Genomic DNA, 84,914 nt, shown 5'->3' with positions numbered 1-84,914 from the left:
CCCTGCAGGATGATGCGTTTCTGCGGCCGGTCCGGATCAGGCTCCGGTGCGGCCGAGAGCAGCGCCTGCGTGTAGGGATGGTGCGGCGTGCCGTACACGGCGGCCTTGGGGCCCGTCTCGACGATCCGCCCCAGATACATCACCGCGACCCGGTCGGCGATGTGCCGCACCACGGCCAGATCATGGGCGATGAACAGATAGGAGAGGTTCTTCCGCTCCTGCAGGTCCTGCAGCAGGTTGACGATCTGGGCCTGGATCGAGACGTCGAGGGCGGAGACCGGCTCGTCGGCCACGATGAAGGCGGGGTCGAGCGAGATTGCCCGGGCGATGCCGATACGCTGGCGCTGCCCGCCGGAGAACTGGCGCGGATAGCGGTCCATGGTGGCCGGTGGCAGCCCGACCTGGCGCAGCAGCTCCGCCACCTTGTCGCGGCGCTCCCGGCGCGACCGCACCAGCCCGAACACCTCGAGCGGCTCCGCGACGATATCGGCGACGCTGCGCCGCGGGCTGAGCGAGCCGTAGGGATCCTGGAAGATCATCTGCACCTGCCGGCGCATCGCCCGCATCTGCCCGCGCGACAGGCCGGTCAGATCGGTGCCGTCGACGAAGACATGGCCGGCGCTGGGCTCGATCAGCCGCAGCAGCAGCCGGCCCAACGTGGACTTGCCGCAGCCGGATTCCCCGACCAGCGCCAGAGTCTCGCCGCGGCGGATCTCGAGCGAGACCTCGTCGACCGCCCGCACGGCCGGGCGCAGGCGGCCGAAGCTGAGGCCGCCGCCGTCCTGGAAGGTCTTGGTCAGCCCATCGGCCCGGACCAGGGTTTCGGTCGCAGTACCACTCATCGCATGGCCCTCGCGCTGGGCGCCGGCTCGGCGGCGCCGACGGACGCCGCCTCGGACGTGACCCAGCAGGCCGCGCGGTGCTGCGGGCCGAAGCTGAACATCGGCGGCCGCTCCACCGCGCAGCGGTCGACCCGCAGCGGACAGCGCGGCTGGAACGGGCAGCCGGTGCCGAGACCGCCGGCCTGGGGCACCGAGCCGGCGATCTGGTACAGCCGCCGGCGATCGTCGTTGAGCCGCGGGATCGACTGCAGCAGCCCCTGGGTGTAGGGGTGCGACGGCCGCCGGAAGATGGAGCGGACGTCGGCATCCTCCACCACCCGGCCGGCATACATCACGATCACCCGTTCGCAGATGTCGGCGATCACGCCGAGATCGTGGGAGATCAGCAGCACCGCCGTGTTCAGGGTGGCGCGGATCCGCTTCATCAGGTCCAGCACCTGGGCCTGGATGGTGACGTCCAGCGCCGTGGTCGGCTCGTCCGCGATCAGCAGCTTCGGGTTGCAGGCGATGGCCATGGCGATCATCACGCGCTGGCGCATGCCGCCGGAGAACTGATGCGGATAGGCGCCGAGCCGGCGTTCCGGATCGGGGATGCCGACCAGCCGCAGCATCTCGATGGTCCGGCGGCGCCGCTCCTCTCGGCTGCCGCGCTCATGCAGCAGGATGGCCTCGCCGATCTGGTCGCCGATGGTCATGACAGGGTTCAGCGAGCTCATCGGCTCCTGGAAGATCATGGCGATGTCGCGGCCCCGGATCTCCGGCATTCGCGCCCGCGGCAGGCCCAGCAGGTCCGTGCCGTTGAACAGGATCCGCCCCTGCGCGATCCGGCCCGGCGGCTCCGGGATCAGGCGCAGGATCGACAGCGAGGTCATCGACTTGCCGGAGCCGGATTCGCCGACGATGCCGAGCGATCCGCCGGGCTGGATCTCGAAGCCGACGCCGTCGACCACCCGCAGCGGCGCGGCCTTCGGGCCGAACTCGACGGCCAGGTCCTCGACCTTGAGCAGGGGCGCGGTCACGAGGCGGTCTCCGGATCGAGGGCGTCGCGCACCGCGTCGCCGAACAGGTTGAAGGCGAGGACGGCGCAGGTGATGGCGAAGCCGGCGCCGATGATCGGCCAGGGCGATCCGAACAGGTTGTTCAGCCCGTCGCGGATGATGTTGCCCCAGCTCGGGTTCGGCGGCTGGGTGCCGATGCCGAGAAAGCTGAGCGAGGCTTCGAGCCGGATGGCCGAGGCGACCCACAGCGTTACCAGCACGACGATCGGCGCCGCGATGTTCGGCACGATGTGGCGGAAGATGATCACCGGCGTGCTGACGCCGACCGCGACCGCGGCCTCGACATAGGGCTCCTGCTTCACCGACAGGGTCTGGGCCCGGGCGACGCGGGCGAAGCCGGGCACGAAGGCGACGGTCAGCACCGCGACGACGTTCCAGAAGCCGCCGCCCAAGGCCGCTGCGATGATGATCGCCAGCAGCAGCTCCGGAAACGCCAGCAGCAGGTCGACGAGGCGGGAGATGACGCGGTCGACCACGCCGCCGAAATAGCCGGCGACGACGCCGAGCGTGGTGCCGGTGATCGCCGCCAGGACCGGCGACAGCAGCCCGAAGATCAGCGAGTTGCGAGAGCCGTAGATCATGCGGGACAGCACGTCGCGGCCGAACTGGTCGGTGCCCAGCCAATGCGCCCAGGATGGACCCTGGTTGATCTTGAGGATGCTCTGCGCCAGCGGGTTGTAGGGCGCGATCCAGGGCGCCAGCACCGCCACCACGACGAAGATCGCGATGATCAAGGCGGCGAAGATCGTGGCCGGGCGCCCCAGCACGATGCGGATCAGGACCGCCAGCCGGTTCGGGGCCGGGGCGATCGGTTCGGCGGTGTCGATGATCGCAGCCATCACGTCACCCGGATCCGCGGATCGATCACGATGTAGACGAGGTCCATCAGCAGATTGACCAGGACCACGAACAGGGCGAAGACGATCACACCGCCCTGTATGACGGCGTAGTCGCGCTCGGTGATCGCCCCGATCAGCAGCTTGCCGATGCCGGGCCGGTTGAACACCAGCTCGATCGCCACCGAGCCGGAGAGGGTCGCCAGCAGGCTGAGACCCATGCCGGTGGAGAGCGGCAGCAGCGCGTTGCGCAGCCCGTGCCGGTAGATGACGCGCCGCTCGCTCGCCCCCTTGGCCCGCGCCGTGCGCACATAGTCCTTGCCGAACACCTCAAGCAGCGAGGTCCGGGTCAGCCGGCCGAGAAAAGCGGCCTTGACGAAGGCGAGGGTCAGCGCCGGCAGCACGATATGGTGCAGCCGGTCGAGGAAGCCGTCGCCGCCGCCATTGATCGGGAACCAGCCGAGAGTGAGCGAGAAGGTGATCAGCAGCAGCGCGCCCAGATAGAAGTCCGGGATGGCGTAGCCGATCAGCGAGAACACCCGGACGCCGGAATCCGCCGTCCGGTTGCGGTGGGTCGCCGCCAGCACGCCGAGAGGGATGCCGGCCGCGATGCCCATCACCATCGCGGCGATGGTCAGCTCGATCGTGTAGGGCAGGTTGTAGGCCAGCAGCTGCAGGACCGGCGTGTTGTTCATCAGCGACCGCCCGAAATCCAGGGTCAGGACGCCGATGAGGAAGTTGAAGTACTGCTGCCAGAGCGGGACGTTCAGCCCCATCTTCTCACGGAACGCCGCGATCTGGTCCGGCAGGGCGTTGTCCCCCAGTGCTGCCAGCGCCGGGTCGCCCGGCAGGATGCGCATGCAGACGAACACCAGCGTCAGCACCAGCAGGATGGTCGGAACCGCATCCAGCAATCGCCACATCAGATACCGCGCCATGGCGGGCCCTCCCCTGCGGGGTCAGACGATGGTCTTGGTCGCCCGGTGGAAGCGCCAGCGCGCATAGCCGCTCTTCACCGGGTAGCCGAGATCGACATTGCCCCGGCGCGCGGTGGTGAAGGACAGGGTGGACAGGCCGATCAGCGGCAGGTCGCGCAGCACCTGCAGTTCGATCTTGCGGCAGATGTTCTCGTAGGTCGCGAAGTCGGTCGCCTGCAAGGCCTGGGCCAGCAGGTCGTCGATGCCCGGCATCACCACGCCGTAATGGCTGTAGTTGCCGCCGCCCGATCCGTCGGACTTGACCTCGGACTGCGCCGACAGCTGCTGGAAATAGAGCTGGGTCGGGATCGGCGGATAGCTCGACGAATGCATGGCGAGCGTGTTCTTGTCCGACCGGTTGTCGGCGTGATAGGCGGTGTGGTCCTCGATCCTGAGATTCAGGTTGAACCCGGCCAGGCGGATCTGCTCCTGCACGATCAGCATGGTCGAGGCATAGTCCTCGCGCTGGCTGCAGAGCGACGAGAAGCTGATCCCGTCCGGGTAGCCGGCCTCGGCCAGCAGCGCCTTCGCCTTATCCGGGTCGTAGGGGTAGCGCAGATCCTCCGGCAGGTCCTCGGTCTTGAAGCCGGCCGGGAAGAAGTCCGGCTGCAGCCCCGCCATGGTGCCGCCCATCGGCGCCAGCGCCTGGGCCACGGCCGGACGGTCGATGGCGTGCATCAGCGCCTGCCGGACCTTCAGGTTGTCGAAGGGCTTGCGCGTCAGGTTGATGTGCAGGGTGTTGAAGGACCCCGGCACCGTCATGTCGAATTTCAGCGTCGGATCGCGCTGCTGCATCGAGGCGACCCAGCCCGGGGCGCGCACCGCCTCCATGATGTCGATGTTGCCGGACAGCAGGGCCAGCGTCCGCGCCGAGGTGTCGGCGATGTAGACGCATTCGACATTGCCGATCTTCGCCTTCTGGCCCCAGTAGCCGTCGTGGCGCTTCAGCGTCGTGCCGACCTGGGTGTCGAACTTCACCAGCTCGTAGGGGCCGGTGCCGACGGCGTCGGTGCCGAAGGCCTCGCCCATCTCCTCAGCTGCCTTCTTGCTGACGATCGAGGTGTTGTTGTTGAAGACGGAAGTGCCCAGGAACAGCGGATCCGGGCTCTTCAGGGTCATGGTCACCTGATAAGGCCCGTTCGCCACGACGTCGGCGATGTTGGACAGGATCGTCCTGTTGGTGCCCGAGGTGATCGCGCGCGTGAACGAGTAGACCACGTCCTCCGAGGTCATCTCGCCATAGCCCTTGTGGAACTGCACCCCTTCGCGCAGCTTGAAGGTCCAAGTCCTGGCGTCCGGCGACGAGCTCCAGCTGGTCGCGAGCGTCGGCAGGAATTCCTCCGGCTTGACCGCGAACGTGCCGTCCTCCGGGCGCACCAGCTGCTCGTAGATCTGCTCGGTCGCCCAGTTGTCCGAGCCCTGGGTGGTCAGATTCGGGTCGCTGTGGCGTGGCCCCTTCGCGGCTATGCCGATGCGGATCACATCCGCGTTCTGCGACGCGTCCTGCGCCCGGGCGCCGCCGAAGCCCGCCAGCGCCGCGGTCGCGACGCCGAGCTGAAGCACATTTCGCCTGCTGAACTCCATGGCCGTCTCCCCTGTCGCTTATCGGCGCCGGTCAGCGCCGCTTGTTGATTTCCGCCTCGTCGACCTCGATCCCGAGCCCCGGCCCCTGCGGCACCACGAACCGGCCGTCGGCCGGCCGGGGCGGATCCTTGAAGCCGACATCCATCCGGCCGGACGCGTCGGCGTATTCCGCCGGCTTGGTCAGGTGCATCAGCGCCGCCAGCACATGCAGGTTGGCGACATGGCCGATCACCGGCTGGGTCTGGTGCGGCACCAGCTCGACCCCATGGGCGTGGCAGATCGCGGCGCATTGCATCAGCCCGGTGATGCCGCCCATCTTGACGATGTCCGGCTGCACCATGCGCACCCCGGCGCGGATCATGTCGACCAGGGCCTGCAGCGTGTAGCTCTGCTCCGCCGCCGAGACGGTGATGTCGAGCCGCTGCGCCACCTCGCCCATGCCGCGCACGTCGTAATGCTGCACCGGTTCCTCGAACCAGATGTAGCCGAGTTCCTCGAGCGCGCGGCCGACGCGGATGGCACCGCCGACCGAGTAGCCGTTGTTGGCGTCGAAGGCGAGCGGGGTGCCGTCGCCGACCAGCTGCCGCACGGCCCTGGCCTTGGCGATGTCGCCCGGGATGTCGAGGTCGAGCATCGAGCGGTCGCCGTCCCGGCGGATCTTGATCGCCGCCGGCGTCTCGCGCCGCCAGCGCGCCTCGACCACGCGCACCGTCTCGTCCACCGTCCGCGCGGCGTTGCCGCCGATCGAGGCGTAGAACGGCACCTCCGTGCGCCAGGCGCCGCCGAGCAGCTTGTGAACCGGCAGGCCGAGCGTCTTGCCCTTGATGTCCCACAGCGCGATGTCGACCGCCGCCAGCGCGCCGGTCAGCGCCCCTTCCGGCCCCAGCTTGATGTTGCGGTGGAGCAGCCGGTCGTACAGCACCGCGGTGTCGAAGGCGTCGGCACCGACCAGGCCCGGCGCCAGGTCGCGCTCGACGATGCCGATCGAGTGCAGTCCGCCCTGCATCGGCGAGGCCTCGCCCCAGCCGACCACGCCGTCCTCCGTGGTGATCCGCACCAGGGCGCTGCGCCGGCCGGGCGGGTCGCCGGGCTGCCAGCTGACCTGGAAGGCTTCGACCGATCTGATGCTGGCGCTTGGGGCCACGGCTTCGCTCCCGTCGTGTGTTTACCTTACTCTCTTTGCATCCGTATGCAACATCACTGCACCGGACGTTTACGCGTAGATCGAGATCCGCCGGAACCGCGCCGCCACCCGGGCGCCGTCGACGACGAGGAACTCCTCGGTCTCGAAGTAGTGCCTGCCCTTGCGCTCGTAGACCGCGGTGACCGTGCCGGAGGTGGCGAGGCGCTGGCCGGGCGAAACCGGCGCGAAATGCTGGGCCTCGCCGGACACGAACACCACCGGCGCCGGGAAGCGGAAGCTGCGATTAGCATCGGCCATGGTCCGCCGGATCAAGCAGCCGGAATGGACGAGCCCGCCATCGACATAGAGCGGGTGACGCTCGTCGAAGGCGGCGAGCGAGCGGCGGAACTCCGCCTCGGTCAGGACCGCGTCGTGCGAGCCGAGGCGCGTCCCGACCGTCATGCCACCCGGGGCGACGGCGGGCGGCGGATCCGGCAGAGGCAGGACCGGGCAGCCCTCCACCGGCGGTGGCACCGGAGGCTTGCCGGGCATCGCGACCCAGCCGGTCGCCACCTCCTCGCCCTCCTGGTTGCGCAGGGTGATCGTGGCCCGGTGTTCGGAGCCGGTATCGACCAACGCAGAGGCCGCCACAGTGAGCACGTCGCCGTCATAGACCGGCCGGCGGAAGCGCGCCTCCATGCGGCCGTGTCTCGCCCAGTCGATGCCCCAGGCCTCGATGGCGATACGGCTGACATGGCCGTAGACGAAGGCGCCCGGCACCAGCGCCGCCCGGAAGCCCATGCGCCGCGCCACCGCGTCGTCATGCACGGAGCCGCGGTAGCCGGGATCGTCGTCGAGACGGATGGGGATGCGCACCGTCCTGGGGAAACCCGATCCGTGGTCCCGCACACCGGTCATGGTCAGGCCCCCGGCCGAGGTTCGGTCGCCATCGCGCCGCTGGCCTCGACGGCCGCGATCTCCGCCGGCGTCATGCCGAGGATGTCGCGCAGCACTCGGCGGTTGTCGGCGCCGAAGCACGGCGCCGCCCGGCGCTGGCTGCCCGGCGTGGCGGCGAGATGGATCGGCAGGCCCGGATGCGGATGACGGCCGGCATCGGCGTGCTCCAGCACGGTGAAGAAGCCGCGATGCGCCAGGTAGCCGCTCCGCGCCAGATCCTCGGGGGTCTGTACCGGCGCGGCGGGAACGCCGGCCGCCTGTAGCCTGGCCGCGACCGCATGCTTGTCCTGGCTCCGGGTCCAATCGGCAATGATCGCGGTCAGCGCCTCGATGTTCTCCTGCCGGGCCGTGAGTGTGGCGAAGCGCGGATCGGCGGCAAGGCCGGGATGCCCCATGACGCCGCACAGGGTCTGCCACTCCGCCTCGGTCTCGGCCGCGATCGCCACCCATTGGTCGTCGCCCCTGACCGGGAAGGCGTCGTGCGGCGCGGCATGGGGCGAGCGGTTGCCGTTCGGAGCGGGGTCGCGCCCGGTCTCGATCGCCGCCAGGAGCTCCGGCCCGATCAGCTGCATCGCGGCCTCGACCTGCGGCACTTCGATATATTGGCCCTCGCCGGTGCGCTGGCGGTGCAGCAGCGCCGTCAGGATGCCGGCCGCGGCGTTGAATCCGCCGATCGGGTCGAGATAGGACGGCCCGGTGGTCTCCGGCTGGCCGCCCGGATAGCCGATCATGCTCGACATGCCGGTCGACATCTCCATGGTCGGGCCCAGCGCGGCGTAGCGCGCCATCGGCCCCTCGGCGCCGAAGGCCGGCAGCTCCGCCACGATGATGTCCGGCCGGATCCGGCGCAGGCTGTCGTAGTCGAGGCCCAGCTTCGCCAGGGTGCCGGGCCGGAAGTTGCAGATCACGACATCGCTGACCGCCGCCAGGCGCCGGATGATCTCGCGCCCCTCCCCGGTCTTCAGGTCGAGGATGCAGGACAGCTTGTTGACGTTCTGCGAGTTGAACTGGAAGGCCCGGTCGTAGGGGCGGGCGCCCGGGTCGCCGTCCGGGAAGTTGACCGGGTTCGGCACCTCCTTGTTCAGCCGCCAGGAGTTGACCCGGGTCGGGGATTCGACATGGATCGCCTCGGCCCCGAGAAAGCCCAGGACCCGGCCCGCCATCGGCCCGGCCCAGGCCGTGGTCAGCTCGAGCACGCGCAGCCCGGCCAGAGGTCCGGTTCCAGGGATGACGGCGTCGGCTCTCGACTGCCTGGTCCTCCAGCCCGCCGGCGCCGTCCCGCGCGGTCCACCGTTGTCGGCGCCGAGCCGCGGCGCGCCGGAGCGGACGCGGCGCGGCGTCCGGCTCATCCGGAACGGCGGCCCGAGGATCACCTCCTCGCCCACCGCCTCCCAATAGCCGCGCTGGTTCAGGTGGGAGCTGGCGCGCAGCTCCGACGGGCGGTAGGCCTTGGCCGCAATCACCTCGGCCCGCTGCAGCTCGGCCACGAGCTGCTCGGCCTCCAGGCCCGCGACCTTGTCCTGGATGATCTCGAACAGCGCCGCCCAGCGTGCGCGGCGCGGAGTGGGGGCGCTGAAGCGCTCGTCGCGCTCGAGGTGCTCGAGGCCGAGCGCCCGGCAGAGCGCACTCCAGCGGTGATTGTAGATCCAGATGCAGACCCAGCCGTCGCGGCACCGCACCTGGCCGGCCGGGATGTTCGGGTCTCCCCTGCCCTTCACCGTGCCGTTGTAGATGTGCTGCAGCACATAGGGGAAGCACATCGCCGCCGCGGTCTCGGCCTCGTCCACCGTCACGGTCTGGCCCAGCCCCGTGCGCTCGCGGGCGTAGAGCGCGGCGGTGACGCCGATATAGGCGGCGATGCCGGCCGCGAAGGACGCCCGGCGGCCGCAGCCATAGAGCGGTTCCCGGCCGTGCGCCCCGTTGTTGTGCATCATGCCGGACAGGGCCTGCAGCACGATCTCCGGCCCTTTCCAGGCGCTGAGCGGCCCGTCCGCGCCGAAGGGGCTGACCACCGCCGCGATGCAGTGCGGGTTGAGTGCGAGCACACGCTGCGGCTTGGATCCCGGCGGCAGGATCGCGACATCCGCCATGCGCAGCAGGCCGTCGAGGGCATCGCGTCCCCCAGCGCTCCCGAGGTCGAGGCTGACCGAACGCTTGCCGGTGTTGAGGTGGAAGAACAGCAGCGACCCGCGGTCGCCGGCCTCGCTGAAGGGCGGCATGCGGCGGAGGACCGAGCCGTCCGGCGGCTCCACCAGCACCACCTCCGCGCCGAAATCGGCCAGCAGCCTGGCGCAGTACTGTCCGCCGACGGATTCCGACAGGTCGACGACGCTGAGCCCGGTCAATGCGGATGCCATCGCGACGCCGCCTCCCCCTGCCCTGTTGACCAGGACGATATCGAGTCTTGCATCCGTATGCAACGCACACACATAGTGCGGCGACGGAAACCGGAACCGGCCACGGCCAAGGCTGGGTTCGGCTCCTCCCGTGTTATGGCTGAGGCGGGTGACAGCGAGGGAAGGCGACCGTGAGCTCCAGAGATCTGCGCAAACCGATCACCGCGCGCGAGCTCGCCCGGCTGATCGGCGTCAGCCAGTCCGCGGTCTCGCGCGCCTACACGCCCGGTGCCTCGATCTCGAGCGAGATGCGCCAGCGCATCCTGTCGACGGCGGAGAGCCTGGGCTACAGCCCCAACGCCATCGCCAGCACCCTGTCCAAGCGCCGGAGCAACATCGTCGGGATCGTCGTCTCCGACATGCAGAACCCGTTCTATCCGACGCTGATCGAGAAGCTGTCGCGGGGCCTGCAGACCGTCGGGCAGCAGAGCCTGATGTTCAACCTGACGCCGGGCAGCGACATCAAGCAGCAGCTCGTGGCGCTGCGGCAGTACAATGTCGACGCGGTGGTCATCGTTTCGGCCGCCCCCCTGTCGGGGTCCTCGCTGGTCTGGGCGACCGAGGGACGGAAGGCGATCATGATCAACCGGACCGTCCCGGACTCGGACATAACCGGCGTCTGCTGCAACAACGCCGAAGGCGCGCGCGCCATCGCCGATCATTTCCACGCCCTCGGGCGGCGCCGCGTGGCCTTCGTGGCCGGCGTGCCGCATGCCAGCGCCAATCTCGAACGCCAGCACGCCTTCATCGCCCGGGTGGCGGAGCTGGGCATGACCCTCACCGCCTCCGTTGCCGGCGGCGAGTACAGCTACGATGCCGGCTACCGCTCGGCGATCGAGATCGCCCGCACCACCCGCACCGACGCGATCTTCTTCGCCAACGACATCCTGGCGGTCGGCGGCCTCGACGCGCTGCGCGACGAGATGGCCCTGTCCGTGCCCGGGGACATCGCAGTCGCCGGCTTCGACGACATCGCCATGGCCCGATGGCCGCGCTACTCGCTGACCACCTTCCGCCAGCCGCTCGACGCCATGGTCGAGCTGACGGTCCGGCTGGTGACCGGGAAGGCGGAGCCGGCCGAAGCCGGCAATGTCCATCTGTTGCCGGGCGAGCTGGTCGTCCGGAAGACGACGGCCGGCGGCTGAGGCTGGGCGACGCGCCATCTCACACCTGCAGGGCCGTGAGATAGGGCTCATTGGCTAGGTCGTCGCGTAGGCCGGGCGCCAGGACCAGTTGGTCCCCGGCCACAGCGCTGACGTAGAACTGCAGATGGAAGGGCGAATCCGTGTAGTCGGGCGGGATGACCGCCGCGAAGCCGCTGCCGTTCCACTGCATCGGCGTCGCCTGCCAGCGTTCGGCCTGGTTGACGTGGCGGTAGTGCAGCACCGGCTCGCCGCCGCCCGGCAGCGCTTTCGCCAGATCGGCCCGAACCTCCACCGCCTCGCCATGCCGGAAGGTCGCCGGCGCCGTGACTCCCGCGGCGAGGCTGCGCGTCGGCTTTCGCCCCTGCAGCCGGGCGATGGCCGCCCGGGTCCTGTCGTCGGGATGGACCGTCTCATGCGGCGGCTCGGATCGCATCGCCTGCAGGTCGGTCAGCTCGATCTCGATCTCCCGCAGCCGCTGCTGCCAGGAGCCGCGCAGCCAGCTCTGCGGCCCGTAGGTCAGGTCGTCGTGATAGACGTCGCGCGCGTTGTCGGCGATGCCCTGCCAGGCGAGCACGGCCCGTTTCAGATGGGCCTCGGCCCGGTTCAGCGTCACCGTCGCCCTGGACAGGATGAACAGCTCGCCCCAGGTCGAGGCGCGGAACTTCTGCGCGAAGAACCGGGCGATGCCGGACAGGATGCCGACATCGATGACGATGCGCTGGACCTCCGCCGTCTCGAAGGTGCCGCTGCCCTTGAGCAACACCAGCGCCGTATCGCAGCCCTCGGCCAGCCGCTCCAGCCAGTCGGCGACGTCGAGCGGGGAGTAGCGCCGGTCAGTGCGGCCCTCGTGCAGCGCTTCGGCATACTCCCGCGGCGTCGCGAAGAGCTGCGGATCGAAGGTCGGCGCGTTGCCGAAGCGGACCGGCCCGTCCATGTCGCGGCCATAGGGCTGGTGATGGCCGACCGTGCCGATGGGGAGGTTGGAATAGATCTCCGGCCAGTAGTGGTTGTTCGAGGCCGACGGCCCGTGCGTCAGGCTGACCAGCGGCAGCACGCGGCTGGCCAGCGACAGGGCGGTCTCGCAGGTTTCCGCGGCGTCACCGCAGGCCCGGCGGAGATGGCGCATCCAGCCGTCGCGATCGGCCTCCGGGTTGTACAGCAGCCGGCCCCAGACCCGGTAGAGATAGGCGTATTTCTGCCAGTCGTACTTCGTCGCCAGGCCCTGCTTCCGGTAGTGGAAGCGCTGCCCCGGCACGCCGGTGCCCATGCGGCCCTTGAACGAGCCGGGCTCGCACCATTCCACACCGTCAGAGCCACAATAGGTCGAGCTGCGGCCGTAGCCGGCGGCCAGCACCGGGTCGCCCCAGAGCAGCACGCGCTGGGTGCCGGCCCAGATCCGGTACAGCACCTTCCAGTCGCGGTCCTTGCTCAGCAGGTCGCCATAGCTGTAGCGCAGGAACTTGCGCGATCCCTCGCTCAGCTGCTCGCGCTCGCTGCGCGCCACCTCGGGCGGGTATTCGCGCTCCCGGATCGCCGACTGGTGGTAGGGCAGCCCCATATGCTCGGCCATGTATTTGGGCGACGCGGTAATCGGCATGCCGGACGCTCGCGCCAGGCCGATGGTCTTGTGGTCCAGCCCCTTGCCGTGCATGTCGATCTCGACCGGCCGGCCGGCCGCGGCGACGCCCTGGAACGCCTGCTCCCAGAACGCGTAGTCGCCTTCGGGGATGCCGCCCTCGACATGCACCCGAAAGGTCAGGCCGGTGATCTCCGGCACCTCCTTCAGCAGCGCCGTGATGGCGTCGCGGCAATAGGGCGCCAGATTGTCCCGGCCGATCCCGCGGACGGTGTAGTTGGCGTTCGGGACGTCGTCGAAATCATAGCGCTGCGTCCACAGCGCCAGCTGGAAGTCCAGCCCGCGCCGCGCGGTCTCGCGGGCGATGAACTTCAGGGTGTCGAGATTGGCCTCGCGCTCCTCCGGCGTCAGCTCCTTGACGTCGACGTCATAGCCGGGGACATCGAGCAGGAACGGGTACGGGAAGTAGAAATAGACGTCACGGATGAAGTTGTTGTGGTATGGGTAGTTGTAGCCCATGCCCAGCGTCAGGGCGAACCGGTTGAACCGGTTGCCGGCCAGCATCGTCAGGTACTCGTGCCAGAACTGGCGGTCGTGGAACCAGCTCTTGTCCTCCTCCTCCGAGCAGAACAGCCGGGCGATGCTGCGGATGCGGGCCGAGGGCCGCTCCACCAGCGGCAGGCCGGGGCCGAACAGGTCGCCCTCGGCATGGCCGACCCGGTCGGTCAGCTCGGTCAGCGCATAGACCAGGCCGCGGGTATCGAAACCCCAGGCGACGATGCCGTCCGTCACCGGCAGTAGTGCCAGCCCCTCCGTCGTCTCCGGCAGTGTCACCGACGATGCCGCGGCGGCGGCCGCGGCCTCCTGGTCGCCGGAGGTCGCCACGCGGATTGTGAAGCCCGCCGGCACCCCGCCGATCGCGGCCTCGACGTCGCGCTGCCGCAGGGCCCGCAGCAACTCCTCCGCCGCCCACCGGACCGGGGCGACCACGGGGTCGGGCATCAGCAGGGTGACGGAAGTCTCTGCAGCCATGAGGATCCTCGTGCCGTCCTGGTGTCGATCGGTCGCCGCGCGGTCAAGTCAGCGCGGCGACCTCGTAGTCGGCGATGCCGTCGAGCGTGAAGCGGACGGTGGCGCCGGTCTGGGTGAAGGGCACGCTGCGGCCGGCGCGCAGGGCCTCCACCGCCCGGATCGCCCGGCCGGCCGCGACCTCGAAGCTCACCGTCTGGGCCCCGAGCGGATAGGTCTCGCGGACCCAGCCGCGCAAGGCATTGGGCGAGGTGTAGTTGAGGATATGGAGCGCGTAGCCCTCCTGGGTCTCCCACGGGAAGACATCGATCAGCCCCTGCCCCTCGATGCGCACCGGCTGCCGCCCGTCCAGCGCCCAGCGCACGGCGTTCGCCATCAGCCGGCCGAGATCGCCATTGGTCGAGAGCCAGAAGGACCGGTCGATGTCGCCCGAGAACCAGACCACCCTGCCCTGCCCGTGCTGCCGCACCGAAAGGGCGGCTTCGTCCGTTCTCGGCGTGTTCGTGTAGACCATCTCGGGCGGGAAGGCAGCATAGGGCTCGACGATGCTCAGGAGCCCGGCCCCGCCGGGCGCGACCGGCAGCCGGAACTCGCCATAGGGCAGCAGCATCGTGTCGCCGAAGCCGGCGAGGATCGGGTGGTCGCCCTCGATGCGCGCGAAATGCCCGCGCCGATGATGCTTGTGCTCCCCTTGCGCGGCACCGAAGGGCTGGCCGACGACCTCGACGCCGAACAGCCCGGCCAGGGCCGGCGTGCCGCGGCGACGGCCCCATTCGTCGAAGCAGCCGCTCTCGAAGGTGGCCACCATCGCGCCGCCGCCGGCCACATAGTCCTCGATCGCCCTGGCCTGGGCGTCGGACAGCATCGCCGTGTTCGGCAGGACGATGGCGGCGAACTTCTTCAGCCGCTCCGGCGTCAGGTTCTGCTCGTGCAGGAACTCGAACGGGATGCGGGCTTCGAGCAGGGCGTAGTACCAGCCCTGCAGATAGTCGGTGACGTCGCCGCCGCCGGACGGCCGGTAGAAGGCGTTGGTCCGCTGCGAGAAGACGATGGCGAGGTTGGCCACCGGCGCCCTGTTGCGGAAATGCCGTTCATGCTCGGCGAGCCAGCGGAAGAACGCCTCGCCGGTCCAGCGGAACCGGTTGTCCTCCGGCGCGCCGCCGAGCCAGTGGTACCACGGGACCATGCCGCTGGCGGTGGACTGGGCCATCCACAGCGTCGTCTCCTCCGGCGCCTTGCTCGTGTGCCGCCAGAACGGGTCGGCATTGGCGTAGCCGCCGGTCACGTTGGTCACCGCCCGCCCGTCCATCACCGCATGGGCGACGCGGCCCTGCTGGGCGCAGTCCCATATCGGGGTCTGGTTGTTGCGGCCCTGGTGGTCGGCATTGAACCAGCCGGCGACCTTGGCGATCTCCATCACGTCGGTCACCGCCCGGATGCCGCCGCCGAGATTGCCGACATAGACGTTCTCCGGCGACCGCTCCTTGGCGATGCCGTCCCAGAGCCTCCAGATCTCGAGCACTCGGTTCTCATAGATCCGGTGGAACTCCTGCGGCGGCAACTCGGTCAGATGCTGGTGGTCGGTGTTGTACCAGGGAGGCCTGCGGCCGGTGCTGGGCCAGCCATTGGTGAAGAAGCCGTCGATGTCGTAGAGGGCGTTCATCTCGCGGTAGATCGCCGGCATCTGCTCCGTATAGAAGGTCGAGAACATGCAGGTCCGGACCAGCTCCGGCACCTCGGGGTGATGCACCGGCCGGCCGTCGGCGGTGCGCGCGATCCATTCGGGATGGGCCTCGGCGCCATCGGCATAGCACCAGTTCGGATCCATCCGCGCGACCACCCGCATGCCTTCGCGCTTGGCCGCGGCGGCGAACTCGCCGAACAGGTCGCGGTCGCCGAGATAGCGGCTGCGGTGGTGATAGGGCACCTTGGTCGGGTAGAACGCCATGATGCCGCCGCCGCTCAGCAGCAGCGTGTCGATCTTCAGGCGCTTCCAGTAGTCGATCCAGGCCTCGACATCGAGGGTCTCGGGATCGCGTTCATTGAAGTTGTTCTGCCCCGCGCGGCGCATCGTGTCGTACCAGAACGTGCCCGGCGCGAGGACGCGCCTGTCGCCGGGAGCGCCGCCGGATCGGAGGGCGGTTGCGGTCATGGTCAGTCCTTCTCGCAATTGCGCAGGCGGCGCCCGCCGCCTCAGGCGATCTTCGCCTTGTCCAGCCGCCAGTAGGCGTAGCCGGACTTCACCTCGTAGCCGAGCTCGACCCGAGGATCGCGCACGATGAGATAGCCGTTGGTGGCGATCGGCAGGACCGGGAGATCGGTCATCACCTTGCGCTCGGCCTCCTGAATGATCGCCAGCCGCTTGTCGTAGTCCGGCTCGTTCCCCGCCGCGTCGAGCAGGTCGTCGATCCCGGGGAGGGCGACGCCGTAATGCGAGTAGTTGGCGCCGCCGCTGCCGTCGGACTTCACCTCCGCCACCTTGGACAGGATGTCCGCCAGCGGCAGCGTCGGCACCGGCGGATAGGCCGAGGAGTTCTGCGGCAGGCTGTTCATGTCCTTGCGGTTGTTGGCGTGGAAGGTGGTGTGGTCGATCACCTGCAGGTTGATGTTGACCCCGACATTGCGCATCTGCTCCTGCACCACCAGCATCGCCGAGGCGTAGTCCTCGCGCTGGCTCGTATAGGCGTCGAGGGTAAAGCCGTCCGGATAGCCGGCCTCGGCCAGCAGCGCCTTCGCCTTGTCCGGATCGAATTCGTAGCGGAGCTCGGCCGGCAGCGTGTCCGCCGCGTAGCTGCCAGGAAAACCGGGCGGGTTCAGGCCGTAGGTGCGGCGGCTGATCGGCGTCATCGCCGCGACGATGGCGTCCCGGTCGATGGCATGGGCGAAGGCCTTCCGCACCCGGAGGTCGTCGAGCGGCTTGCGCGTCAGGTTGAAGCTCATGGTGAACAGGCTGCCCGGCGCGGCCACGTCGAACAGCAGGTTCGGGTTCTTCTGCTTCATCGCCGGCACCCAGCCCGGCGCGCGCACGCCCTCGATCATATGCACGTCGCCCGACAGCAGCGCCAGGGTGCGCGCGGTCGTGTCGAGGATGTAGATCACCTGCAGGTTCCTGGTGACCGGCGCCCCGCCGAAATAGTCCGGGTTGGCCGTCATCATGATGCCCTTCGACGGGTCGGGATCGATGCTGACGAACTGGTAGGCGCCGGTGCCGATCGGGTCGCGCTGGATCGCCTCGCCCCTCTCCTGCACTGCCTTCTTCGACAGGATGACGCAGGAATAGTCCTGGATGGTGCCGCTCAGCAGCAGCGGGTCGGGCTGCCGCAGCGAGATCGTCACCCCGTACTTCCCGTCGGGCTGGACATCCGCGATGTTCTGGTACAGCACCTTGTTGCCGCCGACCTGCTTCGGGTCGCGCATGCGGTTCAGCGTGAAGACCACGTCGTCGGAGGTCATCTCGCCATAGCCCTTGTGGAACTGGACGCCCTGGCGGAGCTTGAAGCTCCAGGTCCGGGCGTCGGACGACGTCGTCCAGCTCTCGGCCAGCTGCGGCACGAACTCCTCCGGCCGCTCGGCGAAGCGGCCGTTCGGCGAGGCCACCAGAGTGTCGTGGATATGCACGATCGACCAGTTGTCGGCCCCCTGGATCGAGTTCGAGGGGTCGAGCGTGCGGTTGTTGCGCGCGGCGAAGGCGATGCGGATGGTGTCGGTCGACTGGGCGGAGGCCCGGGTCCCGAAGGTCCCCGTCAGGCCTGCCCCCAGCAGCGCAGCCGATGCCCCGAGAACGTCCCGCCTGGTGAAAGGCATAGGTTCCTCCCCATCGGATTTTTTGAGGCAAACGGGTCCGTCTCCTCAAATTCATGAGGACATGAACGGATCTCTGCCTGTGATGCGCTGATGGTAGCGCTGCCATTTTCACAGAGTCAAGATACCGACCAGAGAATTATTTGGTTCTGTCCGAAGAGGGACGTCGAGGACGGCGTTCAGCTTGAATTCCGCCGCAATCCGCCCCGATACTGCCGGCAGACCGGAAGGAGACGACCATTTCCGAAAAGCCCCCCACCCGCAGGCGCCGTGGCGGCAGCACACCGACGATGGCGGATGTCGCGGCCTATGCCGGCGTCGGCACGATCACCGTGTCCCGGGTCCTGCGCGAGCCGCACCGGGTGTCGGAGACGCTGCGGCGGGTCGTCCACGACGCCATCCGCGAGCTGAACTACATCCCCGACCTCAGCGCCCGCGCCCTCGCCTCTACCCGCACCGACGTCATCGGCGTGCTGGTGCCATCGCTGACCCAGGTGGTCTTCGCCGACGTGCTGCGCGGCATCTATGACGGCGTGGGCGGCACCGACCTGCAGATCCAGGTCGCCAACACCCGCTACGACCCGTTGGAGGAGGAGCGGCTGGTCGGCGTGTTCCTGCGCCAGAAGCCGTCGGCGATGATCGTCTCCGGTATCAATCAAACGGCGAATGCCCGGCGCATGCTGGAGAAGGCCGGATGCCCCGTGGTGCAGATCATGGACCTGTCGCCCGATCCGATCGACCGCATCATCGGCTTCTCGCACGAGGATGCCGGCCGGCGGATGACCGAGCATTTGATCGACCAGGGCTACACCCGCATCGCGTTCCTCAGCGGCTGGATGAACAGCCGGTCCGCCGGCCGCCGGTCCGGCTACCAGCAGGCCCTGGCAGCCGCCGGGCTGGACCGGCCGGGTCTGATCCATTCGATATCCGAGTCCAGCCTTCGCCATCTTCTGGACAAGGTCAACCCGGCGACCGGCCGGCCGATGCTGGAATTCGCGACGCCGGCCCTGGGGCGCGAGCTGTTCCGGCAGGCGATCGCCGCGGAGCCCGGGCTCGACGCGGTGTTCTGCAACAACGACATATTGGCGCTGGGCGTCCTGTTCGAATGCGTCAAACGCGGCATCCGGGTGCCCGAGGACATGGGCATCGCCGGCTTCAACGATCTTGATTTCATGGAGGCAGCGGAACCGAGCCTCTCAAGCGTCCGGACCTACCGCTACCGTGTCGGCCACTCCGCCGTGCTGGCCATCCGCGACCAGCTCGCCGGCCAGCCGGCCGGGCCGCGCATCGTCGATGTCGGCACCGAGGTGATGACGCGCCGAAGCACCGATCGCCGCGGGATCCTGCCGGGCTGACACGGCGGCGCGCCCGGCTCCCGGGATCGCGCCTATCTCCCCGAGCTCGCGTATGATCGTCCTGGATGCCGTGCGGGCATGCCACCGCGGGGCGGTGGTGCCATCATCAGTCTGGCGTCACCAGCCTGCGAAAGCGGTGAGCGCCGAACGGTCGACGCGGCCGGACATCACGTCGGACATCGCCTGATCGAGCAGGGCAACACCCTCGCTGGCCTGCTCCTTGGTCAAAGTCAGCGGCGGAGTAAGCTCCAGGACGTTGGAATTGACGCCCACGTAGTACAGCACGAGGCCAAGCTCGAACGCGCGGTAGATTGTAAGCGCGGCCTCTATCTTGGCCGGTTCCTTGCTCGTGCGATCGGCCACCAGCTCGATGCCGATCGACAATCCCCGTCCCCGCACATCGCCGATGATGGGGTGAGTGTTCTTCAGTCGCTGCAACAGGTCTCGGAGGTGCTGGCCGACTTCCGCCGCATTGTCGGCCAGACGCTCCCGCTCGATCGTCTGCAGGACGGCAAGCCCGGCGGCGGCACAGACCGGATTGCCGTGGACCGTCTGGAACGAGAAAGCCGGCTTGTGATTCATGATCGCTTCGGGGCCGATTGCTGCGGAGACGGGCAAACCTCCGCCGAGGCCTTTGCCGAAGATGATGATGTCCGGCTCGATGTCCAGCTGCTCGAATGCGTGCAGTGTTCCGGTTCGACCCAGGCCGACCTTGACCTCGTCGACAACGAGCAGGATGCCATGACGCCGGCAGATTTCCTCGACTGTCCTGAAATAGCCGGCGGGCGGCACGATCATGCCGCCATCGGACTGGATCGGCTCGAGGAACAATGCCGCGACCTCTTCTGGCGGCGCCGGCCCCGACAGCAGGTCTTCCAGCTGCGCGATCGCGGATTCGGAGGCAGCGTGTTCACCGCCGTCACGATAGGGATTGGGATAAGGGATGAGCGAGAGGCCGGGCGCCTTGGGCACGCCTTGTTGCACCGGATGCCCCGATACTGCCATCGAGCCGACGGTCCCGCCGTGATAGGCCCCTTTGAAGGAAATGATGCGCGGCCGGCCCGTTGCCGCCACCACGGCGCGCGCCGCGGTCTCGCTGGCATCCGATCCCGAATGGCCGAGCCACACCCGGCCTGCAGCGCGCTGCGGCACGATCGACAACAGCTTCTCGGCCAACTCGACCGCTGGCAGATTGGCGCTGGACAGATGACTGGCGCCGGCTTGGCTCGCCAAGGCGCGGGCGACTGCGGCGCGCAGAGCGGGATGCGAATGACCCAGGCTTGCCGCACCCCAGGCCGCGGAAAAGTCCAGCAGCCTGCGGCCGTCTTCACCAATGAGGTAGGCGCCGTCCCCGCCGATCACCGCCTGCGGGAAGAACCGCAGGAAGGACATGCGGGACAACGCCTTGGCGTCGCGCTCATAGAGCCCGACCATCACTCACCTCACGCGAAGAAGCCCAGCACCTCGTCGAGCTGGGCCACATGACAATAGATCATGTTGATGACCTCGAGCTCGTGCCGGTGGAGCTCGTCCGTGGCGGCGGCGCAGCAATCCTCCACCACGACGACGCCATAGCTTTCGTCGGCGAGGCTGCGCACGGTGGAGGAGACGCACTGGTCGGTGAAGATCCCGGCGCAGATCACATCCTTGATACCCATGTTGTGCAGGATGAGCCGCAGGTTGGTGCCGGTGAGGGCGCTGTCTGTGGTCTTCAGCATGACGATCTCGTCGCCCTGCGGCGCGAGCTCGGGCACGATCTGCCCGTCGACGCGGTCCTTGGGCAGCAATAGGTAGTTGAAGCCTGGTTTCTTTTGGCTCAGTGACCGGTCGCGGCCATCCTGCTTCAGGCAGGCGATGCGCGCGAAAATGACCTCGACCCCGCGCCTGCGGCACTCCGCGATCAGCCTCGTCGTGTTCGGGATCACGATCCCGCGCATGCGCCGGTAGAAGGGCTGCCATCGCTCGGTCTCGTCCGGCGTCGCCTTGTCCTCGAGATACGTGTTCTGGATATCGATGACCAGCAGCGCCGTCGTGCCCGGATCCAGCCTGATGTCCGCCGGCTCCTCGGCATTAGCGTAGTAGAAGGAACGATAGGCGGTTTTCCAGCTCATCCGCTCTTCTCCTGTCTTCCAGTCCGGCGCGACAGCAGGGCGCCGATTTCCCGGGTCGGGAACAGACCACCCGGCCGCAACACCAGGATCGCCATCATGGCGAGGGCCAGCACGATCTCGGTGAGACCGATCACCGGCTCGCTCGTCACTTTCGCCTCGTTCATCAGTCCTTCGATGCCGCGAAGCGATTCAAACGCGGCGGTGACGATGAAGGTGCCGATCACCGCGCCGGTCACCGTGTTCGGGCCGCCGATCACAAGCATCGAGAGAATGAGGAAGGTCTCCTTGAGATAGAAGGCCCGCGGCGAGAAGGAGGTGATGAAATGCCCCCACAGCGCCCCGCCAATGCCGGTGAAGAGCGCAGCCAGGACGAAGGCGCGCCAGCGCAGCTGGGGGATTCGCGCCCCGATGGCTGCGGCCGCGCGCTCATCGTCCCGGCTGGCGCGCAGCAGCTTGCCGGTACGCGATTCCTTGAAAGCGACGGCGGTCACCAGGGCCAGGAGCGCCACCACAGCCGCCAGCTTGACGTCTGTCGCCTTCGGGACACCGAACAGGGTCCGCGGCCCATTGGTCAGCGCGCTCCAGTGGGTCATGGCTGTATAGAGCACGACCAGGAGGGCGAAGGAGGTGATGACAGCCGCGGCGTCGGAGAGGCGCATCAGCGGGTAGGAGACGATGGCGGCGACCAAGGCCGCGACCAGGCCGCTGACCGCGATGGCCAGATGAGGCGAAAGCTGCACACCCTGGAGGAATGGGTAAAGATCCGGTAAGGCCATCCCCTTCATCTGTGCGGGGATTGTGAGGACGGCGGTCGCATACGCGCCGACGCCCATGAAGCCCATGTGCGCGAAGGACAGGATGCCTGAATTCCCCATGAAGACTTGCAAGCCCAGCACCAGCGTGAGCGAGATGCACAGATTCGTGGCGACACGGTCATAAAGCCGGATGCCGACGATCTGACTCGCCAACACAGCGAGGAGGATCAGTCCGCCCAGAACAACAAGGGTGAGCAGGTTGCGCTTCATCGGGCCTTCATGTCCGTTGGCCGCTCGCCGGCCCCCTCACCAGGCCTTCCGGACGCCATAGCAGGATCAGGATGACGAGGCTGAACGTGAAGGCGTCCCGGAACTTCAGCAGCTCCTGCGGCAGCGTGTAGTTGAGACTGGTGTCGATGAAGGCCAGGACAAAGCCGCCGATGACCGCCCCGGTCAGGCTGCGCATGCCGCCGATGACGGTCGCTATGAACGCCACCAGCAGCGGCTCCAGCCCGATGCCGGGGACGACAGTGCCGATCCGGCCCATCCACAGCAGGCCCACGAACCCGGCGATGAGCCCGGAAATCGCGAAAGCGGAAGAGATAATAAGATTTGCAGGCACGCCCAGCATGCGCGCCATGGTGAAGTTTGTCGCCGCCGCACGCATGGCGATACCGAGGACCGTGCGGCGCATCAGAAACGCAAACAGCGCCAGCAGGAGCACCGCCGCGGCGATCGTGACGAGGTTGCGCATCGGCGTGATGGCGCCGCCGATCTCGACCGTGCGGGAAAAGATGTCCGGCAGGGGGATAACCCGCGGGCGCGGGGAGATGAAGAGCAGGGCCGCATTCTGCAGCAGGGTCGAGAAGGCGAAGGATGTGATGAGCACTGCCGTCAGTGCCTTCGCCCGGACCGGTCGAAAGGCGATATAGTCGGTGGCGATGCCGGTCACCACCGCCATGACGACAGCGGCTGCCGCCATCACCAGCCAGGGCAAACCCGATCCGCTGATCAGAAACAAGGTGTAGCCGGCGACCATGATCAGTTCGCCATAGGCGAAGTTCACCAGGCGCAGGATGCCATAGACGATGACCAGGCCGAGGGCCATCAGCGCATAGGCGCCGCCCAGGCTGAGAACGTCGATCAGGAACTGGATCGCGAAGGTCACGGCCCTAGCCCCCCAGATACAGCGCGCGGATATCGGTCGCCGCGCTGATCTCCGCTGCGGTCCCCGACGCGGCGATGGTCCCGAGGCGCATCACATAGGCGCGGTCGGCAACGGCAAGAGCCTCCGTGACATTCTGCTCCACCAGCAGGATGGTGACGCCCAGCTTCTTGAGTGTCGCGATCAGTTCGAAGATCTGGTCGACGACCACCGGGGCCAGGCCGAGGGAAGGCTCATCCAGCAGCAGCACTTTTGGCCGCGACATCATTGCGCGCGCGATGACGAGCATCTGCTGCTCGCCACCGGAGAGGGTTCCGGCCGGTTGCCCCAGGCGCTCGGCCAAGCGCGGGAAAAGCTGGAACATTCGCTCCCGATCCGCGGCAACGCCGGATTTGTCGGAACGCCGGATGTAGCTGCCGAGCTGCAGATTCTCGTCAACCGTCAGGTCCGGGAACACGTCACGGGTTTCCGGCACGGTGGCGACGCCCTTGCGCACCATGATCTCCGGCTTGGCCGAGGTGACATCCTCCCCATCCAGGCGGACGGCGCCACCGGCCGCCCTCAGTGCGCCCGCGATGCATCGCAAGGTCGAGGACTTGCCGGCACCGTTGGCCCCGAGCAAAGCAACCAGCTCGCCGTCGGACACGAAGAAGGAGATGCCGCGCACCGCCCGGATCGCGCCATAGCGCACCTCGAGATCCTTCACCTCAAGCATGCGCAGCTTTCGCTCCAAGATAGGCTTCGATGACGGCCGGGTTGCGGCGGATCTCGTCAGCTTTGCCCGTCGCAATGGTGCGACCGGAGGCCAGCACGTGCAGGCGATGGCAGAGCCGCATGATCAGGCTCATGTCGTGGTCGATGATCAGCAGGCCAAGCTTGCGGTCGCGCGGGAGCCTGGTGAGGATATGCAACAGCGCCTCGGTCTCGGCTTCACTCATGCCGGCGGCCGGCTCATCGAGCAGCAGGAAGGAGGGATTGGCGGCCAGCGCGCGCGCAATCTCCACCCGGCGCTTGTCGCCATAGCTGAGGGCGCCGCCAAGTTCGTCCGCCTTACCCGACAGGCCGAATTCATCAAGCAGCCTTTCGCTCTTGGCGCGGGCGATGCGCAGGCTGTCGCCGTGGGCGAGGGAAGCGGCCTCGATATTCTCGGTCACCGTCAGATTGTTGAACAGCCGCACGATCTGGAAGGAGCGGCTGATTCCCTTGAGGGCGATCTTCCAGGGCGGCAACGACGTGATCGTCTCGCCGCGCAGCGATATGCTGCCATGGGCCAGCGGCACCTCTCCGGTGATCGCGTTGACCAGGGTCGTCTTGCCGGAGCCGTTGGGCCCGATAAGCCCGACGATCTCCTCCGGGTCCACGATGAGCGTGACGACGTCTAGGGCGCGCAGGCCCGAGAACTCGACAGAGACGTTGACCGCTTGCAGCGACGAATTGGCCATGGAATCTCCGCCAAGGAGAAGCGTCGGGACCTGCAGAGTCCTGGCGCGGTCGCGCCTCAGGGAGCCGGAAGGGTTTCCGGTCGACGCCAGCCGAGGAAACTCGGTTTGCCGCCTTTCAGTTCGACCATCACGGCCGCCTTATCCGGAACATGCCCCTCTTCCGCCGTGCCGTAGTTGAGCTCGCCAGTCAGTAGCTTGAACTCACCGTCTTCCAGCGCCTTCGCCACCGCGGCGCCGTCGGTCGTTCCAGCCGCCTTGATGGCCTCCGCCATGAGCATGACGGTGTCCCACCCGGTCGCGACGAAGGCGGTGTCAGGTGCTGCCCTGTGCATCTCGGTGTAGAGGTCGATGAATTTTTTCATGTCCGGATGCGCTTCCGGCGTCATGAAAGTGTGGGTGACGAAATACACGTCATTGCCGAGGCTTTCCCCGAGCGCCGCGTGCAGGGCCGGATCGTCATATGAGTCGCCGCCAAGCACCGGCGCATTGTACCCGACCTCACGCAAGGCGCGGATGATCGTGGCGATGTCCTGGCCATAGGAGGAGATGAAGATCACGTCCGGCTTCTTGCCCAGCGCCCTCAGGCGCGCGAGCTGGGCAGAGAAATCGTTGTCACCGTTTGTGTAGGTGTCCTCGAAGATGATTTCCCCGCCATTTGTCTTGAACTGGGCAATGAAGTATTTGGAGAGTGACTTGGTGTAGGCGATGAACTGGTCGGTGACGACATAGGCCGTCCTCCACCCTTTTTCCTTGAACGCGAAATCGGCGGCCGTCGCGCCCATCGTGGTGTTCCACATGGACAGTGTGAACTGCTTGTCGCCGAGCGACCAGGAGGAATAGAGCGGGTCAGAGGCGCAGGTGGAGATGCCGACCAGGCCGGCCTCCTGGGCCTCGCGGCTCGCCGGGCCGCCAAAGTCGAAATCGCACGGTGCCATGATGATGTCCGCGCCCTTGTCGATCAGCTCGACTGCGGCGTTGCCGACTGTGACCGGATCGGACTTGCCGTCGATATTGATGAAGTCAACCTTCTTGCCCAGCAATCCACCTTGGTCGTTGAGATATTTGACAGCGACCTGGGCGCCCAAGACGGCGGGCGTGTCGAGCGGCGCCTGCACGCCGGTCTGGCACATGGCTCCGCCGATGACGATGGTGTCGTCCGCCGCCTGCGCGGCACTTGCAAAGCAGAGAGCAGCGACTGCCGCGCCTGATATGCTCTGGATTGATCGTTTCATCTCAGTCCCCTTGGTTCTGAGCCAACTCATCCGCGGCGACCCTGCCCTGAACTCTCACCCGCTCTGCAGACAGTGGCCTGCCGCAGTACTGGCAGGCATCGGGCCCATCCAGTGCCTGCTCAATTCTGCCTCTCGATTTCGGCGATCAGCGCATTCGTGTCGACCTGCCGGCAATAGCCCCTGATGGCGCGCAGGGAATTCTGGTGCCGTTCCTCGCTCATAGTGGCGCAGGCGTCGGGCACGAGCGTCACCAGATAGCCGAGGTCGCATGCGTCGCGTACCGCCGATTCCACGCACTGGTCGGTCAGGACCCCGGCAAGCACCAGCTGCTTCACCCCGAGATTGCGCAGGAGATAGTCGATGTGGGTGGAAACGAACACGCTGGACGAGCCCTTGGGCAGAACGATCTCGTCTTCGCCTGGCGCGATCTCGTCGATGACCTTGCCGTCCCAGGAGCCCTTGGGAACGTTGAAGCCCGTGATCTTGTAATCGAGGCTGCGATCGCGGCCGTCCTTGGTCAGACTCTCGATCGTGGTGTAGAGCACTTCGATGCTGGCAGCCCGAAACGCCTTCTGCAGCCGCTGCATGTTCGGGATGGCGACTGATTTCAGACGCTCAAAATAGTATCCGCATCTCTCGGCAATCTCGGACTCGGGCACGTCCTTGAATTCGCCGCCATCGCGGCGCACCGAGAAGTTCTGCACGTCGACGAACAACAGCGCCGATGATCTCGGCTCGAGGGGTACTTCGCGCGTTGTCAGGGTGTCGGTATTCATGAGGCAAGCTCTTTCATCTGGGCAGTGGCTGCGCCAGCCAGGCTGTCCGCGATCAGGCGGGACCAGCGCTCCTGGCCCGTAGCATCGCCGATCAGGTCATTGCGTATCTCGAGCAGCAGATGCGGGATGCCGCGTTTTTCACCGTGGACTGGGATCGTGTAGTCCGTACGGTCGTCGACCGCATAGGGCTGGTTGTGCGCGCACGAGATGTCGGGATGATGGGCCTGGAAGATCGCGATGAAGTGCTGCGCGAAGCGCGGATCGCGGTTAGACGAGGCGCCCATGAGCCAAGGCCGCGGCGCACCCGCTGCGAGCCGCGGGGTGAAACTGTGGATCGAAATCAGGATCGTGGGGATGGCGGCGTTCGTGCGCCGATCAAGCAGCTTGGCGACCGCGCGGTGAAAGGGCTGATGAATCCCTTCGAACCGCTGCCGTCGCTTCTGGTCGGTCAGGTTCTCATTGGCCGGCACCCTTGTTCCGTCGCTCACCGCCGGAAAGCAATCGGGTGCATCAAACGGTCGGTTGCAGTCCACCACCAGGCGGCTGAAGCGCTGTAGGACCAATGGCGCGTCGAGGATCGCTGACAGTCTCCGCGCCAGCCCTTCCGCGCCGATGTCGTAGGCGATGTGCCGGTCCATCTCAGCGGCTGGGATGCCTAAACCCCGCAGTCTGAGCGGCACGTGGCGACCTGCATGCTCGCACGTCAGCACGAAGATGGCACGACCGTCAGGGTTCACGACCTCGACCGGCGCAGGATCGCGATCCGACAGCAGGGGCGCACTGCGCTCCAGAGACTGCAACATCTGTCCCAGACTGCCTCCGGCGTTCCGGTCGTTCGGATTTCGGAACTGCCCACATGACTCAAAGAAATTTCTGGATCATTGTCAATGTTGTCGTTTTGGTTTGACTAATTTTTTTCAGACTCCAATGATCGCGTCATTCGATCACGAGCGTTGCTGGTGATGGCTACGTCAATGACGGTGCGCGAAACCATCAGGCAGGAAGTCCCGAACCTGACCGCCAGCGAGCGTAAGATCGCCAACGCGATCCTGGCCGACTATCCTTTCGGCGGACTGCAGACCATTGTCGAGCTTGCCGGCCGCACCGGCGTCAGCGCGCCCTCGATCACACGTTTTGTCAGCAAGATCGGGTTCGCTGGGTATCAGGAGTTTCAGCGTCAGCTCATCGGCGAGCTGCGGGAGGGGCGGCGCTCGCCCCTTGATCTCAAGGCCACGGAGGAGCTGCGAGATGGCGGCGAGTTCCTCAACGACTATGCCCACCGCGTCGCCGCACGCCTTCATGAAATGGCCGGCAGTGTCCCGCAGGCGCAGTTCGACCACGTGCTCGAGCTGGTGGCCGACCCAGCGCGTAACGTCTTCCTGCTGGGTGGGCGGATCAGCGACAGTATCGCTGCGTTCCTCGCCATCCACCTGACGCAGATCCGGCCCAAAGTGTCCCATCTTCCGGCAAACCCGGAGATTTGGCCCGATCATGTCCTGCGTATGCGCAGGCAGGACGTGCTCATCCTGTTCGATTTCCGGCGCTATCAGGCGGACCTTGCGCGGCTTGCGGAGATCGTGGCGACCAAGCGGCACTCCACGATCGTGCTGGTGACCGACAAATGGATGTCGCCGGTGGCACGGCACAGCGATATCGTGGTTGCGCTTCCAATCGAGAGTGGCACGGCGTGGGATACAGTGGTCTGCGCGATCGCCTTCGTAGAAGCGCTCATCGTGAAAGTGTCCGAGACGAATTGGCCGGCAACGCGCAAGCGGCTGGAGGATTGGGACCAGCTGCGCTTGGCTCCGCCCGGCGGCGATAGCGGGGGTAGGGATGATACGTGAGGAGATGATCATCGCCTGCTGCACGGACCTTGCCGGCAAGGTCCGGGGAAAGGCCTTTCCAGCCTGCCAGTTCGATGTGCGCCAGAAGCGCGGCGTCGGCTGGACGCCGACCAATGTCCAGATCACGTGCTTCGACGCCATCGCCGAGAGCCCGTTCGGCGCGCTCGGCGATCTCCTGCTGATCCCAGACGAAACGGCCCGCGTGCGCGTCGTGCTCGAGGATGACGGGACCGCCGAGCACTTCGTGCTGGGCGATATCAAGCACACCGACGGCAGGCCATGGGAGCTCTGCACGCGCTCGATCCTGAAGTCGGCACTCGAACGGCTCGAGCGCCTGACTGGACTGACGCTTTACGGCGCGTTCGAGCACGAATTCCAGTTCCGGAGCGGGCCGAGCCGGTTGGGTGAAGCCTACACGACCGCAGGATTCCGGAGGGCTCGGGAATTTGCCGAGACGCTGCTTGCGGCAACGCGCAGCGTCGGTCTGGAGCCCGATACCTTCATGAAGGAATACGGTTCCGGCCAATACGAGGTGACGACCGCGCCGGCGCATGGCGTCGCCATTGCCGATCAGGCGACCATCCTGCGCGAACTGGTGCGATTGGTGGGCGAAAGGTTAGAGCGGCCGGTGACCTTCACGCCGATCCGCGATCCCGCGAGCGTCGGTAACGGGGTGCACATCCATCTCAGCTTTCTCGATCGGGCAGGCAAGCCATCCACCTACGATCCAAATGGCGCGCACGGACTTGGTCGCCACGCCGGTCAGTTCGTCGCCGGGATTCTCAAATACCTCGACGCGATCATCGCCATTACGGCGCCGAGCGTCGTGTCCTATCTGCGGTTGACGCCGCATCGCTGGAGCGCGGCTTTCAACAATCTGGGCTTCCGTGACCGTGAAGCATCGGTGCGCATCTGCCCGGTGTCGGATCTCAGCGACATCGCCAAAGCGTCGCAGTTCAACTTCGAGTTCCGCGCCGGCGACGCCGCCGCCAGTCCGCATCTGCAGCTCGCGGCAATCGTCCATGCCGGCGCGCAGGGCATCGAAGAGGAGTTAGAAGCACCGCAGGCGACGCAAGAGGACCTTTCGCTGCTGGATGCAGGTGCCCTGCGCGCACGCGGCTATGTCCGTCTGCCGCAGACCTTGGATGAAGCACTCAATCGCTTCCGCTCCAACGCGGTCGTGACCAGTTGGTTCCCCGTGGGATTTGCTGATGTTTACGTCATGCATAAGAAAGGAGAGCAAGCCTATCTTGGGGAGCGAAACCACGAGGAGATTTGTGCCCTCTATGAGCAGGTCTATTGAGGCGCGACCACAGTCCCGCCGTGACTGAGATCCATAGCTTTGGCAGCCTGATAGCGGACGTCCAATCAACGTCTAGACCAGCCTTGAGCTGCCGATCGGTCGGGCCGGACTACACCGGACATATACAACGCCACCGCTATGAAATCCGTTAATCAAACGCGCACGATCTCGTCCGTCCTGAGTCTCTTGCTGTAGCAACCATGCTTTCGAACCCAAATTGCAGCCTCGCCTCGCCGCGCTAAATTCGTCCGAATTCTTTCAATAGGTCCTCGATCGCCTTGCCCTCGGCAACCCACTCGCGGGTACGCTGCTCGCGTTCCGCCTGTTCGCGCGCGAGCGCGACGACCTCTTCGGCACGCTCGGCGGGAACCACGGTGACACCGATCTCATCGGCAATGACGAAGTCGCCGGGATTGACGGTGACCCCGCCGCAGGCGATCGGCACGTTGATCGATAGTTCCTCCTTGCGCCCAGAGAACATGGTGTGCGTGCCCCGCGGCGTAATCGCCCGGGTCCAGATCGGCCAGCCGATATCCCGGAGTTCATCGATATCGCGGCCGGCGCCGTCGATGACCATCCCGCGGATCCCGCGGTTCTTCGCAAGACCGCCCATCAGGCCGCCGCAGACCGAGGTCTCGGTGTCGCCGCCCGCGTCGACAACGATGATGTCTCCCGGCTGGCCCACTTCCAGCGCCTTCAGCGGGTCAACAAGATCGCCCTTCGAGAGTTGCACCGTCAGAGCCTGACCTACCGCCTTGGCCGGAAAGCTCGGTTTTATCGCGCTCGCCATGACGCCCAGCCGGTACTGCACGTCGGCGAACACGCAAGAGGCGCTGTAGCACGCCGCGACGGCCTCGAACTGGCGCAGCAGCTCGGGACGCCGGGCAAAGTCATTGCATGCTTTCAACATCTGAGCCTTCCTTTCGGTCAGGCCGGTTTGGAATAGGAACCGTCGGCAAAGCGGATCCTGTTGACCGGATTGTGTGGCCGCTTGCCGGTCAAGACCCGCAGCACCTCCTGCGCGGCCACTTCGCGCGCCATGCGGATCGACTCTTCCGAGTAGTAGGCGCTGTGCGGAGTCATCAGCACGTTATCGAGTTCCGTCAGCGGATTGCCGGACGGATCCCATGCGCGCTGCTTGGCAGGCTCCTCCTCAAGATCATCAAGCCCGGCCGCAGCGATGTGCCCACTCTTGAGCGCCCGTGCCAGTGCGGCGTTGTCGATCGTTGGCCCGCGACCGGTATTCACGATGATCGCACCGCGCTTCATCCGGTCGAGTTCCGCCTCGCCCAGGAAATGGCGGGTCTCCGCCGTCATCGGCACCTGCATCATCAGATAGTCGGCCTGCGCGATCACCGTGTCGCGGTCGGCGCGCTCGACGCCATGCGCCGCCAACACAGCGTCGTCGACGTACGGGTCGTAGGCCAAGATCCTCAGGCCGAACGCCTTGGCGCGCGCGGCGATGGCCCGACCGATCCGGCCAAATGACACGATCCCCATGACGCGGCCATGCATGCGATGGATCGGTCGCCCCGACTTCCAGTGCCACGTTCCCGCGCGGCAGGCCCGGTCGTATTGCGGCAGCTTGCGCACCAGCGCCAGCAGCAGCGCCATCGCGTGATCCGCAACCTCCTCCGTGCAGTAGTCACGGACATTCGTGACCAGGATGTTGCGCGCGGTGGCCGCCTCCACATCGACGATATCGACGCCGACGCCATAGCGTGCGATGACCTTGCAGCGCTCCATCGCGGCAATGGTCGCAGCGCCCACGCGCGCATATTGGTTGATGACGGCGTGGCAGTCCCGCGCCTCCGGGATCAGCTCCTCCTCGGATTTCGCCTGAAGGCCGACCACGCGGATGCCGGCGGGTTCGAGGATGTTCCGCTCGACCTCGAGGTCGCCGAAATCATAATCGGAGATCACGACCTTTGGCTGGTCTGGCATGGCCCGCGCCGTTCGCCTTATTTCGCGTAAGCACCGGCCGAGTAGGTCAGTTCATAGGAGTGCGAGTAGATCTCGACGATGTTGCCCCACGGATCCTCGCAATAGACCATCCGATAAGGCTTCTCGCCCGGGAAATATTCGCGGATCGGCATTCGCTGCTTGCCACCGTTCTCCACGATCTTCCTGGCCAGCCCCTCAATATCGGGATCCGTGATGCAAAAATGAAAGATCCCGGTCTTCCAGTATTCGAGATTGTCTTCTGGCTTTGCGTTGTTGGGAAACTCGAACAGCTCGATGCCGATGCGATCGGCGGTCGCCAGGTGGCAGATGCGGAAGCTGGTCCAGTCCGGGCCGAACACGTCCGTGCACATGATGCCGATCGCGCTGTCGTCCTTGGTGATCGTGGTCGGCCGCATAACGGGGTAGAGGCCCAGGACCTGGGTGTACCATTTGAAGGCCGCATCCACGTCGGGAACCGACAGGCCGATGTGATTGAAGGATCTCGGATAAGTCATGGATGAGTCCTTTCCTCGCGTGGATTGGACGGTTGAGCAGCGGTGCGATTGTGTCCGGTAAACAGGTGCAGCATTCCCCCGATCTCCCGGCGCCACATATCGATGCCGACCGCCAGCAGAATGATGAGACCGATGATCACGTTCTGCAGCGACGTCGGCACGGCGTTGAGGTTGAGGCCGTTCTGGACGATGGTGATGGTGAGCGCGCCCAGCAATGTCGCCAGCACGTTGCCGCGCCCGCCTGCAAGGCTGGCGCCGCCGATCACTGCGGCCGCAATCGCCTGCAGCTCGAGCCCGGCGCCATAATTGGGCGAGCCCGAATTGAGCCGCGCCGCCATGAGCACGGCACCGATCGCGGCCATGAATCCCGCCACGGTGAACGCCAGGAGCTGCGTGCGCTTCACATTGATGCCCGACAGATGCGCTGCGCGCGGGTTGCCGCCGACCGCGTAGATCGAGCGGCCGAGCCGGGTCCAGCGCATCAGCCAGTGGGCGGCTGCGAAGAAGGCCAGCACGTAGAGGAACGGCAGCGGCAGGCCGAGAACCGATCCGTAGAACAGTCGCTCGAGCAATGGTGAGACATCGAATACAGGCGAGCCGTTGTTGAACATGAACGCGAGGCCGCGAAAGGCGCTAAGGCCCGCGAGCGTCGTGATGAAGGCCGGGATCCGCAGATACGCCGTCAGGATGCCGTTGAGCGCGCCGAGGATCACACCGAGCAGCAGTGTGGCGGCAACGCCGAGCCAAAGATCGATGCCGACGAACTTGACCAGAACCGCGAAAACCATGGTCAACAGCGCGATCGCCGAGCCCGGGCTGAGATCGATGCCGCCGGTGATGATCACGAGCGTCGAGCCGATCCCGACCAGCGCGACGATGCTGACCTGCAGGGCAAGATTCCGGAGATTGCCCGGGTCGACGAAGCGGTCGGTCGTCAGCGCGACCACGAGCGCCGCCAGCATCGTGGCTGCCAGAGGTCCGATCAGGGAATGGCCGAGACTGGCCTTCATGCCGCCGTCTCCCAGGATGAGCTGTCGGCGCTTTGCAGAAGATCACTCTTCGATACTTCGCTGGCAGGAAGGATGCGCGTGATGCGGCCCCGGCGCACGAGCGCGATACGGTCCGACATCGCCAGCAGCTCCTCGTCGTCCGAGGTGATGAGAATCACCGCCTTGCCGGCACGGGTGAGCTCGTTGATCAGGCGGTAGACCGCGATCTTTGCGCCGATATCGATGCCCTGCGTCGGCTCATCGAGGATGAAGACGTCGGCGCCACAATTCAGCCAACGCGCGACAATGATCTTCTGCTGATTGCCGCCGGACAGCAGCTCTACGGACTCTCGCTCCGCCGCCGGTGTGATGTGAAGCCGCTCGATCAACGCACGGCCGATCTGCCCCTCCGCCGCGAGATCGAGGCGAATCCCGCGCGATATGCCCCTCAGATTGGCGATCGTGATGTTGCGGGTGCCATCGAAGTTGGCAAACAGACCCTCGGCTTTCCGGTCCTCGCTGGCCAGCACCACGCCGGCCCTGATGGCATCGGACGGCGACCGGAAACGCACCGTTCGCCCGCGAACCCGCAGCCGGCCGCCGACCAATGGATCTATCCCGAAGAGCGCATGCGCAATTTCTGTCCGTTTGCAGCCGAGCACGCCGCCCAGCCCCAGCACCTCGCCGCGATAGAGCGTGAAGCTCGCATCGACGACGCCCGCATCCGTGCGCAGCTGCTCTGCCTCAAGCACCGGTTCGGGCGTGGCGTTGCGCTCCTTGGGATAGTGTTCCTTGACCTCCTCGCCCACCATCCGGCCGACGATCGGCCCGATTTCGATCCGGGTCTCTTCCGCCGTGCTGACGACCTTGCCGTTGCGCAGGATTGTGGCAACGTCGACCAGCGCCGTCACCTCGTCCAGGCGATGGGAGACGTACAGGATGGCGCAACCCGCCTGCCTGAGCCGCCGCAGCAGCGCGTGCAGATGGTCGATTTCCACTGGCCCCAGAGCGGCCGTCGGCTCATCCAGGATGAGCATGGAAGCGTCGAGGGCCATGGCCTTGGCGATCTCGACCAGCTGTTGCCGGGCAACCGGCAACTCGCCGACGACCGCGTCAGGTTCGATCGCCAGATCGAGCCTTGCGAGCACATGGCGCGCGCCTTCGCGCATCGCTGTCCAGGCAATGCGCCCGCCACGCCCGGGCCAGCGACCGAGATAGATGTTTTCCGCCACCGTCAGGCCGGGAATGAGCGAGAACTCCTGAAACACAGTGGCGATACCGAGCTCCCGGGCCCGCAAGGGGCTGGACAGCAGCACCTGTTGGCCGTGGCGGAGGATCGTGCCCGCGTCAGGCTTGTGGGCACCCGACAGGACTTTGATCAGTGTCGACTTGCCGCTGCCGTTCTCACCCAGGAGCCCATGGATCTCGCCACTGCGCAGCCGGATCGAGACATTATCGTTCGCGACCACACCCGGATAGGTCTTGCTGATGTTCCTGAGCTCCCAGACGATCTCGCCGCTGGCAGGCATCACCTACACTCCAACAGGTCGCCGCAAGGCCCCGTCCGTCAATACGCCATGGCCGGCTTGGGATAGAGTTTCTCCGGATGCTGCAGAATCGGCAGCACGTTGGACTTGTCGACGATCTGCGTCGGCGTTTCGACCCAGCCGCCGGGATACTTGCCGTCGAGCACATCGAGGGTGACCTGGAGCGCCACCTGTCCCATCACAAATGGCGACGTGTTGACCGTCGCCGTGATGCCGCCGGCCTTGATCTGCTCGAGCGCCGCCGTATCGCCGTCATTGCCGAGGAGGATGAGGCTGTCGCGGCCGAGCGCCTTGGCTGCGAGAGCCGCACCCATGATCATGTAGTCATTGGCGGCAAAGATAAGCTCGATCTCCGGATGGGACTGCAGCATGTCCATCCCTGCGGCGTTGCCGCCCTCGACGTTCCACTTGCCATCGAGGCTCGACACCACATCGAACGTCGATCCCTTGATCGCGTCGAGGAAGCCGCCGACACGTTCGGTCGAATGATAGCCAGGCTGGCCCTCGATGACGCCTACCTTCTTGGCGCCGCCGGCTGCCAGCGTGAGCGCATAGTCGCCGATCTTGTGCGTGCCCGCGCGCTGAGAGTAGCCGACAACCGCATGCACCGGTGTCGGGAACTTGGCGATATCCGAGTTGACGATAATGACCGCGATGCCCTTCTCGACCGCCCGCTTCACCAGCGGTGCTGCGGCATGCTCATCATGGGTCGATAGGATGATCGCGCTGACGTTCTGGCTGATCACATCCTGCAGCATGCCCATCTGGCCATTGATGTCGGCACCGCTTTGCGGGGCCAGCATGAAGGTCTCGACACCGCGTTCGGCGGCGAGCGCTTTGATGCCTTCCCCGATGGCGATGTAGTAGTTGAACTCCGTCGCCGGCGGCATGTAGGCGATCCGTGCCCCCTTCGAGCCTTTGAAGCCTGTCATCGGCGCCTGGGAACCTTCGGCGAGCGGCTTGGGCGCGGCGTAGTCCGCAGCCGAGGCTGGCCCAGCCACAAAGGCGAGCAGCATCAGGCCGAGCCCGGCGAACAGCTTCTTCCGATCAAACTCCATGTGCGTTCTCCCTGGCTGACGTGCAGCTCTTGTCGTTGATGCAGCGGTCATCCCGCGAATTTGGCGTCCGGCAGACCGCGCACGCCCGGCTTGCAGGCGAAGAGGGCGCCGGACAGCGGCTCGGCGGCGATCTGCGCGGGGCTCATCAGGTACCGGGCGGTGGTGATATAGAGCGTCTCGAGATCTGCGCCGCCAAATGTGACGCAGGTCGGATTGAGGACCGGCACCTCCAGGACGCGGTCGATCCGCCCATCCGGTGCGTAGCGAACCACGCGCCGGCCATTCCATTGCGCGTTCCAGATGAACCCCTCTGCATCAACGCAGGAGCCGTCAGGCATGCCGGGCTGGTCATCGAACCGCGCGATCGTGCGGCGCTTGCCCAGCGTGCCGTCGGATGGCGAATAGTCGAATGCCCAGATCTCCCCGGCCGGCGTGTCGGCGAAATACATCATCCGGCCATCCGGGCTGAAGCAGGTGCCGTTGGCGCATGTCACCTTGCTGAGAAGCCTGGTCACGTGGAGATCGGGATCGAGCCGTACAACCGAAGAGACGGCCTTGCCCTCGACCTCGTCGAAGCCGCCGGCGATGAGCCGTCCTTGTCGATCGGTGCGACCGTCATTCAATCGCGTGTGCGGCAGCTCCGGCTCGAACGGCGCTATGTCATCGCGCTGGCCGGTCCCTGGATCGAAGAAAGCGAAGCCGCTGGCGAATGCGACGACGAGCCCGCCTCCTTCGCGCGGGGCCAAGCAGCTGATCCGCTCCGGCACCGCAATGCTGCCGACATCACCCGAGGTTGGCTCGAGGATCCAGAGCCGTTTCTGCTCGATGTCGGTCCAGTAGAGACGCTGCTTCTCGCTGTCCCACACCAGCCCTTCGCCAAGGGTGTTTCCGCAATCGACGACGAGTTCGACGTCCGCCACCAGCGCGTCCTCCGGGATGCCGTCTGTGCCGCGGCTTGCCTCGTTGTCTAACATCTGATATGTCAGATATGAGCTGGAGTCAACCCAGGACGAGGACGGCTCGCACCCGCGCCTGCTCTCCGCGATAATGCGAGAACCTCCGGCAAGGACTGAAAGACCGCAGATGAAGCAGCTCGAACGGCCCCAGTCACTGACGGCAATGGCCGTCGATTCTTTGCGGCGCGCGATCATCAGCGGCGATCTCGGCCTCGGCGAGCAGCTTTCCGAAGGCACCCTCTCGCGCATGCTCGGCATCTCAAAGACCCCGGTGCGCGAGGCGTTGCAGCAGCTCCGGAACGAGGGTCTGGTGCGGATCATTCCGCAGACCGGCAGCTTCGTCTTCACGATGAGCGCGCATGAGGTTCACGAGCTCTGCGAGCTCAGATTGACGCTCGAAGAAGCGGCGCTCCACTTCGCCATTGAGCGCAACCGGGCGCCCTTCCTGAATGCGCTGAAGCGCATTGTCAGCGACATGGAGGATGCCCAGGAGCGCGGAGACATCCGTGCCTATCTCGCGCTCGATACCGAATATCACGCGCAATTCTTCGATTTCTGCGGCAACAGCTATATGGCTGAGGCCTATAGCCGTATCGTCGGCAAGGTCGCCGCGCTCAGAACACATCTGGCGGCGCGGCCGAGCCATACCAAGAAATCGATGGTCGAGCATCGCGCGATCGTAAAGGCGATCGACGACGGCGAGGACGAGATGCTGCGCGACATTCTCCATCGCCATATCGGCCGGACGAAGAAGTCCTACGCCGAAAACATCGATGACATCGCCCAGGCCGATCGCGCCTTCGACGCGAACCGGCCGCGGTCCAAACAGCTCGTCGCCGTGCGCTGAACCATGCCCGCCGCTCCGCTCCTCGAAATCCAGGACGTGAGCAAGGCATTCGCCGGAACCCAGGCGCTGTCGCGCGTTTCCTTCATCCTTGATGCCGGAGAGGTCCACGCTCTGGTCGGCGAGAACGGCGCCGGCAAGTCGACCCTCATGAACATTGTCGCCGGAGTTCTTCAGCCGGACGAGGGCAGCATTCGCGTGGCCGGCGAGGCAGTCACGATCGACACGCCCCGGCGGGCCCAAGCACTGGGGATCGGAATCGTGTTCCAGGAGCTCAGCCTGGTCGAATCCCTGAGCGTCGCCGAGAACATCTTCGTCAACCGCGTGCCGACGCGCGGCGGGCTCGTCGACTGGCGCCGTCTGGAAGAACGAACCCGCGCAATTCTCGCGCCCTTCGGCCTGGACGTCGATCCTTGGGCGGCGGTGGCCGATCTGCCGCTCAGCCAGCGGCAGCTGGTGGAGTTTGCCAAGGCCCTGTCGCTCGACGTACGGGTCTTGATCCTGGACGAGCCGACCTCGGCGCTGCCGCCCGATGAAGTCGAGGCGCTGTTCGCGGTCATTCGGCAGCTGCGCGCTCAGGGGATCGGCGTGATCTACATCAGCCACCAATTGGCCGAGATCTTCGCCATTGCCGACCGCGTGACAGTGCTGCGCGACGGGCATGTCATCAGCACAAGATCGATCAGCGCCTGCGATATGGATGGGATCATCCGCGCCATGGTCGGCCGCGACATCGAAGCAGTGCCCACGCGGTCCCGCACCGACACCGGGGCGGCGCTCCTCGAAGCGAGAGGATTGGCGCGCACCAATGTTTTCGAAACGGTCGACCTCACGTTGCGTGCTGGCGAGATCGTCGGTCTTGCCGGGCTCATGGGCGCGCATCGCAGCGAGCTTGGTCGCGCCCTCGCCGGCGCCTTGCGGGCCACCTCCGGCGAAATTCGTGTCGGCTCCGAGCCTGTCCGTCTGACCGATGTCCGAACCGCGCTGCGCCATGGCATCGCCTATCTCACCGACGAGCGCAAGAGCGACGGCCTGTTTCTGGAGATGTCGATCGCGGACAACATCATCGCTCCCGCCCTGCATCGTTTCTCGCGCTTCGGGCTGGTCGAAGCCCATTCCGCCCTCAATGTCGCCCAGGAGCGGATGACTCGGCTGCGCATCAAGGCGGCGGGTGCCCACCAGGCCGTTGGTCAGCTGAGCGGCGGGAATCAGCAGAAGGTCCTGCTGGCGAAGATGCTGGAATCGGCCCCGCGCGTCCTTGTGATCGACGAACCAAGCAAGGGCGTCGATGTCGGCACCAAACAGGAGATTCATGCCCTCCTACGCGAGCTGGCCGACGCCGGTGCCGCCCTGCTCGTCATCTCCTCGGATCTCCCTGAGCTGCTGGCGCTCTGCGACCGCATCCTGGTGATGCGAGAGGGACAGATCGCCGGCGCGCTCGATCGAAGCGAAGCGACGGAAGAGACAATCCTGGCGATGGCCACCGGCTCACCGCCCGTAAACGCCAGCGAGCGACTCCATGAGCCTCACGCATAGCGACCGGCGCACCTCGGAGACGAGGATTCTCGCACTCGGACGGCGGGTGCTCGCAAAGCGAGAAGCAACCTTGGCGGTCCTGATTCTCGTCATCGTATTGGTGATGTCGCAGGCGACGCCGCACTTTCTCACCATGGCGAATTTCCGAGCCATGACGATCGGCCTCTCTCCTACCGCGATCATTGCCATCGGCATGACGATCCTCCTGGTCTCCGGCGGCTTCGATCTTTCGGTCGGATCGGTCCTGGCACTTTGCAGCACGTCCGTCGCCCTGATGATCGCAGGCGGCCTGCCGATTGCCGTTTCGGTCGTCTGCGCACTTGTCATCGGGGCTCTCATCGGCCTCGCCAACGGGCTCATCGTCACGCGGCTCGGCGTGAACCCGTTGGTTGCGACGCTCGGGACGATGTCGGTGGCGCGCGGAGTGGCCCTCGTGCTCACCGAAGGGTTTTCGGTCAGCAACCTGCCGGCCGCCTTCGGCTATATCGGCGGGACCAACTGGCTGGGATTTCCGGCGATCGTGTGGATCACCCTGGCGCTGGTCGTGCTCGGTGATCTGGCTCTCCGGCACACGCGCTACCTGCGCCAGGCCTACTATATCGGCGGCAACGAGAAGGCGGCGCGGCTCTCCGGCATCCCGGTCGACGCTGTGCGCTGCGCTGCCTATGTCCTGACGGCCCTCCTCGCGGCCCTTGCCGGGATTCTGCTTGCGTCTCGCCTGATGAGCGGCACGCCGACGGCCGGCGCCGCGCTGGAGCTCCAGGTGCTGGCGGCTGCCGTGATCGGCGGCGCCTCTCTGCGCGGTGGCGAGGGGACCGTGTTGGGGTCGTTCTTTGGGGTCATCTTCGTGGCGCTGATCAACAACGCCATGACCATGCTGGCGGTGTCGATCTATTGGCAGATGATCGTCACCGGATGCGTCCTCATCGTCGCCGTGGCGATCGACATGCTGCTGCGGCGACGGCGATCGTGAGGTTCAAAAAACTGAACCCAGGGAGGAAGAAATGACCGATCAGATCAAGCTTGCCCGGCGGGACGCCTTTAGGGCCGCTTCCGGCACGGCGGCACTCCTGGCGCTGGGCGGCCTGGTGTCACCTGCGCTTTCGCGCGAGGCGCTGGCAGCAGGCGAAGGAAAGGAATACGTGTTCCTGTCGATCGTGACCCAGGTGCCGTTTTGGGTCGATCATCGCAAGGCGCTCGAGGATGTGCAGACTGTCCTGGGCGTCAGGACCAGCTTCACCGGACCGCTCGACTTCGACACCGCTGCGCAGGCCCGGCAACTGGATGAGCTGGTGGCGCGCCAGCCAGCCGGGATCCTGATCTTCCCCGGCGATGCCGACGCCATGAGGCCCGGCATAAAGCGTGCAACCGAAGCCGGCATCCCAGTCGCCACCATCATCGGCGACGTGCCGGATTCGGGACGCGCGGTCAATCTCGGCATCAGCAGCTTTGAGGCCGGCCGGGTTGGTGGCGAGATGCTGGCGCAGGCGATTGGCGGCAAGGGCAAGGTCCTGCTCGGCACCTTCCCCGCACCTGCAGTCCTGGAGCGCGTCGAGGGCTACAAAGCCCACTTCAAGGAGAAGTATCCGGAGATCGAAGTCGCCGAGGTCGTCAATGACAGGGCCGACCCCTCCTATGCGCCCACTGCGTATGCGCAAGCGCTGCAGGCACATCCGGACGTGGTCGGGATCGGCGGCACCGATGGCGACAGCGGCAAGGGCGCAGCGATCGCCGTGCGCGAGGCGGGTCTGGAAGGCAAAGTGAAGATCGTCGCCATGGATCGCAACGACGACATGTTGCCGTTCATCGAGGACGGCACGATCGTTGGCGCCGTGGCGCAGAAATCCTACGCCGAAGCGTACCTCGCGGTGCATCTGCTGCACTGGCTCAACACCGGTGCGATGAAAGTCGTGCCTGATTGGAAGGCCGCCGGTGTCAATCCGCTGCCGGAAAGGATCATCACCGGTGTGATGCCGATCAATCGCGGCAATGTCGGGCAGTTCAAGCACGCGTGACAAGGGCTTCTGGGGTGGAGCCAGGTGAACAATTGCTGCGGCGTGAGCCCGTAGCGGGCGTCGGGCTCATCCCGGAATACTCGATCGATTATCCCGGCGTGGTGGCCCGCAAATGCGTCGACCAGAGTTCTGGCGCGACGTCTCCCTCATGACCATCGGCAGATGCCGGCACTCCCTCGCGATCGGCGTGCCGGTACGGGAAGCGATGCGCGTGCGATGGCTGCGCAAGGAACCGCCGGTGCTTCAGGGCTCGGCCACGGTGGCACAGGCGTGAGCCGCTCTAGTGCCTCGACCAGCACAGGTGGCGCAGGCCTCCGCGGCCGGCGGGCAGCATGACGGTAAACAGCAGAAGCCCCGCCTTTTTGGGCGGGGCTCTGGATCAGACGTCGATGTGGATGGAGTTATGACAAAGTTGGTTGCGGGGACACGCAACCATTTACGACCACGTACGCCCGAGCACTCTCTTCACCCATTTTGCTGTTTCGAGTTCATCTGCCGCGTTGTGCCTTCCACCCCGCCGAGGTCGAGCACCAGCCGGCCGGCGACCTGTCCCCGTCGCAGCCGCGCCAGCGCCTCATTCACCTGCTCGATCGGCACCGTCTCGACCGTCGCGGCGACCAGACCGCGCGTCGCGAAATCCACCGCCTCCTGCAGGTCCTGGCGGGTGCCAACATTGGAGCCGCGGATCGACTTCTCCCAGTTGGAGATGGCGGCGATCGACAGCCGGATTGCATCCCGCTCACCGCCCGGGAGGCCAATGAAGACAGCGGTGCCGCCGGGCCGGATCAGGGCCAGGCTCTGCTCGAAGGCGGCCGGCGCCGGGGCGGTGACGATCGCGGCCGCGGCGCCGCCGCCGGTCAGGGCCGTGACCGCCGCGGTGGCGTCGGGCCCGGCCTCGGCCACCGCCTCGGCGCCGAGCCGCCGTGCCAGCTCGAGCTTGGCCGGATCGACGTCGAGCACGATCGGGCGCAAGCCCATGGCGCGGGCATATTGCACGGCGACATGCCCGAGGCCGCCGGCGCCGACGATGACGACGAAGTCCCCTGCCCGCGCCTCGCTGCGCCGGAGGCCACGATAAGTGGTGACCCCGGCGCACAGGATCGGGGCGATTCGGACGAGGTCGACGCCGTCGGGGATAAGGCCGACGAACTCTGCCCGCGCCACCATGTATTCGGCATAGCCGCCATCGCGGCTGAAGCCGGTGGCGCTGCCCTCCGGGCAGATCGTCTCCATCCCCGCCCGGCACCAGGCGCAGCGCCCGCAGGCGCCGGCCATCCAAGGGACGCCGACGGCGGCGCCGAGCGCTGGCCGGTCGACGCCCGGGCCGTGCGCCACGACATGGCCCGTTACCTCATGGCCGGGGATCAGCGGCATCCTCGGCGGCTCGCCCCAGTCGCCGTCGACCGCGTGCAGGTCGGAATGGCAGACGCCGCAGGCGGCGATCCGGATTAGGATCTCGCCCGGACCCGACTCCGGCACCGGACCCGTTCCGATCTCCAGCGGCTCCCCGACCCGGCGCAGCAATGCCCGACGCATCAACGGCATTCCGGCTTCCCCCTCAGCAGCTCAGTTATTTGAATATTCAATAATCTGAAATTACGGTACAGGGAATAAATCCAACCATGAGGGGCCCGGACAGGATGATCACGATCACGGCGATCCTGCGCGCGAAACCCGGGGCGGAGGCCGAGCTGAAGAGGGCGCTCCTTGCCGTCGCGGCCAATGTCCGGGCCGCGGAGCCCGGCACGATCGACTTCTTCGTTTCCCGGGATGACGAGACGCCGGCGATCTTCACCACCTATGAGCGGTTCCGCGACCGCGCCGCCATGGAAGCACACAACAGCTCCGCCGCCGTCGCCGCCTTCTTCGCCGCGGTGACACCGATCCTGGACGGGCCGGTCACCCTGCACATCTGCAACGAGGTCAGCGCGAAACGCTGAGCCCCTACTCCGCGATCAGGCCGCGCAGGATCTCGGTCAGGCGCGCCAGGTCGCCGGGGGAGAGGCGGTCGAGGACGCGCTTCTGCTGCTCACGGGCGTAACCGCCGATCTTTTCCCACAGCGCCTGCCCGCGCTTGGTCGCGTAGATCAGGACGCGGCGCCGGTCGTTCGGGTCGGGCGCGCGGATCACCAGCGACTGCGCCACCATGCGGTCGATGATCTTGGTCAGGGTCGGCGCCTCGACGAAGACCTGCTCCGCCAGCTCGGTCATCGGCCGGCCCCGGCCGTCGGCGAGCAGGCCGAGGACCCGGGACTGCTCGATCGGCACCCCCTGGGGACGCAGCTTCTCCTTGAGCTCTTCCTCGAACTGACGGTTCACGCCGGCGATGAGGTAGGCCAGCTGATCTTCCAGGCGCTCCGGCGGCATGGCCTTCTCGACCGTCAAAATTTCATTAGATGAGTTCGAAAGTAAATACCTGCGACAGGCCCGGCTTTCAAGGCTGGCGGGGCCACCCGCCCGCCGACAACACTGCCCAGAACATGGGCATGCCGGGCCGTCCCGCCGATTTTTGCGGCATGCCGACCGCGGCCGAAACCGCACAGTCCAACCCAGTCCAAGCGGCAGGGCTGGCATAGTCATTGCATTGGATTGTCGGCAAACTCGAAGCCGCGCTCGACGGGCCGAGCGGCCAGAGCGCTCCGTCGGCGTGCCCCAGCCTCGGAAGGACGTGGCGTGAAGATCGGGTTGCTGCTGCCGCGGGACGGGCCGGCCGGCCTGTGGTCCCCCTCGACCGAAGCCAGCGCCTTGCTGGCGGTCGCGGAGATCAACGCCCGCGGCGGCATCCGCGGCCGCCCGATCGACCTGGTCCTCGGCGATGCCGGCGGCACCGTGGCCGAGGCGGCGGAAGCGGCCGACGACCTGATCGCGCTGGACGAGGTCGACCTGCTGGTCGGCATGCATCCGAGCGACATGCGCGAGGCGGTGACCGCGGCGGTGCGCGGCCGCCGCCCCTATCTCTACACCCCGCAATACGAGGGCGGCCGGATCGAGGCCGGCGTCACCGCGACCGGCGTCACCGCGGCCGAGCTGCTGCGGCCCGGCCTGTACTGGCTGGCGGAGCAGCGCGGCGCCCGGCGCTTCTTCATCGTCGGCAACGACTATGTCTGGCCGCTTGTGTCGAGCGCCGTGGCCCGCACGCTGATCCGAGACGGCGGCGGCACGCTGGTCGGACAGACCCTGCTGCCCTATGGCGCGCGGGACTACGACCCGGTCTTCGCCGCGATCCGGCGGACCCGGGCGGACGTGGTGGTCCTGCTGCTGCTGGGCCAGGAGGCGATCGCCTTCAACCGCGAATTCGCCGCGGCCGGACTCGACCGCCGCCATCTCCGCTTTGCCCTCGCGACCGACGAGACCGTGCTGTATGGCATCGGCGCCGAGGCCTCGGCCGGCCTCCACATCACCGCGATCTATCTGGCGACGCTGCGCTCGGCCGGCAATGAAGGCTTCCTCGAGCGTTACCACGCCAGCTTCGGCGACCATGCGCCGACCCCGAACGCCTTCGGCCAGTCCTGCTACGACGCGCTGCACGCCTTGGCAGGGCGGCCCCGGCCGGCCCCGCGCCGGGCCGTGCATCTGGCCGAGGCCGACGGGCTCGACTTCCGCGTGATCGCCAGCTTCTGAGCCGCCCCCGGCGCCGCCCGACAAATCTATTGCCATTTCATTAATTGCCATTTCATATATATCCAACTCACAAAATCGACGACAGGAGAGGCGGCTCATGCGAATCTCGCGGCGTGACGTTCTGAAAACCACGGCCCTGTCGGCGGCCGGCTTGCTGGCCAGCCCGGCGATCCTGCGGCACGGCGCCCTCGGCGCCGAAGACCCGATCCTGGTCGGCAGCCTACACGACCAGTCCGGCCCGATCGCCGCCACCGGCGTGCCGATGGTCGCCAGCCTGCAGCTCGCGATCGAGGAGGCGAATTCCGCCGGCGGCCTCTTGGGCCGGCCGCTGAAGCTGGTGCATTACGACACCCAGTCGACGATCCAGATGTACAGCCAGTACGCCCAGCAGCTGGCGCTCAAGGACAAGGTCGCGATCGTGCATGGCGGCATCACCTCGGCCTCGCGCGAGGCGATCCGGCCGATCTTCGACCGGTTCAAGGTGCTGTACTTCTACAACACGCTCTACGAGGGCGGCGTCTGCGACCGCAACATCTTCTGCACCGGCACCACCCCGGCCCAGACGGTGGAGAAGCTGGTCCCCTCGGCGATGAAAAGCTGGGGCAAGAAGGCCTACATCATCGCCGCCGACTACAATTACGGCCAGATCACCGCCAAGTGGATGACCAAATACGTCCAGGACAATGGCGGCGAGATCCTGTCGACCGACTTCTTCCCGCTGGACGTGACCAATTTCGGCCCGACGATCAGCAAGATCCAGGCCGCCAAGCCGGACATCGTCCTGTCGGCCCTGGTCGGCGGCAACCACACCGCCTTCTACCGGCAATGGGCCTCGGCCGGGATGAAGAAGGAGATCCCGATCGCCTCGACCACCTTCGGCCTCGTCAACGAGCAGACCACGCTGGACGCGCAGGAGAGCGAGGGCGTCCTCGCCGCCTACGGCTATTTCGAGGAGCTGACGACCCCGGCCAGCGCCACCTACGTCAAGAAGCTGAAGGACAAGTTCGGCGCCGACATCCCCTACATCTCCGAGATCGCCGCCGCGACCTATGAGGGCTTCTACCTGTGGCTCGCCGGCGTGAAGGCGGCCGGCTCGCTCGACCGCATGAAGGTGATCGAGGCGTTGGAGGGCGGCATCAGCTTCGACGGGCCGACCGGCAAGGTCGTGCTCGACCACGCCACCCACCACGCCACACGCAACGCCTATCTCGGCACGGTCAAGGACCGGCACTTCTCGGTGGTCGAGACCTATGAGCAGCAGCCGCCCTCCGACACCGCGGCGGTCTGCAACCTGATCGAGAAGCCGACCGACAACCAGCAATATGTGATCAAGGTCTGAGCGAGGCCGGGTCGATGGAGCTCGCCGCCATTCTCGCGCTCGACGTCCTGAACGGCGTCGCGTCCCTGATCCTCTTGTGCACCGGCCTGGCGATCATCTTCGGCATGATGCGCATCATCAACCTCGCCCATGGCGAGTTCCTGATGCTCGGCGCCTATGCCACCGTGGTCTCGACCAATGCCGGGGTGAACGTCTGGGTGGCGATGCTGGTGGTGGCGCCGCTCTTCGTCGGCGCGGTCAGCCTGGTGGTGGAGCGCTGCCTGATCCGCTTCCTCTACGGCAGGCTGGTCGACACCATGCTCGCCACCTGGGGGCTCAGCTTGTTCATTGTCGGGCTGGTGACGACGATCTACGGCAACACCATCCAGGGCGTGCCGACGCCGCTCGGTGGCTTCTCGATCGGCGCCTACCGGTCCAGCCTCTACACCCTGTTCCTGGTGGCGATGGCGGCGCTTCTGCTGGCCGCGGTCTGGGCGGTGCTGCGCTACACCCGGCTCGGGCTGATCGCGCGGGCGACGATGCAGAATCCGGCCATGGCGGCCGCCCTCGGCGTCAGCCCGAACCGGGTCTACATGGCCACATTCGCCGTCGGCGCCGCCATCACCGGCCTGGCCGGCGGGCTGCTGGCGCCGGTCTCCGGCGTGGTGCCGACGATGGGGGCGGCCTATGTCGCCAAGGCCTTCATCACCGTGGTCGGCGGCGGCTCGGCGATCCTGGCCGGCACCGCCTCGGCCGCCGGGCTGTTCGGCTTCATCAACCAGATGGCAGCCTATCTGACCACGCCGGTCTTCGGCGAGGTGACGCTGTTCGTCTCGGCCATCATCCTGATCCGGGTGCTGCCCCAGGGCATCTCCGGCCGCTTCTTCGGGCGCAGCCTATGACCGGATCCCATCTCGCCAAGCTCGCGCAGTCGGCGGCGCTGGCCGCGGCGGTCGCCGCCGTCGTCGTGATGCCGCAAGAGGTCGAGATCTTCGACCTGATGCAGTACACGCTGTTCGCGGCGATGGGCATCCTCGCCCTCAGCCTCGGCTTCATCTGGGGCTTCGGCGGGATCCTGTCCTTCGGCCAGACCGCCTTCTTCGGCCTCGGCGCCTACGCCTATGCCGTCGCCGCGACCAATTTCGGCGACAGCACCGGCGCCGTGGCGCTGTCGGTTCTGGTGCCGGCGGGGTTCGCCCTGGTGCTCGGCTACTTCATGTTCTACGGCCGGATCAGCGACGTCTATCTCGGCGTGATCACGCTGACGGTGACGCTGATCCTGTTCAACCTGGTGAACTCCACCGCCGGGGACGAGTACCGCATCGGCGACGCGGCGCTGGGCGGCTTCAACGGCATGCCGGCCATCCCCGGCCTGAACGCTCCGGGCAATCCGGACTACCTGCTCGACCCGGAGGAGCTGTGGTTCGTCACCGGCGGCGCCCTGATCCTGGTCTATGTTCTCCTCCGGCTCCTGCTGGCCAGCCGCTTCGGCCGGGTGGCGGTGGCGATCCGCGAGAACGAGACCCGCGCCGCCCTGCTCGGCTACGACCCGCGCCTGACCAAGCTCGCGGTATTCGTGATCGGCGGCAGCATCGCCGGTCTAGCCGGCTGCCTCTATGCGAACTGGGGCGCCTTCGTCAGCCCGACCATCTTCAGCCTGGCCCTGTCGGCCGAGATCATCATCTGGGTCACTGTCGGCGGCCTCGGCACCCTGATCGGGCCGGTGATCGGCTGCGTCCTGATCCAGTACCTGGTGGCGCAGATCGGCACGCAGCAGGCGTTCAACGCCAACCTGGTGCTCGGCGTCATCCTGATCGCCTTCGTCCTGCTGCTGCGCCGCGGGCTGGTGCCGACGGCGCAGGATCTCTGCGGCCGGCTCGTCGCCCTGCTCCGCCGGCGTGCCGGCCGGGCCGTCGAGGCCGACAGCCTCGGCGCGCTGAAGGAGGCGGAGTGACATGGCGACGCCGGTCCCCCTGCTCGAGACCAGGGCCCTGACCATGCGCTTCGGCGGCGTGACCGCGGTCAGCGAGGTCGACTTCACCCTGCGCGAGGCCGAGCTGCGCTGCCTGATCGGGCCGAACGGCGCCGGCAAGAGCACCTTCTTCAAGATGCTGACCGGCCAACTGGCCCCCAGCGCCGGCACGATCATGTTCCGCGGCCGGCCGGTCGCCGGCGCCAGCCCGCACCAGATCGCCCGGCTCGGCGTCGGCATCAAGACCCAGGTGCCGAACGTGTTCAACGGGCTGTCGGTGCGCGAGAACATCTGGCTCGGCGCCCGGCGCACGCACACGCCGCAACGCACGGCGGCGGTGGTGGACGAGGTGCTGGAGAAGATCCGCCTGACCGCCCAGGCCGGGACCCTGGTCGGCCGGCTGTCGCACGGCCAGCGCCAATGGGTCGAGATCGGCACCGTGATCGCGGCCGACCCGGAGCTGATCCTGCTGGATGAGCCGGCGGCCGGCATGACCCATGACGAGGTGCTGCGCACCGCCGAGCTGATCCGCGAGATCAACCTGTCCCGCGCACTGGTGGTGGTCGAGCACGACATGCAGTTCATCCGCATGATCGCGCGCACGGTCACCGTGTTCCATCAAGGCCGGGTGCTGATGGAGGACACGGTCGACGCGGTGCTGCGCGACGGCCGAGTGCGCGATGTCTATCTCGGCAAGAAGGTCGCGGCGTGATGCTGAGAGTTCAGGGCCTGCATGGCGGCTACGGCCGCATCCCGATCCTGGCGGGGGTCAGCTTCGCGGTCGAGGCCGGGGAGTCGGTCGGCATCCTCGGCCACAACGGCATGGGCAAGACCACGCTGATGCGCACCCTGATGGGCTATCTGCCGGCCACGGCCGGGACGGTGGGCTTCGAAGGAAGCGACATCACCCGGGCGCCGACGGCGGCGCGGGCCAGGGCCGGCCTCGGCTACGTGCCGCAGGGACGCGAGATCTTCCCGAACCTGTCGGTCATGGAGAATCTGCGGATGGGCATGGCGGCCGCCCGCGAGGACCGCAGCGTGATCGACGAGGTGCTGACCGAGTTCCCGCGGCTGCAGCGCCTGCTCGACCGGCGCGGCGGCGCCCTGTCCGGCGGCGAGCAGCAGCTGCTGGCCCTGGCGCGCTGCCTGTGCATGCGGCCGAGGCTGCTGCTGCTCGACGAGCCGACCGAGGGCATCCAGCCCTCGATCATCGAGGAGATCGTGGAGACGCTGGAGGGCTTGCGCGCCCGCCGCGGCCTGACCCTGATCCTGGTCGAACAGAACCTCGACTTCATCGCCGCGCTGTCGCAGCGGATCCTGACCATCCAGAAGGGCCGGATCACCGGCAGCCTGGCGCCCGAGCAGTTCCGCGACCCCGAGCTGGTCGCCGAGTTCGTCGGCATGGCGTAGCCGCCGGGCCGCCATCGCCGCATCACCGTTCGTCCACGCCCGACAGGGGAGCACATCATGGCCGTCACCCGCCCGTCCGTTCCGCAGCTGGTCGACATCGCGGCCGGCCTCGGCATGCATCTGACCGCCGAGCAGGCGGCGGAATACCTCGCCCTGATGGGCAGCAGCTTCGCCGCCTACGACGTGGTCGACGCGCTGCCGGACGAGGTGCCGGCGGTCAAGTATCCGCGCACGCCCGGCTACCGGCCGGGCCCGGCCGAGAACCCGCTCAACGCCTGGTACTGGAAGAGCGAGGTGAAGGGTGCGCCGACCGGCAAGCTGGCCGGCAAGACGGTGGCGCTGAAGGACAATGTCTGCCTCGCCGGCGTGCCGATGATGAACGGCGCCTCGACCCTCGAAGGCTATGTCCCGAACATCGACGCCACCATCGTCACCCGCATGCTGGACGCCGGCGCCACTATCCTCGGCAAGGCCGTGTGCGAATACTTCTGCCTGTCCGGCGGCAGCCACACCTCCGAGCCCGCGCCGGTGCACAACCCGCACCGCCGCGGCTATTCGGCCGGCGGCTCCTCCTCCGGCAGCGGCGCGCTGGTCGCGGCCGGCGAGGTCGACATGGCGATCGGCGGCGACCAGGGTGGGTCGATCCGCATGCCGTCCTCCTTCTGCGGCATCTACGGCATGAAGCCGACCCACGGGCTGGTGCCCTACACAGGCGTGATGCCGATCGAATCCACCATCGACCACACCGGGCCGATGACGACGACGGTGGCCGACAACGCCCTGCTGCTGGAGGTGCTGGCCGGCCCCGACGGGCTCGACCCACGGCAATACGCGCCCAAGGTCACCTCCTACACCGGCGAGCTCGACCGCGGCGTGAAGGGGATGAAGATCGCCGTCGTCGCCGAAGGCTTCGCCGGCGCCAATCTGGAAGCGGATGTGAAGGAGAAGGTGTTGGCCGGGGCGGAGCGGTTCCGCGCGCTCGGCGCCGAGATCGCCGAGATTTCGATCCCCGAGCATCTCGTCGCCGCCTCGGTCTGGGCCCCGATCGCGCTGGAAGGTTTGCAGTGGCAGATGATGCTGGGCAATGGCATGGGGATGAACTGGAAGGGCCTCTACAATGTCGGCCTGATCGATGCCCATGCGGCGTGGCGGGAGCGCGCCGATGATCTGTCCGAGAGTCTCAAGATCTCGATGCTCACCGCCCAGTACTTCATCAGCCATTACCGCGGCCGCTACTACGCCAAGGCGCAGAACCAGGCGCGCCGGATCAAGGCGGCCTACGACGCCGTCTTTGCGACCTACGACCTGCTGCTGATGCCGACCCTGCCGATCAAGGCGACGCCGCTGCCGGAACCGGGCGCCTCGATCACCGAGATCGTCACCCGAGCCTTCGAGATGATCGGCAACACCTCGCAGTTCGACGTCACCGGCCATCCGGCGATGTCCCTGCCCTGCGGTCTCGGCGGCGGGTTGCCGATCGGGCTGATGCTGGTCGGAAGGGACTATACCGAAGCCACGATCTACCAGGCCGCCGCGGCCTTCGAGGCCAGCGGCGACTGGAAGACCTTCTGAGCCGGATCGTCAGACACCGGCGATGGACGAATGCTTCACGTCCGACGTCGTAGTGCCCGGACGGACGACTCGTTCAGGATCGGCTGCGCCTGATTGGCGACTGAACAAAAGCCCCGTCGGAGTGCCGGCGGGGCTTCGTGTCAGATCTCGATCTGGATCGAGTTATAACAAAGTTGGTTGCGCGGACAGGATGCCACCGATATCCATATGGGCTTGCAGCCGCAGTTTGATGGGTAACCCGAGATCCATCGGTTCTTCACCAAACCACCAATATTGCCAGCCCTCTTCCCCAAGGCCGTAGATGGTGCGACGGCCCAGGCCCCCGGTTGAGCCGGTGTACTCCGCGATCTCCTGGTCGCCCACCGACAGCCAGCGCGTCACCACCCCGTTCACCGTCTTCGACCGGCGCCGCCCCAGCGGGTCGTAGGTGTAGGTCGCCGTCACCGCCGGCGGCGCCGTCCTCTTCGCCGACACCAGCCGGTTCTCGCTGTCGTAGCCGTAGGTCCAGACCCCGTCCGAGGTCAGGTTGCCGTTCGCGTCGTAGCCATAGCTCACCCCCGCCACCGTGGCGTATTGGTTCAGCGCGTTCGGCGCATAGGCCGGGCTCGCCGCCGCCAGACCCGACGGCAGGAACGTGTCGTCGCTCCAGGTCGCCGAGGTCCGCTGGTGGTCCTGGTTGTAGGCGTAGTCCACCGTCACCCCGCCGCCCGACCAGGCATGCGCGATCTGCGCCACCTGCCCGCTCAGGGTCCAGGCGACGCTGCTGATCGCCTTCGCCGGGTTGCCGAAGGTGGTCTTGGTCCGCTGCGACAGCGTGTCGTAGTCGTAATGCGCCAGCCGCACGCCCGCCGACACCGTCCCCTGGTGGATGTCCGTCAGCCGGTCGCGGGCGTCGTAGACATAGCTGACCGAATAGGCCGGCGAGCCCGGCCAGCTCAGCGTCACACGATTGCCGTTGGCATCCAGGCTCCAGCCGATCGTCCCGAAGAACGGCGACGTCTCGCTGACCTGCCGGCCGGCGGTGTCGTAGCCGAAGGCATAGGCGCCCGAGGCCGCGCTCGCCTTCAGCATCCGCCCGGTCAGGTCGTAGTCGTAGCTGATGATTTCCTGCCCGGTCGGCGGCGTCTTTCTGATCATCCGGTTCAGCGCGTCGTAGTCGTATTTGATCTGCGCCCCCGACCGCGTCTGCCGGATCGTCTCGTTGCCGTTGGCGTCGAAGGCGTGCAGCTCGAAGGCGCCGCCCGGATAGGTGACCTGGCTCTGCCGCTTGAACCCGTCATAGTTGAAGGTCAGCGTGTTGCCGTTGCCGTCCGCCACCGTCGCGAGAAGGCCCCCCTTGTAGTAGGTCCGCGTCTCCCGCGTCACCGCGCCAAGGTTGTTCGTGATCGACGGGTCCAGCGTTCCGAAGACCAGGTCCACCACCTTCACCGGGCGCGACGCCGCATCGTAGCTCGTCAGCACCCGTCGGCCGCTCGAGGACGTCACCGCCGTCGGCCGGCCGAGCAGATTGTAGCCCGTGGTCGTCACGGTCCCGTCCGGGTTGGTGACGGAGCTGACCTTCCCCGCCGCATTGTACGCCGTCGTGGTCGTCCGCCACGCTGCCGGCACCGAGTCCGAGGCCGGCACATAGCGCCTCACCGCCGTCCGCCGCCCGTCCGCGTCATAATCGTACTGGGTCACGTTGCTGTTGGTGAACGGCGCCGGCGGACGCTCATCGATCAGCAGCCGCGCCAAGTTGTAGGTATAGGTCGTGGTCAGGTCGCGCGGATTTCTCTCGGTCGCCCGGTCCCCCTGCGGCGTGTAGGTCCAGCTGGTCGTCAGGTTCAGCCGGCCGGTTCCGGAGTCGACCGTCGTGCTCAGAAGGTTGAAGGGCGCCGCGGCATCATAGGTGTTGGTGGTGACCCGGCCCTCCGGGTCCGTCACCGTCAGCACCTGTCCTCTGCCGTTGTAGGTGTAGCCCGTGACCGGGCTGGCCGATGCGCCCGCCTTGGTCACCGCAGGCTGCGTCACCTTGGTCAGGTTGCCCTTGGCGTCATATTGATCGGTCGTGGTGTTGCCGCGGCCGTCCTTGGCGGTCAGCACCGTGTTGAAGGTCGGGTCATAGGTCCAGCTCTCGACGATCGGCACCGCCAGCTGGCCGGTCGCGGTATCGATCGCGCCCGGGATCGGGTTCGTCGTCCGCTTCACCAGATTGGAGGCGGCGTCGTAGGCCTGCTCCACCGAGTCGCCCAGGGGGGTAGGTCGTTTTTATCGGCCGGCCGATCCCGTCATAAGCAAACTGCGTGGTATCGCCGACTTGGTCCGTATCCCGAATGTGGTTTCCGTTCCGGTCGTAATACAGGACCCGGCTCCCGCCCACCGGGTCGATCTCCTGGCTTCGATACCCGTTGGCGAAGAGATAGGTCCAGCGATTGCCGAGCGCGTCGGTCTGGGTCATGACCCGGCCCAGCGTGTCATAGACGTTGGTCACGAAGGGCGTGCTGGGGAAGGACGGATACGTGATCGTCGTCAGCCGGCGTCCAGAGTCATAGGCGAAGGCCGTGGCCTTGGACATCGGATCGGTGAAGCCGGTCAGCAGCTTGCCGGCGCTGTCATAGCTGTAGGAGGCTGAGGCCGTCCCGTTGCTGACCTTGGTCAGCTTGCCGTTGGTGTAGGTAAAGCTCAGCGTCCGCCCCATCCCGTTGCTGACGCTGCTCAGCAGCTTCGGACGACCCGACGGCCGAAATCGCATTCTTCCCGTCCGGCACCTTTCACACCTGGATCGAGGAGGAGCTGGCCGCCTACGAAAGGCGTTGGCCGGTCGGTACGATGGAGCGGACCGCCTTCGCCCTCGCGCTCTACACCGGCCAGCGCAAGAGCGACATCGTGAAGATGCGGTGGAGCGACTACAACGAAACAGCCGGCACGATCAGCCTTGCCCAGAAGAAGACGGACCAGGAGGCCAAGGACGAGAGCATCGTCATCCCGGTCCATCCCCATCTCCGGGAAGCGCTGCGGGCCACGCCACGCCGCCACGGCGCGATCCTCACGACGCAGTACGTACAGCCATTCACACCGAACGGGTTCGGCAACTGGATGGCCGACAAGATCGGCGCCTCGGCGTGCCGGATCGCTGCGTTCTGCATGGCCTACGGAAGGCGGCCGCACGCCGGCTCGCCGAAGCCGGATGCAGCACGCTCGAGATCATGTCGATCACCGGCCACAAGTCGATCAAGGAGGTCGAGCGCTACGTGGCCGCAGCCCGGCAGAAGCTCCTCGCGAAGGCCGCCGTGATCAAGATGACCGAGCATCTGGCGGACAAGGAGTTACAAACCTCGCCGGCCAAATCTACAAACCCTATTACAAATCAACTACTTAGCACTGGGAATGGTGAGCCGGGTGGGACTCGAACCCACGACCAGGGGCTTAAAAGGCCTCTGCTCTACCGACTGAGCTACCGGCTCACATCGCCGCCCCGGAGCGCTGCCGGGCGGGCGGGGCGCACATTAGGGAGGGCCCGTCCGGCGGTCAACACCCGCAAGACGCGATGATGGCCTTATTCCGCCACCAGGCCCTTGCGGGCGAACTGCTCGGTCAGGCGCTTGGCCACCAGCGGGCTGACGAAGGGGGCGATGTCGCCGCCCAGCCGCCCGATCTCCTTGACGAAGCGGGAGGAGATGAACTGATAGCGGTCCGACGCCATCAGGAACACCGTCTCGATCACCGGATTGATCTTGGCGTTCATGCCGGCCATCTGGAACTCGTACTCGAAATCCGAGACGGCGCGCAGCCCGCGCACCACCATCGTGGCGCCGACCGAGGCGGCGAAGTGCATCAAGAGGACGTCGAAGGAGCGGACCTCGATCGAGATCCCCTGCGCCACCAGGGGGGCGACGTCGGCCCGTACCAGCTCCACCCGCTCGTCGGTCGAGAACAGCGGGCCCTTGCCGTCGTTGCGGGCCACGGCGACGACCAGATGGTCGACGATCCGTGTCGCCCGCTGGATGATGTCCATATGGCCCTTGGTGATGGGATCGAAGGTGCCGGGATAGACCCCGATGCGCGCCTTGGACATCCGTGCGGCCTTTCTTATGCGCTATCGCCGCCCGACGCGGCGCCGTCCTGTTGCTCATCCGCGGCATCGCCGGATGCCTCGGTTCCCTCCTCGAGCGCCTCGTCGCCCTCGCCGTCGGTGCCGTTCTCCTCCGGCACCGAGGCCACGGAGACGACACGCTCGCCCTCGGCGACGTTGAACAGCCGCACGCCCATGGTCTTGCGGGCGGCGATCCGGACATCCGAGACCGGGCAGCGGATCAGCTGGCCTCCATCGGTGACGAGAATGATCTCCTGGCTCGGCGAGATCGGGAAGCAGGCGGCGACCGCGGTGTTCTTCTCGCCCATCGCCATCGTCCAGATGCCCTTCCCGCCCCGACCGGTGATGCGGTAGCCGTAGGCGGAGCTGAGCTTGCCGAAGCCTTCCTCGCTGACCGTCAGGATGAACTCCTCGCCCGCCTCCAGCTCGGCGAAGCGGGCCGGGTCGAGGTCATGCTCCTCCACCGGCTGCTGGTCGGCGCCGTCGGTCTCCTCGCCCTCGGCCCGGCGCAGCGCATTGGCCATGCGCAGATAGTTCGCGCGCTCGTCCGGCGTGGCGTCGAGATGGTGCAGGATCGAGATCGAGATGACGTTGTCGTCGTTGGCCAGCCGGATGCCGCGCACGCCGGTCGAATCGCGGCCCTTGAAGACGCGGACGTCAGTGACCGGGAAGCGGATGCACATGCCGGTATGGGTCGCCAGCAGCACGTCCTGGTCGTCGCTGCAGACCTTGACGCCGATCAGGCTGTCACCCTCGTCCAGCTTCATCGCAATCTTGCCGTTGCGGTTGATGCTGGTGAAGTCGGCCAGGCTGTTGCGGCGGACATTGCCGCTGGCCGTGGCGAACATGACGTAGAGCTGGTCCCAGGTGCTCTCGTCCTCCGGCAGCGGCATGACGGTGGAGATGGTCTCGCCCTGCTGCAGCGGCAGCATGTTGACCATCGCCTTGCCGCGCGACTGCGGCGTGCCGATCGGCAGGCGGTAGACCTTCAGCTTGTAGACGATGCCGCGGCTGGAGAAGAAGAGCATCGGCGTGTGGGTGTTGGCGACGAACAGGTCGGAGACGAAATCCTCCTCCTTCGTCGCCATGCCGCTGCGGCCCTTGCCGCCGCGACGCTGCGCCCGATAGGTCGACAGCGGCACGCGCTTGATGTAGCCGCCGTTGGAGACGGTGACGACCATGTCCTCGCGCTGGATCAGGTCCTCGATGTCGGCCTCGAATTCGAGGTCGAGGATCTCGGTCTTGCGCGGGGTGGCGAACTGCTCCTTCATCTCGGCCAGCTCGCCGCGCATGATCTCCAAGAGCTTCTCGCGGCTGGACAGGATTGCGAGGTATTCCTGGATCTCGGCGACGATGGCGCGCAGGTCGTCCCCGATCTTGTCGCGCTCGAGGCCGGTCAAGCGGTGCAGGCGCAGATCAAGGATCGCGCGGGCCTGGGCCTCGGACAGGCGGTAGGTCTCGTCCTCGCCCAGCGGATGGCCAGGCTCGTCGACCAGCCGGATCAAGGGCGCGATGTCGCCGGCCGGCCAGGCCCGGGCCATCAGCTCCTCGCGCGCCGTCTGCGGGTCGGGCGCGCGGCGGATCAGCTCGATCACCTCGTCGATATTGACGACCGCGGTGGCGAGGCCGACCAGGACATGGGCCCGTTCGCGGGCGCGGCCCAGCAGGTAGCGCGTGCGCCGGGTGATCACCTCCTCACGGAAGGCGACGAAGGCGTCGATGATCTGCTTCAGGTTCAGCAGCTCGGGCCGGCCGCCGTGCAGCGCCAGCATATTGACACCGAAGGAGGTCTGCAGCGGGGTCGAGCGGTACAGCTGGTTCAGCACCACATCGGCGCTGGCGTCGCGCTTCAGCTCGACGACGATGCGCACGCCGTCGCGGTCGCTCTCGTCGCGCAGCTCAGAGATGCCCTCGACCGTCTTGTCGTTGACGACCTCGGCGATGCGCTCCATCAGCCGCGACTTGTTCACCTGATACGGGATCTCGGTGAAGATGATCGCTTCGCGGTCCTTGCGGATCTCCTCGATGTTCGACCGCGCCCGCATCACCACGCTGCCACGGCCGGTGGCGACGGCCGAACGGATGCCGGACCGGCCGAGGATCAAGGCGCCGGTCGGGAAGTCCGGCCCCGGCACGATCTGGTTCAGCTCCTCGATCGAGATCGCCGGGTTCTCGATGGTGGCGAGGCAGGCGTCGATCACCTCGCCCAGATTGTGCGGCGGGATGTTGGTGGCCATGCCGACGGCGATGCCGCCGGCGCCGTTGACCAGGAGATTCGGGAAGCGCGACGGCAGCACCGTCGGCTCGGACTGGGTCTCGTCGTAGTTCGGCTGGAACTCGACCGTGTCCTTGTCGATGTCGTCCAGCATCGCCTCGGCGGCCTTGGCCAGGCGCGCCTCGGTGTAGCGCATCGCCGCCGGCGGGTCGCCGTCCATCGAGCCGAAATTGCCCTGCCCCTGGATCAGCGGCAGCCGCATTGAGAAGTCCTGCGCCATGCGCACCATGGCGTCGTAGATCGCGGTGTCGCCATGGGGGTGATACTTACCCATGACGTCGCCGACGACGCGGGCCGACTTCTTGAACGGCTTGGTCGAGTCGTAGCCGCCCTCCTTCATCGCGAAGAGGATGCGGCGGTGCACCGGCTTGAGGCCGTCGCGCACATCCGGCAGGGCGCGGGAGACGATCACGCTCATCGCGTAATCGAGGTAGGAGCGTCGCATCTCCTCCTCAATCGTCACCGGAGTGATGTCGAGGTGCGGCGGCGTGGGCGAACGTTCGGTCAAAGCACTGTCCGGGCTGGCAAAAGAACGTGCCCGGTCGGCCTGCCGGGCGCGGCGACGCTAGCACGTTTCCGCACCTGCGAACAATCAGGCGGCGGCACCGGCCGTCGCGGTGCGGGCGTCGCTCCGCGCCAGGAGATGGAAGCGCCAGGCCAGCAGCCCCACCGAGACCACGCTGGCGATCAGAATCGCCTCGAACAGCCCGACGGCGCCGCGCCCGAGATGGACGCCCAGGAACCAGCCGAGCGGCGTCATCACCACGATGTAGGAGATCGTGTGCAGCAGCGTCGGCACCACCACGTCGCCGCGGCCGCGAAGCGCATTGGCCATCACCACCTGGCCGCCATCGACCAGCAGGATGAAGGTCGAGACCAGGATCACCGGCACCACCAGCGGAATCAGCGCCGCGTCGCTGGTGTAGGCCTCGGCGATCGGCCGGGCGAAGAGCCAGAGCACGGCTCCCAGCGCCACCATGACGACGCTGTTGACGCCGAGCCCGACCCAGCCGGCCAGCATCATGTCCTTGAGGTCGCGCCGGCCATGGGCGACGCCGACCCGGACCGCGGTGGCGGAGGCGAGGCCGAGCGCCACCATGAAGATCAGCGCGATCAGGTTGAGGCCGATCGAAAAGGCGGCGAGCGGCAGGGTGCCGAGCAGCCCGGCGAACAAGGTCAGCGCGGTGAAGGCGCCCGATTCGATGAAGATGCTGAGGCCCCCGCCATAGCCGAGCTGACGCTGCTTGGCCCAGTCGCGCCAGCGCCAGCCCTGCCAGCGGCGGATGCCATAGGTCTCGTGCTCCGGCATCAGCCAGACATAGGCGACCAGGCTGGCCGCCAGGAACACGCGCGCGGCGGTGCTGGCCCAGGCCGCGCCGAGGGCGCCGAGCTCCGGCAGGCCGGCGACGCCGAACACCAGCAGCCAGTTGATCAGCGCGTTCAGGATATTGGCCAGGATCATCGCCACCATGCCGGGCACCGGCCGCTTCAGCCCTTCGAGGAAGAAGGCGGTGACGGTGTAGACCACCGCCGCCGGCATGCCCCAGCCGAGCACGATGGCGATCTCGGCGCCGGCCTTCGACAGCTCCGGCGTCTGCCCGGTCAGCAGCAGCAACGGCTCGATGAAATGGCACAGCACGGCCAGGACCAGGCCGATGGCGCCGCCATAGATCAGCGCCCGGTGCCAGACCGCACCGCATTCGTCGGGCCGGCCGCGGCCGAGGGCGTTGGCGGTCATCACCAGCGCGCCGATCACGAGGCCGGTGGAGGTGCCGATCATGCTGCCGATCGGGGCGTTGGCGATCGACAGATGGGCCAGGTCGGCGCTGCCGTAACGGCCGACGAAGAGGGTGTCGACCAGCGCCATCAGGATCAGCCCGGCGCGGGCAACGATCACCGGCAACGCCAGGCGCAGCAGCTCATGGACATGTCGCCGGACCCGGGCGCGCATCCAGCTTTCGCCCGGCCGGATCGGAACCTGGTACATCGCGGCGCCTCTCCTCCCTCGGAGCGGCACACTAGCAGCCCGACGCAGCGAACATCAGGCGCCCGAACGCCGATCTGCCATGCGCTTGCCCCGAGCGCCGGCAGCAGCATATCGCAGATATTTTACGAACATTATTCAAAACACTACTTAAAATCGGCAATCATATCAAATAATGACTCACGTAATGCTTTATCGCAGGATATCACCGACGCGCACCCAAGGAGAATTCAAAATGAATGGCCCTGGCAGCACGGTCGAATATGCCCTCGGCCATTCCGAGGCCGAGATCCGGAGGCTGATGCTGCAGGCCACGGTGCTGCGGCCGATCACCGAACGCCTGCTGCGCGCCGCGGGGCTGCAGCCGGGAATGCGCGTGCTCGACCTCGGCTGCGGTGCCGGCGACGTCTCGCTGCTGGCGGCAGAGATCGTTGGGCCGACGGGTTCGGTGACCGGCATCGACCGCAGCGCCGAGGTGCTGGGCGTCGCCCGCGACCGCGCCGCGGCGGCAGGCCTGGACCATGCCGCCTTCGTCGAGGCCGAGATCGACGATTTCTCGGCCGGCGAGCCCTTCGATGCCGTTCTCGGGCGCTATATCCTGATCCATCAGCCGGACCCGATCGACACGATCCGACGGGCGGCCGCGCAGCTGCGGCCCGGCGGCATTGCCGCCTTCCATGAGATCGCCCTGCACAACGACTGCGAGTCGCTGCCGCCCGTGCCGCTGTGGCAGGACACCGCGCGCGTGCTCTTCGACGCCTTCCGGATGCTCCTGCCCCATCCCGATATCGCCGGCCGGCTGATCCATGCCTTCGCCGAGGCCGGGCTACCGACGCCCCGGCTGTTCAGCGAAAACCCCGTGGGCGGTGGCGAGGATTCGCCGCTGTATGCCTGGATGGCGGAGTCGGTGCGCAGCGGCCTGCCCCTCATTCAGCGATCGGGGCTGGCAGACGCCGGGGCGATCGGGATCGAGACGCTGGAGGACCGGCTGCGGCAGGCGGCCGTGGCGGCTGGCAGCCAACTCGTGATCTCGGCGCAGATCTGCGCGTGGAGCCGCAAGCCGTAGCGGCTTCGCCGTCTCTTTTCGGGACGCTATGCTGCTGGGATCGCAGGCCGATCGGACCACGCCATGATCACCCCCGCCGCGCTCGCCCTCTTCGCCGTGCCCGTCGCCCTCGCCGCCCTGGTCCCCGGACCGGCGCAGACGGCGCTGGTGGCGCGGGTGCTGTCGCGCGGCGCCGGCGAGGCCGTGCCCTTCGTCCTCGGCATGGTCGCCGGCAACGCCCTCTGGCTGGCCGCGGCGGTGTTCGGCCTGTCGGCGCTGGCCCTGGCCTATGAGCCGGTCTTCGTCGCGGTGAAATGGGCCGGCATCGTCTACCTGGCGGTCCTGGCCTGGAAGCTCTGGCGCGCCCCGGCGGCGGAGCCGGAAGCGGCGCCGCGGCGGGCCGGCGGGTTCCTGGGCGGGGCGGCGCTGACCCTGGGCAACCCGAAGGCGGTGGTGTTCTTCGGCGCCGTGCTGCCGCAGGTGCTGGACCTGACCACGCTGGACGCGGCCGGCATCGCCGCGGTGTTCGCGGTGCAGATCGGCATCGACCTCATGGTCCAGTCGGCCTATGTGGCGGGGGCCGCGCGCGCCCGCCGCTTCTTCCTGTCGCCGCGGCGGCTGCGCCTGGCCAACCGCTCCGCCGCCGCGATGATGGCGGGATCGGCCGCGCTGATCGCCAGCCGCGGCTGATCTCAGGCCGGAATCGGCGCGCCGACCCGCTCCACCGTTCCCGCCTCGCCCTCCAGCAGCCGGCGTTCGGCCGCGAACAGGGCGGCGATCGCTTCCTTGGCCCGGGCGACGCGGGGCGAGCGGCCGACATCGTGGTGCACGATCAGGCGGTAGCGGTGCTCCATCGCCGGCACCAGCGGCGACACCCGCACCAGATCCGGATGGGCATCGCCGACGAAGCAGGGGATCAGCGCCAGCCCGGCGCCGGACAGCAGCGCCGACAGCATCAGATCGGTGGTGGTCAGGCGCAGGACGCGGACGCTATCCGCCAGCAGACCCTGCTTCTCCAGCGGATAGCCGTCGATGTCGCGGCCGACCCGCTCCCAGTCGTAGATCACCCAGTCGCACTCGGCCATGCGCGCCTCGGTCCAGGCACTGGGATGGCGATCGACATAGAGGCGGGCGCCGTAAACCGCGTAGGTGGAGCGGCCGACCACCCGCGACCGCAGTCCCGGCAGGTCCGGGATGGCGGCGTAGATGCCGATATGCACCGCATCATCGCCCAGATTCGGAACCTGGCGCTCCCAATCGACGGCCAGGTCGATCCCGGGCAGCGCCTCGCGCAGCCGGGGCAGCCTTTCGGCCAGAAAGCGGCTGGCCCAGCCATCGGCCGCGACCCGCACCAGCCCGGTGCCCGGATCGGCCTGGATCCGCGCCTCGCGCTCCAGCGCCGCCGCCGCTTCCGCCATGGCGCGCAGATGCGGCAGCAGCGCCTCCCCGGCCGCGGTCGGGCGATAGCCTTCGGCCCGGCGCTCGAACAGGATCAGCCCTAAACGCTCCTCCAGCGCCTGGACCCGGCGGCCGACGGTGGGCTGGCTGAGGCCGAGGCGCCGCGCCGCCGCCGACAGGCTGCCGGTCTCGGCCACCGCATGGATCACCCGCAGATCGTCCCAATCGGTCACGGCCGGCCCCGCCCCTGCACGCTGAACGGAAACGTACAGGCCCTCTTCGACATTGTCGAATGGCGTACGTCAGCGTTCACACCCATTCTCCCCTCCGCGACCGCTTCGATGCGTCGGCCCGGCCATCTCTCCTGACAGGATGTTGTCAGGAGGAGTGGCGTAGTCTTCCACCATCGCCTCGGGGTCGCCGGGGCCGGAGATGGAGGAACCGATGGCCGTGCTGACGGAAGTGGTGCTGTACCGGGCCAGGCCCGGCGCCGCGGCCGAAACGGTCGTCACGGTGTCCGACGCCACCGGCCCGGTGATCACCGGCCGCTACGGCATCGACACGGCGCCGCCGCCGGTGCCGAAGGCCGCCGCCTGCCCCGTCGCAATGGCTTCGAGGAGATCGACATGAGCACCCACGTCCTGCGCCTGCCGCTGCGCCAGCGCCCCGCCGGCCTGCTGGGGCGGATCTGGCGTCACATCACCGGCGGATCGACGCGCCCGGCCGCGCGGCCGGGCCGGCTGCGGCCGGAGACGCTGAGCGACGCCGCCCGCCGCGACCTCGGTTTGCCGCTTGACACGGATCACGACGCCGCGACCGCTCGCATCGGCCTCATGGCCATGGCCACGCGGACCCTCCTGTGATGCCCAGGAGCGGCTATCGACCTGCCACCGCTACTCCGCCACCTTGACCAGGAGCTTGCCGAAGTTCTCGCCGCGGAACAGGCGCAGGAAGGTCCGCGGCGCGTTCTCCAGCCCTTCGGCCACGTCCTCGCGATAGCGGATCCTGCCCTCGCGGATCCAGCCGGAGACGTCGCGCAGGAAGGCGGCGTGCTGGTCGGCGAAGTCGCCGACGATGAAGCCGCGCAGGGTCAGCCGCTTCGACAGCACGTCGCGCATCACCGCCGGCACCAGGTTCGGCCCCGGCGGCAGGCCGGTGGCGTTGTACTGGGCGATCAGGCCGCAGACCGGGACGCGGGCGAAGGGGTTCAAGAGCGGCCACACAGCCTCCCACACCACGCCGCCGACATTCTCGAAATAGACGTCGATCCCATCCGGCACAGCGGCGCGCAGCCGCTCGGCGAAATCCGGCGCGCGGTGGTCGACCGCGGCGTCGAAGCCGAGCTCGTCGACCAGATAGGCGCATTTGCGCTCGCCGCCGGCGATGCCCACCGCCCGGGCGCCCTTGATCTTCGCGATCTGTCCGACCACCGATCCCACGGCGCCGGAGGCGGCGGAGACCACGACGGTCTCGCCCGGTTTCGGCTGGCCGATGGTGAGGAGGCCGGTATAGGCGGTCATCCCGGGCATGCCGAGCACGCCGAGCGCGGTCGAGATCGGCGCCAGCGCCGGGTCGACCTTGCGCAGCCCGGTGCCGTCGGACACGGCGTAATCCTGCCAGCCGGTGCGGCCCTCGACGATGTCGCCCGCGGCGAAGCCGGGATGGTTCGAGGCGACGACGCGGCCGACCGCGCCGCCGACCATGACCTGGCCGATCTCGACCGGCGCCGCATAGGATTTCGCGTCGCTCATCCGGCCGCGCATATAGGGGTCGAGCGACAGCCATAGGGTGCGGACCAGCAGCTGGCTAGGCCCGGGCGCCGGCACCGCCTCCTCGACCAGGCGGAAATCCGTGTCCTTCGGCTCCCCGACCGGCCGCGCGGCCAGGAGGATCCGGCGATTCACATCGGTGCTCATGACAGGCTCCCTTCAGCGGATCGTCGGGAGCTAAGCACTATTGTCGCGCGAGATGAAGGGGTTTGGGTTAATCAACAAAATATCCTCGATGAACTATCAGGCCCCGCGGATGAAGACCGTAACTGTGACGGCGAGCAGGCCGACCGCAAGCGCCGGGCCGAAGGGCCGCATCTCGCGCCAGCGGACGCCGCGCCAGGGGGCCATGGCCAGAGTGGCCAGCAGCGCCACCAGGCTGGCGACGATCAGCACGATCAGGCTGCCCTGCAGCCCGACCCAGAGGCTGGCGGCGGTCAGGAACTTCAGGTCGCCCCAGCCGATGCGGGCGTGCCGGTCGATCTTCTGCATCAGCCAGGCGGTGCCGGCGAGCAGCAGGAAGGTGAGCACGGCGACGCCGAGCGACAGTCCGAGCGTCTTGAGCGTCGGGCTGCGGACCAGGGCCTGGGCCAGCCCACCCGCGGCCAGCGCCAGGTTGCAGACATTGGGGATCCGGCTCTCGCGCAGATCGATCAGCACGATCGGCAGCAAAAGCAGGACCAGAAGGCCGAGGAAGATGAAATCGAGACCGGCCATCAATATCCGCCATTGGCGACGATCACCGTGGCCGTCGGATTGGACAGCGGCAGCACGATCAGGGAGTCATCGTCCCCGCTGTCGCCCTGCAGGCCAGAGGCCGCGTTGCGCGCAGCTTGGTCGTAGGTCACCGTCACCTCGAACAGACGCGGATCGGAGTCCGAGGCCTTGGCATCGACCGTCCAGCCGGTGTCGCCCAGGATCGGCCCGTAGGCGGCGAGGACGGCCTCGGCGGTGCTGGTCGCGAGTTCCCGACGCTCACCCAGATCCATGCCGGCGACCGAGGCGCGGGCGCCCTCCGCCGCGGCCTGGTTGACCGCGAGCCAGGTGCCGAAATGGATGCCGAAGATGATGATGCCGAAGAGCAGCATGACGAAGACCGGGGCGACCAGGGCGAATTCGACCGCGGCCAGCCCGCTCTCGTCGGAGAAGGCGGCGGGCCGCCGACGGCCCGCCGCTCGAGTTGCACGTCGTGCAGAGAAGATCATGGCTATGTCCATGAACTCATCGATGGGAGTCGAGTTGGAATGCGCCGGCCCGCTATTGAGTACCGCCACTACCGCCGCCGCCGACCTCCTCGGAGATCTTGGTGAATGCGTCGCTGAACGCGCCCGTCAGGGTAGGAATGGCGGCGGCCAGTCCGACAGCGATCAAAGCACCGAGGATGGCGTATTCGACGGCCGTAATGCCCTGCTCGTCCCGAGCGACCTGGCGTGCCTTCTTGAAGAATTTCCGCAACATGATGTGACCTCCTGAAACAACCGGGATCAACTCCACCCCACCCCGCGGCCCCGGCGCCGCCGGCGGTGTCCCGTCATCGGATCAGCACGGGCACGCCGCAGCGCACGCCGGTGACGACGACATCCATGACGCCCAGGCGGATGCCCAGGGCGGCGAGCAGGTTGTCGACCAGCGGATCGAGGAGTCCCTTGATCACGGGGTCGAGAAGCTGGTGCAGGGCACCGACCGTCTTGCCGAGCGCCTCGGGAGCGACCGGAATCAGACAGAGGCCGCCGAGACTGACGACGCAGGCGCTGAGCTGCAGGTTGGCTTTTCCGGTGGCCGGATCGACGCCGCCCAGGCTGGCGAGGAGATTGTCGACCATGCCGGTGCTGGCGACCGACTGCGCCACGTGGTTGTCGATGTCCTCCCGGTCAAAGACCAGATCCTGATACGCACCGCTCCCGAGCTCGACCTTCGCCCGGCCGTTGATCCGCACAAGACCGATGATCCCCAGCACGCCGACATCGACGAGCGCTGCGGGTTGGATGTCATTGACCGAGATCTCATGGTCGAAATTCTTCATCAGGCCGGGCGGCAGCGTGCCGATATAGGCCTTGGCCACGCCGCTCTTGGCGGCGACGGTGACGGTGGCGTCCTTGGCCGGTTCGATCCCGCAGGAGATGTCCTTCAGCACGGCATCGCCTTCGCCGGCTTCGACATAAAGCGGCAGTTGGACGCCTTGGCCGAGCAGACCGAACAGATCCAGCAGCTGAAGCTTAAGCTGCAGCCGCACCTGTGCGGTGTGGACCCGCATTCCTTCCGGCCCGAAGGCGAAGGGCGGCGACTGCGGCGGCTCGATCACCGTCGCCGTAATCTGCAGCGAGGCGATCCCCGGCAGCCCGACATTGATCATCGGGATGTAGATGGCGTTGTTCTTGTTGGCCACCTGGACGGCCAGGGTCACGAGCTGGAAAACGTTCAGGTCGGCGGCCAGCGCCGTCGGTGCCGTCGATCCGCCGATCGGGAGGTTCTTCCATACCCCGAGGTCGACCAGGTCGCCGAGCCTGAGATCGGGATTGCCAACAAGTTGCCCCTGCAGCGCCACCAGCCCCTCGATGGCCTGCAGGCCGAGTCCAGCGATGTTGCCCGCTTTATTCAGGGCATCGATCGCAGCCTGCAGCAGCACGCCGACGCTGACATCGGTCTCCAGCAACCCGTCATATGTGCCCGCCGAGATGTCGGCGTGGATCGCGAGCGCGTCGAGGAAGGTCAGCGCGTCGATATTGGTGTTCAGGAGGCCCTGGTAGTGGACCGCCGTGAGCTGGATTTGGGTGCCAAGCACATTGCCCAGGATCGCGTTGAGCAGCGCGCTCTTCTGCGTATCGACCTCGACCAAGCCGGTCCCGGCCTGGAATCCGGCCTCGTCGATGCGCGCGGCGGTGGCCTGCACGCTGACCTTGTGGAGATTGGGATCCCCTTCGGAGCCCGGCGTGCCGCCAATCTGCCCACCGCCATCGTCCTGCAACAGGGCGCGGGACAGAAAGCCCGGCACGGTCGTCTTGGCCGATACCATGACCGCGTTCGCTGCCGGCGGGCTGGTCCCGTCCGGACAGGTGGCGAGGCCCGGCAGAAATCGGGCGGAGGGCGGCGAGATGGTGACGTCCGGGCAATAGGTGCCGAGGGTGGCGGACACCAGCGCGTCGCCGGCGAAGCCGTTGCGCTGCAGCAGGTCGCCGGCGATGGCCGAGGCCTCGGCAGGGTTCTGTGCGGCCGACAGCGCCGCCATGTCGGCGGCCGCCTGCAGGTCCCGGCGCTGGGCGTACCAGAGGCCGACATCGGTTGCCAGAGCCGTCGCGCCGATCAGCGGAACCAACATGAGCGCGGCAAAGGGCGCGATCGCGCCGCGGTCGCCAAAGGATGATCGCAAGACGCTGGGCTTCATGGCCTTCCCCCCGACGACCCATTCATGCCCGATCCGAAGCCGAGATCGGACCCGCCATAGGAGCTGCCGGAGCCGCTCGGCAACGGCTTGCCGATCTGCTGCATGTAGTTGCGATAGATCTGCTCCGCCTCGCCGGCGGCGAGGCCGCCCTGGCCGGCCGGGCGAAGCCCCTGCTGCTGCGCCCGCAGGACCTGGAGGGTGCGGTTGGACTCGAACCAGTCGGGAGGCTGCGCAGCCGGCCGGGCCGGCACCAGCACCTGCTGCGCCCCCGCCGTGGCGACCGGAAGCAGCAGGAGGGCAGCGCACAACGCCGACAGGCGGACACTCGTCGAGGCTGATCGCGTCATGGCTGGGTCTCCGAAGCCTGCGCCAGGCGCCGCGGGGCGATCGCGGGATTTGTGCCGGCAGTGATCGGCGCCCGGATCTGGGCGCGGGCGGCCTTGACCATCTGCTCGACCGCACGCCGTTCCTTGGCGTCGGCGATCCTGGCGATCATGGATTTCGCGGCATCGCCCTGGCCGGCGACATCGAGGCAGAGGATCAGGTTGTTGCGGACCTGGGCGTTGTCGGGCGCCAGCTCATTGGCCTGGCGCAGCGTGAACAGCGCCTCGTTGTAGGAAGCAACGCGCATCTCGGCGAAGCCGAGATCGTTCAGGTATTTGACATTGATGGGTTCGCGCCGCACCGCCTCGTGGAACTGGGCGCGGGCCTTGGCCCAGTCGCCGCGCCCGGCGGCGACGCGGCCGAGGCCGTCATAGGCCGCCGCCGCCTGGTCACCGGTCAGGAGCTCGCGATAGATCGCCTCGGCCCGGTCGTAGTCCTGGATGTCGAGAAAGGCGTCGGCTCGCAGCACCTGCGCCCGGAGGTCACCCGGATGCCGGTTGTCGTAGTCGTCGAGATAGGCGAGCGCGGCGCGCGACTTGCCGCCCTGCCGCAGCTTGTCGACGATGCCGAGATAGAGGTCGCGCGAATTCTCGGCGTTCAGCGGCTGCGCCTGCGGCAACTGGTCGGCCGGCGACGGTTCGCGGCGCTGCGCGCTGTCGCTGCCGAAGAGGCCGGAGCAGGCCGACAGCCACGGCAGCATCGCCAGCATCGAGAGACGAAGTGCCATCCGCGTCATCGGCCCACCCCGGTCAAGGTCTTGATGAAAGAAACGACCGCCGGCGCCGTCAGCACGATGAACAGGGCCGGCATCAGGAACACGATCATGACCATCGTCATCTGCGTGGTCTTGCGGCCGATGCTCTCGCGGGCGGTGGAGACCCGCCGGTCGGAGAATTCGCGCACGAAGTCCTTGAGCGCCGGCCCGAGCTCGGTGCCGTAGAGCAGAGTCTGCTTGAACAGCGAAGCGATCTCGCGGATGCCAGTCACGGCCAACCGGTCGGCCCAGCGGTCCAGCGCCTGGTCGTAGTTCATGCCGCGCTGCAGATCTTCCACCAGGATGCGCATCGACTGGCGGACATGCGGCATGGCGCCCCCGTCCGACTGGGCCAGGGACCGGAAGCACTGGTCGAGGCTGACACCGCTCTCCAACATCAACAGCAGGACGTCGAAGACGAAAGGAAGCTCGGCGCCGACCCGGCGCTGCCTTCTGGAGGCCAATGATCGCAGCACGAATTTGGCGCCGACATAAACGACGCCGCCGGCGGCCAACGGATAGAACTGCGCCACGCCGGACCAGCGGTCCGTCAGCCATACCGCTAGTGCGACGGCAATGATGGCGGCGATTGCCGCCGCGAAGCGCAATGCGGCGAAGACGATTAGGCTGCGCGGGTCGTAGTAACCAGCGGCGCGCAGGAACTGCAGGATCTCCTCACGATCCTTGCCGCCGCCGACCAGGATACGTTCGAACGGCTTCAACCAGCCGACGGCACCGTCATCGTCGCTGCCAGACCGGCCGGAGATCCCGGTCAGCCGGCGCCGCAGTTTCGCTTCGCCCACCGTACCGCGCAGGCCGAGCCCAAGCAGAAGCAGGGTCGAGGCTGCGGTGAGGACGAGAATGGCGGGTTCGAGGCTAGAGATCGGCATGGCCTAGAACTCCAGCCGCATGATGCGACGCATGATCAGCATGCCGATCAGTTGCAGGCCAACCGCAATCGCTGCCAGCCGGGGGCCCTGCTCGGCCTCGACGAAGAACATCATGTAGCTTGGCTTCACCAGCCAGATCATCACCCCGGCGATGATCGGCATCAGGCCGAGGACGATCGCACTGAAACGGATCTCGGCCGTCGCCGCCTTGAGCTCGCGTCCCACCCGCGCCCGGTCGCGCAGGATCTGCACCAGATTGGCCAGCACCGCCGATAGCCGGCCGCCGAAGCGGAAATTGGTCTCGATCGCCGTCGCCAGCATGTACAGCTCGGGTACCCCCAGCCGGGCCGCGAGCCAGGACACCGCCTCCGGGATCGGCGCGCCGTTGTTGATGCGGCGGATCATCGGCTGCAGGTAGCGCTGCAGCGCCGGCGACGCGTTCTCCGCCGCCTTCAGCAGTGCCTGTTGCGTCGAGTTGCCGACCATCAGCAGCTGGCGCGTGGCATCCAGGAACAGCGGCAAGGCGGTGATGAAGGCGTTGAGGCGCCGGCTGGCGAGAAACCAGAGGGCATAGAGAGCACCCGCCGGAACCGCTACCGCGACGGCGGCGGCCGGAATCGGGCCCAACAGCCACGCCAAACCGGCGGCGACGCCCGCCGTCAGTAGGCCCGCGATGACGATCAGGCGGGGCGACGGCGTCACATCGGCCCGATCCAGCCAAAGCCGCAGCACACGAGGCATCCGGGCCGGATCAGCAATGGTGCGGGGGGCCACCGCCGTTCCGCCGTCCGGCAACACGCTGTGAAGCGCCTGCAACCGTTCCTGCACCTGCTGCTGCCGGCGGCGTTGCGTCCGCCCGGCCAGAAGGCTGACTCCGGCCATCACCAGCAGAGCGAGGACGCCGAGCAGGAGAAAGCCGAGACCATTCATAGCGACGCCCCCATGGCGCCCCGCAGATCGGGCGCTCCGATCAGGCGATGGGCGTAGAACGGACGCGCCGAATGGATCCGGAACTCGCCCAGCCCGCTCAGCGGCGGCTGCTCCTCGAAAGTGAAGAGCTGATTCAGGCTGTAGCTCTCCCCCTCCAGGCCCGTCAGCTCGGACACCGAGGTGACCCGGCGCTTGCCGTTCGCCATGCGGTTGACCTGGACGATGATCTGGATGCTGTTGGCGATGTAGCGCCGCAGGGTCTTCGGATCGCCGCTGAGCCCGCCGAAGCCGAGAAGCATCTCCAGCCGGCCGAAGGCGTCGCGGCTGGAATTGGCGTGCATCGTCGCCATAGAGCCGTCATGGCCGGTGCTCATCGCCTGCAGCATCTCGACCGCCTCGGCGCCGCGCACCTCGCCCAGGATGATGCGGTCGGGCCGCATCCGCAGCGCGTTCCGCACCAGGTCGCGGGCGGTGATCTCCCGGCTGCCGTCGAGGTTCGGCGGCCGCGTCTCCAGCCGCACCACATGGCTCTGCCGCAGCTGCAGCTCGGCCGCGTCCTCGATGGTGATCAGCCGCTCCTTCTCCTCGATATAGCCGCTGAGCATGTTCAGCAGCGTGGTCTTGCCCGAGCCGGTGCCGCCGCAGATCAGGATGTTGAGGCGCGAGCGCACGGCCGCGGCGAGGAAACCCATCATCTCCTGGCTCATCGAGCCGAGCCGGACATAGTCCTGCGCGCCCATGGCCTGGACCCGGAACTTGCGGATCGAGACCATCGGCCCGTCGAGCGCGATCGGCGGGATCACGATGTTGACCCGCGACCCGTCCGGCAGGCGGGCGTCGACATAGGGCGTCGCCTCGTCCACCCGGCGGCCGATCGGGCTGACGATGCGCTGGATGATGTTCATCAGATGCGCATTGTCGCGGAACCGGACCGGAACCGCGGAAAGCTGGCCGCCGCGCTCGATATAGATCCGGTAAGGGCCGTTGACGATCACGTCGTCGATCGACGGGTCCTTCAGCAGCGGCTCGAGCGGGCCGAGGCCGACCACCTCGTTCTGCACCTCGGCGGCCAGCAGCGCCCGCTCGGCCGCGTTCAGGGCCAGCCCTTCCTTGGCGGCGAAGCGGGTGATCGCCTGCTCGATGCCGTCGCGGACCATCGCCGGGCTGGCGGTCTCGGCGGTGATACCGAGCGCCTCGAGCTGCTCCAGCACCAGGTTGAAGATGGCGAATTTGGTGCGCTGATAGCCATCGGTCACCCGCAGCTGGGCGGCGGCCGATTCAGGATCCGCCGCAACCTTCACGCCGACGCCGTTGATCAGCCCCGCCATCGCCTATCCCCTCACGACGTCCGCAGCCGGCCGAACAGGCCGATGCCGCGCGGCGCCGGCCGAGAGGCCGTCGCGGCCGGTGCCGCCACGCCCTCGGCGGCCAGCTTCGCCAGCGCCTTGCTGTAGGGCGCGCGCGGCCGCTCCAGCACCAGCGGGCGGCCGGCATTGAGGGCGTTGACCAGCTCGACCCTGGCCGCCGGCAGGCGCACCGAGCGCTTCAGGCCGAGCGCCTCGCGCATCTGCTCCTCGGTCAGGCCGATCCCCGGCATGTGGTCCTCGACCACCAGGGTCACGCGGTCGAGCACCTGGGGGCTCGGACCGATCCGGACCAGGAGGTCGCGGCAGGCCTTGACAGCGGTGAATTTCTGCGGCGCGACCAGGTAGATGCGGCCAGCCGTGCGCACGAACTCGTCGAGCAGGCCGGGATGGCGGATGCCGCCGGCATTCAGCACCACCTCGCCGAACAGTGCCCGCAGCACCAGCAGCATCGAGACGATGGCGTCGGGCGCGATGTCGTGCACCTCCTCCCCCGCCGCGGCCAGAGGCAGCACATGTAGCCCCGACGCGACATGATGGCCGAGCGCCGAGGACAGCAGCGTCCGATCCAGCCGCGACAGATCCTGGACCGCATCGCGGATGGTGTAGTTGAGCGGCACGTTGAGCGCGGCGCCGGCCTCGCTCGACGGCAACGCCCCGTCGATCAGCAGCGCCCCGCCCGCCGCCTGGGCCCGCAGCACCGCGAGATTGACCGCGAACAGGCCTTCGCCGCCCGGCTGGCCGCTGAGCACCAGGGTCAGAGAGCCGCTGCCGCCCGCCTCGCCGCGCGGCGCGCCGGCGAGATGCCGGCCGAGCTGTCCCCGCAGCGCCTCGGGGTCGCCGGCCCGGTCGACCACATCCGCGGCCCCGGCGCGGATCGCCCGCAGCACCGACCGGGCGTCGCCTTCGTCGCCGAGCACGATGACAGGGGCCTCCGGATCAGCGCCGGTCAGGGCCCGCACGGCCTCGGCGAGCACGGTGCCGAAGCCGTCGACCGGATCGGCGTCGAGCAGGATCAGATCCGGCTTGGCCTTGCCGCACAGCTCCACCAGCGATGCCGAGTCCGGGGCCGAGCGGATGATGGCGGCCGTCCCTTCCAGGGCGGCGATCAGGCCGGCGGCGAGATCTGTATCGGCGGTGGCGGCGACGATCCGGAACATCGGCGGCCTCAGCGCATCAGCCCGTAGGGCGCGAGATGATCCTGCACCTGATCGACGTTCAGGATCATGTCGCCCACGGTCGGGTTGTATTTGCGAGTGTCCACCCCGGGCAGCGGCGGAATCTGGCCGGGCGACAGCGGCGTGACCAGCCGCGGCGTCGCGACGATGATCAGCTCCTGCCTCTCCTGCTGGTTGTTGGTGCTCTTGAACAGAGCGCCGATGATCGGGATGTCGCCCAGCCAGGGGAACTTGCTCTCGTTGATCTGGCTGTTGCTGTACATCAGCCCGGCCAGCACGAAGCTCTGGCCGTTGCCCAGCTCGACCGTGGTCGAGGTCGAGCGGCGGCGGAAGGCGGGTACGCTGAAGCCCTGGAACTCCAGCGCATTGGCGAAGTCCAGCTCGCTGACCTCGGGCGCGACCTTGAGCACGATGCGCTTGTCCGACATCACCACCGGCGCGATCTCCAGCTTCACACCGTATTCGTGGTATTCGATCGTCACCGTGCCGAGCGACGCCCCGCCCTGCGGCACCGGGATCGGCACCTCGCCGCCGGCCAGGAACTCGGCCTGGTCGCCGGAACGCACGAGCAGCGTCGGCTGGGCCAGGAGCTGGGTCAGCCCGGCCTGCGACAGGGCGCTGAGGATGCCGAGGATGCCGTTGCGCGGATCGCCGAGGAACAGGTTGAAGGCGCTGGCCAGCGGCGCCGAGGCCTCGAGCGACAGTCCGGAACCGTTGAACTCGAAGCTCTGCAGCGTGTTCGGCCCGACGATCGCACCCTGAAAATCGCTGCCGCCCAGCGCCGCGAAGTTGAAGCCGAGGGCACGCAGCGTGGTCGCCGACACCGCCGCGAACTGGATGTCGACCGCCACCATCTGGTTGCCGGTGACCCGGGTCAGGTCGACGACGTTGCCGCCATAGGCGCGAGCGATGCTCGACGCCCGGGCATGGGCGTCGAGATCCGGCACGGTGCCGGACATCACCAGCGTGTCGCCGTCGCGGTTCACCCGCACCCCCTGCAGCCCGGGCTGGCCGCGGATCTGCCGCGCCGGATCGCCCCGGTCGGGGATGGTCGGCAGGGCGACCGTCGCGCCGCCGACCGTGACGTCGTAGGAGATCCCCTGGTCCGACTGGGCGGTGAAGATGGCCAGCGTGGTCTTGCCGGATTGCAGGCCAGTGATCTGCAGCTGGTCCTCGTTCAGCGCGGTCGCGTCGATGATGCCGCCCTGGCCGACGACGATGCGGGTGATCGGCGCCGGCAGGTTGAGCACGCGCTGGGCCCCGACGCCGAGCCGCAGCTCCTCCGCCCTGGCGATCTGGGCGACCAGGACGAGAACCGCGACACACAGCATACGGACCACAAACCTCATCGCGGCTCTCCGGACGTCTTGGGATAGATCAGCTGGGTCTTGTCGCCGACGATCAGCTCGATCGGCTTCTGCTGCGGCGGCGCCGGGGCGGCCGGCGCCGGGGCCGGGCCGCGGATGTCGGAGAGCTTGGCGGTGTTGTCCCCGATCAGCTGCAGATCGTCGGGGCTGCGCAGGGACAGGTAGAAGGAGCCCAGGCTGCGGGCCAGGGCGAATTTGGCGATCTGGTCCGGAGTCATGGCCAGGCTGATGGTCCGCGACGGCTCGTTCCGGCGCCCGGCCGTGTTCGCCGCCTGCTCGGCGGCGGCCTGGGCCAGGCTCGGGTCGCCGAGGGTGGAGCCGACGGTGAGCACCAGCACGTCCTGCAGCACCGTGCGCGCCTCGCTCAGATCGTTTTCCGGTCGCTGCACCCCGTTCTGCTTGCTCAGCACGCTGTCGGGCAGCACCAGCTGGATGTCGACCTTGTCTCCCGGCCGGACGAACTGGCTGACCGCGATCTCGTCATTGGTCAGGATGCTGATCGCGCGATAGCCGGCGGGCACCAGCGCCGCCAGGCCCGCCTTGGCCGGATCGGCGGAGAGCGTGGACTCGAGCAGCAGCTGCTGCGGCATGATGTCGGCCGTCGCCACCTTGCCGACCACATCGCCGATCGCCGTCCGGGCGCCCGGCGGCACCGCCCCGGCGATCGAGGTGGTGGCCACGTCCTCGCGCGCGATCACCTGCCCCCGGGCGATGAACCGGGCCGCCGTCATGACGCCGAAGACCTTCATGTCGACAGGCGCAGGCTGCACGACCGGCGCCGATGCAGGCACCGTGTTCGCCGGCACGGAGCTCTTGTAGATGCCATAGGCGATCAGCGAGACCGCCCCCAGCCCCCCGAGGACCAGATAAGCTCGTGTCAGCGCATTCGTGTTCATCGGCAGGGGGCTTCAATGGGCATATCAAAACCGTGCGGCTCGCCAGGCGGAGGCGGCATTTTCCGAACCCGCTCGCCTAGCGTTTCGGAACTCTAGAATAGTTCTTCATTCCCTGCATTCCTTAAAAGATTAGCTAAACTAGCATTAATAGCCGCCTATGTAGCACAGTTCAGTGAACGGCACAAGCTTTATTACCTCCGCTCAAAACAACAGTCGATCGCACTAGAATTCCGAAAGCAAAAGACTTTGCATATCGGGATATGCATGAGCGGTGGGGCCGAAATCTTGCGGAGTGTATTCCTAGACACCCGACCAGGGGTTACAGACTGTATCGAAATATACGGAGTATTTATTTATGTCCATTTTTTTGTCGGACTTGGCACTGCAAAAACTCATGGCCGTGTCATGGCGGCCACGACCGCTGGTTGTGGATGCTCGGCGGGCCCCGGCTCGGGCTTAGTCCTTAAATACTCCTTAGACAGCCCAAGGCAGATCCGCGGCCTCACCGGCGTCGATGCCTTCGCTCTGTCTCCGCGACGGAGCGCCCGGGTGGATGCCGATCCGCGGCGGTCGATTGGCGGTTGCCAAATGCTGTCCCCCCACTAACCTGCAAACGGTTGCACCGGACGCCGAATCCGTTTGCCGAGATCACAGGAGGAGCCATGCCCGGGAAACACCTGTTCGCTCTCGCTGCTGCGGCCCTTGCCCTGGCGGCATCCCCGGCCGCGGTCGGCGTCGAGATCACCTTCGCCTGTGGCTCGACCGGCATTCAGTCCAGGCTGTGCGACGAGGCTGCCAAGGCCTGGTCGGCCAAGACCGGGAACACGGTCAAGGTCGTCGCTGCTCCGCAGTCGACCTCGGAGCAGCTCGCCCTCTACCAGCAATTCCTCACCGGCAAGTCGAGCGACATCGACGTGTTCCAGATCGACGTGATCTGGCCCGGCATCCTTGGCAGCCACTTCATCGACTTGAAGCAATATGTCGACCAGGCCGCGATCGACCAGTACTTCCCCACCATCGTCCAGGGCCTGACCCGCGATGGCCAGCTCCTGGCCCTGCCCTGGTACACGGATGCCGGGCTGCTGTATTACCGCCAGGACCTGCTGGACAAATACAAGCTCAAGGTCCCCGAGACCTGGGCCGAGCTGACCGAAGCCGCCAAGACCATCCAGGAAGGCGAGCGCCAGGCCGGCAACGACCGCTTCTTCGGCTTCGTCTTCCAGGGCCGGGCCTATGAGGGGCTGACCTGCGACGCGCTGGAATGGATCGCCAGCTTCGGCGGCGGCGCCATCATCGGCCAGGACGGCAAGATCACCGTCAACAACCCGCAGGCGGCCAAGGCGCTGGACCTCGCCGCCTCCTGGGTCGGCACGATCGCTCCGGACGGCGTGCTGAACTATATCGAGGAGGATGCCCGCGGCGTGTTCCAGTCCGGCAACGCCGCCTTCATGCGCAACTGGCCCTACGCCGCCAGCCTGGCGGAAGCAGCGGACAGCCCGGTCAAGGGCAAGGTCGGCTATGCCCCCCTGCCGAAGGGCGACGGCGAAGGCGCCCGCCCTGCTGCGACCCTCGGCGGCTGGCAGATCGCGGTCTCGAAATACTCCAACAACCCCAAGGAGGCGGCAGAATTCGCCATTTACCTCACCTCCAAGGACGAGCAGAAGCGCCGGGCTCTCGAAGGCGGCTATCAGCCGACCATCCCGGCGCTGTACGAGGACCAGGAGCTGCTGCAGAAGCGGCCCTTCTTCAAGACGACGCGGCAGATCCTGCAGGGGGCGACGGCCCGGCCGTCGGCGGTGACGGGCGAGCGTTATAGTGAAGTCTCGTCGCTGTTCTGGAACGCCGTGCACGCCACCTTGTCCAAGAACGGCGATGCCGCCACCAACCTGGCGCAGCTGCAGAAGGACCTGAACCGGCTGAGCCGCGGCGGCCGCTGGTGAACATCACCCGGTGAGAACGGAGCGTAAGGAGACGGAATGACGGTCAAGGTCATCCAGGTCGGCCTCGGCGGCTGGGGCTTGAACTGGGCCCACACCATCCTGCCGCAGGTCAAGGCGGTCGACGTCGTCGGCTTCGTCGACGCCAATCCGGAGGCGCTGAAGCAGGCCCAGGAGACGCTCGGCCTGGCCGAGGACAAGTGCTTCCCGAGCCTAGAGGCCGCGATCGCAACGGTCGATGCCGAGGCGGTGCTGGCGGTGCTGCCGACCGCCGGCCACAAGAGCGTCAGCGAGGCGGCACTGAAGGCCGGCAAGCATGTGCTGGTCGAGAAGCCCTTCACCTCGACCCTGGAGGAGGCACAGGAGCTGATCGCCCTGGCGAAGCGGGTCGACCGCATCCTGATGGTCAGCCAGAACTACCGCTACCATGCGGCGGTGCAGACCGTGGCCAATCTAGTGCGCGACGGCGCCTATGGCCGGCCGCTGTCGGCACTGATCGACTTCCGTCAGAACTGGAAGGTGATCGGTCATCGCTACCACGACATCCCTGGCCCGCTGCTGCTGGACATGGCGATCCATCATTTCGACCTGATGCGCATGATCTTCGGCGAGAATGTGCAGCGGGTCGCCTGCCGCAGCTGGAACACGCCGGACAGCCCGTTCAAGGACCACGCCGCCGCCCATGCGCTGCTGGCGCTCGAGAGCGGCCTGATGGTGTCCTACAACGGCTCCTGGGTGTCGCGTGGCACGCCGACCACCTGGACCGGCGAATGGGCGGTCGAATGCGAGGAGGGCGAGCTGGTGTGGCAGGCCCGTGGCGCGGCCGGCGCTCCGGCCGACAGGCTGATGCTGCGCAGGCCCGACGGCTCGGTCCAGGACCTGCCGCTGCAGCCGCAGCCGCTGATGGACCGCGCCGGCACGCTCAACGCCTTCGCCGAGGCGATCCGCGGCAAGCCGCCGCGCTACTTCACCTCGGGCGAGGACAATATCCATTCCCTCGCCACCAGCTTCGCCTGCATGCGGTCGGGCGCCCAGGACGGCACATGGGTGTCGCTGTCCGAAATTCTACCCTGACCGCCCGCCCCGGAGAGACGCGCCATGACCCTTCCCCGCCTCCTGGTCTGGAACGAGTACCGGCACGAGCTGCAGAACCCCGAGGTCTCCGCCCTCTATCCCGACGGCATCCACGAGGCCATCGCCGACCCGCTGCGCCAGCGCGGCTTCCCGGTGGCGACCGCGACCCTGGACCAGCCCGAGCACGGCCTGACCGATGAGGCGCTGAATGGCGCCGAGGTGCTGCTGTGGTGGGGCCACAAGGCGCATGAGGAGGTGTCGGACGCCGTGGTCGAGCGCGTGCGCCGCCACGTCATGGGCGGCCTCGGCCTGATCGTGCTGCATTCCGGCCACTACTCGAAGATCTTCCGCCGGCTGATGGGCACCAGCTGCAGCGTCAACTGGCGGGTCCACGGCAAAGAGGGCGAGACCGAGCGGATCTGGGTCACCGCCCCCGCCCATCCGATCGCGGCCGGGCTCGACCGCTACATCGAGATCCCGCAGGAGGAGATGTATGGCGAGTTCTTCGATGTGCCGGAACCGGACGAGCTGGTCTTCGTCAGCTGGTTCAAGGGCGGCGAGGTGTTCCGCAGCGGCCTGACCTACCGCCGCGGCTACGGCCGGGTCTTCTATTTCCGGCCGGGGCACGAGACCTTCCCGAGCTACCACCAGGCCGAGGTGCAGAAGGTCATCGCCAACGCTGTTACCTGGGCCGCCCAGCCGGGGGTGCGCCGCCCGCCGCCGGACAACACGAGGCGGGACCCGATCGAGGCGATCGGCTGAACGCTCAAAGCAAGCGGGCCGGCCGGGAGCACCGGCCGGCCCGCTCCGTCTCGTCAGGCCGGGCAGGTCAGAACGGGATCTCGTCGTCGAGGTCGTCCGCCATCGGGCCGCGGCCGCCGCCCGACGACCCGCCGCCCGAGGACCGGCCGCCGCCGTAGCCGCCTCCGCCGTAGCCGCCGCCGGCGCCGCCATCGTCCTCGAAGCCGCCGCCCCCGCCGCCTTCGCCGCGGCCGTCGAGCATGGTCAGCTCACCCCGGAACGGGCGCAGCACGACCTCGGTGGTGTAGCGCTCGGCACCGCTCTGGTCGGTGAATTTGCGGGTCTCGAGCTGGCCCTCGACATAGATCTTCGAGCCCTTCTTCAGGAATCTCTCGACCACCCCGACCAGCGCGTCGTTGAACACCACGACGCGGTGCCATTCGGTGCGCTCCTTGCGCTCGCCGGTGTTGCGGTCCTTCCAGGTCTCCGACGTCGCGACCGAGAGATTCGCCACGCGCCCGCCATTCTGGAAGGAGCGGATCTCCGGATCGCGGCCGAGATTGCCGATGAGAATGACCTTGTTGACGCTGCCAGCCATGATCCAGACCTCACAAAAGAGCTATCAGGGGCGGACCCTAGACGGATGGCCCGCCGATTCCAATCCCGTTCGGGGCCGCCTCATTCTTTCCGCCGCGGCCGCGCCGCGGGGCCGCGGCGGCGCAGCGCCTTGAGCCAAGCGCCGACCGCCGCCGCCAGTTCCCCGGTCGGCAGCGCCAGCGCCGGCACCTTGGCGTCGTGGATGTTGCGCAGCACCGACTGGGCGCCGCGGATCTCCAGAGCGTAGAGATTGCCGGTGATCGGCTCTCCCTCCTCCCCCGCCTCGGCCAGGCGCGCGGCCACCCCCGCCGTCCAGTCGGCGTCGTCGCGCAGGTCGGTCTCCAGGAAATCGGCCAGCATCGGCGCTGCGGTGCCGGGCACGACGCGGGGCCGGCCCCGGGCGTCGCGGGTGATCTCGATCTTGTTCTGCTTCTCCTTCATCCGGGAGCCCCGCTCAGTTCGGGAATGCGGTGTTGACCGCAGTCTGGCCGCGGCGCTGGATCGTGCCGAGCCGGATCTCGAAGGGCCGGCCGCGATCGTCGCGGCAATAGCCGTCCTGCGGGCCACCTTCCACCGGCGCCGAGGGGCCGAGCACGCCCCAGGCCGGATGCGCCCCGGTCTGATTCCGGTAGGCGTAGAGGATCGAGCGCAGGACCGCCTCCGCCGAGCAGTCGTCAGGATAGAAGGTCGACCGCTTGCGCCGGCCGTTGTTGAAGATCACGGTCGCGTCGTAGATCTCGCCGCCGCGATGGGCGATCTCCTCGACCCGGTCGACTGCGCCCGTCGGCAGGCCGGCGGCGCGGGAATGGAAGCCCTTCGGGTCGCCGTTGCGCCCGATCTCGCCGCAGAAGATGTGGCTGAGATTGACCTGGGGATCGCTGCGGCTCCACAGCCGCTTGTCAGCGTCGCCGCAGTCGAGCGCGGCGGCCATCGAGTCGCCGGCTGCCGACAGCCACAAGAGGACCAAGATCAGACCGATCCGACAGATCATGGAATCTCCGGCGCGGCGGCAATGATCGCCCCGCACCCTGCCGCGCCGCTGCGAAGCTCCCGAGGCCCGGACATGCATATCCAGGTGCTCAGGGCGGGCATCCTATCCCGCTTTGTTCTTGACCGCAACGTTCCCGATATGTTCGATATCCACGTCGGACTCGCTTCTGCGGGCGCGCGGCCGCCGCACCCACAGGCGTACCGATGGCCGGAGTCGCTTTCGGCTCTCGCCCGCCCCATATTGCACATCGGTGTGCCCGGGTCCGGGGACGCCCTTCCCGCATGAGTGAACCTGGCGATGCACAAGTCCATCACCGTCCGTGGCGCGCGTGAGCACAATCTCAAGAACATCGACGTCGATCTGCCGCGCGACCAGCTGATCGTGATCACCGGCCTCAGCGGCTCGGGCAAATCGTCGCTCGCCTTCGACACCATCTACGCCGAGGGCCAGCGCCGCTATGTCGAGAGCCTGTCGGCCTATGCCCGCCAGTTCCTCGAGCTGATGCAGAAGCCGGACGTCGATTCGATCGAGGGCCTGTCGCCGGCGATCTCGATCGAGCAGAAGACGACCAGCCGCAACCCGCGGTCGACCGTCGGCACGGTGACCGAGATCTACGACTACATGCGGCTGCTCTTCGCCCGCATCGGCGTGCCCTATTCGCCCGCCACCGGCCTGCCGATCGAGAGCCAGACGGTCAGCCAGATGGTCGACCGGGTGATGGCGATGGGCGACGGCACCCGCCTGTACCTGCTGGCGCCGATCGTGCGGGGCCGCAAGGGCGAGTACCGCAAGGAGCTGCAGGAGCTGCGCGCCCGCGGCTTCCAGCGCGTCAAGGTCGACGGCACGCTTTACGAGATCGAGGATGTGCCGGCGCTGAACAAGAAGCTGAAGCACGACATCGAGGTGGTGGTCGACCGGCTGGTGGTGCGCGACGACCTGGGCAACCGCTTGGCCGATTCGATCGAGACCGCGCTCGGCCTCGCCGACGGCCTGGCCATCGCCGAGAATGCGGACAGCGGCGAGCGCACCCTGTTCTCCGCGAAATTCGCCTGCCCGGTCTCCGGCTTCACCATCCCGGAGATCGAACCGCGGCTGTTCTCCTTCAACAGCCCGCACGGTGCCTGCCCGGCCTGCGACGGCCTGGGCGCCAAGCTGGTGTTCGACCCGGAACTGATTGTGCCCGACGAAGGCCGATCCCTAGCCAAGGGCGCGGTGGCGCCCTGGGAAGGGTCGTCCTCGAAATACTACCACCAGACCCTGGATGCGATCGCCGCGCATTACGGCGCCAGCACCACGCCCCCCTGGCGCGACCTGCCACAGAAGGTCCGTGACGTGATCATGTTCGGCTCCGGCACCGAGCCGATCGTGTTCCGCTATGATGATGGGCTGCGCACCTACAAGACCGAGAAGCCGTTCGAAGGGCTTGTCCCGAATATGGAGCGGCGCTACCGCGAGACCGACAGCGCCTGGACCCGGGAGGAGCTGGCCAAGTACCAGGGCACGCGCCCCTGCGAGACCTGCAACGGCGCCCGGCTGAAGCCCGAGGCCCTGGCGGTGAAGATCGACGGGCTGCATATCAGCCAGGTGGCGGAGAAGTCGATCGCCGAGGCTGCCCAGTGGTTCAGGGCTCTGAACGACAAGCTCTCGGTCAAGGACCAGGAGATCGCCTACCGCATCCTGAAGGAGATCAACGAGCGGCTGACCTTCCTCAGCGCCGTCGGCCTGACCTATCTAACGCTGTCGCGCGGCTCCGGCTCCCTCTCCGGCGGCGAGAGCCAGCGCATCCGCCTGGCCTCGCAGATCGGCTCCGGCCTGACCGGGGTGCTCTACGTGCTGGACGAGCCGTCGATCGGCCTGCACCAGCGCGACAATGACCGGCTGCTCGGCACGCTGAAGCGGCTGCGCGACCTGGGCAACACCGTGCTGGTGGTCGAGCATGACGAGGACGCGATCCGCAACGCCGACTATCTTGTCGATATGGGTCCTGGCGCCGGGGTGCATGGCGGCGAGGTGGTGGCGCATGGCACGCCCGAGGAGGTGATGCGCAGCGCCCATAGCATCACCGCCCAGTACCTGACCGGCGCCAAGCGGATCGAGGTGCCGACGAGCCGCCGCCCCGGCCACAAGGGCCAGGTGCTGAAGGTGATCGGCGCCCGCGGCAACAACCTCAAGAATGTCACCATGGAGGTGCCGCTGGGCACCTTCACCTGCGTCACCGGCGTATCCGGCGGCGGCAAGTCGACGCTGGTGGTCGAGACCCTGTACAAGGCGCTGGCCCGGCAGCTGATGGGGGCGCACGAGCACCCGGCGCCGCATGATGCGATCGAAGGTGTCCAGTTCCTGGACAAGATCATCGACATCGACCAGTCGCCGATCGGCCGCACGCCGCGCTCGAACCCGGCCACCTATACCGGCGCCTTCACCCCGATCCGCGACTGGTTCGCCGGGCTGCCGGAGGCGAAGGCCCGCGGCTACGGCCCCGGCCGCTTCTCCTTCAACGTCAAGGGCGGCCGGTGCGAGGCCTGCCAGGGCGACGGCGTCATCAAGATCGAGATGCACTTCCTGCCGGACGTCTATGTCCAGTGCGACGTTTGCAAGGGCCATCGCTACAACCGCGAGACGCTGGAGGTGCTGTACCGCGAGAAGTCGATCGCCGAGGTGCTGGAGATGACGGTCGAGGAAGGGGCGGAGTTCTTCCGTGCCGTGCCGTCGATCCGCGACAAGATGGAGACGCTGCGCCGGGTCGGCCTGGACTACGTCAAGATCGGCCAGGCCGCGACCACGCTGTCGGGCGGCGAAGCGCAGCGGGTGAAGCTGGCCAAGGAGCTGTCACGCCGGGCCACCGGCAAGACCGTCTACATCCTCGACGAGCCGACCACCGGCCTGCATTTCGACGATGTGCGCAAGCTGCTGGAGGTGCTGCACGAGCTGGTCGACCAGGGCAACACGGTGATCGTGATCGAGCACAATCTCGAGGTGATCAAGACCGCCGACTGGATCGTCGACCTCGGCCCCGAGGGCGGCGACGGCGGCGGCGAGATCATCGCCGCGGGCACGCCGGAGGACGTGGTGCGCGCCAAGCGCAGCTACACCGGCCAGTACCTGGCCCCCTATCTGGAGCAGGCGCCGCAGAAGCAGCGGGCGTGAGGCTGGATTCGCGACCGTCCGGGCCGGCGGCTTTCCGGATCCGGTCCAAACGGGTACGATGAGCCCGATCGATCGCTCATGCCATCGCGTCGCAGCTCGGATCCCGATCCGGAGTTCCGGCGCAGGAACGGGAGGCCGATATGAAGCTCATCGCATTTGCTGCCGCAGCGCTGCTGATCGCGTCACCTGCCCTCGCCTGCCCCTACAGCGCTCAGGCCGAGGCGAAAGGCGGACAGAGCCAGATCCAGTCCAGCCAGACGCCGATCCCGCAGCCCCAGGCGCCGACGACCGACAAGAAGGGCTAGGCGCGGAGCCGACCGCCGCCTCGTCAGTCGGCGGTCAAAGGATAGCCGGACACCATCCGGTGCACTGGGTGGTTTGCTTGTGCCGTCCCGCGGTCATTCGCGGGCGAAAGCTGTGCCGCGCGTCGGCCATCGCCAGCGCCGTACAAGACTGCTCTGCCTTCCACATAGCCGCGGCTCCCTTGGCGCGCTCGGAGCCTCAAATGGCCGCCGCATGCGCAGCTGCAGGTTTTTTGTCCTCGATTTCGGACTAAAGCTTACAAGCTTGGATTTTATAGATCTGGACTCAACGATAACAGTCATCTGGACCTACCGACCCGGATCCACAGGTGCCATGCTGGCTTCGGTTGGGATGGCATGGGCGATTGGCCCGAAGGCTTTGCCGCCGAGCCCTTTTGAACCCAGCGTCACCCGGGTCCCACCCTGGCACGAATGCGGTTGCCGGCCGGCCGATTTCGCCGGTTCCGGGCGGGATCCCTCACCCGAGGAGGCAGGTTATGTGCACCGATTTTCTGCTGGTGGCGAGCGATGCCAGCGTCGTCAACGGGCGCAGCGTGGAGTTCGGAACGGATCTCCAATCCGAGCTCCTGGTCGGCGGCAAGGGCACGCCGAAGCAAAGCCCGGCGCCGCTGGGTGGCAAGGGCCTGAGCTGGACCGCCCGGTACGGCTATGTCGGCACCAGCGCCTATAACAGGGACATCATATCGGACGGCATGAACGAAGCGGGGCTGAGCATCGGCGCCCTGTGGCTGCCCACCACGCGCTACAAGCACGACGTGTCCCAAGACAAGGCCCTGGTCGTCGAGCTCTTCGCCAGCTGGGTGCTCGGCACCTGCGCCACGGTCGACGAGGTCAAGCACAAGCTGAACAACCACGACGTCGAGGTCTGGGGGGACCTGGTGCTGGATGAGAAGTCGCCGCTGCATTTCCCGATCCATGACGAGGCTGGCCGGAGCATCGTCGTCGAGTTCACCAACCGCGAGACCCAGGTCTACGACAATCCGGTCGGCGTGGTGACCAACGACCCGCCCTTCCCCTGGCAGATCACCAACATCCAGAACTATGTCGGTCTGTCCAACGTCGACGCCGAGCCCATCGAGATCGGCCTAAAGCGCTTCGCGCAGCCGGGGCATGGCAGCGGCATGCGCGGCGTGCCTGGGGACTCGACCCCGCCGTCCCGCTTCATCCGCACCGTCTTCAACAAATACTTCGCGGAGCACGCCCAGCGGCCGAAAAACAGCGAAGAGGCCTGCAACCTGGCGCTGCATCTGCTCAACACCGTCGACATCCCGAAGGGCACCAGCGCCTCGCGGACGCAGGACGGCGAGACGCCGGAATACGACTATCCCCAGGTGGTCGTGGTCAAGGCGTTGACGGATAAGGTCTTCAGCTTCCGCACCTATGACAACCCGACGATCATGCGGGTCGACCTGAAGGAGCTGGACCTGTCGAAGCCCTTCGAGACCCGTTATCCGCTGCCGACGCAGCCGACTTCGATCGACATCACCCCGATGCTCAACCGGGCGACGGAGTGATAGGCCGCTCCCGGGCCGCTCCGCGCCGTCAGGCCAGGAACGGCCCGGGCAGCGCCAGGGCCTCGGCCAGCCCGTCGCGGAAGGTCGCGATCGGCTGGGCGAGGCGGAAGCTCAACCGGCCGCCGGCCCGTCACCCGGTGTCCGGTGCGGGCTTCGGGTCATCGACATAGAGGCCGAGGCCGAGGGAGCGGCAGAGGCGGTCGGCGGTGGTGGCGGTGGTCTCGGTGTCGAGCCATTCGATCACGTCCGGCTCCTGCAGCCGGACCGCCAGCCCGGCCCTGAGCCCCGGCACCCGGAT

Annotated in this window: 76 protein-coding genes, 1 tRNA gene and 3 pseudogenes; 28 read left to right on the top strand and 52 right to left on the bottom strand. The window is 67.3% G+C overall.

What is annotated here, in order from left to right:
* From KXR53_RS30930 to KXR53_RS30895, 8 genes are all read right to left on the bottom strand, one after another.
* On the bottom strand, positions 1-842 hold an 842-nt coding region (locus tag KXR53_RS30930), incomplete at its 3' end, for an ABC transporter ATP-binding protein (RefSeq protein WP_437379465.1).
* Complete coding sequence (locus KXR53_RS30925; RefSeq protein WP_437379464.1) at positions 839-1,861, bottom strand: ABC transporter ATP-binding protein; 1,023 nt, start codon at positions 1,859-1,861, stop codon at positions 839-841. The genes KXR53_RS30925 and KXR53_RS30930, both read right to left, overlap by 4 nt.
* Positions 1,858-2,739, bottom strand: a complete 882-nt coding sequence (locus KXR53_RS30920) for an ABC transporter permease (protein WP_437379463.1) — start codon at positions 2,737-2,739, stop codon at positions 1,858-1,860. The genes KXR53_RS30925 and KXR53_RS30920 overlap by 4 nt, the downstream gene beginning before the upstream one ends.
* Complete coding sequence (locus tag KXR53_RS30915) at positions 2,739-3,674, bottom strand: ABC transporter permease (protein WP_437379462.1); 936 nt, start codon at positions 3,672-3,674, stop codon at positions 2,739-2,741. The genes KXR53_RS30920 and KXR53_RS30915 overlap by 1 nt, the downstream gene beginning before the upstream one ends.
* 21 nt (positions 3,675-3,695) lie before the next feature.
* Complete coding sequence (locus tag KXR53_RS30910) at positions 3,696-5,297, bottom strand: ABC transporter substrate-binding protein (RefSeq protein ID WP_437379461.1); 1,602 nt, start codon at positions 5,295-5,297, stop codon at positions 3,696-3,698.
* A 31-nt stretch (positions 5,298-5,328) separates the two neighbouring features.
* Complete coding sequence (locus KXR53_RS30905; RefSeq protein WP_437379460.1) at positions 5,329-6,441, bottom strand: mandelate racemase/muconate lactonizing enzyme family protein; 1,113 nt, start codon at positions 6,439-6,441, stop codon at positions 5,329-5,331.
* A gap of 69 nt (positions 6,442-6,510) precedes the next feature.
* Positions 6,511-7,338 (bottom strand): hypothetical protein, encoded by an 828-nt coding sequence (locus tag KXR53_RS30900; protein ID WP_437379459.1) that lies wholly within the window; start codon positions 7,336-7,338, stop codon positions 6,511-6,513.
* Positions 7,339-7,340: 2 nt separating this feature from the next.
* Entirely contained in the window at positions 7,341-9,734 is a 2,394-nt protein-coding gene (locus tag KXR53_RS30895) for a CaiB/BaiF CoA transferase family protein (protein ID WP_437379458.1), read from the bottom strand.
* Between the two features lie 170 nt (positions 9,735-9,904).
* On the opposite strand from KXR53_RS30895, the gene KXR53_RS30890 reads away from it, so the two are divergent.
* On the top strand, positions 9,905-10,918 hold the full coding sequence (locus KXR53_RS30890; RefSeq protein ID WP_437379457.1) for a LacI family DNA-binding transcriptional regulator: 1,014 nt from the start codon (positions 9,905-9,907) through the stop codon (positions 10,916-10,918).
* Positions 10,919-10,937: 19 nt separating this feature from the next.
* Here the strand turns inward: KXR53_RS30890 and KXR53_RS30885 are convergent, their stop codons facing one another.
* The 3 genes from KXR53_RS30885 to KXR53_RS30875 are packed head-to-tail and all read right to left on the bottom strand — an operon-like array spanning position 10,938 to position 17,327.
* On the bottom strand, positions 10,938-13,526 hold the full coding sequence (locus KXR53_RS30885) for a hypothetical protein (RefSeq protein WP_437379456.1): 2,589 nt from the start codon (positions 13,524-13,526) through the stop codon (positions 10,938-10,940).
* Positions 13,527-13,569: 43 nt separating this feature from the next.
* Positions 13,570-15,675: a beta-galactosidase trimerization domain-containing protein gene (locus KXR53_RS30880; protein ID WP_437379455.1), complete on the bottom strand. Its 2,106-nt coding sequence runs from the start codon at positions 15,673-15,675 to the stop codon at positions 13,570-13,572.
* Positions 15,676-15,716: 41 nt separating this feature from the next.
* On the bottom strand, positions 15,717-17,327 hold the full coding sequence (locus KXR53_RS30875) for an ABC transporter substrate-binding protein (RefSeq protein WP_437379454.1): 1,611 nt from the start codon (positions 17,325-17,327) through the stop codon (positions 15,717-15,719).
* A 287-nt stretch (positions 17,328-17,614) separates the two neighbouring features.
* Between KXR53_RS30875 and KXR53_RS30870 the strand changes: the two genes are divergently transcribed.
* Positions 17,615-18,679 (top strand): LacI family DNA-binding transcriptional regulator, encoded by a 1,065-nt coding sequence (locus tag KXR53_RS30870; RefSeq protein ID WP_437379453.1) that lies wholly within the window; start codon positions 17,615-17,617, stop codon positions 18,677-18,679.
* 117 nt (positions 18,680-18,796) lie between these two features.
* Here KXR53_RS30870 and KXR53_RS30865 read toward each other — a convergent pair whose 3' ends face one another.
* The 9 genes from KXR53_RS30865 to KXR53_RS30825 all read right to left on the bottom strand — a co-directional run bounded on the left by KXR53_RS30865 (position 18,797) and on the right by KXR53_RS30825 (position 26,963).
* The gene (locus KXR53_RS30865) at positions 18,797-20,113 is read right to left on the bottom strand and encodes an aspartate aminotransferase family protein (RefSeq protein WP_437379452.1); all 1,317 of its coding nucleotides are present in this window, start codon (positions 20,111-20,113) and stop codon (positions 18,797-18,799) included.
* Positions 20,114-20,121: 8 nt separating this feature from the next.
* Entirely contained in the window at positions 20,122-20,790 is a 669-nt protein-coding gene (locus KXR53_RS30860; protein ID WP_437379451.1) for a cysteine hydrolase family protein, read from the bottom strand.
* On the bottom strand, positions 20,787-21,815 hold the full coding sequence (locus tag KXR53_RS30855) for a branched-chain amino acid ABC transporter permease (RefSeq protein WP_437379450.1): 1,029 nt from the start codon (positions 21,813-21,815) through the stop codon (positions 20,787-20,789). The genes KXR53_RS30860 and KXR53_RS30855 overlap by 4 nt, the downstream gene beginning before the upstream one ends.
* Before the next feature lie 7 nt (positions 21,816-21,822).
* Positions 21,823-22,713 (bottom strand): branched-chain amino acid ABC transporter permease, encoded by an 891-nt coding sequence (locus KXR53_RS30850; protein ID WP_437379449.1) that lies wholly within the window; start codon positions 22,711-22,713, stop codon positions 21,823-21,825.
* Between the two features lie 4 nt (positions 22,714-22,717).
* Complete coding sequence (locus tag KXR53_RS30845; RefSeq protein WP_437379448.1) at positions 22,718-23,425, bottom strand: ABC transporter ATP-binding protein; 708 nt, start codon at positions 23,423-23,425, stop codon at positions 22,718-22,720.
* The gene (locus KXR53_RS30840) at positions 23,418-24,152 is read right to left on the bottom strand and encodes an ABC transporter ATP-binding protein (RefSeq protein WP_437379447.1); all 735 of its coding nucleotides are present in this window, start codon (positions 24,150-24,152) and stop codon (positions 23,418-23,420) included. The genes KXR53_RS30845 and KXR53_RS30840 overlap by 8 nt, the downstream gene beginning before the upstream one ends.
* A gap of 56 nt (positions 24,153-24,208) precedes the next feature.
* Positions 24,209-25,384, bottom strand: a complete 1,176-nt coding sequence (locus KXR53_RS30835) for an ABC transporter substrate-binding protein (protein ID WP_437379446.1) — start codon at positions 25,382-25,384, stop codon at positions 24,209-24,211.
* Positions 25,385-25,503: 119 nt separating this feature from the next.
* Positions 25,504-26,160, bottom strand: coding sequence for an isochorismatase family cysteine hydrolase (locus KXR53_RS30830; protein ID WP_437379445.1), 657 nt, complete (start codon positions 26,158-26,160; stop codon positions 25,504-25,506).
* Positions 26,157-26,963 (bottom strand): N-formylglutamate amidohydrolase, encoded by an 807-nt coding sequence (locus KXR53_RS30825; protein ID WP_437379444.1) that lies wholly within the window; start codon positions 26,961-26,963, stop codon positions 26,157-26,159. The genes KXR53_RS30830 and KXR53_RS30825 overlap by 4 nt, the downstream gene beginning before the upstream one ends.
* 171 nt (positions 26,964-27,134) lie before the next feature.
* Here KXR53_RS30825 and KXR53_RS30820 point away from each other — a divergent pair, with 171 nt between their 5' ends.
* Together KXR53_RS30820 and KXR53_RS30815 are read left to right on the top strand one after the other, a co-directional pair.
* Positions 27,135-28,004, top strand: a complete 870-nt coding sequence (locus tag KXR53_RS30820) for a MurR/RpiR family transcriptional regulator (protein ID WP_437379443.1) — start codon at positions 27,135-27,137, stop codon at positions 28,002-28,004.
* A gap of 4 nt (positions 28,005-28,008) precedes the next feature.
* A complete protein-coding gene (locus tag KXR53_RS30815) occupies positions 28,009-29,307 on the top strand; it encodes a hypothetical protein (protein ID WP_437379442.1) in 1,299 nt (432 codons plus the stop codon).
* Between the two features lie 238 nt (positions 29,308-29,545).
* On the opposite strand, the gene KXR53_RS30810 is transcribed toward KXR53_RS30815, so the two are convergent.
* Genes KXR53_RS30810 through KXR53_RS30780 form a run of 7 tightly spaced genes read right to left on the bottom strand, consistent with a single transcriptional unit; the run spans position 29,546 to position 36,334 of the window.
* A complete protein-coding gene (locus KXR53_RS30810) occupies positions 29,546-30,217 on the bottom strand; it encodes an RraA family protein (protein WP_437379441.1) in 672 nt (223 codons plus the stop codon).
* 17 nt (positions 30,218-30,234) lie between these two features.
* Complete coding sequence (locus tag KXR53_RS30805) at positions 30,235-31,251, bottom strand: C-terminal binding protein (RefSeq protein ID WP_437379440.1); 1,017 nt, start codon at positions 31,249-31,251, stop codon at positions 30,235-30,237.
* Positions 31,252-31,268: 17 nt separating this feature from the next.
* The gene (locus tag KXR53_RS30800; protein ID WP_437379439.1) at positions 31,269-31,766 is read right to left on the bottom strand and encodes a lactoylglutathione lyase family protein; all 498 of its coding nucleotides are present in this window, start codon (positions 31,764-31,766) and stop codon (positions 31,269-31,271) included.
* Positions 31,763-32,776, bottom strand: coding sequence for an ABC transporter permease (locus KXR53_RS30795; RefSeq protein WP_437379438.1), 1,014 nt, complete (start codon positions 32,774-32,776; stop codon positions 31,763-31,765). The genes KXR53_RS30800 and KXR53_RS30795 overlap by 4 nt, the downstream gene beginning before the upstream one ends.
* Complete coding sequence (locus KXR53_RS30790) at positions 32,773-34,284, bottom strand: sugar ABC transporter ATP-binding protein (protein ID WP_437379437.1); 1,512 nt, start codon at positions 34,282-34,284, stop codon at positions 32,773-32,775. The genes KXR53_RS30795 and KXR53_RS30790 overlap by 4 nt, the downstream gene beginning before the upstream one ends.
* 38 nt (positions 34,285-34,322) lie before the next feature.
* The gene (locus KXR53_RS30785) at positions 34,323-35,360 is read right to left on the bottom strand and encodes a sugar ABC transporter substrate-binding protein (protein WP_437379436.1); all 1,038 of its coding nucleotides are present in this window, start codon (positions 35,358-35,360) and stop codon (positions 34,323-34,325) included.
* A gap of 47 nt (positions 35,361-35,407) precedes the next feature.
* Positions 35,408-36,334 (bottom strand): SMP-30/gluconolactonase/LRE family protein, encoded by a 927-nt coding sequence (locus tag KXR53_RS30780; protein WP_437379435.1) that lies wholly within the window; start codon positions 36,332-36,334, stop codon positions 35,408-35,410.
* A 109-nt stretch (positions 36,335-36,443) separates the two neighbouring features.
* Between KXR53_RS30780 and KXR53_RS30775 the strand changes: the two genes are divergently transcribed.
* From KXR53_RS30775 to KXR53_RS30760, 4 genes are read left to right on the top strand one after another with little or no spacing between them, the layout of a single operon-like run.
* Positions 36,444-37,163: a GntR family transcriptional regulator gene (locus KXR53_RS30775; RefSeq protein ID WP_437379434.1), complete on the top strand. Its 720-nt coding sequence runs from the start codon at positions 36,444-36,446 to the stop codon at positions 37,161-37,163.
* A 3-nt stretch (positions 37,164-37,166) separates the two neighbouring features.
* Positions 37,167-38,696: a sugar ABC transporter ATP-binding protein gene (locus KXR53_RS30770; RefSeq protein ID WP_437379433.1), complete on the top strand. Its 1,530-nt coding sequence runs from the start codon at positions 37,167-37,169 to the stop codon at positions 38,694-38,696.
* On the top strand, positions 38,680-39,669 hold the full coding sequence (locus tag KXR53_RS30765) for an ABC transporter permease (RefSeq protein ID WP_437379432.1): 990 nt from the start codon (positions 38,680-38,682) through the stop codon (positions 39,667-39,669). The genes KXR53_RS30770 and KXR53_RS30765 overlap by 17 nt, the downstream gene beginning before the upstream one ends.
* Positions 39,670-39,700: 31 nt before the next feature.
* Positions 39,701-40,711 (top strand): substrate-binding domain-containing protein, encoded by a 1,011-nt coding sequence (locus KXR53_RS30760; protein ID WP_437379431.1) that lies wholly within the window; start codon positions 39,701-39,703, stop codon positions 40,709-40,711.
* A gap of 465 nt (positions 40,712-41,176) precedes the next feature.
* On the opposite strand, the gene KXR53_RS30755 is transcribed toward KXR53_RS30760, so the two are convergent.
* Entirely contained in the window at positions 41,177-42,256 is a 1,080-nt protein-coding gene (locus tag KXR53_RS30755) for an alcohol dehydrogenase catalytic domain-containing protein (protein WP_437379430.1), read from the bottom strand.
* A gap of 95 nt (positions 42,257-42,351) precedes the next feature.
* Here KXR53_RS30755 and KXR53_RS30750 point away from each other — a divergent pair, with 95 nt between their 5' ends.
* Entirely contained in the window at positions 42,352-42,651 is a 300-nt protein-coding gene (locus KXR53_RS30750) for a putative quinol monooxygenase (protein WP_437379429.1), read from the top strand.
* Positions 42,652-42,655: 4 nt separating this feature from the next.
* On the opposite strand, the gene KXR53_RS30745 is transcribed toward KXR53_RS30750, so the two are convergent.
* Positions 42,656-43,078, bottom strand: a complete 423-nt coding sequence (locus KXR53_RS30745; protein ID WP_437379428.1) for a MarR family winged helix-turn-helix transcriptional regulator — start codon at positions 43,076-43,078, stop codon at positions 42,656-42,658.
* Between the two features lie 306 nt (positions 43,079-43,384).
* Between KXR53_RS30745 and KXR53_RS30740 the strand changes: the two genes are divergently transcribed.
* From KXR53_RS30740 to KXR53_RS30710, 7 genes are all read left to right on the top strand, one after another.
* Entirely contained in the window at positions 43,385-44,332 is a 948-nt protein-coding gene (locus KXR53_RS30740; protein WP_437379427.1) for a substrate-binding domain-containing protein, read from the top strand.
* 97 nt (positions 44,333-44,429) lie between these two features.
* Positions 44,430-45,671, top strand: coding sequence for an urea ABC transporter substrate-binding protein (locus KXR53_RS30735; protein ID WP_437379426.1), 1,242 nt, complete (start codon positions 44,430-44,432; stop codon positions 45,669-45,671).
* Positions 45,672-45,685: 14 nt separating this feature from the next.
* Positions 45,686-46,552 carry a branched-chain amino acid ABC transporter permease gene (locus KXR53_RS30730; protein WP_437379425.1) on the top strand — a complete coding sequence of 289 codons (867 nt, stop codon included), beginning with the start codon at positions 45,686-45,688 and terminating at the stop codon, positions 46,550-46,552.
* Positions 46,549-47,604 carry an ABC transporter permease subunit gene (locus tag KXR53_RS30725; RefSeq protein ID WP_437379424.1) on the top strand — a complete coding sequence of 352 codons (1,056 nt, stop codon included), beginning with the start codon at positions 46,549-46,551 and terminating at the stop codon, positions 47,602-47,604. The genes KXR53_RS30730 and KXR53_RS30725 overlap by 4 nt, the downstream gene beginning before the upstream one ends.
* 1 nt (position 47,605) lies before the next feature.
* On the top strand, positions 47,606-48,334 hold the full coding sequence (locus tag KXR53_RS30720; RefSeq protein ID WP_437379423.1) for an ATP-binding cassette domain-containing protein: 729 nt from the start codon (positions 47,606-47,608) through the stop codon (positions 48,332-48,334).
* Positions 48,334-49,032 carry an ABC transporter ATP-binding protein gene (locus KXR53_RS30715; RefSeq protein WP_437379422.1) on the top strand — a complete coding sequence of 233 codons (699 nt, stop codon included), beginning with the start codon at positions 48,334-48,336 and terminating at the stop codon, positions 49,030-49,032. The genes KXR53_RS30720 and KXR53_RS30715 overlap by 1 nt, the downstream gene beginning before the upstream one ends.
* A gap of 57 nt (positions 49,033-49,089) precedes the next feature.
* Positions 49,090-50,604, top strand: coding sequence for an amidase (locus KXR53_RS30710; protein WP_437379421.1), 1,515 nt, complete (start codon positions 49,090-49,092; stop codon positions 50,602-50,604).
* 162 nt (positions 50,605-50,766) lie between these two features.
* On the opposite strand, the gene KXR53_RS30705 is transcribed toward KXR53_RS30710, so the two are convergent.
* On the bottom strand, positions 50,767-52,824 hold the full coding sequence (locus tag KXR53_RS30705) for a hypothetical protein (protein WP_437379420.1): 2,058 nt from the start codon (positions 52,822-52,824) through the stop codon (positions 50,767-50,769).
* Between the two features lie 504 nt (positions 52,825-53,328).
* Between KXR53_RS30705 and KXR53_RS30700 the strand changes: the two are divergent.
* Positions 53,329-53,604: pseudogene (locus tag KXR53_RS30700) on the top strand (tyrosine-type recombinase/integrase); the annotation flags it as partial.
* A 101-nt stretch (positions 53,605-53,705) separates the two neighbouring features.
* A pseudogene (locus KXR53_RS30695) lies at positions 53,706-53,789 on the top strand (hypothetical protein); the annotation flags it as partial.
* Positions 53,790-53,971: 182 nt separating this feature from the next.
* Here the strand turns inward: KXR53_RS30695 and KXR53_RS30690 are convergent.
* From KXR53_RS30690 to KXR53_RS30675, 4 genes are all read right to left on the bottom strand, one after another.
* Positions 53,972-54,047 (bottom strand) — tRNA-Lys (locus KXR53_RS30690).
* A 92-nt stretch (positions 54,048-54,139) separates the two neighbouring features.
* Entirely contained in the window at positions 54,140-54,658 is a 519-nt protein-coding gene (gene coaD, locus KXR53_RS30685) for a pantetheine-phosphate adenylyltransferase (RefSeq protein ID WP_437379419.1), read from the bottom strand.
* A 14-nt stretch (positions 54,659-54,672) separates the two neighbouring features.
* Positions 54,673-57,396: a DNA gyrase subunit A gene (gene gyrA / locus KXR53_RS30680; protein ID WP_437379418.1), complete on the bottom strand. Its 2,724-nt coding sequence runs from the start codon at positions 57,394-57,396 to the stop codon at positions 54,673-54,675.
* Between the two features lie 147 nt (positions 57,397-57,543).
* Positions 57,544-58,938: an MATE family efflux transporter gene (locus KXR53_RS30675; protein WP_437379417.1), complete on the bottom strand. Its 1,395-nt coding sequence runs from the start codon at positions 58,936-58,938 to the stop codon at positions 57,544-57,546.
* A 232-nt stretch (positions 58,939-59,170) separates the two neighbouring features.
* Here KXR53_RS30675 and KXR53_RS30670 point away from each other — a divergent pair, with 232 nt between their 5' ends.
* Together KXR53_RS30670 and KXR53_RS30665 are read left to right on the top strand one after the other, a co-directional pair.
* A complete protein-coding gene (locus tag KXR53_RS30670) occupies positions 59,171-60,001 on the top strand; it encodes a class I SAM-dependent methyltransferase (RefSeq protein WP_437379416.1) in 831 nt (276 codons plus the stop codon).
* 63 nt (positions 60,002-60,064) lie between these two features.
* Entirely contained in the window at positions 60,065-60,670 is a 606-nt protein-coding gene (locus KXR53_RS30665) for a LysE family translocator (protein ID WP_437379415.1), read from the top strand.
* A gap of 2 nt (positions 60,671-60,672) precedes the next feature.
* On the opposite strand, the gene KXR53_RS30660 is transcribed toward KXR53_RS30665, so the two are convergent.
* Positions 60,673-61,611, bottom strand: coding sequence for a LysR family transcriptional regulator (locus KXR53_RS30660; RefSeq protein ID WP_437379414.1), 939 nt, complete (start codon positions 61,609-61,611; stop codon positions 60,673-60,675).
* Positions 61,612-61,822: 211 nt separating this feature from the next.
* Between KXR53_RS30660 and KXR53_RS30655 the strand changes: the two genes are divergently transcribed.
* Both KXR53_RS30655 and KXR53_RS30650 read left to right on the top strand, forming a co-directional pair.
* A complete protein-coding gene (locus tag KXR53_RS30655) occupies positions 61,823-62,008 on the top strand; it encodes a hypothetical protein (protein WP_437379413.1) in 186 nt (61 codons plus the stop codon).
* Positions 62,005-62,241, top strand: coding sequence for a hypothetical protein (locus KXR53_RS30650; protein ID WP_437379412.1), 237 nt, complete (start codon positions 62,005-62,007; stop codon positions 62,239-62,241). The genes KXR53_RS30655 and KXR53_RS30650 overlap by 4 nt, the downstream gene beginning before the upstream one ends.
* Positions 62,242-62,271: 30 nt before the next feature.
* Here the strand turns inward: KXR53_RS30650 and KXR53_RS30645 are convergent, their stop codons facing one another.
* The 14 genes and pseudogenes from KXR53_RS30645 to cpaB all read right to left on the bottom strand — a co-directional run bounded on the left by KXR53_RS30645 (position 62,272) and on the right by cpaB (position 74,292).
* The gene (locus KXR53_RS30645) at positions 62,272-63,294 is read right to left on the bottom strand and encodes an NADP-dependent oxidoreductase (RefSeq protein WP_437379411.1); all 1,023 of its coding nucleotides are present in this window, start codon (positions 63,292-63,294) and stop codon (positions 62,272-62,274) included.
* A 96-nt stretch (positions 63,295-63,390) separates the two neighbouring features.
* Entirely contained in the window at positions 63,391-63,864 is a 474-nt protein-coding gene (locus KXR53_RS30640; protein ID WP_437379410.1) for a prepilin peptidase, read from the bottom strand.
* Entirely contained in the window at positions 63,864-64,352 is a 489-nt protein-coding gene (locus tag KXR53_RS30635; RefSeq protein ID WP_437379409.1) for a TadE/TadG family type IV pilus assembly protein, read from the bottom strand. The genes KXR53_RS30640 and KXR53_RS30635 overlap by 1 nt, the downstream gene beginning before the upstream one ends.
* A gap of 52 nt (positions 64,353-64,404) precedes the next feature.
* Positions 64,405-64,605 (bottom strand): Flp family type IVb pilin, encoded by a 201-nt coding sequence (locus KXR53_RS30630; RefSeq protein ID WP_437379408.1) that lies wholly within the window; start codon positions 64,603-64,605, stop codon positions 64,405-64,407.
* A gap of 73 nt (positions 64,606-64,678) precedes the next feature.
* Positions 64,679-66,280 (bottom strand): hypothetical protein, encoded by a 1,602-nt coding sequence (locus tag KXR53_RS30625; RefSeq protein ID WP_437379466.1) that lies wholly within the window; start codon positions 66,278-66,280, stop codon positions 64,679-64,681.
* Between the two features lie 81 nt (positions 66,281-66,361).
* Positions 66,362-66,529 (bottom strand): annotated as a pseudogene (locus tag KXR53_RS30620) (pilus assembly protein TadG-related protein); the annotation flags it as partial.
* A complete protein-coding gene (locus tag KXR53_RS30615; RefSeq protein WP_437379407.1) occupies positions 66,526-66,876 on the bottom strand; it encodes a hypothetical protein in 351 nt (116 codons plus the stop codon). The pseudogene KXR53_RS30620 and the gene KXR53_RS30615, both read right to left, overlap by 4 nt.
* Complete coding sequence (locus KXR53_RS30610) at positions 66,873-67,640, bottom strand: tetratricopeptide repeat protein (protein ID WP_437379406.1); 768 nt, start codon at positions 67,638-67,640, stop codon at positions 66,873-66,875. Before KXR53_RS30610 ends, KXR53_RS30615 begins: the two co-directional genes overlap by 4 nt.
* 5 nt (positions 67,641-67,645) lie before the next feature.
* Positions 67,646-68,557: a type II secretion system F family protein gene (locus KXR53_RS30605; RefSeq protein ID WP_437379405.1), complete on the bottom strand. Its 912-nt coding sequence runs from the start codon at positions 68,555-68,557 to the stop codon at positions 67,646-67,648.
* Between the two features lie 3 nt (positions 68,558-68,560).
* Complete coding sequence (locus tag KXR53_RS30600; RefSeq protein WP_437379404.1) at positions 68,561-69,487, bottom strand: type II secretion system F family protein; 927 nt, start codon at positions 69,485-69,487, stop codon at positions 68,561-68,563.
* Positions 69,484-70,815 (bottom strand): CpaF family protein, encoded by a 1,332-nt coding sequence (locus KXR53_RS30595; protein ID WP_437379403.1) that lies wholly within the window; start codon positions 70,813-70,815, stop codon positions 69,484-69,486. Before KXR53_RS30595 ends, KXR53_RS30600 begins: the two co-directional genes overlap by 4 nt.
* Positions 70,816-70,826: 11 nt before the next feature.
* Positions 70,827-72,011, bottom strand: coding sequence for an AAA family ATPase (locus KXR53_RS30590; RefSeq protein WP_437379402.1), 1,185 nt, complete (start codon positions 72,009-72,011; stop codon positions 70,827-70,829).
* Positions 72,012-72,019: 8 nt separating this feature from the next.
* Positions 72,020-73,378: a type II and III secretion system protein family protein gene (locus KXR53_RS30585; RefSeq protein WP_437379401.1), complete on the bottom strand. Its 1,359-nt coding sequence runs from the start codon at positions 73,376-73,378 to the stop codon at positions 72,020-72,022.
* Positions 73,375-74,292 carry a Flp pilus assembly protein CpaB gene (gene cpaB / locus KXR53_RS30580; RefSeq protein ID WP_437379400.1) on the bottom strand — a complete coding sequence of 306 codons (918 nt, stop codon included), beginning with the start codon at positions 74,290-74,292 and terminating at the stop codon, positions 73,375-73,377. The genes KXR53_RS30585 and cpaB overlap by 4 nt, the downstream gene beginning before the upstream one ends.
* A 662-nt stretch (positions 74,293-74,954) precedes the next feature.
* On the opposite strand from cpaB, the gene KXR53_RS30575 reads away from it, so the two are divergent.
* From KXR53_RS30575 to KXR53_RS30565, 3 genes are read left to right on the top strand one after another with little or no spacing between them, the layout of a single operon-like run.
* The gene (locus tag KXR53_RS30575; protein WP_437379399.1) at positions 74,955-76,232 is read left to right on the top strand and encodes an ABC transporter substrate-binding protein; all 1,278 of its coding nucleotides are present in this window, start codon (positions 74,955-74,957) and stop codon (positions 76,230-76,232) included.
* 36 nt (positions 76,233-76,268) lie between these two features.
* Entirely contained in the window at positions 76,269-77,303 is a 1,035-nt protein-coding gene (locus KXR53_RS30570; protein WP_437379398.1) for a Gfo/Idh/MocA family protein, read from the top strand.
* Between the two features lie 24 nt (positions 77,304-77,327).
* Positions 77,328-78,065: a ThuA domain-containing protein gene (locus KXR53_RS30565; RefSeq protein ID WP_437379397.1), complete on the top strand. Its 738-nt coding sequence runs from the start codon at positions 77,328-77,330 to the stop codon at positions 78,063-78,065.
* Between the two features lie 67 nt (positions 78,066-78,132).
* Here KXR53_RS30565 and ssb read toward each other — a convergent pair whose 3' ends face one another.
* The 3 genes from ssb to KXR53_RS30550 all read right to left on the bottom strand — a co-directional run bounded on the left by ssb (position 78,133) and on the right by KXR53_RS30550 (position 79,632).
* Positions 78,133-78,642: a single-stranded DNA-binding protein gene (gene ssb / locus KXR53_RS30560; RefSeq protein ID WP_437379396.1), complete on the bottom strand. Its 510-nt coding sequence runs from the start codon at positions 78,640-78,642 to the stop codon at positions 78,133-78,135.
* 80 nt (positions 78,643-78,722) lie between these two features.
* On the bottom strand, positions 78,723-79,082 hold the full coding sequence (locus KXR53_RS30555) for a hypothetical protein (protein WP_437379395.1): 360 nt from the start codon (positions 79,080-79,082) through the stop codon (positions 78,723-78,725).
* 13 nt (positions 79,083-79,095) lie between these two features.
* Entirely contained in the window at positions 79,096-79,632 is a 537-nt protein-coding gene (locus tag KXR53_RS30550; protein ID WP_437379394.1) for an EndoU domain-containing protein, read from the bottom strand.
* Between the two features lie 297 nt (positions 79,633-79,929).
* Between KXR53_RS30550 and uvrA the strand changes: the two genes are divergently transcribed.
* The 3 genes from uvrA (at position 79,930) to KXR53_RS30535 (ending at position 84,616) form a co-directional block, all read left to right on the top strand.
* On the top strand, positions 79,930-82,779 hold the full coding sequence (gene uvrA / locus KXR53_RS30545) for an excinuclease ABC subunit UvrA (RefSeq protein WP_437379393.1): 2,850 nt from the start codon (positions 79,930-79,932) through the stop codon (positions 82,777-82,779).
* 140 nt (positions 82,780-82,919) lie between these two features.
* The gene (locus tag KXR53_RS30540) at positions 82,920-83,084 is read left to right on the top strand and encodes a hypothetical protein (protein WP_437379392.1); all 165 of its coding nucleotides are present in this window, start codon (positions 82,920-82,922) and stop codon (positions 83,082-83,084) included.
* A gap of 494 nt (positions 83,085-83,578) precedes the next feature.
* Entirely contained in the window at positions 83,579-84,616 is a 1,038-nt protein-coding gene (locus tag KXR53_RS30535; protein WP_437379391.1) for a linear amide C-N hydrolase, read from the top strand.
* The last annotated feature ends 298 nt before the right edge of the window (positions 84,617-84,914 follow it).

This window comes from Inquilinus limosus, assembly GCF_051487185.1.
GTDB lineage: Bacteria > Pseudomonadota > Alphaproteobacteria > DSM-16000 > Inquilinaceae > Inquilinus > Inquilinus limosus_F.
This window is presented reverse-complemented; position numbering and strand designations above follow the sequence as displayed.

Excerpts from the sequence above, each read along its gene's own strand:
- KXR53_RS30720 (WP_437379423.1), top strand. The coding sequence starts at position 47,606 with ATGGCGACGCCGGTCCCCCTGCTCGAGACCAGGGCCCTGACCATGCGC.
- KXR53_RS30805 (WP_437379440.1), bottom strand. The coding sequence starts at position 31,251 with ATGCCAGACCAGCCAAAGGTCGTGATCTCCGATTATGATTTCGGCGAC.
- KXR53_RS30920 (WP_437379463.1), bottom strand. The coding sequence starts at position 2,739 with ATGGCTGCGATCATCGACACCGCCGAACCGATCGCCCCGGCCCCGAAC.
- KXR53_RS30595 (WP_437379403.1), bottom strand. The coding sequence starts at position 70,815 with ATGGCGGGGCTGATCAACGGCGTCGGCGTGAAGGTTGCGGCGGATCCT.
- KXR53_RS30820 (WP_437379443.1), top strand. The coding sequence starts at position 27,135 with ATGACGGTGCGCGAAACCATCAGGCAGGAAGTCCCGAACCTGACCGCC.
- KXR53_RS30840 (WP_437379447.1), bottom strand. The coding sequence starts at position 24,152 with ATGGCCAATTCGTCGCTGCAAGCGGTCAACGTCTCTGTCGAGTTCTCG.
- KXR53_RS30655 (WP_437379413.1), top strand. The coding sequence starts at position 61,823 with ATGGCCGTGCTGACGGAAGTGGTGCTGTACCGGGCCAGGCCCGGCGCC.
- KXR53_RS30550 (WP_437379394.1), bottom strand. The coding sequence starts at position 79,632 with ATGATCTGTCGGATCGGTCTGATCTTGGTCCTCTTGTGGCTGTCGGCA.
- KXR53_RS30880 (WP_437379455.1), bottom strand. The coding sequence starts at position 15,675 with ATGACCGCAACCGCCCTCCGATCCGGCGGCGCTCCCGGCGACAGGCGC.
- KXR53_RS30585 (WP_437379401.1), bottom strand. The coding sequence starts at position 73,378 with ATGAGGTTTGTGGTCCGTATGCTGTGTGTCGCGGTTCTCGTCCTGGTC.
- KXR53_RS30645 (WP_437379411.1), bottom strand. The coding sequence starts at position 63,294 with ATGAGCACCGATGTGAATCGCCGGATCCTCCTGGCCGCGCGGCCGGTC.
- KXR53_RS30665 (WP_437379415.1), top strand. The coding sequence starts at position 60,065 with ATGATCACCCCCGCCGCGCTCGCCCTCTTCGCCGTGCCCGTCGCCCTC.
- KXR53_RS30600 (WP_437379404.1), bottom strand. The coding sequence starts at position 69,487 with ATGAATGGTCTCGGCTTTCTCCTGCTCGGCGTCCTCGCTCTGCTGGTG.
- KXR53_RS30675 (WP_437379417.1), bottom strand. The coding sequence starts at position 58,938 with ATGTACCAGGTTCCGATCCGGCCGGGCGAAAGCTGGATGCGCGCCCGG.
- KXR53_RS30835 (WP_437379446.1), bottom strand. The coding sequence starts at position 25,384 with ATGAAACGATCAATCCAGAGCATATCAGGCGCGGCAGTCGCTGCTCTC.
- KXR53_RS30590 (WP_437379402.1), bottom strand. The coding sequence starts at position 72,011 with ATGTTCCGGATCGTCGCCGCCACCGCCGATACAGATCTCGCCGCCGGC.
- KXR53_RS30845 (WP_437379448.1), bottom strand. The coding sequence starts at position 23,425 with ATGCTTGAGGTGAAGGATCTCGAGGTGCGCTATGGCGCGATCCGGGCG.
- KXR53_RS30670 (WP_437379416.1), top strand. The coding sequence starts at position 59,171 with ATGAATGGCCCTGGCAGCACGGTCGAATATGCCCTCGGCCATTCCGAG.
- KXR53_RS30775 (WP_437379434.1), top strand. The coding sequence starts at position 36,444 with ATGAAGCAGCTCGAACGGCCCCAGTCACTGACGGCAATGGCCGTCGAT.
- KXR53_RS30640 (WP_437379410.1), bottom strand. The coding sequence starts at position 63,864 with ATGGCCGGTCTCGATTTCATCTTCCTCGGCCTTCTGGTCCTGCTTTTG.
- KXR53_RS30780 (WP_437379435.1), bottom strand. The coding sequence starts at position 36,334 with ATGTTAGACAACGAGGCAAGCCGCGGCACAGACGGCATCCCGGAGGAC.
- KXR53_RS30610 (WP_437379406.1), bottom strand. The coding sequence starts at position 67,640 with ATGGCACTTCGTCTCTCGATGCTGGCGATGCTGCCGTGGCTGTCGGCC.
- KXR53_RS30535 (WP_437379391.1), top strand. The coding sequence starts at position 83,579 with ATGTGCACCGATTTTCTGCTGGTGGCGAGCGATGCCAGCGTCGTCAAC.
- KXR53_RS30635 (WP_437379409.1), bottom strand. The coding sequence starts at position 64,352 with ATGATCTTCTCTGCACGACGTGCAACTCGAGCGGCGGGCCGTCGGCGG.
- KXR53_RS30760 (WP_437379431.1), top strand. The coding sequence starts at position 39,701 with ATGACCGATCAGATCAAGCTTGCCCGGCGGGACGCCTTTAGGGCCGCT.
- KXR53_RS30815 (WP_437379442.1), top strand. The coding sequence starts at position 28,009 with ATGATCATCGCCTGCTGCACGGACCTTGCCGGCAAGGTCCGGGGAAAG.
- KXR53_RS30910 (WP_437379461.1), bottom strand. The coding sequence starts at position 5,297 with ATGGAGTTCAGCAGGCGAAATGTGCTTCAGCTCGGCGTCGCGACCGCG.
- KXR53_RS30555 (WP_437379395.1), bottom strand. The coding sequence starts at position 79,082 with ATGAAGGAGAAGCAGAACAAGATCGAGATCACCCGCGACGCCCGGGGC.
- KXR53_RS30860 (WP_437379451.1), bottom strand. The coding sequence starts at position 20,790 with ATGAGCTGGAAAACCGCCTATCGTTCCTTCTACTACGCTAATGCCGAG.
- KXR53_RS30770 (WP_437379433.1), top strand. The coding sequence starts at position 37,167 with ATGCCCGCCGCTCCGCTCCTCGAAATCCAGGACGTGAGCAAGGCATTC.
- KXR53_RS30915 (WP_437379462.1), bottom strand. The coding sequence starts at position 3,674 with ATGGCGCGGTATCTGATGTGGCGATTGCTGGATGCGGTTCCGACCATC.
- KXR53_RS30790 (WP_437379437.1), bottom strand. The coding sequence starts at position 34,284 with ATGCCTGCCAGCGGCGAGATCGTCTGGGAGCTCAGGAACATCAGCAAG.
- gyrA (WP_437379418.1), bottom strand. The coding sequence starts at position 57,396 with ATGCGACGCTCCTACCTCGATTACGCGATGAGCGTGATCGTCTCCCGC.
- KXR53_RS30810 (WP_437379441.1), bottom strand. The coding sequence starts at position 30,217 with ATGTTGAAAGCATGCAATGACTTTGCCCGGCGTCCCGAGCTGCTGCGC.
- KXR53_RS30540 (WP_437379392.1), top strand. The coding sequence starts at position 82,920 with ATGAAGCTCATCGCATTTGCTGCCGCAGCGCTGCTGATCGCGTCACCT.
- KXR53_RS30765 (WP_437379432.1), top strand. The coding sequence starts at position 38,680 with ATGAGCCTCACGCATAGCGACCGGCGCACCTCGGAGACGAGGATTCTC.
- cpaB (WP_437379400.1), bottom strand. The coding sequence starts at position 74,292 with ATGAACACGAATGCGCTGACACGAGCTTATCTGGTCCTCGGGGGGCTG.
- KXR53_RS30895 (WP_437379458.1), bottom strand. The coding sequence starts at position 9,734 with ATGGCATCCGCATTGACCGGGCTCAGCGTCGTCGACCTGTCGGAATCC.
- KXR53_RS30725 (WP_437379424.1), top strand. The coding sequence starts at position 46,549 with ATGACCGGATCCCATCTCGCCAAGCTCGCGCAGTCGGCGGCGCTGGCC.
- KXR53_RS30605 (WP_437379405.1), bottom strand. The coding sequence starts at position 68,557 with ATGCCGATCTCTAGCCTCGAACCCGCCATTCTCGTCCTCACCGCAGCC.
- KXR53_RS30750 (WP_437379429.1), top strand. The coding sequence starts at position 42,352 with ATGATCACGATCACGGCGATCCTGCGCGCGAAACCCGGGGCGGAGGCC.
- KXR53_RS30710 (WP_437379421.1), top strand. The coding sequence starts at position 49,090 with ATGGCCGTCACCCGCCCGTCCGTTCCGCAGCTGGTCGACATCGCGGCC.
- KXR53_RS30575 (WP_437379399.1), top strand. The coding sequence starts at position 74,955 with ATGCCCGGGAAACACCTGTTCGCTCTCGCTGCTGCGGCCCTTGCCCTG.
- KXR53_RS30885 (WP_437379456.1), bottom strand. The coding sequence starts at position 13,526 with ATGGCTGCAGAGACTTCCGTCACCCTGCTGATGCCCGACCCCGTGGTC.
- KXR53_RS30800 (WP_437379439.1), bottom strand. The coding sequence starts at position 31,766 with ATGACTTATCCGAGATCCTTCAATCACATCGGCCTGTCGGTTCCCGAC.
- KXR53_RS30875 (WP_437379454.1), bottom strand. The coding sequence starts at position 17,327 with ATGCCTTTCACCAGGCGGGACGTTCTCGGGGCATCGGCTGCGCTGCTG.
- KXR53_RS30570 (WP_437379398.1), top strand. The coding sequence starts at position 76,269 with ATGACGGTCAAGGTCATCCAGGTCGGCCTCGGCGGCTGGGGCTTGAAC.
- ssb (WP_437379396.1), bottom strand. The coding sequence starts at position 78,642 with ATGGCTGGCAGCGTCAACAAGGTCATTCTCATCGGCAATCTCGGCCGC.
- KXR53_RS30870 (WP_437379453.1), top strand. The coding sequence starts at position 17,615 with ATGGCGGATGTCGCGGCCTATGCCGGCGTCGGCACGATCACCGTGTCC.
- KXR53_RS30715 (WP_437379422.1), top strand. The coding sequence starts at position 48,334 with ATGCTGAGAGTTCAGGGCCTGCATGGCGGCTACGGCCGCATCCCGATC.
- KXR53_RS30785 (WP_437379436.1), bottom strand. The coding sequence starts at position 35,360 with ATGGAGTTTGATCGGAAGAAGCTGTTCGCCGGGCTCGGCCTGATGCTG.
- KXR53_RS30900 (WP_437379459.1), bottom strand. The coding sequence starts at position 7,338 with ATGACCGGTGTGCGGGACCACGGATCGGGTTTCCCCAGGACGGTGCGC.
- KXR53_RS30630 (WP_437379408.1), bottom strand. The coding sequence starts at position 64,605 with ATGTTGCGGAAATTCTTCAAGAAGGCACGCCAGGTCGCTCGGGACGAG.
- KXR53_RS30745 (WP_437379428.1), bottom strand. The coding sequence starts at position 43,078 with ATGCCGCCGGAGCGCCTGGAAGATCAGCTGGCCTACCTCATCGCCGGC.
- uvrA (WP_437379393.1), top strand. The coding sequence starts at position 79,930 with ATGCACAAGTCCATCACCGTCCGTGGCGCGCGTGAGCACAATCTCAAG.
- KXR53_RS30865 (WP_437379452.1), bottom strand. The coding sequence starts at position 20,113 with ATGGTCGGGCTCTATGAGCGCGACGCCAAGGCGTTGTCCCGCATGTCC.
- KXR53_RS30615 (WP_437379407.1), bottom strand. The coding sequence starts at position 66,876 with ATGACGCGATCAGCCTCGACGAGTGTCCGCCTGTCGGCGTTGTGCGCT.
- KXR53_RS30795 (WP_437379438.1), bottom strand. The coding sequence starts at position 32,776 with ATGAAGGCCAGTCTCGGCCATTCCCTGATCGGACCTCTGGCAGCCACG.
- KXR53_RS30825 (WP_437379444.1), bottom strand. The coding sequence starts at position 26,963 with ATGTTGCAGTCTCTGGAGCGCAGTGCGCCCCTGCTGTCGGATCGCGAT.
- KXR53_RS30650 (WP_437379412.1), top strand. The coding sequence starts at position 62,005 with ATGAGCACCCACGTCCTGCGCCTGCCGCTGCGCCAGCGCCCCGCCGGC.
- KXR53_RS30565 (WP_437379397.1), top strand. The coding sequence starts at position 77,328 with ATGACCCTTCCCCGCCTCCTGGTCTGGAACGAGTACCGGCACGAGCTG.
- coaD (WP_437379419.1), bottom strand. The coding sequence starts at position 54,658 with ATGTCCAAGGCGCGCATCGGGGTCTATCCCGGCACCTTCGATCCCATC.
- KXR53_RS30830 (WP_437379445.1), bottom strand. The coding sequence starts at position 26,160 with ATGAATACCGACACCCTGACAACGCGCGAAGTACCCCTCGAGCCGAGA.
- KXR53_RS30855 (WP_437379450.1), bottom strand. The coding sequence starts at position 21,815 with ATGAAGCGCAACCTGCTCACCCTTGTTGTTCTGGGCGGACTGATCCTC.
- KXR53_RS30730 (WP_437379425.1), top strand. The coding sequence starts at position 45,686 with ATGGAGCTCGCCGCCATTCTCGCGCTCGACGTCCTGAACGGCGTCGCG.
- KXR53_RS30735 (WP_437379426.1), top strand. The coding sequence starts at position 44,430 with ATGCGAATCTCGCGGCGTGACGTTCTGAAAACCACGGCCCTGTCGGCG.
- KXR53_RS30755 (WP_437379430.1), bottom strand. The coding sequence starts at position 42,256 with ATGCCGTTGATGCGTCGGGCATTGCTGCGCCGGGTCGGGGAGCCGCTG.